This is a genomic window from Bacillus sp. 179-C3.3 HS, from assembly GCF_047229225.1.
Classification (GTDB): domain Bacteria; phylum Bacillota; class Bacilli; order Bacillales; family Bacillaceae; genus Bacillus.
Genome location: NZ_JBFEFT010000002.1, coordinates 1 through 115,343, shown reverse-complemented (window position 1 = coordinate 115,343; position 115,343 = coordinate 1). Strand labels below are relative to the sequence as shown.

The 115,343-nt window shown below is 40.6% G+C and carries 118 protein-coding genes and 1 other annotated feature (1 of these 119 running past the window's edge); of the genes, 97 read left to right on the top strand and 21 right to left on the bottom strand.

Annotation, left to right across the window (positions count from 1 at the left end):
* The 3 genes from pfkB to lepB form a co-directional block, all read left to right on the top strand.
* Positions 1-822, top strand: the 3' portion of a protein-coding gene (pfkB, locus tag AB1K80_RS02260; RefSeq protein WP_412854993.1) for a 1-phosphofructokinase. Its footprint begins 90 nt before the window's first position; the window shows 822 of its 912 coding nt (coding positions 91-912); the start codon falls outside the window, past its left edge; it ends in the stop codon at positions 820-822.
* Positions 823-835: 13 nt separating this feature from the next.
* Positions 836-2,728: a fructose-specific PTS transporter subunit EIIC gene (locus AB1K80_RS02255; RefSeq protein ID WP_412854992.1), complete on the top strand. Its 1,893-nt coding sequence runs from the start codon at positions 836-838 to the stop codon at positions 2,726-2,728.
* Positions 2,729-2,939: 211 nt separating this feature from the next.
* Positions 2,940-3,512, top strand: coding sequence for a signal peptidase I (gene lepB / locus AB1K80_RS02250; protein ID WP_412855150.1), 573 nt, complete (start codon positions 2,940-2,942; stop codon positions 3,510-3,512).
* Positions 3,513-3,570: 58 nt separating this feature from the next.
* On the opposite strand, the gene AB1K80_RS02245 is transcribed toward lepB, so the two are convergent.
* Positions 3,571-3,846 carry a hypothetical protein gene (locus AB1K80_RS02245; RefSeq protein WP_412854991.1) on the bottom strand — a complete coding sequence of 92 codons (276 nt, stop codon included), beginning with the start codon at positions 3,844-3,846 and terminating at the stop codon, positions 3,571-3,573.
* 142 nt (positions 3,847-3,988) lie between these two features.
* Here AB1K80_RS02245 and AB1K80_RS02240 point away from each other — a divergent pair, with 142 nt between their 5' ends.
* The gene (locus AB1K80_RS02240) at positions 3,989-5,608 is read left to right on the top strand and encodes an ABC-F family ATP-binding cassette domain-containing protein (protein WP_412854990.1); all 1,620 of its coding nucleotides are present in this window, start codon (positions 3,989-3,991) and stop codon (positions 5,606-5,608) included.
* Positions 5,609-5,729: 121 nt separating this feature from the next.
* Here AB1K80_RS02240 and AB1K80_RS02235 read toward each other — a convergent pair whose 3' ends face one another.
* From AB1K80_RS02235 to mreBH, 3 genes are all read right to left on the bottom strand, one after another.
* On the bottom strand, positions 5,730-6,962 hold the full coding sequence (locus tag AB1K80_RS02235; RefSeq protein WP_412854989.1) for an aminopeptidase: 1,233 nt from the start codon (positions 6,960-6,962) through the stop codon (positions 5,730-5,732).
* Positions 6,963-7,066: 104 nt separating this feature from the next.
* Entirely contained in the window at positions 7,067-7,198 is a 132-nt protein-coding gene (locus AB1K80_RS02230) for a protein YkpC (RefSeq protein WP_412854988.1), read from the bottom strand.
* 74 nt (positions 7,199-7,272) lie between these two features.
* A complete protein-coding gene (gene mreBH, locus AB1K80_RS02225) occupies positions 7,273-8,280 on the bottom strand; it encodes a rod-share determining protein MreBH (RefSeq protein ID WP_412854987.1) in 1,008 nt (335 codons plus the stop codon).
* Positions 8,281-8,542: 262 nt separating this feature from the next.
* On the opposite strand from mreBH, the gene AB1K80_RS02220 reads away from it, so the two are divergent.
* The 5 genes from AB1K80_RS02220 to ade all read left to right on the top strand — a co-directional run bounded on the left by AB1K80_RS02220 (position 8,543) and on the right by ade (position 13,859).
* Positions 8,543-8,818 carry an AbrB/MazE/SpoVT family DNA-binding domain-containing protein gene (locus AB1K80_RS02220; RefSeq protein ID WP_412854986.1) on the top strand — a complete coding sequence of 92 codons (276 nt, stop codon included), beginning with the start codon at positions 8,543-8,545 and terminating at the stop codon, positions 8,816-8,818.
* A gap of 181 nt (positions 8,819-8,999) precedes the next feature.
* The gene (locus tag AB1K80_RS02215) at positions 9,000-10,292 is read left to right on the top strand and encodes an ATP-binding protein (protein ID WP_412854985.1); all 1,293 of its coding nucleotides are present in this window, start codon (positions 9,000-9,002) and stop codon (positions 10,290-10,292) included.
* 21 nt (positions 10,293-10,313) lie between these two features.
* The gene (locus AB1K80_RS02210) at positions 10,314-11,144 is read left to right on the top strand and encodes a gamma-glutamylcyclotransferase (protein WP_412854984.1); all 831 of its coding nucleotides are present in this window, start codon (positions 10,314-10,316) and stop codon (positions 11,142-11,144) included.
* 37 nt (positions 11,145-11,181) lie between these two features.
* Positions 11,182-11,850, top strand: coding sequence for a potassium channel family protein (locus AB1K80_RS02205; RefSeq protein WP_412854983.1), 669 nt, complete (start codon positions 11,182-11,184; stop codon positions 11,848-11,850).
* Between the two features lie 272 nt (positions 11,851-12,122).
* A complete protein-coding gene (gene ade, locus AB1K80_RS02200; RefSeq protein WP_412854982.1) occupies positions 12,123-13,859 on the top strand; it encodes an adenine deaminase in 1,737 nt (578 codons plus the stop codon).
* A 79-nt stretch (positions 13,860-13,938) separates the two neighbouring features.
* Here the strand turns inward: ade and rnjA are convergent, their stop codons facing one another.
* On the bottom strand, positions 13,939-15,606 hold the full coding sequence (gene rnjA / locus AB1K80_RS02195; RefSeq protein WP_008345116.1) for a ribonuclease J1: 1,668 nt from the start codon (positions 15,604-15,606) through the stop codon (positions 13,939-13,941).
* A gap of 5 nt (positions 15,607-15,611) precedes the next feature.
* A complete protein-coding gene (locus AB1K80_RS02190) occupies positions 15,612-15,821 on the bottom strand; it encodes a DNA-dependent RNA polymerase subunit epsilon (RefSeq protein ID WP_412854981.1) in 210 nt (69 codons plus the stop codon).
* A 393-nt stretch (positions 15,822-16,214) separates the two neighbouring features.
* Between AB1K80_RS02190 and AB1K80_RS02185 the strand changes: the two genes are divergently transcribed.
* Positions 16,215-17,015, top strand: a complete 801-nt coding sequence (locus tag AB1K80_RS02185; protein ID WP_412854980.1) for a Cof-type HAD-IIB family hydrolase — start codon at positions 16,215-16,217, stop codon at positions 17,013-17,015.
* An 18-nt stretch (positions 17,016-17,033) separates the two neighbouring features.
* Here AB1K80_RS02185 and def read toward each other — a convergent pair whose 3' ends face one another.
* Both def and AB1K80_RS02175 read right to left on the bottom strand, forming a co-directional pair.
* On the bottom strand, positions 17,034-17,591 hold the full coding sequence (def, locus tag AB1K80_RS02180; protein WP_412854979.1) for a peptide deformylase: 558 nt from the start codon (positions 17,589-17,591) through the stop codon (positions 17,034-17,036).
* Between the two features lie 113 nt (positions 17,592-17,704).
* Positions 17,705-17,875 carry a YjcZ family sporulation protein gene (locus tag AB1K80_RS02175; RefSeq protein ID WP_412855149.1) on the bottom strand — a complete coding sequence of 57 codons (171 nt, stop codon included), beginning with the start codon at positions 17,873-17,875 and terminating at the stop codon, positions 17,705-17,707.
* Positions 17,876-18,111: 236 nt separating this feature from the next.
* On the opposite strand from AB1K80_RS02175, the gene AB1K80_RS02170 reads away from it, so the two are divergent.
* From AB1K80_RS02170 to lpdA, 5 genes are all read left to right on the top strand, one after another.
* Positions 18,112-18,780, top strand: coding sequence for a YkyA family protein (locus AB1K80_RS02170; RefSeq protein WP_412854978.1), 669 nt, complete (start codon positions 18,112-18,114; stop codon positions 18,778-18,780).
* Between the two features lie 409 nt (positions 18,781-19,189).
* Positions 19,190-20,305: a pyruvate dehydrogenase (acetyl-transferring) E1 component subunit alpha gene (gene pdhA / locus AB1K80_RS02165; RefSeq protein ID WP_412854977.1), complete on the top strand. Its 1,116-nt coding sequence runs from the start codon at positions 19,190-19,192 to the stop codon at positions 20,303-20,305.
* A 3-nt stretch (positions 20,306-20,308) separates the two neighbouring features.
* The gene (pdhB, locus tag AB1K80_RS02160) at positions 20,309-21,286 is read left to right on the top strand and encodes a pyruvate dehydrogenase complex E1 component subunit beta (protein WP_412854976.1); all 978 of its coding nucleotides are present in this window, start codon (positions 20,309-20,311) and stop codon (positions 21,284-21,286) included.
* A gap of 98 nt (positions 21,287-21,384) precedes the next feature.
* Positions 21,385-22,722, top strand: a complete 1,338-nt coding sequence (locus AB1K80_RS02155; RefSeq protein WP_412854975.1) for a dihydrolipoamide acetyltransferase family protein — start codon at positions 21,385-21,387, stop codon at positions 22,720-22,722.
* Positions 22,723-22,726: 4 nt separating this feature from the next.
* Positions 22,727-24,139 (top strand): dihydrolipoyl dehydrogenase, encoded by a 1,413-nt coding sequence (lpdA, locus tag AB1K80_RS02150; RefSeq protein ID WP_412854974.1) that lies wholly within the window; start codon positions 22,727-22,729, stop codon positions 24,137-24,139.
* 67 nt (positions 24,140-24,206) lie between these two features.
* On the opposite strand, the gene AB1K80_RS02145 is transcribed toward lpdA, so the two are convergent.
* The gene (locus AB1K80_RS02145; RefSeq protein WP_412854973.1) at positions 24,207-24,377 is read right to left on the bottom strand and encodes a hypothetical protein; all 171 of its coding nucleotides are present in this window, start codon (positions 24,375-24,377) and stop codon (positions 24,207-24,209) included.
* 522 nt (positions 24,378-24,899) lie between these two features.
* Between AB1K80_RS02145 and AB1K80_RS02140 the strand changes: the two genes are divergently transcribed.
* Positions 24,900-25,019 carry a GapA-binding peptide SR1P gene (locus AB1K80_RS02140; RefSeq protein WP_412854972.1) on the top strand — a complete coding sequence of 40 codons (120 nt, stop codon included), beginning with the start codon at positions 24,900-24,902 and terminating at the stop codon, positions 25,017-25,019.
* Positions 25,020-25,066: 47 nt separating this feature from the next.
* On the opposite strand, the gene AB1K80_RS02135 is transcribed toward AB1K80_RS02140, so the two are convergent.
* Positions 25,067-26,539, bottom strand: a complete 1,473-nt coding sequence (locus tag AB1K80_RS02135; protein WP_412854971.1) for an aminotransferase class I/II-fold pyridoxal phosphate-dependent enzyme — start codon at positions 26,537-26,539, stop codon at positions 25,067-25,069.
* Between the two features lie 189 nt (positions 26,540-26,728).
* Between AB1K80_RS02135 and AB1K80_RS02130 the strand changes: the two genes are divergently transcribed.
* Positions 26,729-26,998: a UPF0223 family protein gene (locus AB1K80_RS02130; RefSeq protein WP_412854970.1), complete on the top strand. Its 270-nt coding sequence runs from the start codon at positions 26,729-26,731 to the stop codon at positions 26,996-26,998.
* A gap of 26 nt (positions 26,999-27,024) precedes the next feature.
* Here AB1K80_RS02130 and AB1K80_RS02125 read toward each other — a convergent pair whose 3' ends face one another.
* Entirely contained in the window at positions 27,025-27,660 is a 636-nt protein-coding gene (locus AB1K80_RS02125) for a DUF1054 domain-containing protein (RefSeq protein WP_412854969.1), read from the bottom strand.
* A 286-nt stretch (positions 27,661-27,946) separates the two neighbouring features.
* Here AB1K80_RS02125 and AB1K80_RS02120 point away from each other — a divergent pair, with 286 nt between their 5' ends.
* The 6 genes from AB1K80_RS02120 (at position 27,947) to AB1K80_RS02095 (ending at position 32,179) form a co-directional block, all read left to right on the top strand.
* Positions 27,947-28,135 carry a hypothetical protein gene (locus tag AB1K80_RS02120; protein WP_412854968.1) on the top strand — a complete coding sequence of 63 codons (189 nt, stop codon included), beginning with the start codon at positions 27,947-27,949 and terminating at the stop codon, positions 28,133-28,135.
* Positions 28,136-28,268: 133 nt separating this feature from the next.
* Complete coding sequence (locus AB1K80_RS02115; RefSeq protein WP_412854967.1) at positions 28,269-29,078, top strand: inositol monophosphatase family protein; 810 nt, start codon at positions 28,269-28,271, stop codon at positions 29,076-29,078.
* A gap of 111 nt (positions 29,079-29,189) precedes the next feature.
* A complete protein-coding gene (locus AB1K80_RS02110; RefSeq protein ID WP_412854966.1) occupies positions 29,190-31,109 on the top strand; it encodes a hypothetical protein in 1,920 nt (639 codons plus the stop codon).
* Positions 31,099-31,362, top strand: coding sequence for a hypothetical protein (locus AB1K80_RS02105; protein ID WP_412854965.1), 264 nt, complete (start codon positions 31,099-31,101; stop codon positions 31,360-31,362). The genes AB1K80_RS02110 and AB1K80_RS02105 overlap by 11 nt, the downstream gene beginning before the upstream one ends.
* A complete protein-coding gene (locus tag AB1K80_RS02100) occupies positions 31,362-31,880 on the top strand; it encodes an RNA polymerase sigma factor (RefSeq protein WP_412854964.1) in 519 nt (172 codons plus the stop codon). The genes AB1K80_RS02105 and AB1K80_RS02100 overlap by 1 nt, the downstream gene beginning before the upstream one ends.
* Positions 31,877-32,179 carry an anti-sigma factor family protein gene (locus AB1K80_RS02095; RefSeq protein WP_412854963.1) on the top strand — a complete coding sequence of 101 codons (303 nt, stop codon included), beginning with the start codon at positions 31,877-31,879 and terminating at the stop codon, positions 32,177-32,179. Before AB1K80_RS02100 ends, AB1K80_RS02095 begins: the two co-directional genes overlap by 4 nt.
* Positions 32,180-32,217: 38 nt before the next feature.
* On the opposite strand, the gene AB1K80_RS02090 is transcribed toward AB1K80_RS02095, so the two are convergent.
* Together AB1K80_RS02090 and AB1K80_RS02085 are read right to left on the bottom strand one after the other, a co-directional pair.
* Entirely contained in the window at positions 32,218-32,853 is a 636-nt protein-coding gene (locus AB1K80_RS02090; protein WP_412854962.1) for a hypothetical protein, read from the bottom strand.
* Between the two features lie 275 nt (positions 32,854-33,128).
* A complete protein-coding gene (locus tag AB1K80_RS02085) occupies positions 33,129-33,308 on the bottom strand; it encodes a DUF5325 family protein (RefSeq protein ID WP_412854961.1) in 180 nt (59 codons plus the stop codon).
* 111 nt (positions 33,309-33,419) lie between these two features.
* On the opposite strand from AB1K80_RS02085, the gene typA reads away from it, so the two are divergent.
* Positions 33,420-35,258, top strand: coding sequence for a translational GTPase TypA (gene typA / locus AB1K80_RS02080; protein ID WP_412854960.1), 1,839 nt, complete (start codon positions 33,420-33,422; stop codon positions 35,256-35,258).
* 97 nt (positions 35,259-35,355) lie between these two features.
* Positions 35,356-35,637: a YlaH-like family protein gene (locus AB1K80_RS02075; RefSeq protein WP_412855148.1), complete on the top strand. Its 282-nt coding sequence runs from the start codon at positions 35,356-35,358 to the stop codon at positions 35,635-35,637.
* Positions 35,638-35,666: 29 nt separating this feature from the next.
* On the opposite strand, the gene AB1K80_RS02070 is transcribed toward AB1K80_RS02075, so the two are convergent.
* Together AB1K80_RS02070 and AB1K80_RS02065 are read right to left on the bottom strand one after the other, a co-directional pair.
* Positions 35,667-35,897 (bottom strand): YlaI family protein, encoded by a 231-nt coding sequence (locus AB1K80_RS02070; RefSeq protein WP_412854959.1) that lies wholly within the window; start codon positions 35,895-35,897, stop codon positions 35,667-35,669.
* Between the two features lie 105 nt (positions 35,898-36,002).
* On the bottom strand, positions 36,003-36,614 hold the full coding sequence (locus tag AB1K80_RS02065; protein ID WP_412854958.1) for a YhcN/YlaJ family sporulation lipoprotein: 612 nt from the start codon (positions 36,612-36,614) through the stop codon (positions 36,003-36,005).
* A 140-nt stretch (positions 36,615-36,754) separates the two neighbouring features.
* Between AB1K80_RS02065 and AB1K80_RS02060 the strand changes: the two genes are divergently transcribed.
* Positions 36,755-38,077, top strand: a complete 1,323-nt coding sequence (locus AB1K80_RS02060; protein ID WP_412855147.1) for a PhoH family protein — start codon at positions 36,755-36,757, stop codon at positions 38,075-38,077.
* A 14-nt stretch (positions 38,078-38,091) separates the two neighbouring features.
* On the opposite strand, the gene AB1K80_RS02055 is transcribed toward AB1K80_RS02060, so the two are convergent.
* A complete protein-coding gene (locus tag AB1K80_RS02055; protein ID WP_412854957.1) occupies positions 38,092-38,574 on the bottom strand; it encodes a peptidyl-prolyl cis-trans isomerase in 483 nt (160 codons plus the stop codon).
* Between the two features lie 120 nt (positions 38,575-38,694).
* Between AB1K80_RS02055 and glsA the strand changes: the two genes are divergently transcribed.
* From glsA to AB1K80_RS02030, 5 genes are all read left to right on the top strand, one after another.
* On the top strand, positions 38,695-39,624 hold the full coding sequence (glsA, locus tag AB1K80_RS02050) for a glutaminase A (protein WP_412854956.1): 930 nt from the start codon (positions 38,695-38,697) through the stop codon (positions 39,622-39,624).
* 122 nt (positions 39,625-39,746) lie between these two features.
* On the top strand, positions 39,747-40,028 hold the full coding sequence (locus AB1K80_RS02045) for a YlaN family protein (protein WP_003212509.1): 282 nt from the start codon (positions 39,747-39,749) through the stop codon (positions 40,026-40,028).
* A 210-nt stretch (positions 40,029-40,238) separates the two neighbouring features.
* Positions 40,239-41,450 carry a putative lipid II flippase FtsW gene (gene ftsW / locus AB1K80_RS02040; protein WP_412854955.1) on the top strand — a complete coding sequence of 404 codons (1,212 nt, stop codon included), beginning with the start codon at positions 40,239-40,241 and terminating at the stop codon, positions 41,448-41,450.
* 77 nt (positions 41,451-41,527) lie between these two features.
* A complete protein-coding gene (gene pyc / locus AB1K80_RS02035) occupies positions 41,528-44,974 on the top strand; it encodes a pyruvate carboxylase (protein ID WP_412854954.1) in 3,447 nt (1,148 codons plus the stop codon).
* A gap of 100 nt (positions 44,975-45,074) precedes the next feature.
* A complete protein-coding gene (locus tag AB1K80_RS02030) occupies positions 45,075-46,508 on the top strand; it encodes a cryptochrome/photolyase family protein (protein ID WP_412854953.1) in 1,434 nt (477 codons plus the stop codon).
* A gap of 40 nt (positions 46,509-46,548) precedes the next feature.
* Here the strand turns inward: AB1K80_RS02030 and AB1K80_RS02025 are convergent, their stop codons facing one another.
* Entirely contained in the window at positions 46,549-47,472 is a 924-nt protein-coding gene (locus AB1K80_RS02025) for a COX15/CtaA family protein (RefSeq protein WP_412854952.1), read from the bottom strand.
* Positions 47,473-47,860: 388 nt separating this feature from the next.
* Between AB1K80_RS02025 and cyoE the strand changes: the two genes are divergently transcribed.
* From cyoE to ctaG, 6 genes are all read left to right on the top strand, one after another.
* The gene (gene cyoE, locus AB1K80_RS02020) at positions 47,861-48,778 is read left to right on the top strand and encodes a heme o synthase (protein WP_412854951.1); all 918 of its coding nucleotides are present in this window, start codon (positions 47,861-47,863) and stop codon (positions 48,776-48,778) included.
* 277 nt (positions 48,779-49,055) lie between these two features.
* Positions 49,056-50,123 carry a cytochrome c oxidase subunit II gene (gene coxB / locus AB1K80_RS02015; RefSeq protein ID WP_412854950.1) on the top strand — a complete coding sequence of 356 codons (1,068 nt, stop codon included), beginning with the start codon at positions 49,056-49,058 and terminating at the stop codon, positions 50,121-50,123.
* A 173-nt stretch (positions 50,124-50,296) separates the two neighbouring features.
* Positions 50,297-52,168 (top strand): cytochrome c oxidase subunit I, encoded by a 1,872-nt coding sequence (gene ctaD / locus AB1K80_RS02010; protein ID WP_412854949.1) that lies wholly within the window; start codon positions 50,297-50,299, stop codon positions 52,166-52,168.
* Complete coding sequence (gene ctaE, locus AB1K80_RS02005; protein WP_412854948.1) at positions 52,168-52,788, top strand: cytochrome c oxidase subunit III; 621 nt, start codon at positions 52,168-52,170, stop codon at positions 52,786-52,788. The genes ctaD and ctaE overlap by 1 nt, the downstream gene beginning before the upstream one ends.
* Positions 52,789-52,790: 2 nt before the next feature.
* Positions 52,791-53,120 (top strand): cytochrome c oxidase subunit IVB, encoded by a 330-nt coding sequence (ctaF, locus tag AB1K80_RS02000; RefSeq protein ID WP_412854947.1) that lies wholly within the window; start codon positions 52,791-52,793, stop codon positions 53,118-53,120.
* Between the two features lie 30 nt (positions 53,121-53,150).
* Positions 53,151-54,029: a cytochrome c oxidase assembly factor CtaG gene (gene ctaG, locus AB1K80_RS01995; RefSeq protein ID WP_412854946.1), complete on the top strand. Its 879-nt coding sequence runs from the start codon at positions 53,151-53,153 to the stop codon at positions 54,027-54,029.
* 34 nt (positions 54,030-54,063) lie between these two features.
* Here the strand turns inward: ctaG and AB1K80_RS01990 are convergent, their stop codons facing one another.
* Positions 54,064-54,429, bottom strand: coding sequence for a YugN family protein (locus AB1K80_RS01990; RefSeq protein ID WP_412854945.1), 366 nt, complete (start codon positions 54,427-54,429; stop codon positions 54,064-54,066).
* 133 nt (positions 54,430-54,562) lie between these two features.
* On the opposite strand from AB1K80_RS01990, the gene AB1K80_RS01985 reads away from it, so the two are divergent.
* The 8 genes from AB1K80_RS01985 (at position 54,563) to coaD (ending at position 59,360) form a co-directional block, all read left to right on the top strand.
* Positions 54,563-55,012 carry a CBS domain-containing protein gene (locus AB1K80_RS01985; RefSeq protein WP_412854944.1) on the top strand — a complete coding sequence of 150 codons (450 nt, stop codon included), beginning with the start codon at positions 54,563-54,565 and terminating at the stop codon, positions 55,010-55,012.
* Positions 55,013-55,133: 121 nt separating this feature from the next.
* Positions 55,134-56,177, top strand: a complete 1,044-nt coding sequence (locus tag AB1K80_RS01980; protein WP_412854943.1) for a CAP domain-containing protein — start codon at positions 55,134-55,136, stop codon at positions 56,175-56,177.
* Between the two features lie 100 nt (positions 56,178-56,277).
* The gene (locus AB1K80_RS01975) at positions 56,278-56,688 is read left to right on the top strand and encodes a YlbD family protein (RefSeq protein WP_412854942.1); all 411 of its coding nucleotides are present in this window, start codon (positions 56,278-56,280) and stop codon (positions 56,686-56,688) included.
* A gap of 20 nt (positions 56,689-56,708) precedes the next feature.
* Positions 56,709-56,957: a YlbE-like family protein gene (locus tag AB1K80_RS01970; protein WP_412854941.1), complete on the top strand. Its 249-nt coding sequence runs from the start codon at positions 56,709-56,711 to the stop codon at positions 56,955-56,957.
* A 260-nt stretch (positions 56,958-57,217) separates the two neighbouring features.
* A complete protein-coding gene (locus tag AB1K80_RS01965; RefSeq protein WP_412854940.1) occupies positions 57,218-57,667 on the top strand; it encodes a YlbF family regulator in 450 nt (149 codons plus the stop codon).
* Positions 57,668-57,732: 65 nt separating this feature from the next.
* Complete coding sequence (locus tag AB1K80_RS01960; RefSeq protein ID WP_003212137.1) at positions 57,733-58,005, top strand: YlbG family protein; 273 nt, start codon at positions 57,733-57,735, stop codon at positions 58,003-58,005.
* 311 nt (positions 58,006-58,316) lie between these two features.
* A complete protein-coding gene (gene rsmD, locus AB1K80_RS01955) occupies positions 58,317-58,874 on the top strand; it encodes a 16S rRNA (guanine(966)-N(2))-methyltransferase RsmD (RefSeq protein ID WP_412854939.1) in 558 nt (185 codons plus the stop codon).
* 3 nt (positions 58,875-58,877) lie between these two features.
* Positions 58,878-59,360: a pantetheine-phosphate adenylyltransferase gene (coaD, locus tag AB1K80_RS01950; protein ID WP_412854938.1), complete on the top strand. Its 483-nt coding sequence runs from the start codon at positions 58,878-58,880 to the stop codon at positions 59,358-59,360.
* A 14-nt stretch (positions 59,361-59,374) separates the two neighbouring features.
* On the opposite strand, the gene ylbJ is transcribed toward coaD, so the two are convergent.
* Positions 59,375-60,583, bottom strand: a complete 1,209-nt coding sequence (ylbJ, locus tag AB1K80_RS01945) for a sporulation integral membrane protein YlbJ (protein WP_412854937.1) — start codon at positions 60,581-60,583, stop codon at positions 59,375-59,377.
* Between the two features lie 152 nt (positions 60,584-60,735).
* Between ylbJ and AB1K80_RS01940 the strand changes: the two genes are divergently transcribed.
* Positions 60,736-61,518, top strand: coding sequence for a patatin-like phospholipase family protein (locus AB1K80_RS01940; RefSeq protein WP_412854936.1), 783 nt, complete (start codon positions 60,736-60,738; stop codon positions 61,516-61,518).
* On the top strand, positions 61,519-62,547 hold the full coding sequence (locus AB1K80_RS01935) for a SepM family pheromone-processing serine protease (RefSeq protein ID WP_412854935.1): 1,029 nt from the start codon (positions 61,519-61,521) through the stop codon (positions 62,545-62,547).
* A 34-nt stretch (positions 62,548-62,581) separates the two neighbouring features.
* Here the strand turns inward: AB1K80_RS01935 and AB1K80_RS01930 are convergent, their stop codons facing one another.
* Positions 62,582-63,829 carry a nucleotidyltransferase gene (locus tag AB1K80_RS01930; RefSeq protein WP_412854934.1) on the bottom strand — a complete coding sequence of 416 codons (1,248 nt, stop codon included), beginning with the start codon at positions 63,827-63,829 and terminating at the stop codon, positions 62,582-62,584.
* A 192-nt stretch (positions 63,830-64,021) separates the two neighbouring features.
* On the opposite strand from AB1K80_RS01930, the gene AB1K80_RS01925 reads away from it, so the two are divergent.
* The 3 genes from AB1K80_RS01925 (at position 64,022) to gerR (ending at position 65,410) form a co-directional block, all read left to right on the top strand.
* The gene (locus tag AB1K80_RS01925; protein ID WP_412854933.1) at positions 64,022-64,540 is read left to right on the top strand and encodes a YceD family protein; all 519 of its coding nucleotides are present in this window, start codon (positions 64,022-64,024) and stop codon (positions 64,538-64,540) included.
* Positions 64,541-64,561: 21 nt separating this feature from the next.
* Positions 64,562-64,735, top strand: coding sequence for a 50S ribosomal protein L32 (gene rpmF / locus AB1K80_RS01920; RefSeq protein WP_008354700.1), 174 nt, complete (start codon positions 64,562-64,564; stop codon positions 64,733-64,735).
* A 135-nt stretch (positions 64,736-64,870) separates the two neighbouring features.
* On the top strand, positions 64,871-65,410 hold the full coding sequence (gene gerR / locus AB1K80_RS01915; protein ID WP_412854932.1) for a sporulation-specific transcriptional regulator GerR: 540 nt from the start codon (positions 64,871-64,873) through the stop codon (positions 65,408-65,410).
* A 45-nt stretch (positions 65,411-65,455) separates the two neighbouring features.
* On the opposite strand, the gene AB1K80_RS01910 is transcribed toward gerR, so the two are convergent.
* Positions 65,456-65,935 carry an N-acetyltransferase gene (locus tag AB1K80_RS01910; RefSeq protein ID WP_412854931.1) on the bottom strand — a complete coding sequence of 160 codons (480 nt, stop codon included), beginning with the start codon at positions 65,933-65,935 and terminating at the stop codon, positions 65,456-65,458.
* Between the two features lie 198 nt (positions 65,936-66,133).
* Here AB1K80_RS01910 and AB1K80_RS01905 point away from each other — a divergent pair, with 198 nt between their 5' ends.
* The 47 genes from AB1K80_RS01905 to AB1K80_RS01675 form a co-directional block, all read left to right on the top strand.
* Positions 66,134-67,033, top strand: a complete 900-nt coding sequence (locus AB1K80_RS01905) for a 2-dehydropantoate 2-reductase (RefSeq protein ID WP_412854930.1) — start codon at positions 66,134-66,136, stop codon at positions 67,031-67,033.
* Between the two features lie 65 nt (positions 67,034-67,098).
* Positions 67,099-68,718 carry a bacillithiol biosynthesis cysteine-adding enzyme BshC gene (gene bshC, locus AB1K80_RS01900; protein ID WP_412854929.1) on the top strand — a complete coding sequence of 540 codons (1,620 nt, stop codon included), beginning with the start codon at positions 67,099-67,101 and terminating at the stop codon, positions 68,716-68,718.
* Between the two features lie 129 nt (positions 68,719-68,847).
* Complete coding sequence (gene mraZ, locus AB1K80_RS01895; protein WP_003211163.1) at positions 68,848-69,279, top strand: division/cell wall cluster transcriptional repressor MraZ; 432 nt, start codon at positions 68,848-68,850, stop codon at positions 69,277-69,279.
* A 66-nt stretch (positions 69,280-69,345) separates the two neighbouring features.
* On the top strand, positions 69,346-70,278 hold the full coding sequence (gene rsmH / locus AB1K80_RS01890) for a 16S rRNA (cytosine(1402)-N(4))-methyltransferase RsmH (RefSeq protein ID WP_412854928.1): 933 nt from the start codon (positions 69,346-69,348) through the stop codon (positions 70,276-70,278).
* Positions 70,279-70,314: 36 nt separating this feature from the next.
* The gene (gene ftsL, locus AB1K80_RS01885) at positions 70,315-70,662 is read left to right on the top strand and encodes a cell division protein FtsL (protein ID WP_412854927.1); all 348 of its coding nucleotides are present in this window, start codon (positions 70,315-70,317) and stop codon (positions 70,660-70,662) included.
* A gap of 7 nt (positions 70,663-70,669) precedes the next feature.
* Positions 70,670-72,823: a penicillin-binding protein gene (locus tag AB1K80_RS01880; RefSeq protein WP_412855146.1), complete on the top strand. Its 2,154-nt coding sequence runs from the start codon at positions 70,670-70,672 to the stop codon at positions 72,821-72,823.
* Between the two features lie 122 nt (positions 72,824-72,945).
* Positions 72,946-74,865 (top strand): stage V sporulation protein D, encoded by a 1,920-nt coding sequence (locus AB1K80_RS01875; RefSeq protein WP_412854926.1) that lies wholly within the window; start codon positions 72,946-72,948, stop codon positions 74,863-74,865.
* Between the two features lie 211 nt (positions 74,866-75,076).
* A complete protein-coding gene (locus tag AB1K80_RS01870) occupies positions 75,077-76,552 on the top strand; it encodes a UDP-N-acetylmuramoyl-L-alanyl-D-glutamate--2,6-diaminopimelate ligase (protein ID WP_412854925.1) in 1,476 nt (491 codons plus the stop codon).
* Positions 76,553-76,687: 135 nt separating this feature from the next.
* Positions 76,688-77,662 (top strand): phospho-N-acetylmuramoyl-pentapeptide-transferase, encoded by a 975-nt coding sequence (gene mraY, locus AB1K80_RS01865; protein ID WP_412854924.1) that lies wholly within the window; start codon positions 76,688-76,690, stop codon positions 77,660-77,662.
* Positions 77,663-77,677: 15 nt separating this feature from the next.
* On the top strand, positions 77,678-79,018 hold the full coding sequence (murD, locus tag AB1K80_RS01860) for a UDP-N-acetylmuramoyl-L-alanine--D-glutamate ligase (RefSeq protein ID WP_412855145.1): 1,341 nt from the start codon (positions 77,678-77,680) through the stop codon (positions 79,016-79,018).
* 59 nt (positions 79,019-79,077) lie between these two features.
* Positions 79,078-80,178: a stage V sporulation protein E gene (gene spoVE / locus AB1K80_RS01855; RefSeq protein WP_412854923.1), complete on the top strand. Its 1,101-nt coding sequence runs from the start codon at positions 79,078-79,080 to the stop codon at positions 80,176-80,178.
* 198 nt (positions 80,179-80,376) lie between these two features.
* Positions 80,377-81,471, top strand: coding sequence for an undecaprenyldiphospho-muramoylpentapeptide beta-N-acetylglucosaminyltransferase (gene murG / locus AB1K80_RS01850; protein WP_412854922.1), 1,095 nt, complete (start codon positions 80,377-80,379; stop codon positions 81,469-81,471).
* Between the two features lie 31 nt (positions 81,472-81,502).
* A complete protein-coding gene (gene murB, locus AB1K80_RS01845; protein ID WP_412854921.1) occupies positions 81,503-82,423 on the top strand; it encodes a UDP-N-acetylmuramate dehydrogenase in 921 nt (306 codons plus the stop codon).
* A 128-nt stretch (positions 82,424-82,551) separates the two neighbouring features.
* Complete coding sequence (locus tag AB1K80_RS01840) at positions 82,552-83,331, top strand: cell division protein FtsQ/DivIB (RefSeq protein ID WP_412854920.1); 780 nt, start codon at positions 82,552-82,554, stop codon at positions 83,329-83,331.
* Positions 83,328-84,017, top strand: a complete 690-nt coding sequence (locus tag AB1K80_RS01835) for a DUF881 domain-containing protein (RefSeq protein WP_412854919.1) — start codon at positions 83,328-83,330, stop codon at positions 84,015-84,017. The genes AB1K80_RS01840 and AB1K80_RS01835 overlap by 4 nt, the downstream gene beginning before the upstream one ends.
* Before the next feature lie 20 nt (positions 84,018-84,037).
* Complete coding sequence (locus tag AB1K80_RS01830) at positions 84,038-84,763, top strand: DUF881 domain-containing protein (RefSeq protein WP_412854918.1); 726 nt, start codon at positions 84,038-84,040, stop codon at positions 84,761-84,763.
* Positions 84,763-85,131: a small basic family protein gene (locus tag AB1K80_RS01825; RefSeq protein ID WP_410684656.1), complete on the top strand. Its 369-nt coding sequence runs from the start codon at positions 84,763-84,765 to the stop codon at positions 85,129-85,131. The genes AB1K80_RS01830 and AB1K80_RS01825 overlap by 1 nt, the downstream gene beginning before the upstream one ends.
* A gap of 159 nt (positions 85,132-85,290) precedes the next feature.
* Positions 85,291-86,613, top strand: coding sequence for a cell division protein FtsA (gene ftsA, locus AB1K80_RS01820; RefSeq protein WP_412854917.1), 1,323 nt, complete (start codon positions 85,291-85,293; stop codon positions 86,611-86,613).
* 33 nt (positions 86,614-86,646) lie between these two features.
* Entirely contained in the window at positions 86,647-87,789 is a 1,143-nt protein-coding gene (gene ftsZ / locus AB1K80_RS01815; RefSeq protein WP_412854916.1) for a cell division protein FtsZ, read from the top strand.
* Between the two features lie 281 nt (positions 87,790-88,070).
* On the top strand, positions 88,071-91,529 hold the full coding sequence (locus AB1K80_RS01810) for a S8 family serine peptidase (RefSeq protein ID WP_412854915.1): 3,459 nt from the start codon (positions 88,071-88,073) through the stop codon (positions 91,527-91,529).
* A gap of 231 nt (positions 91,530-91,760) precedes the next feature.
* A complete protein-coding gene (spoIIGA, locus tag AB1K80_RS01805; protein ID WP_412854914.1) occupies positions 91,761-92,690 on the top strand; it encodes a sigma-E processing peptidase SpoIIGA in 930 nt (309 codons plus the stop codon).
* A 60-nt stretch (positions 92,691-92,750) separates the two neighbouring features.
* The gene (sigE, locus tag AB1K80_RS01800; protein ID WP_007499746.1) at positions 92,751-93,470 is read left to right on the top strand and encodes an RNA polymerase sporulation sigma factor SigE; all 720 of its coding nucleotides are present in this window, start codon (positions 92,751-92,753) and stop codon (positions 93,468-93,470) included.
* A 142-nt stretch (positions 93,471-93,612) separates the two neighbouring features.
* Positions 93,613-94,392, top strand: a complete 780-nt coding sequence (gene sigG, locus AB1K80_RS01795) for an RNA polymerase sporulation sigma factor SigG (RefSeq protein ID WP_412854913.1) — start codon at positions 93,613-93,615, stop codon at positions 94,390-94,392.
* A 152-nt stretch (positions 94,393-94,544) separates the two neighbouring features.
* Complete coding sequence (locus tag AB1K80_RS01790; RefSeq protein ID WP_412854912.1) at positions 94,545-95,483, top strand: sugar-binding transcriptional regulator; 939 nt, start codon at positions 94,545-94,547, stop codon at positions 95,481-95,483.
* Positions 95,484-95,719: 236 nt separating this feature from the next.
* On the top strand, positions 95,720-96,964 hold the full coding sequence (locus AB1K80_RS01785) for an NAD(P)H-dependent oxidoreductase (protein ID WP_412854911.1): 1,245 nt from the start codon (positions 95,720-95,722) through the stop codon (positions 96,962-96,964).
* Positions 96,965-96,976: 12 nt separating this feature from the next.
* The gene (locus AB1K80_RS01780; protein ID WP_412854910.1) at positions 96,977-97,408 is read left to right on the top strand and encodes a transcriptional regulator GutM; all 432 of its coding nucleotides are present in this window, start codon (positions 96,977-96,979) and stop codon (positions 97,406-97,408) included.
* An 18-nt stretch (positions 97,409-97,426) separates the two neighbouring features.
* A complete protein-coding gene (locus AB1K80_RS01775) occupies positions 97,427-97,954 on the top strand; it encodes a PTS glucitol/sorbitol transporter subunit IIC (protein WP_412854909.1) in 528 nt (175 codons plus the stop codon).
* Between the two features lie 16 nt (positions 97,955-97,970).
* Positions 97,971-98,981, top strand: a complete 1,011-nt coding sequence (locus tag AB1K80_RS01770) for a PTS glucitol/sorbitol transporter subunit IIB (RefSeq protein ID WP_412854908.1) — start codon at positions 97,971-97,973, stop codon at positions 98,979-98,981.
* Between the two features lie 22 nt (positions 98,982-99,003).
* Positions 99,004-99,360, top strand: coding sequence for a PTS glucitol/sorbitol transporter subunit IIA (locus AB1K80_RS01765; protein WP_412854907.1), 357 nt, complete (start codon positions 99,004-99,006; stop codon positions 99,358-99,360).
* A 126-nt stretch (positions 99,361-99,486) separates the two neighbouring features.
* Positions 99,487-100,263 (top strand): ABC transporter ATP-binding protein, encoded by a 777-nt coding sequence (locus AB1K80_RS01760; protein ID WP_412854906.1) that lies wholly within the window; start codon positions 99,487-99,489, stop codon positions 100,261-100,263.
* A gap of 79 nt (positions 100,264-100,342) precedes the next feature.
* Positions 100,343-100,579 (top strand): YlmC/YmxH family sporulation protein, encoded by a 237-nt coding sequence (locus AB1K80_RS01755; protein ID WP_412854905.1) that lies wholly within the window; start codon positions 100,343-100,345, stop codon positions 100,577-100,579.
* Between the two features lie 185 nt (positions 100,580-100,764).
* Positions 100,765-101,631, top strand: coding sequence for a peptidoglycan editing factor PgeF (pgeF, locus tag AB1K80_RS01750; protein WP_412854904.1), 867 nt, complete (start codon positions 100,765-100,767; stop codon positions 101,629-101,631).
* A 6-nt stretch (positions 101,632-101,637) separates the two neighbouring features.
* Positions 101,638-102,327 (top strand): YggS family pyridoxal phosphate-dependent enzyme, encoded by a 690-nt coding sequence (locus AB1K80_RS01745; RefSeq protein WP_412854903.1) that lies wholly within the window; start codon positions 101,638-101,640, stop codon positions 102,325-102,327.
* Between the two features lies 1 nt (position 102,328).
* Positions 102,329-102,787 carry a cell division protein SepF gene (sepF, locus tag AB1K80_RS01740; protein ID WP_412854902.1) on the top strand — a complete coding sequence of 153 codons (459 nt, stop codon included), beginning with the start codon at positions 102,329-102,331 and terminating at the stop codon, positions 102,785-102,787.
* A gap of 6 nt (positions 102,788-102,793) precedes the next feature.
* The gene (locus AB1K80_RS01735; protein ID WP_412854901.1) at positions 102,794-103,075 is read left to right on the top strand and encodes a YggT family protein; all 282 of its coding nucleotides are present in this window, start codon (positions 102,794-102,796) and stop codon (positions 103,073-103,075) included.
* 54 nt (positions 103,076-103,129) lie between these two features.
* Positions 103,130-103,906 carry an RNA-binding protein gene (locus tag AB1K80_RS01730; protein ID WP_412854900.1) on the top strand — a complete coding sequence of 259 codons (777 nt, stop codon included), beginning with the start codon at positions 103,130-103,132 and terminating at the stop codon, positions 103,904-103,906.
* Between the two features lie 26 nt (positions 103,907-103,932).
* Positions 103,933-104,427, top strand: a complete 495-nt coding sequence (locus tag AB1K80_RS01725) for a DivIVA domain-containing protein (RefSeq protein ID WP_003211323.1) — start codon at positions 103,933-103,935, stop codon at positions 104,425-104,427.
* 59 nt (positions 104,428-104,486) lie between these two features.
* Positions 104,487-104,724: a binding site (T-box leader), on the top strand.
* Positions 104,725-104,782: 58 nt separating this feature from the next.
* A complete protein-coding gene (ileS, locus tag AB1K80_RS01720) occupies positions 104,783-107,548 on the top strand; it encodes an isoleucine--tRNA ligase (protein WP_412854899.1) in 2,766 nt (921 codons plus the stop codon).
* 159 nt (positions 107,549-107,707) lie between these two features.
* Positions 107,708-108,082 (top strand): TraR/DksA family transcriptional regulator, encoded by a 375-nt coding sequence (locus tag AB1K80_RS01715; protein WP_412854898.1) that lies wholly within the window; start codon positions 107,708-107,710, stop codon positions 108,080-108,082.
* A 94-nt stretch (positions 108,083-108,176) separates the two neighbouring features.
* A complete protein-coding gene (gene lspA, locus AB1K80_RS01710) occupies positions 108,177-108,644 on the top strand; it encodes a signal peptidase II (RefSeq protein ID WP_412854897.1) in 468 nt (155 codons plus the stop codon).
* Entirely contained in the window at positions 108,641-109,555 is a 915-nt protein-coding gene (locus AB1K80_RS01705; RefSeq protein WP_412854896.1) for an RluA family pseudouridine synthase, read from the top strand. Before lspA ends, AB1K80_RS01705 begins: the two co-directional genes overlap by 4 nt.
* 169 nt (positions 109,556-109,724) lie before the next feature.
* The gene (pyrR, locus tag AB1K80_RS01700) at positions 109,725-110,267 is read left to right on the top strand and encodes a bifunctional pyr operon transcriptional regulator/uracil phosphoribosyltransferase PyrR (RefSeq protein WP_412854895.1); all 543 of its coding nucleotides are present in this window, start codon (positions 109,725-109,727) and stop codon (positions 110,265-110,267) included.
* 151 nt (positions 110,268-110,418) lie between these two features.
* Positions 110,419-111,747, top strand: coding sequence for a solute carrier family 23 protein (locus AB1K80_RS01695; protein WP_412854894.1), 1,329 nt, complete (start codon positions 110,419-110,421; stop codon positions 111,745-111,747).
* 131 nt (positions 111,748-111,878) lie between these two features.
* Positions 111,879-112,802: an aspartate carbamoyltransferase catalytic subunit gene (locus AB1K80_RS01690; protein WP_412854893.1), complete on the top strand. Its 924-nt coding sequence runs from the start codon at positions 111,879-111,881 to the stop codon at positions 112,800-112,802.
* Positions 112,786-114,072 (top strand): dihydroorotase, encoded by a 1,287-nt coding sequence (locus AB1K80_RS01685; protein ID WP_412854892.1) that lies wholly within the window; start codon positions 112,786-112,788, stop codon positions 114,070-114,072. Before AB1K80_RS01690 ends, AB1K80_RS01685 begins: the two co-directional genes overlap by 17 nt.
* A complete protein-coding gene (locus AB1K80_RS01680; RefSeq protein ID WP_412854891.1) occupies positions 114,069-115,163 on the top strand; it encodes a carbamoyl phosphate synthase small subunit in 1,095 nt (364 codons plus the stop codon). The genes AB1K80_RS01685 and AB1K80_RS01680 overlap by 4 nt, the downstream gene beginning before the upstream one ends.
* The coding region (locus AB1K80_RS01675; RefSeq protein WP_412854890.1) for a hypothetical protein at positions 115,148-115,343 on the top strand (196 nt) is incomplete at its 3' end. The genes AB1K80_RS01680 and AB1K80_RS01675, both read left to right, overlap by 16 nt.

Here is a 115,343-nt window from a genome sequence, read left to right as displayed (position 1 = left end):
GACAAAAAATATCCAGGTGGTAAAGGGATCAACGTTTCAAGACTTCTAAAACGTCACGGAATTGAATCAAAAGCACTTGGATTTATTGGCGGATTTACTGGTAAATATATTCAAGACTTTTTACAAAACGAGCAACTACAAACATCTTTTCATGAGGTGTCAGAAGATACACGCATTAATGTGAAATTAAAAACAGGAGAAGAAACAGAAATTAATGGGCTTGGTCCAAGTATTACTGAAGCTCAATTTGAATCGTTTCTATCCCAATTTCATTCATTGAATGAAGGAGATGTTGTTGTATTAGCAGGCAGTATCCCTTCATCATTGCCTCATAACACATATGAGCGGATTGCGGAGGTTTGTCAGCAAAAAGGTGTCGGAGTAGTGCTTGATATTTCAGGTGAAGCCTTAAAAAAAGCAGCTGAGATGAAACCGTTCTTGATGAAACCAAACCATCACGAGTTAGGTGACATGTTTGGGACAAGTATTTCATCAGCAGAAGAAGCGATCCCTTATGGGAAGAAATTGTTAGAACAAGGTGCTGTGCATGTCATTGTGTCCATGGCGGGAGACGGAGCCCTTTTATTTAGTAAAGAGGGTATTTTTCAGTCAAATGTGCCAAAGGGAACGCTCGTCAATTCGGTAGGTGCAGGAGATTCAGTCGTTGCAGGATTTCTAGCAGGTGTAACCAAAGGCCTTTCCATTGAAGAATCATTTAAGCTTGGCGTGACGTCAGGAAGCGCTACCGCATTCTCGGAGGAGCTTGGAACAAAAGAGCTTGTCGACACACTATTGCCACAAGTGAAAGTCACACGCATTTAAAGGAGGAGTCATCATGAAAATCACAGAACTACTAACGAAGCATACAATTAAGCTTCAATTAGAAAGTCAGCAAAAAGAAGCAGTTATTGAAGAGCTAGTAACTGTCTTAGACCATGCTGGCAAGTTAAATGATAAAGAAGGATATAAAGAGGCTGTTATCAATCGTGAAAAACAGAGCTCTACTGGTATTGGTGAAGGAATCGCCATCCCTCATGCCAAAACAACGAGTGTAAAGGATCCTGCCATTGCATTCGGTCGTTCAACTGCTGGCGTAGATTATAAATCACTTGATGGACAGCCAAGTCATCTCGTCTTTATGATTGCAGCAACTGAAGGCGCGAACAATACGCATTTAGAAGCTCTTTCTCGTCTTTCAACACTTCTCATGCGTGAAGAAATTAGAAAACAGCTACTTGAAGCGGCAACAGAAGATGAAATCATCGACATCATTAACACACATGATAAAGACGACGATGAAGAAGAGGAAGCGAAAGAAGATTCAGTGGAAGAAGGAAAGCCTGCTAAAATATTAGCAGTCACTGCTTGTCCAACAGGAATTGCCCATACATTTATGGCAGCAGACGCGCTGAAAGAAAAAGCAAAAGAAATGGGCGTAGACATCAAAGTTGAGACAAACGGCTCTAGCGGAATTAAGCATGCCTTGACAGCGAAAGAAATCGAAGAAGCACCAGCCATCATTGTTGCTGCTGACAAGCAAGTAGAAATGGAACGTTTTAAAGGCAAACACGTCATTGAAGTTCCTGTTACAGCTGGAATTCGTCGCCCACAAGAGTTAATCGAAAAAGCGATGAATCAAGACGCACCGATTTATAAAGGATCTGGTGGTAGTGCTTCGAAAAACCAAGAGGAATCATCAAGTAATGGCTTAGGCGGATTCTATAAACACTTAATGAGCGGTGTAAGCAACATGCTTCCGTTTGTTGTCGGGGGCGGTATCCTCGTTGCGATTTCGTTCTTCTGGGGCATTAACTCAGCTGATCCTAAGGATCCTTCATTCAATGAATTTGCAGCTGTATTAAAAGGAATAGGTGGAGATAATGCACTTGCCTTAATCGTTGCTGTATTAGCTGGATTTATCGCGATGAGTATTGCAGATCGTCCAGGTTTTGCTCCAGGGATGGTCGGTGGATTTATGGCCACATCTGCTGGTGCAGGATTCTTAGGCGGACTGATTGCTGGTTTCCTTGCTGGTTACATCGTCGTGCTATTGAAAAGAGTATTTACATTTATCCCGCAGTCACTTGATGGACTTAAACCGGTTCTATTGTATCCATTGTTTGGTATCTTCTTTACAGGGATTATCATGCATTATGTTGTCAATACGCCAGTCAAAATGGCGATGGACGGATTAACACACTGGCTTGAATCACTTGGTACTGGTAACCTTGTGTTAATGGGCATTATTTTAGCTGGAATGATGGCAATTGATATGGGTGGACCAATTAACAAAGCCGCTTACACATTTGGTATTGCAATGATTGCTGCTGGCAACTTTGCACCGCATGCTGCTATTATGGCAGGTGGAATGGTCCCACCACTTGGTATTGCGCTTGCTACAACGATTTTCAGAAATAAGTTTTCTAAACGTGACCGTGAAGCAGGTGTTACATGTTACTTCATGGGAGCTGCCTTTATTACGGAAGGGGCGATCCCGTTTGCAGCGGCAGATCCACTACGCGTGATCCCTTCAGCTGTTATTGGAGCGGCAGTTGCCGGTGGATTAACAGAATTCTTTAGAGTGACACTTCCTGCACCACATGGTGGATTATTCGTGTTCTGGGTAACAAATCATCCAATGATGTATATCCTCAGCATCTTAATTGGTGCTCTTGTGACAGCGATCTTACTCGGTATTCTGAAAAAACCAGTCAAACAAGACGCATAATATAAATTAGAAGCATCGTGAAAAACGGTGCTTCTTTTTGTTTCAATAGGTGTGAATTAGGAAAAAATAGCTAAATAGGTTGTTGTTTTATGAATTTTTCATTGACATATGATAAAGTAAAGTTATTCAATTCACGAAACAAGTCTTTTAGCAGAAAGTCTTAGGAGGAAGCCGTATTTTGAACGAGGATAACAAACCAAACGAAAATGACATTCAATCTGATACGAAGCAAGCCAATCAAAAGAAGAAGAGCTCACTGTTTGAATGGGTGAAAGCCATTTTAATTGCGCTTGCGCTTGTTTGGCTCATCCGTACGTTTATTTTTGAGCCATACGTAGTAGAGGGAGAGTCGATGGAGCCAACGCTTCATGATGGAGAAAAGCTGTTTGTAAACAAAACCATTAACTATCTCGGTGGTGTCAAACGTGGTGACATTGTGATTATCAATGGCAAAGATGGTGAAAAAATTCATTACGTCAAACGATTGATCGGCCTTCCAGGAGACACGATTGAAATGAAAGATGACACGCTATACATTAATGGTAAAAAAGTAGATGAGCCTTACTTAAAAGAAAACAAGGTGCATGCCAAAGAGTATGAGGTGCATTTAACGGGAGATTTCGGTCCAGTCAACATTCCAGACAACAGTTACTTTGTCATGGGCGATAACAGGCTCAATTCTATGGATAGCCGTAATGGGTTAGGTCTCATCGAAAAAGACCGTATCGTTGGAACATCAGAATTTGTTTTCTTCCCATTTGGCGACATTCGGCAAACACAATAAATTCACCCTCTCCATTGAAAGGGTGCTTAAACGAACGACCCTTTTAGAAGGGTCGTTTTTAATTTTGTGAGAGCATTGTAACAATGAGTACAATGGCTAGGACAGAGGCAAACACAGATCCGGTAATCGCTAATACAGAACGAAACAAACCGACCTTCAGATGCTCTAACCCGCGCTTTTGTACAAAACGTTTAGAATAGATGTGGACCATTGTATAGATGAATACTAGTCCAATGTAAAGACCGAAGTCTTTCGCTGTAAAGCCTGTGGAAGATAAAAAAATCCCCATAAAGAAAATCAATAAACAGTATTCCATCAGTGTCAGCAATCTCAAAATATACGAACTCCTTCACCATAACATTCTTTATATTATATCATATTCAACAAAAAGCCTTTGTTCTAGGAGAGAGACGTTTCTATCGATCGATATTCATGATATACTTCATAATGATGAATGAGTGATGGAGGATTAATAAATGATTGCAGTAAATAATGTTAGTTTGCGTTTTGCCGATCGTAAACTATTTGAAGAAGTAAATATTAAGTTCACACCTGGCAACTGTTACGGATTGATTGGTGCCAATGGAGCTGGTAAATCAACGTTTTTAAAGATTCTTTCTGGAGAAATTGAGGCTCAAACTGGTGATGTTCATATGAGTCCAGGAGAGCGATTAGCAATTTTAAAACAGAACCACTTTGAATACGAAGAATTTGAAGTGTTAAAGGTTGTCATCATGGGGCACAAACGTCTATATGATGTGATGCAAGAAAAAGACGCGATCTATATGAAGCCTGATTTCTCCGATGAGGACGGGATCCGTGCCGCAGAGCTTGAAGGTGAATTTGCTGAGTTAAACGGATGGGAAGCTGAAAGTGAAGCGGCCATTCTCTTGAAAGGTCTTGGCATCCCAGAGAGCCTTCAAACGAAGAAAATGTCTGAGCTTGGCGGTTCTGAAAAGGTAAAAGTCCTATTAGCCCAAGCTTTATTCGGTAAACCTGATGTCCTTCTTCTAGATGAGCCAACAAACCACTTGGACTTACAAGCGATTCAGTGGCTGGAAGAATTCTTAATTAACTTTGAGAATACAGTGATCGTCGTTTCGCATGATCGTCACTTCTTAAATAAAGTATGTACACATATCGCAGACCTTGATTTCGGAAAAATTCAAGTGTATGTTGGTAACTACGATTTCTGGTATGAGTCCAGCCAGTTAGCGTTGAAACTAAGCCAAGATGCGAATAAGAAAAAAGAAGAACAAATTAAGCAATTACAAGAATTCGTTGCTAGATTTAGTGCGAATGCTTCTAAATCGAAGCAAGCGACTTCTAGAAAGAAATTACTTGATAAAATTTCATTAGATGACATTAAACCATCTTCTCGTAAATACCCTTATGTTCATTTTTCACCAGAGCGTGAAATCGGGAATGATGTGTTGCAAGTAGAAGGTTTATCAAAAACAATTGACGGGGTTAAGGTACTTGATAACGTCAGCTTTATGATGAACCGTGAAGACAAAATTGCACTTCTGAGCCGTAATGAGCTTGCTGTTTCTACTTTGTTTAAAATTCTTGCTGGTGAAATGGAGCCAGATAGCGGGACGTTCAAATGGGGCGTGACGACGTCACAAGCCTTCTTCCCGAAAGACAATAGTGAATATTTTGAAGGTGTCGATCTCGATCTTGTCGATTGGTTACGTCAATATTCACCGAATGATCAAAGTGAAAGCTTCTTGCGTGGCTTCTTAGGGCGCATGCTTTTCTCTGGGGAAGAAGTAAAGAAAAAAGCAAGCGTCTTATCAGGTGGAGAAAAGGTTCGTTGTATGCTATCGAAAATGATGCTGTCTGGATCGAATGTATTGCTGTTAGATGAGCCAACGAACCACTTAGACCTTGAATCCATTACAGCTTTGAATAATGGTATGATGAGTTTTAAAGGAGCGATGCTCTTCTCATCTCATGACCATCAGTTTGTTGAAACTGTAGCGAATCGCATCATTGAAGTTACGCCAAATGGCATCGTGGATAAACAAACGACGTATGATGCGTTCTTAGCTGATCAAGAGATTCAAAAGAGACTCAATGAGCTATACGCTTAAATCAGGAACAACCGACTTCCATTTGTAGATGGATGTCCGATAACGCACGAAGATGACAAAGGACGCTTTGATCATCAAAAGAAAAGCATCCATATAAAGATGGATGCTTTTTTATGTTCATTTAGAAAGCCCAGTTTCCTTGACGGAAGATTGGTTCCTGCTTACCGTCCTTTGTAATGCCGTCGATATTCATTTCCTTTGAACCAATCATGAAATCAACATGCGTAATACTATTGTTTACTCCAGCTGCGTCTAACTCTTCTCGATTCATTTCTTTTCCGCCTTCGATATTAAACGCATAACCGCTGCCGATCGCAAGGTGGTTTGATGCATTCTCATCATAAAGCGTATTGTAATAGAGAATGTTCGAATTTGAGATTGGCGAATCATCAGGCACGAGGGCAACCTCACCTAAATAATGAGACCCTTCATCTGTTTCAACAAGTGCTTTTAAAATGTCTTCGCCTTCTTTCGCTTTGACATCCACAATACGCCCGTTTTCAAATGTTAATGTAAAACCGTCAATGATATTACCACCATAGCTAAGCGGCTTTGTGCTAGAAACAGTTCCGTTTACACCGTCTTTTTTAGGCACTGTAAAGACTTCTTCTGTCGGCATATTTGCCATGAAAGTCACGCCTCTTTCGCTTACACTGCCAGCACCTACCCAAATATGCTGTTCTGGTAGCTCAATCGTTAAGTCAGTGCCTGGTGCTTGATAATGAAGCTTAAGGTAGTGACGCTTATTAAGCACATTTACTTTTTCATTGAGTGTTTCTTCATGCTGATCCCACGCGTCAACAGGGTTTTCAAGATCTGCGCGTGTGACTTTGAAAATTTGGTCCCATAGTAAAGTGACAGCTTCTTCGTCTGTATGGTCAGGGAAGATCTTTTTCGCCCAATCTTTTGACGCTGCGCCTACAACAGTCCAAGCGACTTTATCAGATTGAACGTATTGGCGATATGTTTGAAGGGCAGAACCCGCGGCTTTTTGCTGTAAGGCGATTTTCTTTGAATCGATTCCACTCAGGAGATCCGGGCTTTCTGACAAGATGGTAATAAAAGCGCCACCACGTTTTGCGATGGTCTCCATCATTTGTGCTTCCCACTCCGGGAATTGCTCGAACACCTCGTCAGGCGCATGCTCATATTTTAAACGAGTCACGATCCCATCATTCCAGCGAATATGTACATGTTTTGCTCCGCGTTCGTACGCGTGTTTTGTGACAAGTCGAACAAGCTCTACAGACTCAGTAGAAGCAGATACGACCACTTCTTGTCCTTTTTGAATATTGACACCGACCTCAACAATCAGCTTTGCATATTGGTCTAATTGTTTATTAAATGAACTCATCAAACCCCTCCTTTAGTCATGTTCATCATATCAGATTTGAATCAGAAAAGAAAAAGAGGAGCCGTGTTTCGGCAAAATAAAAAAGCCGCATTCACGCGACTTTTTTAACGATTCAATTGTTTTGCAGGCTGTGCGTTAGATGGGGGCATATGTGAAAAAGACAGGCTCATACCTCCTAAGATAATACCAGTCAAAATCACAGTCACAACGACCCGTTTTCCTAAATCAAGCAGCATGTTCTTCCTCCTTCTCGTTTATCCATTTCTCACAATATGATCGACATGATAAAAAAAGAAGTGGAATAGGAAGTTTATTTGATTGTTTTTTGTAATTTATCAATGACTTCTAATGAACGACCTGTTCCAATCGCAACCGATTCCAGTGGATTTGCTGCAATATGAACAGGGACGACAATCTCTTGAGAGAGCCATTCTTGAATCCCATTTAATAAAGCTCCGCCGCCAGTTAATATCACCCCGCGGTCTACAATATCACCACTAAGTTCTGGTGGGCTGTCTTCTAAAGTGGCACGTATCGCCTCTAAAATGTGAAGGAGAGATTCACGCATCGCGCCTTGAATTTCATTTGATTCAAGCATGATGGTTTTTGGAAGGCCTGTTACGAGATCACGTCCACGCACTTCTAATGACTGAGGTTCATGATCGATTAAGGCATAGCCAATCTCCATTTTCACTTGCTCAGCTGTGCGCTCTCCAATGAGCAGGTTGTACTTCTTTCTCACAAATGTAATGATATCGTCATCCAGTTGATCTCCGCCGATTCGAATGGAATGGCAAGAGACTACACCGCCAAACGAAATGATCGCTACTTCTGTTGTTCCTCCGCCGATATCAACGACGACATTGGCGACAGGCTCGTCTACCGGTAGATCTGCTCCAATTGCAGCGGCTACAGGTTCTTCAATTAAATGCACTTGTTTTGCTCCACAGTTCTTCACAGCATCGCTAATCGCACGCCGTTCCACAGCTGTTGAACCAGAAGGTGCACATACGACGACGGTCGGCTTTCTAAACGTGAATCCGATATTTTTCCCAGCCTTTTTCATTACTTTTTTAAGTAAATCAGTTGTCATATCATAATCAGCAATGACACCATCTTTCATCGGGCGTATTGCGACAATTTTCCCAGGGGTTTTACCGATCATATCTTTCGCTTCTGATCCGACTGCAAGAACAGTCTTTGTTTCTGTATCTACTGCCACAACGGACGGTTCATTTAGTATGATGCCTTTATTTTTACTATACACCAAGATGTTAGCTGTTCCTAAGTCAATTCCAATTTCAGTATGTTGAAACATGTTTTCACCCAATCTCTATTTTTGCTCTGATAAACATTTTTACATTTAAAAGTTCAGAGGAATGTTGGCATTTGTGGGGGTGTGTGACGACCTTGAAATGAATCTGTAAAATTCAAGTCTCATTTTGACAATCACAATAAAATTTTCTCAAGTATGAAACAATTTTATGCGGCAGAAACCTTATGAGAATCTCTTACGTCTACGCTATATCAATTAGTGAAAACAAATTGATCTTGAGCTCAAGAAAGGAAGAGGGAACAAAATGAAATCTATTGGAGTCGTAAGAAAAGTGGATGAGTTAGGTCGAGTTGTCTTACCCATCGAATTGAGAAAAGCGCTTGATATTCCAATAAAAGAAAGTATGGAATTTTTTATAGATGGAGATCAACTCGTTTTGAAAAAATATCAGCCTCAAGGTGCTTGTCTCATGACGGGTGAAATATCTTCTGAGAATCAAGTGTATGGTAACGGTCAAATCACGTTAAGTACGGAAGGGGCAGTCCTTTTGCTCAAAGAGCTGCAAAAAGCGCTTGTTTAACAGTAAAAGAATATCGCCTGTTCTCTTATTTTGTGCCGAGAACAAGCTTTATTTCGATCATTTTGACCTTTTTATGTGGAAATGGAAGAAAAAAATTCCTTAAAAATGCCGGAACGCCCTCAAAAAATAAGTTTAAAATGGTACAATTGACAAAGAATCTCAGGGCGGCAGGTGGAATCATTTGAACAAAACATATCAAGTACGGATTTTATTATCTGTGCTTGCCTTTATATTAATTGTGAGCTGGGATTTCTTTTATTATCTAGGCGGCTATCAAATTAACTGGCCGCTCGATCTAGCCTTTATCGTCGTTGTATTAGCAGGGATTTGGTACACCTCAGGGTATATCGACCGCTTAAATCTACTTGTATCAGATTTGAATCAAAGCGAAAAAGAAGCACATGAACTGACAGAGCGGCTGAATCGAATTACAGATAACTTGCAAGAAATCGTCTTCGAAACAAACGAGAAAGGTGAAATCATCTTTTTAAATCAAGCTTGGAAACAAATAACGGGTTATGACATAGATGAATGTCTTGGAACAATGTATAACGAATACTTTGATCGAGAAGAGCGTGTCATCCAACATTTGTTGTCTGTCTTAAAGGAGCATAAAGACGAAGGACGAGTCGAGGTCCAGCTTCTTCATAAAGAGGGGAAGAAGGTGTGGGGCGACGTACATTATAAGCTCTATTTTAATGAGCAGCACCAATTTACTGGTGGTATTGGAACAATTGCTGATATTACGGAACAAAAACAGGCGAAATTAGAGCTTGAGAGATCCAATCAGCAGTTACAAATGCAATCACAAAAGCTAGCACTAGCAGGGCAAATTGCTGCGGGAATTGCACATGAAGTCAGAAATCCACTGACTTCGGTGAATGGTTTTTTACAGTTGATGAAAACACAATATCCTGAAAGAACCGATTACTTTGACATCATTTTTTCCGAAATTAAACGGATTGATTTTGTTTTAAGTGAACTGCTTGTATTAGCAAAGCCTCAATCAGTGAATTTTGAAGAGGTCCAGCTACATGAATTGTTAGAACAGGTCATCACTTTATTAAATACGAATGCAGTGCTTGCTAATATTCACATCAAGCAACCATTTAAAAAGCAAGATGTTGGCGTCATTTTAGCAGATGCGAACCAGATGAAACAGCTATTCATTAATTTGATTAAAAATGCCATTGAAGCGATGCCAGAAGGTGGCAACATATACATATCGACTGAGAAAATGTTAAATGAATGGAAAATCACCATTCAAGATGAAGGAAAAGGAATGTCTGCTCAGGACATTCAAAAAATGTATGACCCATTCTTCTCTACTAAAAAGGACGGGACAGGGCTTGGCTTAACCATATGTGCCACGATATTAAAAGATCATCATGGAAGAATGGATGTATCGAGTGAGCTAGGAAAGGGAACGGTTTTCCGTATTTATTTACCTGTATACCAAACAAGTAGAGCATAAAATGAAAGGCCGTGATTCGATATGGCAACCATTTTTGTCTATGGAACACTTCTAAGGCATGAAGTGCACCATAAGGAATATATGAACGAGGGAACGTTATTAGCCAAATCAGCCTCGATAAAAGGGAAGTTATACGTGACAAGTGATGGAACTCCTGCCTGTGTGGTAGAGGAGGATGGGATGGTATATGGTGAATTGTACGAGGTGTCGTCTGATACGCTGCATAGGATTTCTCTCGTCGAGGAAGGGTATGACAAGCAGGCACTTGATGTGATGACAGATCAGGGGCAAAAGAAAGCACTCGTTTTCACATTGCCTAAGCCAAAGATAGAGGGGATGCAACAGATTGAAAGTGGCAGCTGGAAAGAATATAAGCTGTGGCAAAGTAAATCGTCAACCTTCTATTATTTTGCATATGGTTCTTGCATGGATGATGCTAGGTTTAAATTGGCGAACGTTGACCATTACTTCAAGAGAATCATCGGTGGTGGCACATTAAAGCAGTTTACTACGAGATTTACATTATTACGCCATGATGGATCAAGAGCCGACATGGTCGAAGATGGTGGGGAAACAGAAGGGGTTTTATATGAAGTGCCGTTTGATGCCATCCGTTATTTATATAAACGAGAAGGTGTAAACGAACGCACATACAGACCTGCTTTTGTCGATGTGAAAATAGGAGATCGCACGTATGAGGACTGTGTGACATTTCTAGTCCAGCAAAAAAGTAAAGAAGTTGCGCCGCCAGATCATTATCGCCATGAAATAGAGAAGGGGGCAGATCGCTATTTAAGCGAAGCGTTTTGTAAAAAAATTCGCTCCCATATGGATTCATTGGTCAAACCGTAGTACAATGCTGGGTAAGTGAGATAAAAGGAGTCTTAACATGAAAAAGGAATATGCAGTCATTGGTCTCGGTCGCTTTGGCGGAAGTATTTGCAAGGCGCTGAGCGAAGAAGGACTTGAAGTAATGGCAATGGATATGAATGAAGACCGAGTGAATGAATATGCAAAAATTGCATCGCATGCTGTGATCGGTGATTCGACAGATGAATCTGTGTTGAAAAACCTTGGTATTCGTAATTTTGACCATGTCATCGTCGCGATTGGAGAGAATATACAAGCTAGTATTTTGACAACCATTATGCTGAAAGAACTTGGCGTTAAAATGGTGACAGTGAAAGCCAATAATGACTACCATGAGAAGGTTTTAAACAAAATTGGAGCAGATCGTATTGTTCATCCAGAAAGAGATATGGGCAGACGAATTGCACATAAGATCATTTCGAATAATGTGTTAGATTATTTAGAGCTGTCAGATGAGTACAGTCTGATTGAAATCGTCGCAAATAGTAGACTTGCTGGTAACACCCTTCTCGATCTAGATATTAGGGCGAAATACGGCATTAATATTGTAGCGATTAAGCGCGGGAAGGAAATTATTGTATCTCCGTTAGCTGATGAAATGATTCAAAAAGAAGACGTACTGATCGTCATCGGCGCAGTCGCCGATATTGGGCGTTTTGAAAAACGAGAAATGCAGAACGAATACTAAACACTCCGTTGTGGGGTGTTTTTTTAAATGAACATGTCCTCATCGGGTGGACAACGAGTGAGAAAGGCACATACAAAATGAGGTGGAATACGGCTAAAAAAAGAAAGAAAACACCTTCACGCATAAGAGTGTTTTTTCTCTCAATTTCCACTATTCAGAAATAAAAGACAGTCTTTTGATAGAGGCATTTTTCTCCTAATTTTATTGACTGAGCTAACAGATTCGTTTACGATAAGAAACATTATATTGTTTACTAGGAGGAGGCAGAGTCTTTGGATAAAGAGCTTTTCAGACATCAAATTGAGGTAGCTGCAAGAAGGAAAAAGGCAGCCTTAGTAATCAAACATGCGAAGGTGATGGATGTGTTTAACCAGGAATGGTTACACGCTGATGTCGCGATTGAAAATGGAAAAATTGTAGGGATTGGTGAGTACGACGGAGATAGTGAAATCGATGCTGCTGGTCAAATGCTCGTACCTGGCTTTATTGATGGTCACGTTCATATTGAGTCATCTATGGTGACCCCTGCTGAATTTTCCAAGGCTGTCGTTCCTCACGGTGTGACAAGTGTCGTCACCGATCCACATGAAATTGCCAATGTTTCAGGTGTTACTGGCATTCGTTTTATGTTGGAAGAAGCGAGAAAAGCTGCTTTAAATATATACTTCATGCTGCCATCTTGTGTACCGGCAGTCAGTTTTGAACGATCAGGTGCAACACTCAAAGCCAAAGATTTGAAACCACTCTATCAAGAGGAAGAAGTGCTCGGTCTAGCTGAAGTGATGGACTATGTTGCGGTTGAACACGCAGAAGAAGATATGGTTCAGAAACTACTTGATGCACAAAACGAGAACAAATTGATTGATGGGCATCTAGCAGGCTTAACAGACCGATTAATAAACGTTTACAGGACGGCGAATATTCAAACAGATCATGAGGTAACAACGGCTCAAGAAGCCCTTGAACGTGTAAAACGAGGCATGTACGTCATGCTAAGAGAAGGCTCTGTGGCCAAAAACGTCAAAAATGTGTTACCAGCTGTAAATGAGAAAAATGCAAGACGATTTTTCTTTTGTACTGATGATAAACATTTAGATGATCTAATGGCACAAGGAAGTATTGACGAACAAGTGCGGATGTCGATTAAAGAAGGATTAGATCCATTTTTAGCGTATCAAATGGGCAGCTTAAATGCTGCGGAGTGCTTTGGCCTCAAAACAAAAGGAGCGATTGCACCAGGATTTGACGCTGACTTCATGTTGATTTCTGACCTGGATCAAGTGAAGATCACAAGTGTATTTATTGCAGGAGAGCTAGTCGCGCAAAATGGAGACTATCTACCAGTTGTAGAAAAGGTGACACCTAGCTCTACATTATTACAATCTGTACATGTCGTGGATATACAGAAGCAAGATCTAGCGCTAACTTTATCGGACCATCAGCCGATGAATGTCATTCGTATTATCCCGAATCAGCTCGAAACAAAGTTAGAACAAGTGTCTCCTTCAAGTATGGAGGGACAATTCACGAGTGATACAGACCGAGATGTATTAAAAATTGTACTTGTCGAACGTCATCAACGTTTATCTGAAATTGGGATAGGGGTTGTCAGTGGCTTCGGTTTGAAAAAGGGTGCCATTGCCACAACGGTTGCACATGATTCACATAACTTAATTGCAGTCGGTACAAATGACGAGGACATCATTAAAGCAATCGAGACATTAAAAGAGGCAGGTGGCGGTTTAACCGTTGTGAATGAAGGACAGGCTCTTCATACACTCCCATTGCCGATCTCTGGGTTATTGTCTGACCAATCGGCACATGCGGTTAATGAGAGTCTCCATGTTCTTCATGACGCATTAAAAGAGACAGGCTTTGCCCTAGACTTCAATCCATTCCTCACGCTATCATTTTTGGCGCTTCCAGTCATACCTGACGTGAAAATGACCACAAAGGGATTGTTTGATGTCAAGAACTTTCAGCATCTCCCAATTCAATCAGAAAAATAGAATCAATCCGAATCCTCATCTCCAGATAAAAGGATTCAAAAAAAAGACATCGCCTATTGGCATGTCTCTTTTTGCTGATTTATACTTCCATAATGATCGGTAAGATCATAGGACGACGTCTTGTTTTTTCATAAAGGAATGGTGCAAGTGTATCAGTAATTTCGTTCTTAATTTCTGACCATTGAGTCGTCTTGCGCTCCATTACTTTTTCAAGATGTTTTGAAATTAAATCTTGTGCATCGTTAATGAGGTCCCCAGATTCTCTCATGTAGACAAAACCTCTTGAGATCAAATCAGGTCCAGCAGAAATTTTGAATTCTTTCATATCCATGCTGACCACAACAATAACAAGACCTTCTTCTGATAGAATACGGCGGTCTCTTAACACGATGTTGCCGATATCGCCAATACCGCTACCGTCGATATATACGTTACCTGATGGAATTTTGCCAGCGACACTTGCTTCGTCACCTTTTAGTGCAAGAACTTCACCGTTATCCATGATGAAGCAGTTTTCCTCAGGAATTCCGCAATCATTCGCCAATTTAATATGCGTTTTTTGCATACGGTACTCACCGTGAATTGGCATAAAGAACTTTGGTTTGATTAAACGGAGCATGAGCTTTTGTTCTTCTTGTCCACCGTGACCAGATGTATGAATGTTATTCAGTGAACCATGAATGACTTCAGCACCAGCACGGTATAGCTGGTTAATGGTACGACTGACGCTAATATTGTTACCTGGGATCGGTGAAGATGAGAACACAACTGTGTCTCCAGGATTAATTGAAATCTGGCGGTGTGTACCGTTCGCAATACGAGAAAGAGCTGCCATCGGTTCACCCTGACTACCAGTACAAAGGATGGTCACTTTGTTGGCTGGAAGGCGGTTGATCTCATTGTGTTCAATGAACGTATTTTTTGGACATTTGATATACCCGAGTTCTTGTCCAATATCAATCGCAGACTCCATGCTACGCCCAAATACAGCGACCTTTCGGCCATTGGCGACAGCAGACTCAATGACTTGCTGAAGTCTGTGAATGTTTGAAGCAAATGTCGCAAAGATAATTCGTCCATCTACTTTTCTAAAAATATCATCAATGCTTTCACCTACGCGTCTTTCAGACATCGTAAACTCTGGGATCTCACTGTTTGTACTATCAGAAAGAAGACAAAGGACACCTTCCTTACCGATTTCCGCCATTTTTGTTAAATTGGCAGGTTCGCCAACTGGCGTAAAGTCGAACTTGAAATCACCAGTATGTACGATGTTACCAGGTGGAGTCTTGACGACAATTCCATAGGAATCTGGGATACTGTGTGTTGTTCTAAAGAAAGAAACAGCCGTTTTTCTGAATTTAATGGTGTCTTCTTCTTCAAAAATGTGTAGCTTTGTTTGTCTAAGCAGTCCATGCTCTTCCAGTTTGTTACGAAGTAGGCCGATTGCGAGTTTGCCTCCGTATACTGGGATATTCACTTGCTTTAGAAGATAAGGGATTCCACCAATATGGTCTTCATGTCCGTGAGTAATGAAAAGACCTTTAATTTTATCTTCGTTTTTCACTAAATACGTATAGTCAGGGATGACGTAATCAATGCCAAGAAGCTCATCTTCTGGGAACTTAATTCCCGCATCAATTAAAATGATTTCATCTTGAAATTGAACGCCATACGTGTTTTTACCGATCTCGCCTAAACCGCCGAGCGCAAAAACTGCCGCCTGATCGTTTTTTACAAATTTCATTCCTCTCATAGCTCCAATACTTTAAAATTTTCACTTTCTCGTTCATAGTCTAAAAAAGCACCGTCTACAGGCTGAATGAATTCAATATTGTAGTCATGTTTTTTTAACTTATCGCGTACGTCTCTTTCAGAAACAGCTTCGACGTATAGTGAATTTGTGTGCTCTCTTACAGGTACCTCAGTCGTACTTGCCTGAAAATATACCTTATATATCATCCAAATCTCTCCTTAAATACCGTATGTTACACTCGCTAATTCTATTATATTAAAAAAACACGCATAAGAAAAGACTCTGAGGAAAAAGGACCTTCGGCAATGTGCGGAAGATCCTTTTAAGCAATGGATTTTTTACGAAGCATGTCCTTCCATTGTCTTCGAATTTTGTTGCGTAGACGACGAAGCATCGCGGATCACATCCTTTCGCTATAGGTTATGTTAGATAGTATGTTCCGTTCTCTATTTCTATTTGTATTATATGTTGTTTCGATTGAATGTTACATGGTGATATGTGGGAAATGGGCGTTTTTTAGAGAAGGAGTTTCGCAAGAGGACATCTTTCGGTATGATGAAGGGGAGAGGGTACATATAACAAGAGACAGGAGACATGATATGAATAAAAAAGTCATCTTCTTTGATATCGACGGTACTTTATATGATCATGATAAGAACATACCTGAATCAACGAAGCAAGCTGTTCAATTACTAAAAGAAAAAGGACACCATCTCTTCATAGCATCTGGTCGTTCCCCATTTCTCATTCAACCCGTTTTAGAAGAATTAGCACTGGATTCATATATAGCGTACAACGGTCAATATGTTGTGTATGAAGGAAAAGTGATTTATCAGAATCCTCTTAAATTGGAGCTGATGGAGCAAATATACGAGATGGCACATTCTCATGATCACCCACTTGTATTTTTGGGGGAAGAGGAGATGAAGGCTTCTGTACCTGATCATCCATTCGTACATGAAGGAATCGGCACGTTAAAAACAGCCCATCCTGAGCATGATTTGTCTTTCTTTAAGGAACACGACATTTATCAGATGCTCTTATTCTGTAAGGCGGAAGAGGAAATGACTTATCAGGCATTCCGCGAAGACATTGATCTTGTGAGATGGCACGAGCTGTCAACAGATGTCTTGCCAAAAGGCGGTTCAAAAGCCGAAGGCATTAAAAGAGTCATTGAGAGACTCCCGTATGACATAAAAGATACAGTGGCATTTGGAGATGGATTAAACGATAGAGAAATGATTTCGTTTGTTGGAACGGGTGTTGTCATGGGGAATGCAGTCAGTGAACTGAAAACACTAGCTGATTTTGTGACAAAGCCAGTTGATGAGGACGGCATCCTACATGCAGTAAACGAATTAGGATTCATTGAAAATGAAAAAAGAAGGCCCGTGCGATGAGCAGGGTCTTCTTTTCGTTTAATTTCTCCCAATTGCGACCGCATTTTCTGGCTCCGCAAAAGGCTGATCTTTTTGAATATGATCATAAAACATGATGCCGTTCAAATGGTCAATTTCATGCTGGAAGACGATAGCAGGAAATCCTTTTAAGCGGATATCGATGTCTTCGCCATCGAGCGTTGTGGCTTTCACTCTAATTTTTTCATAACGAGGAACAAATCCGGGGATGGCTTCATCAACAGATAAGCATCCTTCTCCAGCTGCCAAATAGGTTCGTTTGACTGAATGGCTCACAATACGAGGGTTAAATAAAGCATAACTATATTCTTGACCGTCTTCATCCTCACAGTGAACGGCAATCATACGCTTCGGAATATTGATTTGAGGGGCAGCCAAGCCAACTCCGGGTCTTAGTCCATATTTTTTGGCCAACTCTTCATCTTGGCTGTTTTTGACGAATTCAATCATTTCAGTTAACTGCTGTTTTTCTTCTTCTGTCGGCGGAAGCTCTACTGCTTCAGCGGTTTGTCTTAAGACGGGATGCCCGTCTCGTACGATATCATCCATGGTAATCACAAAACTTCACTCCTAAATTCCTTTGTATGTAAAGTATATAAAATGATACACAACATATGCAATCAAATAAAGAAGACCGGTCGTATGAGACCGGTCAGAGGCTTTGAAAGCCATTAGCAGCCGCAGCCGCCACCTAAGAATGCTGCACCTACAATGATCAAAAGGATAAATAGGACGACGATTAAAGCGAATGTACGTCCGCCGCCGTATCCATAACCGTAACTTGGATAGCAGCAGCCACCACCACCGTATCCATAACCGTAACCGCCATATCCACCATACATACTTCCATGACTATAATTAGACATATTTTTGACCTCCTTTGGAAATACACTTGGCCTCAAAGAAGTGAAGGCGAAGCGTGTAATATAAACTATGTATGAATGCACTATTTGTATAGTCAGGAGCCTATTGCATGAAAAAATATTCAACTCTTAGAGGGGAACTACTTTTCTTGTCACAAAACAAGATAAAAATTATAGTGGTATGTGGAGATCGCGATCGAGAGGGGGACATTGTCATGAGACATGTAAAAAGACGCATCAAGACGGGTGCTATTTCATTAGGGGTATGCACTCTTTTGTTGACTGGCTGCGGAGGACAAAGTCCATTTGACGATATGCAAGATGCCCTAATGAAAATGAGTGGAAAAGAGGCATCGTTTGAGAAAGAACAAGACAAACTGCAAGACTACGAAAAAAATGAGCAACAGTTATATACAAAAATGATTCAATCCACAAAAGACCAGACAAAAACGATTGGCAGTCTATCTGATCAGGCACTTGCCTCGGCCAAAAAGCGTGAAGAGCATTTAAAAACAGAAAAAGCCAGCATGGACCAATCGAAAAAAGAACTTCAAACGGTGAAGAATGCTGCAGAACGGGTGAAAGACCAGAAACTAAAAGAGAAAGCAGACAAAACCGTCGCCTCAATTGAAAAGAGATATGCCTCTTATGACCAGCTATACCTTGAGTATCAAAAGGCATTAAAACAAGATCAACAATTGTACAAAACCTTTAAGAAGAAAAACTTAGGGTATCAGGAGTTAAAATCGAAGCTGGCATCAGTGAATCGATCCTATCGTAACGTGAGAAAAGAAAGCAGGAAATTCAACAAATATACACAACAATTGAACGAGAATAAACAAGCTTTATACAAATCGGCAGATAAAAATATGAAAAAGAGCTGAAAAACAGCTCTTTTTTTATTTTTCGACAAAAACAAACAAATGCTATTCTAGTACAGTGACACAACCTATACTAGTACAGTTTGTGCTGTTTGTTAAACAGATTGATACAGCCCTGATAAAAAAGTAAAGCGAATTCATTTATTTAAATAAAGCCGTTAAATCAATTGACGGACTATTTTTCTTGTTGTAAACTAATCCTTGTTAACAGAAGTTGTATTAGTTTTTTGTGAACTATCGTTAATACAGTTAGAAGGGCTCAAAAAATAGCGGACATCAAATGTTTCGACAACGATGATTGTGGCTATTATATACAGGAGTCACATGAGTACTTTGGGTTATCCTATATCTGTATGTATAAATGAATTCACGACAAATTGACTGTTAAAAGAAAGGAAGAGGTGACTTTAGAATGGCTGCAAAAACAAAAAAAGCAATTGTTGATAGCAAAAAGCAATTTGATGCCATCAAAAAGCAGTTTGAAACGTTTCAAATTTTAAACGAAAAAGGCGAAGTCGTAAACGAAGCGGCAATGCCAGATCTTTCAGATGACCAATTAAAAGAATTAATGCGCCGTATGGTGTTTACACGTGTATTAGATCAACGTTCAATTTCATTGAACCGTCAAGGACGTCTAGGCTTCTACGCACCAACAGCTGGACAAGAAGCTTCTCAGCTTGCAACTCACTTTGCACTTGAGAAAGAAGATTTCATTCTTCCAGGATATCGTGATGTACCACAATTAATCTGGCACGGACTTCCATTAACAAAAGCGTTCTTGTTCTCTCGTGGACACTTTGTTGGAAACCAAATGCCTGAAGATGTCAATGCACTTTCTCCGCAAATCATTATCGGTGCACAAATCATCCAAGCTGCTGGTGTAGCTCTTGGTATGAAAAAGCGCGGTAAAAATGCTGTTGCGATTACGTACACTGGTGATGGTGGAGCTTCACAAGGTGATTTCTATGAAGGAATTAACTTTGCAGGAGCTTACAAAGCGCCAGCAATCTTTGTTGTGCAAAACAACAGATATGCGATCTCAACTCCTGTTGAAAAGCAATCTGCTGCACAAACAATTGCACAAAAAGCAGCTGCAGCTGGAATCGTCGGCGTACAAGTAGACGGTATGGATGCATTAGCTGTTTATGCAGCAACTGCTGAAGCTCGTGAGCGTGCTGTAAATGGTGAAGGTCCAACATTGATCGAAACTCTTACATTCCGTTACGGCCCACATACAATGGCTGGTGACGATCCAACAAGATATCGTACAAAAGAAGATGAAAACGAGTGGGAGCAAAAAGATCCATTAGTACGCTACCGCAAATTCTTGGAAAACAAAGGCCTATGGTCTGAAGAAGAAGAGAATAAAGTCATCGAAGATGCAAAAGAACAAATCAAACAAGCAATCAAAGAAGCTGACGAACAGCCTAAGCAAAAAGTCACTGACTTGATTGAAAATATGTACGAAGTTCAACCATATAACCTAGTTGAACAGCTTGAAATTTACAAACAGAAGGAGTCGAAGTAAGCCATGGCGCAAATGACAATGATTCAAGCGATCACTGATGCGTTACGCACAGAACTGAAAAATGACGAAAACGTTCTTGTTTTCGGAGAAGACGTTGGTTTAAACGGCGGCGTATTCCGTGCGACTGAAGGATTGCAAAAAGAGTTTGGTGAGGATCGTGTATTCGATACTCCACTTGCTGAATCTGGTATTGGCGGTCTTGCAATTGGCCTTGGACTACAAGAATTCCGCCCAGTAATGGAAATCCAATTCTTCGGATTCGTTTACGAAGTATTAGATTCTGTATCTGGACAAATGGCTCGTATGCGCTACCGTTCTGGTGGACGTTGGCACTCTCCAGTGACAATCCGTTCTCCATTTGGTGGAGGGGTTCATACACCTGAGCTTCACGCTGATAGCTTAGAAGGTCTTGTAGCACAGCAACCAGGTATCAAGGTTGTTATTCCTTCAACACCTTACGATGCAAAAGGATTACTGATCTCTGCTATTCGCGACAACGATCCAGTTGTATTCCTTGAGCACATGAAACTTTATCGCTCTTTCCGTCAGGAAGTTCCTGAAGAAGAGTACACAATTGAAATCGGTAAAGCTGACGTGAAACGTGAAGGAACAGATCTTTCAATCATCACTTACGGTGCAATGGTTCACGAATCACTTAAAGCTGCTGAAGAGCTTGAAAAAGAAGGCGTATCTGCAGAAGTCATTGACCTTCGTACAGTGAGCCCACTTGATATTGAAACAATCATTGCTTCTGTTGAAAAAACAGGTCGTGCGATTGTGGTTCAAGAAGCACAAAAACAAGCAGGTATTGCTGCAAACGTAGTAGCTGAAATCAACGATAGAGCAATCCTTAGCCTAGAAGCACCAGTACTTCGTGTAGCTGCACCTGATACTGTATTTGCTTTCTCTCAAGCTGAAACTGTATGGCTTCCAAACCATAAAGACGTGCTTGAAACAGCTAAGAAAGTTCTTGAATTTTAATTAAATGACAGTGGGGGAAAAGAATTTATTTCTCTTCCCCTTTATCAATTACATCTTAATCGTGTATTTATACACAACAAATCTAGGAGGCGAAAACAGTGGCATTTGAATTTAAACTTCCGGACATCGGAGAAGGTATCCACGAAGGTGAGATCGTTAAGTGGTTTGTAAAACCAAACGATGAAATAAATGAAGATGATGTTTTAGCAGAGGTACAAAATGATAAAGCAGTTGTAGAAATTCCTTCACCTGTAAAAGGAAAAGTATTAGAATTAAAAGTTGAAGAGGGAACAGTTGCAACTGTAGGACAAACAATTATTACGTTTGACGCACCTGGTTATGAAAATCTTCAATTTAAAGGCAGCGAAGATGAAGGCGAAGCAAAAACTGAAGCGCAAGTTCAAGCTACTGCTGAATCTGGTAATGAGCCAGAGAAGAAAGAAGTGGCACAAGATGCTCCAGCAGCAACTGGCGCAGGCGCTCAAGAGCAAGTGGATGCTGATCCAAACAAACGCGTCATCGCGATGCCATCTGTACGTAAATATGCACGTGAAAAAGGCGTTGGAATTTACAAAGTTGCAGGTACTGGTAAAAATGGCCGTGTCTTAAAAGAAGATATCGACAGCTTCATCAATGGTGGTTCTGTAGCTCAAGAAGCAGCACCTCAAGCAGCTGAAAGTGCACAAGAAGCAGCAGCTCCAAAAGCGGCAGCAGCTCCAGTTCTAGAAGGAGAATTCCCAGAAACTCGCGAGAAAATGAGCGGAATCCGCAAAGCAATCGCGAAAGCAATGGTGAACTCTAAGCATACAGCTCCTCACGTTACATTAATGGATGAAGTAGATGTCACAAACCTTGTTGCACATCGTAAACAATTCAAACAAGTTGCAGCTGATCAAGGAATCAAGTTAACTTACTTGCCGTACGTTGTTAAAGCTCTAACTTCTGCTTTGAAAAAGTACCCAGTACTGAACACGTCTATTGATGATAAAACAGACGAAGTTGTTCAAAAGCATTACTACAACATCGGAATTGCAGCTGACACTGAAAAAGGCTTGCTTGTTCCTGTTGTGAAAAATGCAGATCGCAAAGCAATTTTCGAAGTATCTAGCGAAATCAATGAGCTTGCAACTAAAGCACGTGATGGTAAATTGGCTCCAGCTGAAATGAAAGGTGCATCTTGCACAATCACTAACATCGGTTCTGCTGGTGGACAATGGTTTACACCTGTTATTAACCACCCAGAAGTAGCGATCCTTGGTATTGGCCGAATCGCTGAAAAAGCAGTTGTACGTGATGGTGAAATCGTTGCAGCGCCAGTCTTAGCTCTTTCCCTAAGCTTTGACCACCGTATGATTGATGGTGCTACAGCGCAAAATGCTCTTAACCACATCAAGCGTTTACTGAATGATCCACAATTAATTTTAATGGAGGCGTAATGTCATGGTAGTAGGAGATTTCCCAATCGAAACAGATACTCTTGTCATCGGTGCAGGTCCTGGTGGTTATGTAGCTGCGATTCGTGCTGCACAACTTGGACAAAAAGTAACAATCGTTGAAAAAGGAACGCTTGGCGGTGTATGTCTAAATGTGGGCTGTATCCCTTCAAAAGCGTTAATCAATGCTGGCCATCGTTTTGAAAATGCGAAGCATTCTGAAGACATGGGAATCAAAGCTGAAAACGTAACAGTTGACTTTACAAAAGTTCAAGAGTGGAAAGCTTCTGTTGTGAACAAATTAACAGGTGGAGTTCAAGGTCTTCTAAAAGGAAATAAAGTAGACATCGTAAAAGGTGAAGCTTATTTCGTAGACAGCAACTCTGTACGTGTAATGGATGAAAATTCAGCACAAACGTATACATTCAAAAATGCAATCATTGCAACTGGATCACGTCCAATTGAATTGCCTACATTCAAATACACTGATCGTGTGATCAACTCGACTGGTGCTTTAGCTCTTAAAGAAGTACCTAAAAAGTTAGTTGTGATCGGTGGCGGATACATCGGTACTGAGCTTGGAACGGCTTATGCAAACTTTGGAACAGAAGTTGTCATCCTTGAAGGTGGAGACGAAATCCTTCCAGGTTTTGAAAAGCAAATGAGTTCTTTGGTAAAACGTAACCTAAAGAAAAAAGGAAACGTTGAAATCCATACAAAAGCTCTTGCAAAAGGCGTTAATGAAACGTCTGATGGTGTCACAGTTACATTTGAAGTAAAAGGTGAAGAAAAAACAGTTGATGCTGACTACGTACTTGTGACAGTTGGTCGTCGTCCAAACACTGATGAGCTTGGTCTTGAGCAAGTAGGTGTTGAATTGACAGACCGTGGCGTGATCAAAACTGATAAACAGTGCCGTACAAGTGTATCTAATATCTTTGCCATTGGTGATATCGTTGAAGGTCCACCACTTGCACACAAAGCTTCTTACGAAGGTAAAATTGCGGCTGAAGCAATCGCTGGAGAGCCAGCTGAAATTGATTACCTTGGTATTCCTGCTGTTGTATTCTCTGAGCCAGAACTTGCAACAGTTGGTTATACAGAAGCAGAAGCAAAAGAAGAAGGAATCGAGATCGTTGCAGCGAAATTCCCATTCGCAGCTAACGGACGTGCACTTTCTCTTGATGCAACAGATGGCTTCATGAAAATGATCACTCGCAAAGAAGATGGTCTAGTCATCGGTGCACAAATTGCAGGTGTTGGCGCTTCTGACATGATTTCAGAGCTTAGCCTTGCAATTGAAGCTGGTGTGACAGCTGAAGACATCGCAATGACAATTCATGCACACCCAACTTTAGGTGAAATCACAATGGAAACGGCTGAAGTTGCAATCGGAAGCCCAATCCATATCGTAAAATAATGAACAAGTAACCCCCTCATAATATGAGGGGGTTTTTCATAGAGATGATATAAGTGCAGTAAACTCTTTAATTCGTATTCACACGATCTAATGCATGACCTAAGGGAGATACGATATCCTCTTTACTGCGGACATCCCCTTCAACCTTTACAATGACCTTTTCTTGATTGATGAGCAAAATAGCCGGCAGCTCATCCACTTCATCTTTCCAGCCTTTCCGATCCTCTTTTACAATCATCTTTGACATTTCCTTAGGATACTCATTTTTTAAATCCAATACCGCATCATAATAGGGACTTTCTTTATCAAGATTTTCTGCATCTGTAAAAAAGAGAATCCTTGGCTTTTGAATATGACTGACTGGGTTTGTCTCATTCGGTAAGATATACGAAAATGTGCATGAACTAAGTACAAAGAGCATGGGGAAAATAAGAAGAGTCCTCCAAAAAAACAAACTATTCACCTCAAAATCATTTGGGGTTGTACCAACTATTTAGGAGTGAATTCCCTGTTAGTGACTCTAGTGTAACATGTCTTTTTTGACAATTTTCGTTTGTTACTCAATTGTTACAGAATTGATATGAAGAAAAATACAATTGAAACGTTCTCTCAATCTGTTCATAAAAAAGCACATTTCACGAAAAATGATTCATTGTGTCATACAATTAACCGTTGACAACTCAATTATGACATCATATTATAGAATTAAGAAATGGATGAAACGCTTTCAAATTTTGAGTATAGAAAAGGGGAATGTCACGTGGGTACAATTATTTGTCAGAATTGCAATGAAACCATTGATCAATTTGAGAATGAAAAAGTGACGACACTTTACGGAACATGTGGTCACTGTCATTGCTGTGATGAAGCCTCTGAATAAATAAAAAAGCATGCAGCTCCGAATCATTTGGGGCTGCATGTTTCTTTTTATAAGATCGGTTTTTGTTCTTTAATGACTCGGATCATTTTTAAGGTTGAATCCTCTGGGCCTTGGACTGGAAGACCAATTTCTATATTTTTGAATATATACGAAATGTTTTCTTCTGTAATAATTTCACCTGGAATGAAGATCGGAATTCCTGGTGGATACACCATCACAAACTCTGCAATGATGCGTCCGGCGGCTTCTTGAAATGGAATGACCTCAGTGGTGGCATAAAAAGCATCACGTGGCGTCATCGCAAGGGACGGGATCTCAGGAAGTAACACTTCTGTGACCGCCTGTTTTTCTCCATCTCGTGTAGATGCGGCTGCAATCTCTTGCATCGCACATACAAGCGTATCAATCGTCTCGTCGGAATCACCAGGTGTCACGATACATAAAATGTTGTAAAGGTCAGAGAGTTCTACTTCAATTCGGTAACTTTCTCTCAGCCATTTCTCTACATCATGACCATTCAGCCCGAGGTCTTTAATGGAAATAATTAATTTTGTCGGATCATAATCGTAAGTGGATGCTGAGCCCAATATTTCCTTACCGATACATGTAATGCCGTCAATTTCATTCAATCGTTTTCTCGCGGCTTCAGCTAAACGAATGGCTTCATCTGCCAATGCTTTGCCTTCGGTTGCCAATCGTTTTCTCGCAACGTCAAGTGATGCTAAGAGCAAATAAGAAGTCGATGTTGTCGTCAGCATGCTCAAAATGGACTGAACGCGATCCTTTGAAACAAGCCCTTCCTTCATATTTAAAATAGAGCTTTGTGTCAGAGAACCCCCAAGCTTGTGGACACTTGTTGCGGCCATGTCGGCACCTGCCTGCATAGCAGAGAGGGGTAGCTCATCATGGAAATGAATATGCACGCCATGTGCTTCATCTACAAGAACAGGCACATCGAATGAATGGGCAATATCCACGATCGTTTTTAAGTCAGCTGAAATGCCAAAGTACGTCGGGTTAATCACTAGGAGTCCTTTTGCATCAGGATGTTTCATGAGTGCTTTCTTTGCTGATTCTGGTGTAATCCCATGTGAAATGCCTAAGTCTTTGTCGATTTCAGGATGTATAAAAACAGGAACTGCTCCAGAAAATACAATGGCAGACATAATGGATTTATGAACATTACGCGGGACAATGATTTTATCTCCAGGTCCACAAACCGTCATGACCATTGTCATAATGGCGCCGCTAGTTCCTTGAATGGAGAAAAAAGTATGGTCTGCACCGAATGCTTCGGCTGCTAACTCTTGTGCTTCTTTAATCATCCCTCGTGGTGAGTGTAAATCATCGAGAGGCTCTATATTAATCAGGTCAATGCTTAATGCATTGTCTCCAATAAATGCTCTAAATTCTGGATCCATTCCAGCGCCTTTTTTATGACCTGGAATATGAAATTGGACCGGATTGGTAGCTGCGTGTTTTTTTAATCCAGTGTATAAGGGTGTATCATGTTGTGACAATTGCTTTCCCACCTTTATCGGAATACCTGCTCTTATTGTGCCGAAAACAGCAGATTTCATTGCATAAAACAAAAGAATTATATTATGAACTGATCGGAATGTAAAGCATAAAATCAATCGGTTTTGAATAGAGAAAATGCTATAATAGAAGTTCAAATTGAAAGAGCTATGTAAAGTGAGGGACAAGTAATGGAATATCAGTATCCAATGGATGTCGACTGGACAACAGAGGAAAAGATTGCTGTGATTACGTTTTTTCAAGCCGTTGAAAAGGCTTATGAAACTGGAATACCAAAAAAAGAATTAGTAGATGCTTATAAACGCTTTAAAGAGGTTGTACCGTCTAAAGCAGAGGAAAAAACGCATTGTGCGGCTTTTGAGAAAGGGAGCGGGTATTCTCCTTATCGGACAGTGAAAAGCGCAAAAGAGGCAGAGGAAACAGCCATTATACGCATGTGAAAAACGAGCCATTAAGGCTCGTTTTTTTAAATAGATTCTTTTTGAGTGAAGCGGTATAAGAACGCTAACGTTTGAAAGGCCTCTTCAATTTTTGATAAAAAGTCTTCATTATTCATTTGAACGACTTCTTCTCTAGGGAGCTGAATCCCACAAAGAAGTTCAGCTTTCTTCACTGTTTGAACCCGTTCAAATAATGTTTTTAGCTGTTCATCGTCAAGGTCGCTATGGCGCAGAACATCCGGCTTCATATGATCTTTAGACCAAACAAAATGCTGGGGTATTTTTTGTCGAATGGTGTCTAGCTCTTTCTCGAATAATTGGCCATACTCACCTTTTACTGGAGACTCATAAATGAGCGCAAACCAAACAAATACATGGGTTTTCCAAAGCCCAATTTGAAAATGGGGCAGCTTTTTATAGCCGCGCTTGCTGTTGGCGAAAGCGACCCAGGTGTCATTTGGTGGGTTAACTGATCTTCGCGCATGCTTTGCGACATGAACAAACATCTCATCCCCTGTGATCGAAGAAAGCGTTGGAGCGAAATGTTCCCCTAGCGCCTCAAGCTTTGGACGAACTCTTTCCTTTAGTACAGTCATTCTTTCATCTAAACCATCCACTGTGAATGTCTCAAAATCTTCATCTCTAAAACGAATCTCACTCATCTTATGCCTCCTGTATCCTCTTGCTGATCATATTTTATCATAGCTTTCGACAACCTCAAAAAAAGATGCACCATCATTAGACAGAATGAGTGGGGCGCGATCTTACGTTTAAAAACATCTATATTGAGGTACATAATAAATAGGTAAAAACACAATTTTCAGAATGTCGTTGCGGTTATGCGATCGATTCATACGATATAAGCAAGAACCACTTTTCTTATATTTGAATCTTTCATCAATGGAAACTGTCAAGGAATGAATCATTCTCTGGAGGGGGCATTGACCAATGAAGCAAATCGTGAAGCATGGGTATAGACTAGAGAAGAAGAATCGCATGGCTGTATGGAGATTAGAAGTGGATTATGAGCTTTCTACGCTTCATGAAGCCATCGAGAAAAAAGATGATATGCAAATCGAGCGAAGCAAACGCAAACTGGAGCGTCTGAGAAAAGAATGGGAGCAGCTACAAGGGTAAAACAAGGTGGGGGAAAAACGAACCAATTCATCGGTTCGTTTTTGTATGAAGCTGCTTTTTTCTTGCTTTTACGTACATAATATCAGTATGCTAATATAAATAGGTGATACATAGAAATGAGGTTTACAATCTGATGACAAACTGGGTGGAAATAGACCGTCTTGCAAAACAATGGGTAAAAGAAGCGGGAAGCCGCATAAAAGCATCCATGCAGGAAGGTCTATCAATTGAAACAAAATCAAATCCAAATGACCTTGTGACAAACATTGATAAAGAAACAGAACGTTTTTTCATTGAAAAAATTCAGTCGACCTTTTCAGATCATCGCATTTTAGGGGAAGAAGGCCAAGGGGAAGAAGAAGTGACAACGCTTGAAGGCATTGTCTGGATCATAGACCCGATTGACGGCACGATGAACTTTGTCCATCAAAAGCGCAACTTTGCCATTTCAATTGGGATATTTGAAGATGGCATTGGAAAAATTGGCTTGATCTACGACGTGATTCATGACGAACTGTACCACGCAGTGAAAGGAAAAGGGGCGTACATGAATGATCTCTCGCTACCCCCTCTTAAAGAAGTCACAATTGAAAAAGCGATTGTCGGTATTAACCCGACATGGGCCATTGAAAGCCCTCATTTCGATGCCAGACCATTCGCGCGTCTCGTGCGCGATGTAAGGGGGACACGAACCATCGGATCAGCTGCACTTGAGCTCGCCTACATTGCAAGCGGTAGAAGTGATGCTTATGTCACTTTAAGGCTTGCACCATGGGATTACGCAGCCGGATGCGTATTGCTTGAGGAAGTAGGAGCAGTGTACTCCAATATTCACGGAGAACCACTTAGCTTTCTTGATAAAAACAGCTTAATGGCAGGCAATCCATCTATTTGCAAGAAAATATTGCACGATTACATAAAAGGCAGTGAAAATAGATCGTAAGAACAATCACTTCATGAAAATGAAGTGATTTTTTGGTTTTTATGAAACTTTTTGGTCATGCAAATGTCTATACGAACGAGGCCTTAATTTGATGTAAAGGATTGTGTATAGATGTTAGATTTATTTAGTGATTTATCACTCCATTTTGAAAGATTTTTTATTTTAAGTGAGTACAGCATGAAGATCATTCAATGGTGTGTTCTTGCTCTTTTTATTGTCTTCATCACACTCCCATTGTGGAAAAGAGAGAAAAGTCGTTATTTATTTTATGCAGGGGTTGTATTAAGAGTTATATTATTAGCTGGAATCACGCTAGAAATGACTCACCAAGTCATGGCCAAACAGTATGCCATCGAAACGTTTGAAGTCCTAACGGATTTTATGCAATTTCTCATTTATGGATATGTGTTGCTTGCATCACTATATTATGTGATTGCTCTTCCGTATTTAAAAAATAAGGGTGTATTCTTCACATTTGACTTATCTGTTTTACTTCTGCCTTTGTGTCAATCTGTGTTTATGATCTTAGCTGAAACGAAACTGTTCTATTCTAGCGGTGATATTGGAATCGTTTGGAGCGGCCTTATCTGGATTTCTCTCACGTGTGGATTTTCCGCATTCCTTCTGTATCTGTTTTTCCGCTTGTTTTGGCATCGAAAGTGGAAGGACTTGGTTTTGTTCTATGGATTGATTTCAGCTGTATTGCTTTATATTTTTTATCCTACTACTGGACAGAATCAACTTCAATCTTCGCTGAAATCGATTGTAATTATTGTGACAGCTGCAGGAAGCTTTATGACGATTGATTTGTTATGTGCTTTATTGAAGGACAAACTGAGATGGAGACAGTGGGGAACAGGATGTATCGTCGTCTTTTTTCTCCTGTTACTGAATCCAATCATGAATGCTCCACATCTGTTTTTCCAATTCACCAAATCTGAAATAGCAGATCATTTCTTGGATGAACAGCCACCTCTATCAGCAAAGAGCGCGAAAGAGATAGCGGCTAAATTTGTTCCCGCCGATCAGAATTTATATTTGTTGGCAGATAAAGAGTCAATTGCTTATACACATGAGTTCGCGAATGATGAGTATGAAGTAAGTATATCTGCATTTACAGGTGAATTAAATTATTATACATATCGGGGAGATGTAAACGGAAAGGAACTCACCGATAAAGAATATAAGAAAAAAACCATTGAATTTTTCGAGAAGAGCGGACGATCCGTTAATCTAGATCGCTTTGATATAGTGATTGAAAAAGAAGGTGGGAAGACGAGCGTCGTCATTTTGTCGAAAATGTCTCATGATGATCAATTTGGGTTTGCTACTTGGAAAAAGGGGACGCTTCTAGAAGCGGATTATAAGAACGCCCTTTTCCAATTGAAGGATTTCAACCGAATGAACTTAACAGAAAAAGACATAGCAAACACGATAAAGAGAGCTTATAAAGTACTCGATCTTCAACCGGCTGCCCATCAGATCACTAGTATCTATGATATTTTTCTTGATTGGAATCATGAAGTACGTGTGACAACTGCAGACCAATCTGTCTTTTATTTTAATGGATCAACAAAAGAACTGCTGAATGTACAGCTTTCGAACTCTGTCATACAACAGAAAAAAGAGAAAATCAGTGACCGTATGTTGATGAAGATGATGGGTGGTAAACCAGAAGAAGTAGTGAAGAAATCAGGTTCAGACAACGATAAGCAGTACACATTTGACCGAACTTCCCATGTATTGAATATATCAAGAGATATAGATGGAATCTATTTGCACTGGCGCTCAGATGCCACTATTCCGTACACGGTCGCAAATCGAGATCGTGATTTGATTTACCAGCAGGTACTGAATAAGTATCAACCATATACGATCTACAAAAAACAAATAAAACCAGTGATCATGACCAATAAAGAAGGAGAACGGAGAGTTTCATGGTTTGTGATCATTCAAACATTCGGATCCAACGAGCGTGAAATCTATGAAGTAAATGGACAAACAAAAGAGGTGCACCGTTTTGACAGATAAAGAAAAACAAGCCATCTTTCAAGACTTATATGAGTTATATCAAGAAGGGGAATTAGGTGACGAGGCAAGCAGTTGGATGCAAAAGCATGAGGAGCAATGGGGGTATTCTTTCGTGAGAAAAGAATGCTCCTTAGAGCGATCGGAAGATCAACATGATTACAAACAAATGAAACGCATGAAAGGATTCATTTTTACGTTGTATGTCTCTTTTATCTTATTATCCATTTGGATGACTGTGTGGTTTTATTTTTAATGTCTAGACCAAATGATCAAATTGAAAAAATATATGAAGAGCATTATCAAGAAATCACAAAGTTTTTATATCGCCGGACAGGGAATTTGGAAACGGCCAAGGACCTGTCACAGGATGTATTTATGAAAGCTTTGCATGGGCTATCTTCTTTTAAAGGGCATTCTAGTATTAAAACATGGCTTTATACCATTGCATATCACACGTTTGTCAATGATTATCGACGAAAAGTGAAACGGTCTTTTACTGAGATAGAAGATTTTGATCTGATGGAGCAACAGGTCTTTATCACACCAGAAGATCACATTGAAAAGCAAGCGGACATTCAAAGGTTGTGGAACAATATCAATCAACTGAAAGAATCCTACAGAGATGTGCTCATTTTAAGAGACATTCAGGAATTGTCATATGAAGAAGTAGCCGAAATTTTAAATTGGACATTATCTAAAGTGAAAACAACCCTTCATCGAGCCAGGTTAGAGCTGAAACGAAAGTTACATTGTGAGGAGTTCAATAAATGAGCTGTTATTTAGTGAAAGAACTGTTACCACTTTATATAGAAGGGGACTGTAGTGCAGATACAAATCAATTCATGACAAAGCACCTGCATTCCTGTGAAGAGTGTCATCAACTTTATCATGAAATGAAAGAGCCAATCCCTTTCATTAAGACTACAGATGATATGATGATCCTGTCCATGGATGAAGATGAAGAAAAGCGGAAATTTGAAAAACGTTATTACGGAAAACTGTTAGTGAGAGCATGTTTTGTGTTTGGGATTGTGTATGTATTGATGATCATTCTCTATTGGTTCAAATAAAAAAACCCCATCTGGTTTAACCAGATGGGGTTTAGCACTTAGTTTAACTTTTCTTTTGCAAGTTGAACTGCATCGTAGAAAGTTTTAAGTTGCTCTTGTGGAATTTTCTTAAGCATTTGGTTGATCACAAGTAATTCAGTTGTGCTGAAACCAAGGCTTCTAGCAATTTTTGAATCAATTACAACGTTACCTTTTTTGTCTAGAACAAGTGCGTCGCCAGCAAGATCAACAATTCTGATCACTGAATTGAAAAGTTTTTCAAATTTCGTAGCTTCTTCTTGTGTAAGACCAAGCTCAACAGCTTTCTTTGCATCAAAAACTAGTTTACCTTTTTCGTTTTTAGAGATGCTTTCACTGAAAACGATTGTTAGAACAGCAGCACGATCTAAGAACTTCTCAGCAGCAGCAGCTTCTTCTTCAGTAAGACCAAGCTCAACAGCTTTCTTAGTATCGAATGTGTAGTTGTTGTCTTCCTCAACAAATGAATTGATGAGAATGCTGATCACACGCTCGTTTTTCTCCAATAATTCTTTAATGATTTGTTGCTGTTCAAAAGGAATCCCTTTGAACGTTGCAGCATTTGCTTGCCCAGGAGCTACTGTTGTGAAAGTAAGAATGATTGCTAAAGCGAAAAATACAACAGAGCTAAGCGACTTGCTCAAAAACTTCTTCATGCTTCTTTTCTCTCCCTTTTCTGTTAAATTTTGTTGCAAGATCAGCATACCACGTTGAATATGATGGAAGAATAGGCAAAATGTACCTTTGTGTTTGGTTTTGGAGAACTATAAAAGATCTTGTCGAAAAATGTAGAGGTTCGTATGACTTATGTTTGATAATGATCATTTTCATATTTAATGTTAAATACGACCATTTATAGGTTGTTGGTCTTTATTTAGATAAAACAAAAAAGCCTTTTACATGTAGAATGTAAAAGGCTTTGGTAAAAAAATTATAATGACACGTTTAATTTTCTTTTTAATGTAAATCCTGTAGCCATGAAAATCATGGCGAGTACAATGCTAATGCATGTCCCAGGTACACTTTTTTCGGCGACAAATACGCCAATAAACGCAATGCTGGCGACTGCAAGTAATGCACATAATAATAGAAGCCATTTGATTTGTTTCATTATCTTCATCCCCTTTTTAAAGATAATATAAGTTTACAGAAAAACGATCGGCATTTAAAGGGGATTGTGATATAATGTGTAAGTTATCTAATTATTTTAGGAGATGAAAATGTGAAACTTCGAAAAGACCTTCGCAACATTGCAATTATTGCACACGTTGACCATGGTAAAACGACACTTGTAGACCAATTGCTCCATCAAGCTGGTACGTTCCGTTCGAATGAAAATATCGCTGAGAGAGCTATGGATTCTAATGACATAGAACGTGAACGCGGTATTACGATTTTAGCTAAAAATACTGCGATTAATTATAAAGATACGCGCATCAATATTTTAGATACCCCTGGACACGCCGACTTCGGTGGTGAGGTAGAGCGTATCATGAAAATGGTAGATGGTGTCCTTCTTGTAGTAGATGCTTATGAAGGCTGTATGCCACAAACGCGTTTTGTATTAAAAAAGGCGCTTGAGCAAAAGATTACACCAATTGTTGTCGTCAATAAAATTGACCGCGACTTTGCTCGTCCTGCTGAAGTGGTCGATGAAGTGATTGATTTGTTCATTGAATTGGATGCAACAGAAGAACAACTCGAATTCCCAGTTGTGTATGCATCAGGAATTAATGGTACAGCAAGTAATGATCCAAGTAAGCAAGATGAAAACATGGAAGCATTATATGAAGCGATTTTGAATCACATTCCAAGTCCAATCGACAATCAGGATGAACCGCTTCAATTCCAAGTTGCACTTCTTGATTACAATGATTATGTCGGAAGAATTGGGATCGGCCGTGTATTTAGAGGGACGATGCAAGTAGGACAGCATGTAGCCTTAATGAAAATTGATGGTTCGGTCAAACAATTCCGCGTGACGAAGATCTTTGGGTTCCAAGGATTAAAACGAGTGGAAATCGACGAAGCGAAAGCTGGGGACCTTGTCGCCGTTTCTGGTATGGAAGACATCAACGTAGGTGAAACAGTTTGTCCAGTAGAACATCAAGAGGCACTGCCAATCCTTCGTATTGATGAACCGACTCTTCAAATGACGTTTGTTGTTAATAATAGTCCGTTTGCTGGTCGCGAAGGGAAATATGTGACATCACGTAAAATTGAAGAACGTCTTGAACAACAACTACAAACAGATGTAAGTCTTCGCGTAGATCCAACAGCTTCACCTGACGCATGGGTCGTATCTGGTCGCGGAGAGCTTCATTTATCGATTCTCATTGAGAATATGAGACGTGAAGGTTTTGAATTACAAGTATCGAAGCCAGAAGTTATTGTAAAAGAAGTGGATGGTGTTCGTTGCGAACCTGTAGAGCGTGTACAAATTGATGTTCCAGAAGAGCATACTGGTTCTGTTATGGAATCAATGGGAGAAAGAAAAGGTGAAATGATTGACATGATCAACAACGGGAATGGTCAAGTTCGCCTGACCTTTACTGTTCCTTCACGTGGGTTAATCGGATATACAACTGAATTTCTTTCATTAACTCGTGGTTTTGGTATTTTGAACCATACATTTGACAGTTATCAGCCGATGCAGTCTGGTCAAGTTGGTGGACGCCGTCAAGGAGTACTTGTTTCAATGGAAACAGGGAAAGCAACTGCGTACGGAATCCAAGGTGTAGAAGAGCGTGGTGTGATCTTCGTTGAGCCAGGTACGGAAGTATATCAAGGGATGATTGTTGGTGAGCATAACCGTGAGAACGATCTTGTGGTGAACGTGAGCCGTATGAAGCAACAAACAAACGTACGTTCAGCTACAAAAGATCAAACTGTGAGTATGAAAAAGCCACGTATCATGTCACTTGAGGAATCTCTTGAGTATCTAAATGAAGACGAATACTGTGAGGTTACACCAGAGTCCATTCGTCTAAGAAAGAAAATTTTAGATAAAAATGAACGTGAGAAAGCTGCTAAAAAGAAAAAGTTAGCAGGATTATCTTAATTCCGTGAAGAATTAAAAAGATAGAACCCTTAAAGACATGGGGGAGGGAATCTTTTTGAATGATCAGGAAGTAAGTGAAAATCTATCTTTTTTCGCGATGCTGTTTCGCGTGGATGTGCAGCCGCAAACGGGGATGTGGCTCCTTTATGGCACCATCCTTGTTTTAGCGATTATTGTTTTTAAGCTCGGGTTTGCTAGACGATTACCGATTTTAAAGGCACTCATTATTTATTTGTTTTTGATTTTTGGTTGCACGTTTCTTACATTTTTAGGCATCTTCTTGCCAGTCGCAGAAGGTCTTGTTGTGGCCGCGGCCATTTTGATTATTTATAAAATTCGGTTGCATCGTGCAAAAAAAGAAGGAACAGTCAATACGTAAAAAAGACCTGACACATGATCAGGTCTTTTTTATGTTTTTAATTCATTTTTTCCTTTTTTCTTCTTTTTCTCTTTCATATTAGGATCTTGATAAAGAGAAAATCTGCCAGTTTTTATGCGTGCTTCTGTTTTTTCTTTAATTCTTTCTTGGCAATCATCGCACATATATGTATGAATCGGTCGATTTCTTAACCGTTTAGCAACTAGAGTATCATCATCAATTGTTTCAAGCTTCTCACATAACGAGCACTTTACTCTCACTATTTTCACCTCACTTTATGGATTGATTATAGCATGTTTTCAATGCCTTTTAAAAATGCTCTAGATGAAAAAGGCTTATATCAAAGGAGATATAAGCCGTTCTCATTATTTCTTCTGATTCATATGATGGTTTGATTGATCGTTTTGTTGTTTTTCTAACTGTTTTTGGTCATGTTGTTGGAGTTGATCATCTGGTGTGTTTGTCGGGTCTTGTTCATGATTGATTTCATTATGAGGCATCTCTGGCATCACGCGTCCGACTATGGCAGCAAGTTCGTCCATTATTCCACTGATAGGGCGGCCTGCTTGAATTTCTTTCCCCATTTGTTTTAAGCGACTCACTGTATCTGGGTCAGCGACTACAACCGCATTTGCACCTTGGGGGTCATTTTTCAGTGCTTTTGCGACCGAATATTTAATGGTTTCCACTTTGCTTCTATCTAAATCGTCTTTCACATCAATCCCAACGACAGCATATGGGCCAATGACAATGGCTGTTGCATCGTTGACATCGGCTACATGTTCTGTGACGTTCACGAGGTGCTGCGCGACATCTGCTGATGGGCGTGTTTGGTTGGTGTTCTTCTTCGTTGAGTCTGATACTCGGACGATGTGCTTTTGTCCATCCTGTTTGTCGATCGCTTCAGGTTTTTCCTGTTGCTGACAAGCGCCTAACAAAATCGTTTGAATCATGAGTAAAGTAAATATAAGACGCATTTGTATTCCCTCCTTCTCAAGCTACTTGATTTATTTTATTGTTGAATTAACCTTCTAACTTTATTCATGAAAACATATATTTTAACAATCGTTTTGGAAAGACAAGGATGGAATGAAACCCCAATCAGGAGGCGAAGGACCTGAGTAAAATTTATGTATTAGATACAAATGTATTATTACAGGATCCGAATTCAATCTTTTCATTTGAAGACAACGAGGTCGTGATACCGGCCGTTGTGTTAGAAGAAGTAGACTCGAAAAAAAGATATATGGACGAGGTGGGGCAAAACGCACGGCGCGTCTCACGGTTCATCGACGGCTTGCGTGCGAAAGGCAAACTCCATGAGAAGATCACGCTAGAGTCGAAGGGCACGCTGCGAATCGAGCTGAATCATCGTTCTTTCCATGAACTACAAGAAATCTTTATCGAAAAAACCAATGATAATCGTATTTTAGCTGTAGCAAAAAATTTAAGCTTAGAGGAAGACACGAAGCCATATGGTAGACCGGTCATCTTGGTCAGTAAGGATGTCTTGGTACGGGTAAAGGCTGATGCCATTGGGCTACAGGCGGAGGATTATTTAAGTGATCGGGTGCTGCAAAGTGATGATATAGATAATGGCTTTCACGAACTGTATATTCCGACAGAGCAATTAAATACGTTTTATAAACAAAATCAATTGCAAGTAAAAGACGTTTTGAATACACCGCTACATCCTAATCAGTTCCTCATTATGAAGGGAAATGAAGGTGGTTCTGCATTAGGAATGCTTGATCAAAAAGCAGAACAAATCAAACGGCTCATTTATGATCAAGAACATATTTGGGGAATTCGTCCAAAGAATGTTCAGCAGACCATGGCGTTAGAACTGCTTTTGCGTCGAGATATTCCGCTTGTGACACTCATTGGCAAAGCGGGAACAGGCAAAACCTTGCTTGCACTTGCCGCAGGACTGATGCAAACAGAGGATCTCGGCATGTATAAAAAACTCATCGTCGCCCGTTCCATCGTTCCAGTTGGGAAGGATTTAGGCTACTTACCTGGAGAAAAAGAAGAGAAGCTAAGACCGTGGATGCAGCCGATTTTTGACAATCTTGAATTTTTATTTAATACAAAAAAACCAGGTGAACTCGATGCGATACTGGCTGGGATTGGGTCGATTCAAGTGGAAGCCTTAACGTATATTCGCGGAAGAAGTATACCAGATCAATTTATTATCATAGATGAGGCACAAAACTTAACTAAACACGAAGTGAAAACATTGTTAACACGAGTTGGAGAGGGTAGTAAAATTGTGCTGATGGGAGATCCAGAGCAAATTGATCATCCTTATTTAGATAGCTTAAATAATGGGTTAACTTATGTCATTGAGCGCTTTAAAGGGCAGCAAATATCTGGACATGTCAAGCTTGTCAAAGGAGAAAGGTCTGGACTTGCACAGCTTGCAGCTGACTTATTGTAGTCCAGACCCTCCACTTATGTAATGATGATTTCTTTCACACCTTTTATTGGGTGAGTCAAATTGGACCGATCCTCAAAATAGACATGGATGGGTCCTTCCTCTGTGATAGGCTTCCCATTTTGACTGAAATGGGCGATGCTTTCCATCGCTGTTGCGAGTGGAACGGCAAACGTTTCAGTTTCTGTGACAAATTCACAAGTGTTCGCATCTTCTAGTGGTTCGGCATTGTTCAGCATGTCTGAAAGTTTCATACCAAAGCTTCCTGTTACGAGTCTTTCTTTTTCATACTTTTTTTCTGTCTTTAACGTAGGTGGAAGTGTTTGACCTTCTCTAATGACACGCTCTTGGTCAAGCTCATGATCGACCTTCTCTGTGTCATGTAAGTCTTTCTCTTCAAAAAATGAATCCATTAAAAACTTGCGGTCATCGAAAATCCACACGCTAGGATCAATGGTGATGTTGTAACGTACGTTCCCCTTAATTTGAATAATACTCATTTGTCGGACAACCCCTTTCCCAAATAAATTATAGAAGTTTTTCACCGCTTTGTCACTTTCATAAACATGCTTGTCCTTGTACACACTAAACTTACATGAAATGTAGGGAGGATAATTGGTATGGCATGTCGTGACAATGAAGAGCTTCAGCGTTTTGTAGAAGAGGCAAGGAAAGTGGCGAAAGATGGGAAGGTTTCATCCTATATTCCAGCACTCGGTAAAGCAGTTGAAACGGATTTGTCCGTTGCTGTTTATCATGTGAGTAATACGTGTCAATCGGCAGGGGATGTGGATAAGCGTTTTACCTTGCAAAGCATTTCAAAAGTGCTATCGCTGGCACTTGTCTTATCAGAGGAAGGACCGAAAAAGGTGTTTCAATATGTTGGACAAGAACCAACTGGAGATCCCTTTAATTCGATGATTAAGCTTGAAACAGCTAGTCCGAATAAACCGCTTAATCCAATGATTAATGCAGGAGCACTGGCTGTAACGAGTTTAATCAGGGGAGCAACACCGCAAGATCGGCTCAATCGTCTGTTAACATTTATTCGAGAACTGGCGAATGATCAATCGATTACATATAGTCAGGAAACGGCATCATCAGAATTTGAAACATCCATGATTAACCGTGCAATGTGCTATTATATGAAACAATATCATATCATTGAAGGACAAGTGGAAGAGGTGATGGATTTATACACAAAGCAATGTGCGGTAATGATGAATAGCTTAGATCTCGCAAAAATCGCTTGTGTGTTTTCATTGGATGGAAGGCATCCTGAAACAGGGAAACAGGTTCTCTCTAAAGATGTCGCTAGAATTTGTAAAACCTTTATGGTGACGTGTGGTATGTACAATGCGAGCGGGGAATTTGCCATTAATATTGGAATACCTGCGAAAAGCGGCGTATCCGGGGGCATTATGGGAGTGGCCCCATATGATTTCGGGATCGGGATCTTTGGTCCTTCGTTGGATGAAAAAGGGAATAGCATCGCAGGGATTAAGTTACTTGAACTCATGAGTGAAAAATATGAGATGAGCATCTTCTAACATATGAACGTTTCAATTCATTTTTACAAGGAGAACTGCACAAATCTGCTTGCAATTTTGGGCGTTTCACTATATGATAAATAGAAGAATTAGGTACTCGCCTGGGGAACGGAGGGATACTTTTGGCGTCAGAAATTCTAGTCGATCATCGGCAAAAAGCACTTGCTTTATTAAAATTGGATGCAGATAAAATTTTAAAATTAATCCAAGTGCAAATGGACAACTTAACGATGCCGCAATGTCCTCTTTATGAAGAGGTTTTAGATACTCAAATGTTCGGATTATCAAGAGAAATTGATTTTGCTGTCCGACTTGGATTGGTTGATCAACATGAAGGCAAGAAACTACTCGATAAACTAGAGAGAGAGCTCTCCGCACTTCATGATGCGTTCACAAAAAAATAATGATTGAAAACTCAAACTTCCACAATCAAAGTTTGGGTTTTTTTGTCTCATTTTTATTTTGAACAATTGGAACCTGAACGGACTTGATCATTTCATGAATGACGAACAATATAAAAGAGGTAAAACGAGATCAAACGGAGAAAATGTAGTAAAATAAAAGCAGCTGAGAGGATACACAACAGTAGAAACAGACGTTAGGAAGAGGATTATATGTTAAAGAGAATGCTAAAATCGTATGACTACTCATTATTGTTCGCTATTTTATTACTAAGCGCATTCGGTTTAGTGATGGTATATAGCTCAAGTATGATTACATCTGTCATTAGATTCGAGGCTGCACCAGATAATTTTTTTAAGAAACAGCTTTTATTTATGATCATTGGGGCAGTACTCTTAGTCTTTACAGCACTTATCCCGTACCAGTTGCTTTCTGGTAAAAGGTTTCAAATTGTGATGCTGATCTTGACTGTTTTTTCACTCATTTATGTGTACTTTGGTGGTCACATCGCGGGAAATGCAAGAAGTTGGATCAAAATCGGCCCTTTTGGCATTCAGCCAGCAGAGTTTGTCAAGATTGTCGTCATCATTTATCTAGCTGCTGTTTATGCCAAAAAGCAGCATTATATCGATCATATTTTAAGAGGGGTAACACCTCCAATTGTCATTGTCTCCATTTTATGTGGATTCATCATTTTGCAGCCTGACTATGGGACGGCCTTTATCATTGGCATGATTGCGCTTGCGATGATTTTATGCTCAGGTTTTAGCGGCAAAACACTCGCAAAGCTGTTAGGGCTATTTAGCGCGGTGATGGTCATTGTGACGCCGTTTATTATTCTGTTTTGGGATAAAATTTTCACGCAAAATCGACTTGGACGTTTTGAAAGTTTTCAAGATCCTTTTAAAGATGCAGCTGCGACAGGACATCAATTGATCAATTCGTATTATGCCATTGGATCAGGTGGTTTTTTTGGGCTTGGTCTTGGTGAAAGTGTGCAAAAGTATGGATATCTCCCAGAATCGCACACAGACTTTATCATGGCGATTATTTCAGAGGAACTTGGCTTTTTCGGTGTGTTTTTTGTACTGGCTTTACTAGGCTTCATTGTGATAAAAGGATTTTACATTGCAAGAAAATGTGGTGATCCATTTGGAAGTTTACTTGCGATCGGCATATCTTCGATGATTGCGATCCAAACTTGTATTAATTTAGGCGGGGTTTCAGGTCTCATTCCAATCACAGGGGTGACGCTTCCATTTATCAGCTACGGGGGATCATCGATCATTTTACTTAGCTTAAGTATGGGGATATTGCTAAATATTAGCATGATGACTGAATATAAAGAACGGTTTAAAAAGAAAAAAACAATCAGTCAACCAGCGATTCAAAAAAATGGATTACAGAAAACATTGAATCTTTAGAAAACAAAAGTGTACAGTTTTCATTTCTTCCTTTATGATAGAGGAATATAAATTTTTAGGGATATGGAGGAGTGGGAATGTCACAGAGAACCATTCAGAAAGTTCTAGTTGCAAACAGAGGGGAAATAGCTATCAGAGTCTTCAGAGCGTGTACGGAGTTAAATCTACGTACAGTGGCCATTTACTCCAAAGAAGACTCAGGCTCTTACCATCGCTATAAAGCGGATGAAGCATATTTAGTTGGAGAAGGGAAAAAACCAATTGATGCCTACCTCGATATCGAGGGGATTATTGAAATTGCAAAACGACATGACGTGGATGCCATTCATCCAGGATACGGATTTTTATCCGAAAACATTCATTTTGCAAGACGATGTGAAGAGGAAGGCATTCAATTTATCGGTCCGACATCTCAACACTTAGATATGTTTGGGGATAAAGTAAAGGCGAGAGATGAAGCAAAGAAGGCTGGGATTCCTGTCATACCTGGAAGTGATGGGCCAGTTGATTCCGTTGAAGAAGTCGAAAAATTCGGTGAAGCATACGGTTATCCGTTTATTATTAAAGCGTCACTTGGCGGCGGCGGACGAGGCATGCGGATTGTCAGAACGAAAGAAGAGCTTCACGAAGCGTATGATCGTGCAAAATCAGAGGCAAAAGCTGCTTTTGGAAATGACGAGGTATATGTCGAAAAGCTAATCGAAAATCCGAAGCATATTGAAGTGCAGGTGATTGGTGACAATCATGGGAATATCGTCCATTTATATGAACGAGATTGCTCAGTACAAAGACGTCACCAAAAGGTCATCGAAGTTGCACCAAGTGTCTCGCTACCAGAACAATTACGTGAAGACATATGTGAAGCAGCTGTCAAGCTAGCTCGAAATGTGTCCTATATCAATGCTGGGACTGTCGAGTTCTTAGTTGCGAATAATGAATTTTACTTTATTGAAGTAAACCCTAGAGTTCAGGTAGAACATACTATTACAGAAATGATTACAGGTGTAGATATTGTTCAAACGCAAATTCTAGTGGCTAAAGGGTACGACCTTCATGGCAAGGAAGTGGGGATACCGAAGCAAGAGGATATCTTCACACATGGCTATGCCATTCAATCGAGGGTGACAACGGAAGATCCTTTAAATGACTTCATGCCAGATACTGGGAAAATAATGGCGTATCGTTCAGGTGGAGGATTTGGTGTTCGTCTTGATACAGGAAATAGCTTTCAAGGAGCGGTGATTACACCTTATTACGATTCATTGTTGGTCAAGCTGTCCACGTGGGCACTCACTTTTGATCAAGCTGCAGCTAAAATGGTTCGTAATTTACAGGAGTTTAGGATTCGCGGTATTAAAACGAACATTCCATTCCTAGAAAACGTTGCAAAGCATGAGAAATTCCTCAAAGGCGAATATGATACATCGTTTATTGATTCCACACCAGAACTATTTAATTTCCCGAAGCAAAAAGACCGTGGAACAAAAATGTTGACTTATATTGGTAACGTTACCGTAAACGGATTTCCTGGGATTGCGGAGAAAAATAAACCTCTTTTTGACACACCGAATGTACCAAAGCTACCTGTTCATGAACAAATGGCAACGGGAACAAAACAGCTATTAGATACACATGGGCCTGAAGGGCTCGCTCAATGGGTGAAAGATCAAAAGCAGGTTTTATTAACAGATACAACCTTTAGAGATGCACATCAATCTCTTCTTGCGACTCGATTCAGAACGCATGATTTAAAGAAAATTGCACAACCAACTGCAGGATTATGGCCAGAGCTATTCAGTATGGAGATGTGGGGCGGGGCTACATTCGATGTGGCGTATCGTTTCTTAAAGGAAGATCCGTGGGAAAGGTTGAAGGAGCTTCGACAAGAAGTGCCAAACACTTTGTTCCAAATGCTTTTAAGATCATCGAATGCTGTAGGATACACCAACTATGCAGATAATGTGATTAAAGCATTTGTAAAGGAATCGGCAGAAGCGGGCATTGATGTATTCCGTATCTTCGATAGCTTGAACTGGGTGAAAGGAATGACACTTGCGATTGATTCTGTTCGTGAATCAGGGAAAGTAGCAGAGGCAGCAATCTGTTATACAGGAGACATTCTAGATCCATCTCGTTCTAAATATAGCCTTGATTATTATGTGTCTCTTGCGAAAGAGCTTGAAAGTGCAGGCGCCCATATATTAGGGATTAAAGATATGGCGGGCTTACTCAAGCCGCAGGCAGCGTATGAGCTCGTATCAGCATTAAAAGATCAACTCAACATTCCAATCCACCTTCATACGCATGATACAAGTGGAAATGGACTATTTACGTATGCAAGAGCGATTGATGCCGGTGTTGATATTGTCGATGTTGCCGTCAGTTCTATGGCGGGCCTTACGTCTCAGCCAAGTGCAAGCTCATTATTTTATGCATTAGATGGGCATGAAAGAAAGCCGGACATGAACGTACAAGCTGTGGAAAGCTTATCTCAATACTGGGATTCAGTCAGAAAGTATTATCATGAATTCGAAAGTGGGATGAACTCACCACATACAGAAATTTATGTGCATGAAATGCCAGGCGGTCAGTATAGTAACTTGCAACAGCAGGCCAAAGGGGTAGGTCTTGGTGAGCGCTGGAACGAAGTGAAGGAAATGTATAGACGTGTGAATGATATGTTTGGTGATATTGTCAAAGTCACACCATCTTCTAAAGTAGTTGGAGATATGGCACTTTATATGGTGCAAAATGATTTAACGGAAGAGGATGTTTATGAAAAAGGCGCATCCCTAGATTTCCCTGATTCTGTTGTTGAACTATTTAAAGGTTACTTAGGTCAGCCACATGGCGGATTCCCAGAAAAACTGCAAAAGTTGATTTTAAAAGGGGAAGAGCCAATCACAGTGAGACCTGGTGAGAAGCTTGAACCTGTAGACTTCAACGAAATTAAGCAACAGTTTAAAGAATCACATGATCTCACATTGTCAGAAAAAGATGCCATTGCATATGCATTATATCCAAAAGTCTTTTCTGAATTTGTACAAACAGCAGAAAGTTATGGGGACATTTCAGTTCTCGACACACCTACATTCTTTTATGGAATGAGACTGGGCGAAGAGATTGAAGTGGAAATTGAAAAAGGGAAAACCCTCATTGTGAAACTTGTGTCAATTGGAGAGCCGAATCCTAATGCGACAAGAGTCCTTTACTTTGAGTTAAATGGACAACCACGCGAAGTTGTGATTAAGGATGAAAGCATCAAATCCTCCGTACAAGAAAAAATGAAGGCAGACCGAACCAATCCTCAACATATTGCTGCATCGATGCCAGGCACAGTGATCAAACTGCTCGTTGAAAAGGGGCAGAAAGTATCGCAAGGTGAGCAGCTCATGATTAATGAAGCAATGAAAATGGAAACAACCGTTCAAGCACCATACTCTGCGGTTGTCGATGAAATTCATGTAAACAACGGGGAAGCCATTCAAACTGGTGACTTGCTGATCGTTTTAAAGCCTGAATAATGATCGAGACACATCCTTTGGGATGTGTCTTTTTTATGAGCGCATTAAAATGTGCAAGCCATCGTGAGAGTGATTACACTATAACATGAGGTGAAGAACGTTGGACATTGTCGTGATTTGGTTTCGTCGCGATATGAGATTGAATGATCATATCGCACTGTCAAAGGCGATGACATATGCTAAAAAACATCATTACAAATTATTTGCTTTTTATCATTTGGACCCTTATTTTACAGAAATGGAGCTTGATTTAAACCATGAACATTTCTTTCAAAATTTGGCCCACTTTGTGAAAGAGGCGAGAAACGCGCATTTATATGTTCATCTTTTCCATGATGATGTCATTTCTGCCTTCGGACAAGTGATGAGTCACTACGATATCAAAGCTGTCTTTTTCAATGAAGATCAAGTAGGAATAGGAAAAAAACGAGATGATCAAGTGACCGATTTCTTAGAAAAGAAGGGCATTCATGTGTCTAAGTGGCAAGATACACAATTGCATGGGGCGAAAGAAGTCATGAAGGCAGATGGTACCCATTATCAAGTGTTCACACCATATTATCACTCATGGAGGAAACAAGAGAAACAGCCTGTGATCAAAGTTGATCCACCCTTTTTCAATGGTGAACACATCGTTTGTGATGAGGCACTTTCACAAAAGGGAGATACTAAACTGAGGGAGATCATCAAGCGCTGTTCAAGGAGATTTGATCAAATTGGTGAAGAAAAAGCGGCAAAAACCCTTCGCGCCTTTATTCAAAAGAGGATGGAAAGGTATCATGTGCAACGTGATGTTCCATCGTTGTTTGGCACAAGTAAGCTGTCGAGATTCTTAAAAACAGGGACGATCTCTATTCGAACGATCTTCCATGCCATCATGCAGGAGGAACTTTTTGACGATGAAGGTAGGGAAACATTTATGAAAGAGCTCGCATGGCGGGACTTCTATCATATGATATTTGCCCATTATCCGGATATGAAAGAGAAGGAAATCAATGCTGCATTCCAAGGGATAGAGTGGAACGAAGATGAGTCGCTTTTTGAAGCGTGGTGCCAAGGGAAAACAGGATTTCCGCTCGTTGATGCGGGGATGAGACAGTTAAATGAAGAAGGCTGGATGCACAATCGTTTGCGAATGGTCACAGCTTCTTTTTTAACGAAGGATTACTTCATTGATTGGAGAAAAGGCGAAGCGTATTTCGCTAAAAAACTAGTGGATTATGATGAGGCTTCAAATATTGGAGGGTTTCAGTGGGCGGCATCAGTTGGGACAGATGCAGTCCCGTATTTCCGCATTTTTAATCCAATGACTCAATCAAAACGATTTGATCCACAAGGAGAATTCATTCGAAGGTATGTACCAGAACTGAAGCATGTTAGCGAGAAATGGATACACGAACCGAGTAAAATGCCACTTGATGAACAGACAAAGACGGGCTGCCTACTTGGCGATACTTATCCTCTACCGACAGTGGATCATCAAATGCGACGTAAAGAAGCGATCGCATTATTTGAAAAAGCCAAACAACAATAAAAGAATCCCCCTTTTCACATGAAAGGGGGATTGGGTTGGTTTATCTAAATGGTTCCTTGCTTTCATACTTAAAACGTGCAATGAGTAGACAGAAGTAGCAAAGGATCCCAAACAAGCAAGCAATAAAGAACGAATGTGCAAGCGCATAGCCAAGTGCAAGTTGAGAATATACAGACATCACACCTGAAACGGCTTGAAGGGTGATGAGAATGGCGGAAATGATCCATCCATAATATAGTTGCTTTTGATCTTTATAATGCTTCATGGCATGGAACAGGGCAATAAATATCCAGATGAATAATAGGATCGCCACTGCTCTGTGAGACATTTGCACCCATTGGGTAAAATGAGTCGGGAGTGCGCCGTCTTTTGAACAAAGCGGGAATACAGAACAAGCTAAGCTTGATTTTGTATGTCTAACATACGCACCCGTATACACCACGATATACGTATACGTAATTAATCCATAAATGTGAAACTGCATTGTTTTGCCGATATGGAGCGGCTTCATCAGCTTCGTTTCAGATTTGGTCGCCTCAAAAACTAAAAGGGCAAGCAATAGGATGGAAGCAAAGGAAATAAGAGAAATACCGAAATGCAATGCCATCACAAGTGCGTTAGAACCAAATACAACTGCTAATGCACCTAACAGTGCTTGAAGCAGTAAAAAGATAATGGACATGATCACCAAAAATTTGGTTTCACGAAAAACTGGACTAATTTTCTTCCAGCATAAGATGGCAAGTGCGAGAACAAGAATGGTTGAAACACCTGTCGACATCCGATGACTCCATTCAATGATGGAAGCAGGGTTCATTTCAGGTAAGAAACGGCCGTGACAAAGAGGCCATTCTCTTCCGCAACCAAGACCGGAACCAGTTTTAGTGACAAGCGCACCGCCAATCAAAACGATCAGCATCACAAATGTTGTGACAACGCTCAATAGTCTTAAAATAAATTTCATCAAATGATTTTCACCTTCTCTAAAAAACTATGATGCAAAAGAAACCTCTCATGTTCTCAAGTGTAAGCCAAATGCTTGTTCTGTGGCAATTCATAATGGCCAATGTTCACAAAAAAATGATAAGTTAGTTCACAAAGTTTACAGAATTAGAGTGCTTGATCTTTCTTTGACAGTCTGATAGAAATAGAGGAGAGAATATTTCATTTTGCGCCGCCTTCTCAAACGAAGATATCCTATAAATTCACGAAAAGTTCACAAATAACTTCGAGATTGTCGTTTATTATTTAATAGGATGTTTTTTTACAGCCTTTTATCTTGTATGATAGAGTTATAGTGTTTTTTGTTTCACCTGTAAGTTTGAAGGCCTGGGCAAGGGAGGTTATACACATTGGCAAATTCCAAAACAGCCGCGGAAGCAGCTCTTCATGGACAAATAGAAGAAACAACAGCTTGGGAAGATTTTCTTGCACTCATTAAAATGGGCATCGTCAATTCCAATTTTATTACAACATTTACGGGAATGTGGCTTGCTTTTTACTTTACAGATATGAGCTTCCTCGGGAATCTCGATATTGTTTTGTTAACGATGATCGGTTCTTCACTTGTCATTGCTGGTTCATGCGCCATTAATAATGCGTTTGACCGTGATATTGATATCGTTATGGAAAGAACAAAGAACAGACCGACGGTTACTGGTAAAATTACGCCTGGGCAAGCGTATGTATTTGGCATAATGCTTGTTGTACTTGGACTCATTATGCTTCTCATGACAACCGTCATCGCAGCAGTGATTGGGTTTATTGGTGTATTTACGTATGCTGTTCTCTACACTATGTGGTCTAAACGTCACTATACGATTAATACAGTCATTGGAAGTGTTTCTGGTGCCGTTCCGCCATTAATCGGTTGGACAGCAGTCACTGGCACAATTGATACAACAGCTTGGGTGCTGTTTATGATCATGTTCATCTGGCAAATCCCGCATTTCCTCTCACTGGCAATTAAGAAAACGGAAGATTACCGCAAAGCAGGCATTCCGATGCTTCCAGTGGTTTATGGGTTTGAAGTAACAAAACGTCAAATCATCATATGGACAGCATGTCTTCTACCGCTTCCATTTTTCTTAGGTGATTTAGGATGGCCGATTGTTGCGCTTGGCACACTGCTAAACATAGGGTGGTTAGTCATTGCCCTCATAGGTTTTAAAATGAAAGATATCATGAAGTGGGCAACACTCATGTTCGTCTATTCATTAAACTATTTAACCATCTTTTTCGTTGCAATGATTATTATCACACTATTCTAGATTGAAATACACTTTGATCACATCACAACTAAGGCTATAACTTATAACACAACATTTCTAACAACTATGAAAGCCGCCTGATATCCAGTTCTATTTAGGCGGCTTTCTGTTTATACATAGATGGTATTTTGAGTAAAAAAATCATTTTTTTATGAAAAGAGGAAATGTAAGTGCTTTAATTAGGGGCGGGGGTTGTCGATGAGTAAAAAGTGATTTTATAAATTAGAAGTAAAAGCGAAAGGCAAAGGAGATCAAGCAAAAGGGGTTGGGACAAATTATGATAAGAAAATGGCGTGTGTATTCACTGTTTCTCATACTGTCGCTCGTTTTGGCGGGCTGCGGTGAACCATACTTATCTACACTCAAGCCAGTTGGGGAAGTAGCTGATAAACAATTTTTCCTAACGGTATTGAGTACACTCATTATGGTTCTTGTTGTCATTGTTGTATCGATCATTTTCTTTTACGTCATCATTAAATTCAAACGTTCTAAAGTGGGAGAAAAGACCATACCAAAACAGGTGGAAGGAAACCGGAATCTAGAAATTACATGGACAGCGATACCGATCCTTCTTCTCATCATTCTCGTGGTACCTGTTGTCACATACACGCTTGAATTAGGGGATACAAGCGCGATGGAAAAGAAAAAGCGGGATCCAGAGAAAACACTTGTTGTAAATGTAAGAGCTAGCTTATATTGGTGGGAATTTGAATACCCTGATTACGGGATTGTCACGAGTCAGGAATTGATTGTACCGACAGATCAAAAAGTATATTTTAAGCTAAAAGCATCAGATGTGAAACACTCGTTCTGGATTCCATCTGCTGGTGGTAAAATCGATACAAATACAGACAATGAAAATAAATTCTATTTAACATTTGATTCGAAACGCACAAAAAATGCAGGTGAATATTTCTATGGGAAATGTGCAGAGCTGTGCGGTCCATCACATGCTTTAATGGACTTTAAAGTTAAAACGCTTTCTCAAGATGAGTTTTTAGGATGGACGAAAAAAATGGCAGATTATCAAAAGCCAACATCTACTATAGACTTAGCTTTAGAGGGTGAACAACTATTTAAAGAGAAAAACTGCTTAAGCTGTCACGCAGTGGAACCTGGAGACGAACGGCCAGAAGCAGCAAGGACGGCACCAAACCTTGCAACCTTTGGAGAACGAACGAAAGTAGCTGGGATCAAAGACATGAACAAAGAAAATGTGAAAACATGGCTAAAAGATCCAGAAAGCTTTAAACCGGGTAATAAGATGACGGGGACGTACCCTAAATTGGATGACTCAGAGGCTGAAGCCCTCTATGAGTATTTAAAAGGTCTTAAAATAGAGTAATTTAGATGTCCAACATGACATCAATTGGGTATGAAGTGTTTGAAGAGCTCCCGAAAAAGCCTCTACAACCGAGAAGAAGTCAACGGTAGGTCACAGATTCAATAAAGTCGTGCGATATTTGAAGATAGGCAACAAATTGAAAAGGGGTAAATGGGAGATAAGAGGGGGATTTCATGGTGAGTACAATAGCTAAAAAGCGGGGATTTGGCGCTGTCTTATGGGATTACTTGACGACGGTCGATCACAAAAAAATCGCCATATTATATTTAGTGGCAGGGGGATTTTTCTTTTTGGTTGGCGGCCTAGAAGCGATGTTTATCCGTATACAGCTAGCCATCCCGGAAAATAATTTTCTTGATGCAGGATTTTATAATGAAATGATGACCATGCATGGGACGACAATGATTTTCCTTGCAGCCATGCCGCTTTTATTTGCATTAATGAATGCGGTTGTGCCAATTCAAATTGGAGCGCGTGATGTCGCGTTTCCGTTTCTGAATTCACTAGGGTTTTGGTTGTTCTTCTTTGGAGGGATTTTCTTAAATCTTGGTTGGTTTTTAGGCGGATCTCCTGATGCAGGATGGACTGCGTATGCGTCGCTTACACTGGACTCAGCAGGACATGGCATGGATTTTTATATTTTGGGATTGCAGATAGCTGGTATCGGTACGTTGATTGCTGGGATTAACTTTCTTGTGACGATTATTAATATGAGAACACCTGGCATGACGTATATGAGAATGCCGCTATTTACTTGGACGACATTCGTCGCATCTGCTCTTATTTTGTTCGCTTTTCCTCCTTTAACGGCAGGGCTGGCGATGCTGATGCTTGATAGAATGTTTGACACAAGCTTTTTCAATCCAGCGCTTGGTGGAAATACAATCATCTGGGAGCATCTATTCTGGATTTTCGGACACCCAGAAGTTTATATTTTAATCCTTCCAGCATTCGGGATTTTCTCTGAGATTATTCCTGTGTTTGCGAGAAAAAGATTGTTTGGCTATTCATCGATGGTTTTCGCTACTGTCTTGATTGGCTTCCTCGGTTTCATGGTGTGGGCGCATCATATGTTCACAACGGGACTTGGACCAATTGCGAATGCGATTTTCGCTGTAGCGACGATGGCAATTGCAGTACCTACTGGAATTAAAGTATTCAACTGGCTCCTCACCATCTGGGGTGGGAATGTCAAATTTACGACGCCAATGCTGTATTCTGTCGCGTTTATTCCGTCCTTCTTACTAGGCGGAGTAACAGGGGTCATGCTCGCAGCAGCGGCAGCAGATTATCAGTTCCATGATACGTACTTCGTTGTCGCGCATTTCCACTATGTCATTATTGGTGGAGTCGTGTTCGGGATTTTAGCAGGTGTGCATTATTGGTGGCCGAAAATGTTTGGAAAAATACTCAATGAAAAGCTTGGTAAGATTGGTTTTGTGCTCTTTTTTATCGGCTTCCATTTGACATTTTTTATTCAACATTTCTTAGGTCTATGGGGGATGCCGCGTCGCGTCTTTACGTTCTTGCCGGGTCAGGGTCTAGAGCTTGGAAACCTGATTAGTACCATTGGGGCGCTGTTTATGTTTGTAGCTGTTGTGATTATGTTAATTAACGTTATCTGGACAACAGCAAAAGGCGAGCGTGTATCGAGTGATCCATGGGAAGATGGAAGAACACTTGAGTGGACTGTCTCTTCACCACCGCCTGAATATAATTTCAAACAGTTGCCACTTGTGAGAGGACTTGATCCGTTGTGGATTGAGAAAATGGACGGCAAGAAACGAATGACAGCATCAGAACCACTCGGTGATATTCACATGCCGAATAATTCCATTTTGCCAGTGATTATCTCATTCGGTCTATTTGTGTCAGCATTTGGTTTCATGTATCGTCAAGAACATAGCTGGGGTCTTCCGGTGATCCTCATTGGACTTGGCATTACATTTGCGACGATGCTCGCTCGATCTCTTAAAGACGATCATGGGTATCATATACACAAAGAAGATTTGACCGATGACGATGATAAAGGGGTGAAAGCATAATGGAACCACAAAAAATGACAGCGGAGACCTTTCCAGCTTCACCAGAGAAAGCCACGTTAGAAGGGAAAAATAAATTTATCGGGTTCTGGTTGTTTCTTGGGGGAGAAACCGTTCTGTTTGCATCTTTGTTTGCGACTTACTTAGCATTGAAAAATTCAAATGCAGGTGGCGCAAAAACAACAGAAATTTTTGATATTACACTCGTTTTTATTGCCACAATGCTTCTTTTAACAAGCAGTTTAACGAGTGTGTATGCCATGTATCATATGAAAAACTTTGCCTTTAAAAAAATGCAGCTGTGGCTAGGTATTACTGTCCTGTTAGGCGCTTCATTTTTAGCGCTTGAAATTTATGAGTTTTACCATTATGTGCATGAATATGAATTTACAATTACCAGCTCTGCTCTTGGCTCAGCCTTCTACACACTCGTTGGAACGCACGGAGCGCACGTTGCCTTTGGACTTTGCTGGATCACGGCTCTGATCATTCGCAATAGTAGACGAGGGCTAGATTTATACAATGCGCCTAAATATTATGTTGCCAGTCTTTATTGGCATTTCATCGATGTTGTGTGGGTCTTCATCTTTACCGTTGTATATTTAATGGGAATGGTGGGATAAGAATGGGAAATAAAAACACAAATCTTTCAAAGGTAGATCTTGTCTATCGTAAGAAAAAAAATGCCGAAGAAATGAAGCATCAACTCATTTCTTTCGGCTTGATGATTGGATTAACATTTGTTGCCTTTTTAACCATTGCCTCTGATGAGATTGGGAATTGGTTTGCGGTCCCTTTTATTTTACTGCTAGCAGGGATTCAGGTGGCCTTTCAGCTTTACTATTTTATGCACATGAATCAAAAAGGGCATGAAACACCCGCATTGTTTCTTTACTCAGGTGTGTTTGTTGCGTTTATTACCGTTCTGGCCTTTTTGACCATTATTTGGTGGTAAGCCGGCTTTGCCCTTGAAGGAGGCGCAACAATGGAGAATTTAGAAATATTCGGTTTCAGGGCGTTATGGAGCCCATACTATTTGATTTGTATCGTATTCGCTGCGGCTTGCTATCTCCTTCTTGTGACGAAGGGGAAGCACCGCGCAACGATGAAGGAAAAAGCTCTGTTTCTGTCTGGCCTTGTGCTGTTATATGTCGTGAAAGGCAGCCCAATTGACTTGATGGGGCATATCATGTTCAGTGCCCATATGGCGCAGATGGCCATACTGTACTTAGTCGTTCCGCCTCTATTGATCACGGGATTACCTGTCGCGATTTGGGAGCGGATCATTCAAGTACGAGGAATTCAGGTCATCTTCCGTCTGTTATCCAAGCCTCTGATTGCTTTGATTGGCTTTAATGGACTGTTTTCCATTTATCACATTCCGCTCGTGTTTGATTTTGTGAAAACTGATCCGTTTTACCATGCACTGATGACTGTTGTGATTTTTATCGCTGCCTTTTTCATGTGGTGGCCACTTGTCCATAAGGTCCAAAGTCAGCCGCAAATCACTGGCATTTTAAAGCTAGGCTATATTATGGCAGATGGGATACTGATGACGCCTGCCTGTGCATTAATCATGTTTAGTAATACACCGATCTATGCGACCTATTCGGACGCAGGCGCATGGATTCAAGCTCTGCATTTATGTGTCCCAGGTGATATGCTTGCAGGTCTCTCACTTACAGGACCAGATATGTTTCACACGTTGCCATTGCTGGAGGATCAACAGCTAGGGGCGATTTTGATGAAAATCATTCAAGAAATTGTTTACGGGTCTATTCTGGCCGTTGTCTTTTTCGACTGGGCGAGAAAAGAAAGAGCGAAAGATGCCGTGCCGGACGCGCTCATTCCGAAATATGAATAAACAAAAGCACAGCCACATGGGCTGTGCTTTATTTTTATGCTTCAGCAGTCATTGATTCTAGCTTTTCCTTCAGTCTACCGAGCGTTTTTTTGCTTGATTGGATCAGAGATGAAGGGAAATCTTCACCTTCTCCATATTCTACACCATGCGGGTAATAGTGTTTCCCCAGTAACGGTGTGAGCAGTTGGATATGTGCTTTTTTTGAACCGACATCCCCTTCAGTGGCATAGCCGGAGATTCGTAAATAGAATGTTCCTTCTACCATGCTATACTTTCGGTCATACGTGACACGCTCATAATCCCATTGATCGGCTCTTACAAACCCTTCACTTTCCATGATGAAATCAAGTTTATTTAAGTCAGCTGATATTTTTTCAATCCCCGTACCTTCAAATTTCACCCAAAACCCCTCCTTATAAAATTTCCCTTTACTGACAATCATAGTATGAAAGCGTTAAACTTTCAACTGTGAAAGGTATGTTCTCATAGGAGCTGGTTACAGTAATGAAGGAAAAAACGATGGAGGGATCATTGTGAAAACGAAAAAAATCAAAGATATTATGACCAAAAAAGTGATTACTTGTCAAAAAGATGACAATGTATATGAGGCCGCTGTGAAAATGAAAACAGCTGACATAGGTGCCATTCCTATAGTTGAAGGTGACCAACTCGTGGGTATTGTGACGGACCGTGACCTTGTGCTTAGAGGGATTGCAGAGAAAAAGCCGAACTCACAAGCGGTTAGTAACGTGATGACGAAGGAAGTACTGACTGCAGAGGAAGATGCAACACTTGAAGAAATTGTCCGTTTAATGTCAGAGTATCAGCTCCGCCGTATCCCAGTAGTCAAAGGCGGTACGTTGACAGGGATCGTAGCTCTTGGCGACTTATCGGTCGAGGATTTGGCGAACGATCGTGCAGGGGATGCGTTGACAGAAATTTCACAACAAGACCGAGATCATGGTCAAGGATTTCTCCATTAAAAAAGGCATATTTTAAATTCGTGTTAAATAGGCTGTATTGTCGTTGATAAATGGAGAAAGTTTTGTTTAAATGACAGTAGCGGGTATTTTTGTACCTGGCCAATTGAACGGAGGTGTTTATTTGAAAACTGTGCTGAAAACACTCTTCATCCTCCTGATCATTTCTGGAACGTATGTTCTGTTTATTCAATATGGATCTTCACCAGAAAAAGAGAATAGCAATCAACCGAAGGTGTCTAATGAAGAAGCTTCTAGTGATAAGCCGATGAATATCCCGAAAAAAGGTCTCATGTCTTTTATGGGGAAATCGTCAAATGAAGTACTGAAACAGCTTGGAGAGCCAGATCGCATTGATCCTTCCGCATATGATTATGACTGGTGGGTATACAATCAATCGAAAAAGCATTATATACAGGTAGGGGTTAAGGATAGTAAAGTTGTGACTTTGTTTGCAACAGGTGACGGGCTGAATGTGGAACCGTTTAAAATCGGTCAAGCCACAAGTGAGATTTTTAAGAAAACACAAATTGCGCCTTATGTTCATGTAGAAGACGGTCAAAACTCATATCGTTTTGAATTCTCAGAAGATGATATGAATACAAGACCAACGGTAAAGGTGGAAGATGATATCTATGTCCAACTTTACATGGATAAGTTTGAAAGTACACTTTCAAGCATTCGAGCTTTTAACGCCGATACCTTTGTGAAGCAAAAGCCATATGAGGTGGTCTATCGGGGTCAACTGATTGAACCAGAAGCGATTTCAGGTGACAAATGGAAAGAAATCGAAGCTTCCAGCCAAAAACAAATTTTTGATATGACGAACATTATCCGACATAAATACAAGCTGCCAACACTTCAGTGGGATGATGACACCTCTGAAGTGGCATTTATGCACAGTGTGGATATGAGAGAGAATCGTTATTTTTCTCACGAGTCTAAAAAGTACGGTACACTCAAAGATCGATTAGAAAGAGGCGAGGTCACATTCCAGCTCGCAGGTGAGAACATTGCGTATAACTATGTAGATGGACCAGCAGCTGTAGAAGGCTGGCTCAATAGCGAAGGTCACCGAAAGGCGTTATTGCATAAGGATTACACGCATCTTGGTGTTGGCGTCAAAGAAAAATATTATACGCAAAATTTTATAAAGAAAGCTTCTTAGCAGCTGCACATGTGCGGCTGTTTTTTTATTGGAAAAATGGTGCACCAAATCGAATGAAGCTGTATATAGTATAGTAGGCATTTGTATAGGGGGTGAGGATATGACAAACAAGCAAAAGCAAACATCCATTGATGAATTTAAACAATTCGTCAGACGCCATCCAAAGTTAATACAGGAAGTGCATGCCCAACAAAAAAGCTGGCAGCATCTTTACGAGAATTGGGTCATGTTTGGTGAGGAAGATGACATGTGGTCATCTTACCGACAAACACAACCTGAAAAAGAAAAAGTAGTAGAAACGAAGCAACGTGAGGCAGGTAAGGCTGACTTTATGTCTAAAATGGTCTCTGCTGTGAAAAAAATGGATGCTGAACAAATGAATGAACAAATGAACAAAATGAGCCAGTCTATTTCCTCTTTACAAAGCTTACTTGGTCAATTTTCATCAAATGGCTCAAAAAAAGGTTCATCTGGAGGTAGTCAGCACCCATTCTCCTTCAGGAAAGATTAATTGAGAGGAGAGTGCGTTTGGTGCGTAGAGAAGTGCGGGAGTTTGTCATGGCTGAGGAGGACCGGATCAGATTCATCAGACAGCGTCCTATTTGGTACAGACAACTCACTCGACATCCTGAAAATCTATCTTCCTTTGAGTTAGATAAAATGAACTTTTACGAAAAAACCATACCTCATCGTGTGAGTCAATTAAGTAATAGTGTACAAATGGCTGAAATGATGATTCAAATGTTTCAAGCAATGCGCCAACAAAATGGAGTTGAATAAGGCTTTTTTAGCTGATTAAGCGATCGATTTTATGTGTATCCTATTAGAGTCAAATGAGAGAATGAAAAGAATGCCTGTCAACTCTCGTCTGCGTTTGTTGTGAAGCATCTCTTCAAAGGAAAGCACAGATCTACCGCTTTGCCACCATCTCGTCAACCGTCCTTTTTAGGGAAAAGAGAACAAGGGATGTATTTGTCACGTAAAAGCATTTTCTGATCCATAGGTTTCGTGGTAAACTATGTATTGGAGGTGCAATATTTATGTATGCGACAATCGAATCTGTGGAGCTCCAAGAGGAAGCAAATCATTTGGCGGCCATGATTCTTCAGTCGGAGGAGGCTGAACATTACCGCAATTGCTTTAAGCGTCTCCAGCAAGACGAAGAAGCCCAGCAAATGATTGCGGATTTTACAAAAGTCAAAGAGCAATATGAGGATGTGCAGCGATTCGGCAAGTATCATCCAGACTATAGAACGATCTCAAAAGAAGTACGTGAGGTCAAAAGAAAGCTAGATCTTCACGATACAGTGGTTGCTTTCAAAAAAGCAGAAACAGCGATTCAATCCATTTTAGATGAGATTAGTATTGAAATCGGTCAAGCTGTATCAGCATATATTAAGGTTCCAACAGGGAATCCATATTTTGACGGTTTATCATCATGCGGTGGTGGCTGTGGTTCAGGAGGCAGCTGTGGCTGTAAAGTGTCTTGACGAGACTGACATGTCTCGTCTTTTACATAATAGATGGGAAGAATTGAAAAGCGGCAGGTGAAAAGATGGAAACCAAACGTCAAGGGATGGTCGTTTGGCTGCATTCATTAAAGCAGTCAAAGGCGCTAAGGAAATTTGGGAATGTTCACTACATTTCAAGAAAAATGAAATATGCAGTGATCTATTGTGATATGAATGATCTAGAGCGCCATATGGCAAAACTTAGTTCGTTGCCATTTGTGAAGCGTGTTGAGCCTTCATATAAACCGTTTATTAAATTAGAGTATGAATCCAAATTGGACAAAGCAAAAGAGTATGATTATAAGGTGGGCTTCTAAAGACACAAAAAAATCCCCGCGGCATCACCCGCGGGGTCCTTCTATTCTTAATGATCCATTAAGGAGAAGGCAAAGGGAGAGGAGAAACCGGAGGAAGAACTTATGGGGAAACGTAAGTCTTCTCCGCGGTTGGCAACAGCACCACATCAGATGCTGTTACATCTAGTATGACCCCTCATCTCGACATATATACATCAAAAATGAATGAAAATCCGCGCATTGTACCAAATGAAGTGATTGTGATAAGATAATGTTGCATTTTTTGTCAATGTACAATGAAAATAGAACCAAGCAGAAAAAGTGGTGGGAAAATGAGAGTCATCTCTGGAACGAGAAAAGGCCGCTCACTTAAAGCGGTACCCGGTCAATCAACAAGACCGACAACAGATAAAGTAAAAGAGTCTATTTTTAATATGATTGGTCCTTATTTTGAAGGCGGAAGGGCCCTTGATTTATTTGCGGGAAGCGGTGGTCTAGGAATTGAAGCGCTTTCGAGGGGGTTCGATCATTGCATTTTTGTAGATCGAGATATGAAAGCGATACAGACGATTAAGGGCAACCTTTCGCAATTGGCGTTAACCGATCAAAGTGAAGTGTTTCGAAATGATGCCAAGCGTGCACTTGCAGCAGTTGTTAAACGAGAGGAGTCCTTTCAAGCCATCTTTCTTGATCCGCCTTATAAAGATCAGAAGTTAAAAGACCTTCTAGACACAATTGATGAACACGCTCTCTTAACAGATGACGGTGTGATTGTTTGTGAACATGATAAAGGCGTTGACCTTCCTCATGAAGCGGGGCTTCTAGAAATAGCAAGACAGGAACTGTACGGAATGACTGGCGTTACGATTTATAGAAAGCGGGGAAGGTAAAGTATGGGGAACATAGCCGTTTGTCCAGGTAGTTTCGATCCAGTCACATTGGGCCATTTGGATATTATTAAAAGAGGAGCAACAATTTTTGATGAAGTGTATGTTTGTGTATTACATAACTCATCAAAACAGCCGTTATTTACAGTTGAAGAACGGTGTGAGCTCATTCGACAAGCCACAAAAGATCTACCAAACATAAAAGTGGAATCCTTCCATGGTCTATTGGTGGACTATGCGAAACAAAAAAATGCCAAAGTGATTTTACGTGGTTTAAGAGCCGTGACAGACTTTGAATATGAAATGCAAGGGACATCGATGAACAAAGTGTTAAATGATGAAATTGAAACGTTCTTCATGATGACCAACAACCAGTATTCCTTCTTAAGCTCAAGCATTGTCAAAGAAGTAGCGAAGTATCAAGGTTCTGTCAAAGAGCTTGTTCCACAAGTCGTAGAAGCCGCTTTAAAAGAGAAATTTAATGGATGAGTGCACCGATGCGCTCATCCATTTTTTTGTTTGCGATAGTATAAAACGATATACAAAATGAGGCTGAATAAGGTGATCAAAGGTCCAATGCTCACAAGCTGATTCCATAGTATGCTGCTGAACATCACGACTTGCTGGCTTGCCTCAAATGTTCCTGCCGGAAGAACCATGTCTGGACGAGAGACGTAAAGCGGTTTAAACAATAAGAAGGCAAAGAATGCCGCATAAATCCCATGAAGGATACGGGCGATAAAAAACGGTTTGAAGCGAATATCTGTTGCTGCCAATATACCGGCAACCTGTGCTTGAACAGAAAAACCACTAAACCCCAATATAAAGCTGACAACAATCGTTTTGGCAAGTAACGTGACGTCTTGTGAACCAGTTAGTTGACTGCCTAACGTGATTTCAAATAAACCTGCAATCAAGGCTGTATCTAATTCCGAGGGAAGGTTCATGGTGTGTAGCATCAAGCCAATGCCGATGGAGAGAAGCTCTGTCACATGGACGATCGCTAGCATTTTACTAAACACAGAGAATAAGATGATAAAGCCGCCAATCATAAAGAGTGTTTGAATAGAAGATATTACAGCATCACTTAATATTTGCCCGAGCGGCCTTTTCTCTGCAAGTCTAGCAATATGGAGGGCGCTAAATGCATCCTTAAATGGAGGAAATAAAAAGCCTTTCTTTCTTCTAAGGTGTGCATCATGCCGCGCTTTATATCCGCGCATCGTCACCCCGACAGCAAGATTCCCTAAGTAATGTGCACAGGCTAACACAATTCCTAAAGCCGCATGATGGAAAAAGCCAACAGCGACTGCTCCGAAAATAAACAATGGATTAGATGAATTTGTAAACGAAACGAGACGCTCTGCCTCAATTCTCGTCAATTGTCCTTCCTGACGAAGCCTAGTCGTTAGTTTTGCGCCAGATGGAAAGCCTGACGCCATCCCCATAGCCCATACGAAACCGCCCACACCAGGTACGCGAAAGATGGGGCGCATAAATGGTTCTAATAAAACCCCTACAAATCTGACAATGCCGAAGCTAATTAACAGTTCGGACAAAATAAAAAAAGGCAGCAACGATGGAAAAACAACTTCCCACCACATTGCAAGTCCATTTTTTGACGCTTGCAAAGAGGCTTGTGGATGTGTAATCACAGTAGCTGTTAAAAAAATAAAGAAAGCAGCGATGAACAGTGTGTTCCATTTTTTCATGAAGATTTCGCCCCTTGCCGGTATGATTAGAATTGGTGAGCTCGTAAATCAAGCAAATGGCCGAGCCTGACTTCTATTACTATACGAGCATGAGGGGCATGTTTAGACCTATAGATTCGTATATATGCAAGGAAAGAGGAGGGTGGATTTTTATGAGAAGACCGATCATCGGACTTGCGCTAGGCTCTGGAGGTGCAAGAGGAATGGCGCATATTGGCGTTTTATCTAGTCTCAAGAAACAAGGGATTCAAATAGATATGATTGCAGGAAGCAGTATTGGTGCGTTAGTTGGTAGCTTTTATGCGGCAGGACAAGACGTAGAAAAAATGAAAAAACTTGCACTTGTCTTCAGAAAAAAGTATTATGCTGACTATACACTGCCAAAAATCGGTCTTTTAAAAGGACATCGCATTTTGCAACTGATTCATACATTTACATATGGGAAAACATTTGAGGAACTGCACATACCTCTTGCGGTTGTCGCTTGTGACTTGCAAACAGGAGAGAAAGTTGTGTTCAAAGATGGACCAGTCTCACAAGCGGTCAGAGCAAGCATTAGCATTCCAGGGGTGTTTGTTCCGCATGAGATCGGCGGTAGACAATTCGTAGATGGAGCGGTTGTCGATCGAATCCCTGTCTCTGTTTTAAAAGAGATGGGGGCGGATCTCATTATTGCCTCTGACGTCTCTAGGGTAAAAAAGACAGAAAAGGCAACGAAATTATCTGATGTGATCATGCAAAGTTTGGACATCCTTCAAAATGAATTAGTTCGTCATCAAACCATTCATGCAGATATCATGATTCGGCCAAAACTTGACACATTTAGCTCCAGTGCGTTTTCACATGTTCAACAAATGATGGATGCAGGCGAACAAGCCACAGACCAACTAAAAGGGAAACTGAAAGATGTCATAGTGAAATGGGAGTGTGAATGAATGAAAAAATTAAATATTCGCTGGCTTAGCTTTTTGGTGGTTGCCCTTGTCTTATTTGGCTTAACCTTTGTGAAACTACCTTATTATGTGACAAAGCCAGGTGAAGCGACAGAGATTGCACCACATATTCAAGTAGATGGAGGGTATGGCGAGAAGGGCAGTTTCTCGCTTATGACCATTAAAGTAGGACCAGCAAACCCGTATACGTATGTACTTGCAAAAATGAATGAATATCATGAAATTGTTCCTGAAGAAAACTTTAAAGCAGCCGGAGAATCGGATGAAGATTATATGAAAAGACAGCTCCAGCTCATGAAAAGTTCTCAAGAAAATGCCATGATTGCCGCCTACACAAAAGCAGGGAAGCAAGTCGACTATACGTTTAATGGCGTATATGCGAGCTACGTGATGAAAGGAATGCCTGCTTATGGAAAAATAGAGGTTGGGGATCGCATCAAAAGTGTCGATGGCAAAACCTACGATTCTGCTGATAAAATGGTTTCATACATCAGTAGTCAAAAAGCAGGAACCTCGGTCAAATTTGTGCTTGAACGTAATGGGAAAGAGCTGACAGAACAAGTCGAGTTGAAACCATTTAAAGAGGAACCGAATCGAGTAGGAATTGGCGTGTCATTGTTTACAGACCGTCAAGTAAACGTATCACCTGCGATTAAAGTTGATATTGAAAATATTGGCGGACCATCAGCTGGCTTGATGATGTCGCTTGAAATTTATAATCAACTGACAAAAGAAGACGAAACACATGGCTATGAGATTGCTGGGACAGGAACCATTGACGCAGATGGAACGGTTGGCCCAATTGGTGGAGTAGATCAAAAGGTCGTGGCAGCAGATAAAGCTGGGAAGGACATCTTCTTTGCACCAAACGATAAAGGCGATCCGAACTCAGACTATAATCTCGCCGTCAAAACAGTGAAAAATATTAACAGTGACATGAAAGTGATTCCTGTTGATACGTTGCAAGATGCGCTAAATTATTTAAACAAACTAGAAAATAAAGCATCATAAAAGAAGAGCAGCCTTCATGTGGCTACTCTTCTTTTTATTGAGATTGAAAGAGCTGACGTTCTTCATCATAGCGAATGGGTGATGTTTTAAATTCCGCTTCTGTTAGGCTTGTTTGCATTGGCTCCTCAATTGGAAGGCTGAAAACACGAGAAGCGCGTATATCAAGGTCAAGAGCGGGATGTGAAAAGGAAGATAGCTTACTGACGAGTGGTACGTCCAATTCTTTTTTCACAAGCGACAAGTACTGCTGCCCTTTCTTTGACATCCCAAGTAAACGGATGTAGGGCGCCTTTTTTTCGCTCAATAGCTGATGCATGGCTTGTTTCTTCACTCTCATTAATAGATGTGTATTCATTCGCTGTAGTCTTGTCCATGTATACCTTTTCGTTTTCAAAAGAGAGAGATAATCTTCATAAGACACAGCATGTTTCACGGCTTTTTGCATCCGGTATTCAATACCTTCTTCGATTTCATATATCTCTTTTAATTCTTCCAGGTCCATTGTGTGAAACGCGTGTTTCAAGAAGCGGAAATAGGCTTCTTGTGTATGTAAAAGACCGTAAGAAGATTGATAGGAACGTAATTGCGCTAGCGTCGTGCTCGGGAGATAGGGTTCGACCGGTTCAAATGAGCGCTGCTCTTTCAATGCTTTGCGGATACTTGTTGCGCTTGCAATTTTTTGATCTGCGGGAAGCTCTATATCATGATAGCCAGACGCAATTCTTTTAGAGGTAAAGGGCTGAAGGTGGGGCGCTCTTTCTAAAATGGCTTTGACATAATGGAAACCTAAGATGTTATTCGGTTGAGACAAATCCAACAACCTTTCAGGATAAACTGCTTCTTGAAACGCTGAAGATGCTGCAGCCGGATAACTAAGACCCTCTTTGACCTTCTCTTTTGTCAAAGAGTCAATTTCTGCTTGTTTTTGATGCCAAGCGTGTGCTGTACGCTGAAATGCCGAAATATCACCATCCTCACTTCCGAAAAAAAGCGAGTCACATTGTAATGCATCTAGGATGGACACAGCACCATTTGCAAACGTTTCTGCCTTTTGTACTGCGTATATATATGGGAGTTCACATACAAGATCTACCCCGCTTTGGAGTGCCATTTTCGTACGTGCCCACTTAGAGACGATCGCAGGCTCTCCTCTCTGGAGAAACGAACCGCTCATGACCGCAATGACGACATCTGCAGAGGTTTCTTGTTTTGCTTGTCGCACATGATAGGCGTGCCCGTAATGAAATGGGTTATATTCGACCACGACTCCTACTGCTTTCAATAGATGTTCCCCCTTTCTTGCTATCGTTAAATGGTCTGTGCTAAAGTAGCATAAGAGAAAAAAAGCCCATTTTTTTCAGTGTAGGCATTAGAAGAACTGATGTCAAACGACCATGATACTGTAAAGAAAAAATATTGACAAATAGCATGATGAAAGCTATAATCATGTTTGTTGCTCTTAGAGGTGATACAATTGAAATGGACAATTTATCAGTTACATCAAAAAGCTAAAAACAGCTTCGATTTTCATGAGACGGTTGATTTAAATGAACTTACTAGCCTTCATTCAGATATACGTCACATTTCACCAGTAGAGGTGAAAGGGACTGGAGTGATCGAATCAAAGCAAGTCGCATTTGATTTAACCATTACAGGTGAAATGACATTGCCTTGTTCAAGAACGCTTGTTGATGTAAAGTATCCATTTGCGATTTCAACAAAAGAATTATTTGTACTTCATAAGACAGACGAGATAGAAGATGAAGATGTCTTCGTTGTCGAAGACGATATGATCGACTTAACCCCGATTGTCAAAGAAGAAATTCTGCTTGAAGTGCCAATGCAAATTTTTTGCGATCAAACAGACGTGAAAGATGCTGCACCACAGGAAGGGAATGACTGGTCGGTCATTTCTGAAGATGCACATCAAAACCGAATTGATCCGCGTCTCGAAGGCTTGAAGAAGCTCTTAGAAGAAAATAATGAATCTTAACTCTTTAAGGAGGTGGGAATAATGGCTGTACCTTTTAGAAGAACTTCTAAAATGAAAAAAAGATTGCGTCGTACGCATTTCAAACTACAAGTACCTGGTATGGTAGCTTGCCCAGAATGCGGTGAAATGAAAATTTCTCATCGTGTCTGCAAATCTTGTGGAACATACAAAGGCAAAGACGTAAAAAGCAACTAATGCATAAAAAAACGTAAGGGAATCTCCCTTACGTTTTTTTATTTGTCTATTTTTTATGTTTCTCATCTGCAAAATAGTCTATCTTCTCTAGTAAGCGCATATGATGTGGTATTCAGATTCAGGGGGGATGATCAATTGACGATTACAAGACAGGATGCTTGGACACAAGATGAGGATTTACTTTTAGCAGAAGTCGTTTTAAGGCATATTCGAGATGGTGGGACCCAGCTTTCTGCTTTTGAGGAGGTTGGAAAGGCACTGTCAAGAACAGCTGCTGCCTGTGGATTTAGATGGAATTCATTTGTAAGAAAACAATATCAAGCCGGGATCGAATTAGCGAAAAAGCAGCGAAAAGAATTGCGAAAAAAAATCGGTATTCATTCATCGGGTTTACCGCATCAAGCACTAACTGTTGAAGCGAAAACATCGACAGCACAAACAGAATTAACGCTGCGAGAAGTGATCCAATTTTTAGAGAAACTTGAGAAAGAACCTTCTGGTCCAAGTTATTTACGTGAGGAGCTAAAGGATACACACCATCAATTAAAAGCACTCACAAAAGAGAATGAACACTTGAAGCGTCAATTGAAAATGACAGAAGAAGATTATCAAGCCTTAATTGGTATTGTTGAAAGAGTGAAACATAATATCAGCTTAAAAGACTATGCAAAATAAGAAAACGCCCCTCGTACATGAAAGGAGGGGCGTTTTGTGATCCATTTAAGCTGATTCACCGGTATTCTTTTGAATATGTGCAGGCTCCCAAATGAAAGGATTTTCACCCTTGTCGCGCTCCATATCATATTTTACCGCTTCAAAGCCCATTTTATCCCAAAAATCAGCAGACTTGACGCGTGGATTTGTACGAATTGGAAGACCGAAAGATTTCGCAAAATCCACAAGAGCCTCGCCGTAACCTTTTCGCTGATAGCCAGGAAGTACTTCTAGCTTCCACAGTTCTAAATAATTATGATTATGGTCAAAATAAGTCGTAGTTGAGCCGTCAACTTGATATAGGCTCATACGGGCCACAAGCTTATCGCCAAAGTAAATCCCGTAGAATGGAGAATTGCTATCGTTTTCAATCATATTACTTTCAAGATCTTCAAGCATAGAAAGCTCTTGAATCCCGTACTCCTTGAATTGTTTAAATTCTTCTAACGTTTTGTAGTTAATCAGAAGACGTTTTACTTTCGTCATGTGAAATTCCCCCTTACACACATCATGATTGAAGGCGCTTTCATCCCATCCGCCTAAAAAAGTTTTTACACTTATTATTATAGTTTTTAAATTAAAAAAATTCAAATCATTGAGGAAAGGCTGTTTTTTGCCTCATGATATGAAACTGATAAAATAGCTGATATGATGAAGTAAACAGAATGAAAGGAAGTACGTGATGTGAGAATTGGAATCATTGGGGGCGGTGCCATTGGGCTGCTTTGCGCGAGTTATTTATCAACGCACCATGATGTCACCGTTTTGACAAGAAGAAAGGAACAGGCAGAAGAAATACGAGCGGCAGGGATTGAACGAACCATGAACGGGGAGACATTCCGGTCAGTGGTCGATGCACAAACAGGGCTGAAAGGAACGTTTGATCTTCTCATTGTGACGGTTAAATATCATCAATTGAACGATGTGCTCCATGAATTGTCGACATGTCCTCGTCAGCGAATTCTATTTTTACAAAATGGGATGGCGCATCTTTTAGATTTAAAGAATTGGGTATCACCGCATGAGTTATTTATTGGTGTGGTGGAGCATGGCGCGATGAAGGTATCAGATCATGCAGTTGTGCATACAGGGATTGGCTTAATTAAGTGGGGGGCATTTCATCATGAAGGAAAATCAGATCTCATGGATGAATTGACGGATGGACCTGACCATTTTGAGATGGTCTATACGACTGAATGGGAAAAGGTGCTCGAGGAAAAGCTGCTTGTCAATGTTTGTATTAATCCGCTAACGGCTTTATTACATGTGGAAAATGGGCAGCTCCTCTCGAACGCATCTTATCAACATATGATGACATGCGTTTTTGAAGAAGCGGTAACGATTCTAGGGCTGACAGATAAAGAGCGTCTTTGGGCGCATGTTGTTTCCATCTGTCATCAAACGGCGGCTAACCAATCGTCCATGCTTCAAGATATCGTAAAAGGGCGGAAGACGGAAAGAAATGCCATCACCGGCTATCTTTTAAAAAAAGCTCAGATGCAAGGGATTCATGCGCCATATCTGACTTTCTTCGATAGAAGCTTGGAAGTATTGGAAAAAAGGCAAACAAAATCTTTTGAGTGAGCTGATTTACATGCTATACTTTTTTCGGGAAACTAACTATTTATTGAAGAAAGGAAGTTCTAAACATGCAATTGACTGAACTTTCCATCCGAAGTCAGAATTTATTCATACGTGATTATATAGAAGAAAAAAAAGAGATGGCTGCTTTTTTTGAATATGACATACATTCTGAACATATATGGAAAAAGAGATACGACGATCTCATGGAAATGAGCTTCCCTCGTGAGGCTTTGGCGGATTATATGAGCGCTTATCACGCAAAGTTTGAATCGGCAGCGATGCGGGAGAATATTGAGAAAATCAGGGGCAAACGGAGTGTCATGGTGGTCGGAGGACAGCAAGCAGGTCTATTGACAGGTCCACTTTATACGATACATAAAATCATCTCCATCTTACAATTTGCGAAAGAAAAGGAAGCAGCGCTAGGCGTTCCGGTGATTCCTGTCTTTTGGGTAGCGGGAGAGGATCATGACGTAGATGAAATCAATTTTGTATACACATCTGGTGAAAAAGGTCCTGTCAAACAAAAGCTTCCTATACATAATGTGAAAAAAGCGGCTGCAAAAAGAATCCCTCTCCACCAAGAAAAGACAGAGAAATGGCTACGTGATGTGTTTTCAACCTACGAAGAAACATCGTATACAAACGACTTACTAGATCAGCTGATCCGATGTTTGCGTAAATCGCATACGTATACTGATTTTTTCGAATGGATTGTGTGTGATCTTTTTGGAGAAGATGGGCTACTTTTATTTAATTCAGGAGACTTAGGCGTCAAATCACTTGAACGACAAGTGTTCAAACAAATTGTAGAAGCAAATGATACGATTACGCAATGTTTGAGTGAGACGCAGGCTGCGATGAAACGATCCGGCTATCAGCCGCTCATTGAAGCAGGTGAACATCAGGCGAACCTGTTTTACGAATATGATGAGGAGCGTTTCCTCATTGAAAAAGATCAACAACACTTTGCTGTATCAGAAGTTGGGCTCACATGGACAAAAGAAGAGCTTCTTGATGAAATTGAAGAGCACCCAGAGCGCTTTAGCAATAATGTTGTCACCCGCCCTGTGATGCAGGAAACACTCTTGCCAACGCTTGCTTTTATGGCAGGGCATGGTGAGGTCAATTATTGGGGGGAACTGAAAGGGATTTTTGGGCATTTACAATTAAAGATGGCACCAGTTCTTCCGAGGCTACATGTGACCATTCTCGAACGTCATATAGACAAAAAGCTACCAGTGCGAGAGGTATCGATAGAAGAAGTGTTAACGAAAGGCGTAAATGAAAAGAAGGAAGCCCATTTTCAGCAAAGCCTTCCTGATAGCTTTGTGGAATCCATCGACACAGCGAAACGTGAACTTGCAAGTGTTCATGAGATGGTGCGGAAAGAAGCACTACAGATTGAACCAAATTTTGAGCAGATGCTAGATAAAAATGCAAAATTTATTGAAGAGCAACTTCATTTTGTCTATCAAAAGGTTGCGAAGCGAGTGGAAGAAAAAGAAGGATATATTCTGCGTGACTATGAACGGATCGAAAATAGTTTAAAACCACTTGAAGCACCACAAGAGAGAATTTGGAATATCATGTATTATTTAAACAAATATGGTCCAGAATTCTTCAAAACGTTCAAAAATCTGCCATTTTCATTTCAGAACAAGCAACAAATTGTCAAACTTTGAAATAAAGTTTTAATGAACCCTGACTAGTTCAGGGTTTTTTTTTATGCAGAAACAGTGTAGAATAAGTTTTGTGGAGAGAAGTGGTGGATAGTGGGGAGTTAAGGAAAGAAAGTGGGGCTCTGATATATCATGTTCATGGGTGAATACCAACATACGATTGATACAAAAGGGCGCATGATCATCCCTGCTAAATTTAGAGACGGTCTCGGAGAACAGTTTGTACTGACGAGAGGGCTTGATCAATGTTTATTTGGCTACCCTATGAGTGAGTGGAAACTAATCGAAGAGAAACTAAAAGCACTTCCACTAACCAAAAAAGATGCACGTGCGTTTACCCGGTTTTTCTTTTCTGGCGCAGTTGAATGTGATCTGGACAAGCAGGGGCGCATTAATATTGCATCAAACCTACTCCAATACGCAAAACTCGAAAAAGAATGTGTCGTCATCGGCGTTTCAAATCGAATTGAGTTGTGGAGTAAGTCGATCTGGGAACAATATACAGAAGAGCAAGAAGATTCTTTTGCTGAGATTGCTGAAAACATGATCGGATTTGATATATAATAATCCCTTGTGCAGCAAACTTTCTACACATTCATTTCAATTTGAAAAAGGTGGGACCATAACATCATGTTTCAACATGAGACAGTATTATTAAAAGAAACAGTTGACGGTTTAAACGTCAAAAAAGACGGTACATATGTAGACTGCACCCTAGGTGGAGCGGGTCATAGCTCATATTTACTATCACAATTATCAGAAAATGGTACATTGATTGGTTTTGACCAAGACGATGCTGCACTCAATCATGCTCGAGAGAAGCTCGCTGATTCAAAGGCGAACATTCTTTTCATAAAAAGCAACTTCCGATATTTAAAAGAACGTCTGAATGAACAAGGAATTACAAGCGTAGACGGTGTCATCTTTGATCTTGGGGTTTCATCTCCTCAGCTTGATACACCTGAGAGAGGATTTAGTTATCATCATGATGCACCTCTTGATATGCGAATGGATCAATCAGCCGCATTGTCGGCGAAACAAGTGGTGAACGAATGGCCATTTGAAGATCTAGTTCGGATTTTCTACAAATATGGGGAAGAGAAATTCAGCAAGCAAATCGCGCGTAAAATTGAAGAAGCTAGAAAAAAGGCACCAATTGAAACAACGGGTCAACTTGTAGATATCATAAAAGAAGGAATTCCAGCACCCGCTAGACGAACTGGAGGACATCCAGCCAAAAGAGTGTTTCAAGCGATCCGAATTGCCGTAAATGACGAATTGAAAGTATTTGAAGAAGCATTAGAACAAGCAATTGAGTTACTCAAGCCAAATGGAAGAATCTCTGTGATTACTTTTCATTCGCTCGAAGATCGAATTTGTAAAAGTACGTTTAAAGAGATGTCTTCTCTTCCAGAACTTCCGCACGGGCTACCAGTGATTCCAGAAGGTCTTGAACCGAAACTGAAGCTCATTACGAGAAAGCCGATCGTAGCATCAGAACAAGAGCTTGAACACAACAACCGTGCACGTTCGGCGAAGCTCCGAATTGCAGAGAAAAAGTAAACGACACCATAGACGATGATAAAAAGGAGGTTTCTTATGAGTAATTTGGCTTACCAAAGAGAAGTAAAGCAATATCAAACAGCGCAACAAGGTCAATCTGTTGTGATTATAAGAAGAGGTTCAATTACACTAGGTGAGAAAATCTTACTTGTCATGTTTGTCATGGCTCTTATGTGCAGCTCAATTCTCATCATTTCTAAAGCCTTTGCTGTTTATCATGCCAATATTGAAGTGCAGAAATTAGAACAGCAAGTTTCTTTAGAATCGAAAAAGATCACAGAATTACAAAAGGAAAAAGATTTACTGAGTGAACCTGAAAGAATAATTAACACTGCGAAAAAAGCAGGCCTAAACATATCGAAAGATGTTAAGAAGGTCGATTAGTATGATGATGCCTAAAAAGAATAAAATGATGAACAGAGGCGCGGCAATAGCGAGTATTTGCTTCGCCCTGTTTTTCTTTATCATCCTTGTGCGTTTTATGTACATCCAGATTACGGGAACGGTTGATGGACAAGTTCTAGCAGTCAAAGCGAATGAACAATATCAATCAAAGAAGAATCTTGAAGCAAAAAGAGGGTCCATTTTAGACCGAAATGGCAATGTCATTGCAGAGGATACATCTGTTTATAAGCTCATTGCTATCATGAGTGACAAAATGACAGTCGATCCAAAAAAGCCGATGCATGTAGTGGATAAAGAGAAGACAGCAAAAGAGTTGTCAAAAGTAATTGATATGAGCGAAAGTGAAATTTTAAGGCGGCTCAATACAAAGGATGCCTTTCAGGTCGAATTCGGCAAGGCTGGAAAAGACATTAGCTATTCAACAAAAGAAAAAATTGAGAAGCTAGAGCTTCCAGGCATCGCCTTTGAAAAAGACACGAAACGATACTACCCAAACGGCATGTTTGCGTCAAACCTCATTGGTTATGCGAGGCTAGATGAAGCCACGAAAGATATGACAGGTGCAATGGGTCTTGAAAAAACACTCAATAAATATTTAAAAGAAAAAGACGGTTATGTGACGTTTAATAGTGACAAGAGCGGATGGGCTTTGCCAAACAGTAAAGAAGACATCGTTGCACCGAAGAATGGAAACAATGTCACCCTCACAATCGATCAAAAAATTCAGGCCTTTCTTGAAGAAAGCATGACACAGGTTGCGAATAAATATAAACCGAAGAAAATCATTGCGACAGTTGTTGACCCAAAAACGGGAAAAGTTCTTGCGATGGGACAACGTCCAAGCTTTAACTTAAATGAACTTGACATTACGAACTATAACAATGATGTCATATCGTATGCGTTTGAACCGGGTTCCACAATGAAAATCTTTACGCTCGCTGCTGCCATTGAAGAAGGAGTGTACCAAGGGAAGAGTGAAAAATTCCAGTCTGGTACGTATAAAGTTGGCGGGGGTCTAGTGAGAGACCATAATGGCGGAAATGGTTGGGGTAAAATAGATTATCATGAAGGCGTTCTCCGTTCTTCTAACGTCGTCTTTGCAAAGCTAGCAAAGGAAAAACTAGGTTTTAACCGATATGAACAATACTTGAAAAAGTTCAATTTTTACGATAAGACAGGGATTGATTTGCCGAACGAAGCGTCCAGCAAAATCAATTACAGGTATGAGTATGACAAGGCTTCAACTGCTTATGGTCAAGCATCTGCGGTTACACCAATTCAGCAAATCCAAGCGGCCACAGCGATAGCAAATGGTGGCTCAATGATGAAGCCATATGTCATTGATCGTATTACGGATCCAAGTACAAACAAAACAATCCTCCAGCACGAACCAACAGTGGCTGGAAAACCGATCTCAGCAGATACAGCAAAAGAAGTGCGCGATATTTTAGGTGAGGTCGTTTCTTCGAAAATTGGAACAGGTCAGCCGTACCAAATCAAAGGCTTTGACGTTGCTGGAAAAACAGGAACAGGACAAATTGGTGGTGCCGGCGGTTATCTTCAAGGAAGAAACAACTACGTCTTTTCATTTATGGGCATGGCGCCAAAAGATGATCCGAAGCTGCTTGTATATGTTGCTGTCCAGCAGCCCCAGTTGTCTGAAACAGAAACAGGTTCTGCACCAGTTTCACAAATTTTTAATCCAGTCATGAAAAACAGTTTGTTATATTTAAATATTGCACCAACCAAAACAGATGATAAAAAATCAGATAAACAAAAGGTGAAGCAAGAAGCAATGCCCTCACTCCTCGATTTAGAAGTGAAACAGGCAGAAGCTGAAGCAAGAAACAAAAAGCTGAACCCTATCGTCATTGGCGACGGGCTTTCCGTTAAACGTCAGTGGCCAAATGCGGGATCTGATTTCTCTGAAAACCAGAAAGTGTTTCTGAAAACAGCAGGAAAAACGATCAAAATGCCTGATATGAAAGGCTGGTCTAGAAGAGAAGTCTTGCAATTCGCATCGATATCTGGTGCGCGTATTGAAACAAAAGGACAAGGCTATGCTGTGAAACAAAGTGTCAAAAGCGGGGCGAAGATTTCCGATAAAGTCATCACGGTGACGTTCAAAAGCCCAAGTTAACGTTGAACCTAGCAAATCATTTGCTAGGTTTTTTGTTTGATGGAATGTCGCATTCCGCTCGTTCTACAAAAGTTCGGGTCTGCATATGATGAGAACAAGCCATATGTAAGGAGTGAACGGGCGTGCGAGTGTCAAGTGTAACAGTGAGAAAACGATTGCTTTTCGTTCTATTGGTTGGGGTGATCATTTTTTTCATCATAGATACGAGATTAGGATATGTGCAGTTTATTATGGGTGACAAGTTGACAAGCCTAGCGAAAGATTCATGGAGTCGAAACCTCCCATTTGAACCGGAACGAGGAGATATATTAGACCGGAATGGGGTGGAGCTTGCAACGAATAAAAGTGCTCCGTCTATCTTGGTCGTACCACGGCAAATTAAAGATCCGGCAGAGACAAGCAAGAAACTGGCGGCGGTCTTGAATATGTCTGAAGAAAAAGCGTACAAGCATATCACAAAGAAAACATCGATTGAGCGGATTTCTCCAGAAGGGAGAAAAATATCGCATGAAAAAGCAAAAGAAGTAAGAGAGCTTGATTTAGAAGGGGTTTATGTGGCAGAAGACAGCATTAGGCATTATCCATTTGGAAGCTATTTGTCCCATGTGTTAGGCTTTGCGGGGATTGATAATCAAGGTTTACTTGGATTAGAAGCCTATTATGATGATGATTTAAAAGGCGAGAAAGGATCTGTCAAATTCTACTCCGATGCAAAAGGACAAAAAATGCCGGATGAAGCAGACGACTATACTCCACCTAAAGATGGACTTGATATGAAATTAACAGTTGATGCAAAAGTACAAACCATCATTGAAAGAGAACTAGACAATGCACAGGCGAAATATAATCCGGACGGTATGATTGCCATTGCCATGAACCCGAAAAATGGCGAAGTGCTTGGCATGTCGAGTCGCCCAGATTTTGATCCTGCTGACTATCAATCGGTTGATCCGAAAGTATTTAATCGAAATTTACCGGTCTGGAGTACGTATGAGCCAGGGTCTACGTTTAAAATCATTACACTGGCAGCGGCGTTAGAAGAAAATAAAGTAAATTTACAACGAGACAAATTCTTTGACAGCGGATCTGTGACGGTAGATGGCGCAAGATTAAGGTGCTGGAAAAAAGGAGGGCATGGCTCTCAGTCGTTTTTAGAAGTCGTTCAAAACTCGTGTAACCCAGGCTTCGTAGAATTAGGGGACCGGCTTGGAAAAGAGAAGCTCTTTTCTTACATCAAACAATTCGGGTTTGGGCAAAAAACAGGCATCGACCTTCAAGGAGAAGGAAGAGGTATTCTGTTCCCACTTGATCGTGTAGGACCAGTAGAGCAAGCCACAACCGCCTTCGGTCAAGGTGTATCGGTGACACCAATTCAACAAGTATCAGCGGTGGCTGCTGCAGTAAACGGAGGAACGCTTTATACGCCTTATATCGCAAAAGAATGGATAGACCCCATCACAAAAGAGGTCGTAAAAAAACAATCCCCCATTGCCAAGAAAAAAGTGATTTCAGCTGAAACGTCAAAACAAATCAGATATGCACTGGAGAGTGTCGTCGCTCAAGGAACAGGGAGAAATGCATTTGTTGAAGGATATCGGGTAGGCGGCAAAACAGGAACAGCACAAAAGGTGAAGGACGGAAAGTATATGGAAAATAACCACATTGTGTCGTTTATCGGCTTTGCGCCTGCGGATGATCCAAGCATTGTGGTATATGTGGCCGTTGATAACCCAAAAGGCACCATTCAATTCGGGGGAACCGTAGCAGCACCTATTGTCGGCCACATCATGAGAGATAGTCTCCCAGAGATGGGCGTGAAAAAAAGAAAAGGCCAAATCGAAAAGAAATACCAATGGCTGGACACAAAAACCATTGAGGTGCCGAACCTTGTAGGGGGATCTGTTTCAGACTTAGAATCACTGCTCATTAATCTGAAGATTGACGCCTCTGGAAAAGGCAGTAAAGTTGTCAAACAATCACCTGCTGCTGGAACGAAAGTGAAAGAAGGCTCAACCATCAGATTATACTTAAATGATGAATAATAAAGAATGGACAGAGGGTAGCCAGACTCATTCGGCTGCCTCTTTTTATTGAAAAACAGGACCTGTTTAAAAAAAAGAGCTTAAAGTGTGTTTTTTCCAAGAGAAACTTAATGAATACGCTGGATGTATCCTTTTTTTTACGATAAAATATAGACTGTGTGTTTTTTTCACAAGGCACGCACGTGAACGAATTTGAGAGGTTTGATAAGAAATGAAACTACAAGAACTCCTTACATACTTTAAAAGTGAAAACAAACAATTGATAAACGAAAATCCCGAGATCACTTCTATTGAAATGGATTCAAGAGAGGTGAAAAAAGGGAGTCTTTTTGTCTGCATAAAAGGGTATACGGTAGACGGACATGATTATGCGATGAAAGCTGTGGATAGCGGAGCTGCTGCCATTGTCGCAGAACACCCTCTTGATATAACAGAAGTGCCTGTCATTATTGTAAAACACTCTCAAAGAGCACTTGCAAGAATGGCTGATGCATTTTACGGACAGCCGACTCATCAGCTTAACCTAATAGGAATCACTGGAACAAACGGTAAAACCTCGACAACTCACATGATTGAGCAAATGATGAGAAAAGCAGATAAGAAAACAGGTTTAATCGGCACCATGTATATGAAGGTGAATGATGAAATTCTCGAAGTGAAAAACACAACGCCTGAAAGTATCACGCTGCAAAAAACATTTAGACAAATGCTTGATGAAGATGTGGATACAGCCATCATGGAAGTATCATCACATGCACTGCATATTGGCCGGGTTCATGGGTGTGATTATGATGTCGCGGTATTTACAAATCTGACGCAAGATCATCTCGACTATCACAACACAATGGAAGAATACAAACACGCAAAAAGTTTGCTATTCTCCCAACTTGGAAGTGCTTTTCATCACGATAAACCGAAGCATGCCATTTTAAATGCAGATGATGAAGCATCTAGTTATTTTGAAAAAGTGACAGCTGCTGAAACGATGACCTATGGACTGGAGCAGGAAGCTGATGTCATGGCAAAGAATATTCAGATCAAACCGAAAGGCACACAATTTGATTTGATTACACCTATTGGTACCAAAAAAGTGATAGTTTCTTTTATTGGGAAATTCAATGTGTACAACATTTTGGCTGCTGTATCCGTAGGGATTGTCTCCGGTTTAACGTTCGATACAATCGTCAGTGCGATTGAAGAGTTGGAGGGTGTAAAAGGGAGATTTGAACTTGTGAACTGCGATCAAGAATTCCCAGTCATCATTGATTATGCACATACACCTGATAGCTTAGAAAATGTACTCACAACGTGTAGAGAATTAACAGAAGGAAAAATTTTCTGTGTGATCGGCTGCGGTGGAGATCGTGATAAAACAAAGCGTCCACAAATGGCCCAAATCGCTGTGAAATATGCAGATGAGCCTGTATTTACATCAGATAACCCAAGAAGTGAAGATCCAAGCTCTATTTTGAAAGACATGGAAAATGGAGTGCCAGAAGCATATTATCATAGCTTTGTAAATCGCAAACAAGCCATCTTTTTTGCGATTGCCAATGCGAAAAAAGGCGACACAGTATTAATTGCAGGAAAAGGTCATGAGACGTACCAAATCATTGGTGATCAAGTGTATGACTTTGACGATGCAAAAGTTGCAGTGGACGCGATTTTAAATCAAAACAAATCTTAAAATGATGAAAAGAGTGTAATGAAATGAAGCTTTTTATGCAAAAACAACATATGAAAGACATGAATGAATATGATAACAATGAATGCTATTTTCTGATGGAAAACGGCTGTGGAAATTCGGAAGGAGTAAAGAACGATGCTTGAACAGGTGATATTGTTTACAATCATAATGGGATTTTTAATCAGTGTTCTTTTATCCCCGATTTTTATACCGTTTTTAAGAAGACTTAAATTTGGTCAAAGTATTAGAGCAGAAGGTCCACAATCACACCAAAAGAAATCAGGCACCCCGACAATGGGTGGGATTATGATTATCTTTTCAATTACGATTACAACGATTGTGATGATCAACAAATTCTCTGAAATTAGTCCAGAGATGTTTTTACTTTTATTTGTCACACTGGGCTATGGCTTATTAGGATTTTTAGATGATTATATAAAAGTAGCGATGAAACGAAATCTTGGATTAACATCAAAACAAAAATTGATCGGTCAAATTGTAATAGCTGTGATTTTTTATGCAGTCTTCCACTATTATCAGTTTGCTACGACCATTCGTATTCCAGGAACGGACATAAGTTTTGATTTAGGATGGGCTTACTTTATCCTAGTCGTCTTCATGCTAGTCGGTGGCTCAAACGCAGTGAACTTAACAGATGGACTAGATGGTCTTCTGTCTGGAACAGCTGCCATCGCATTTGGTGCATTTGCTATTCTAGCTTGGAACCAATCTCAATACGATGTGGCGATCTTCTCAGTCGCGGTCGCTGGAGCTGTCCTTGGCTTCCTAGTCTTTAATGCACATCCTGCAAAAGTATTTATGGGAGATACAGGGTCACTTGCTCTAGGTGGCGCTATTGTCGCAATTGCCATTTTAACAAAGCTTGAAATATTGCTAGTTATCATTGGAGGAGTATTCGTTGTTGAAACGTTGTCTGTGATCTTACAAGTCATCTCCTTCAAAACAACTGGCAAGCGAATCTTTAAAATGAGTCCGCTTCACCATCACTATGAGTTAGTTGGATGGTCTGAGTGGAGAGTTGTTGTCACCTTCTGGACAGCTGGTTTATTACTTGCTGTTTTAGGAATTTACATTGAGGTGTGGTTATAATTGAATAAGATCCAAATGCTAAGAAACGAACATATACTTGTACTAGGCCTTGCAAAAAGTGGATATGCGGCAGCCTCAATTCTTCATGAACATGGAGTGAACGTGACGGTCAATGACCAAAAACCGTTTGAAGAAAATGAACCTGCACAGCTACTATCTGAAAAGGGGATTGATGTCATTTGTGGCAGTCATCCTCTTCCTATTTTTGATGAGAAGAACATTACGATATTGATTAAAAACCCTGGAATCCCATATGAGAATGTGATGGTTCAAGAGGCGTTGCGCCGACAAATTCCAGTATGGACTGAAATCGAATTAGCCTATCATTTAACTTCATCTCCTTTTATCGGAATTACTGGATCAAATGGAAAAACAACAACGACTACTTTGATTTATGAAATGCTGAAGAAAGACAATCAAAAAACGTTGGTTGCAGGTAATATTGGAACGGTTGCCAGCGAAGTTGCTGCAAAGTCTGCGGGCGATGAATGGATTGTGACAGAACTATCTTCATTTCAGCTAATGGGGACAGTGCAATTTAGACCTAAAATCAGTTTGATATTAAATATTTTTGACGCACATTTAGACTATCATCATACTCGCGAAGAATATGAAAAAGCTAAACAAAAAGTTTTTGCACATCAACACGAGGATGACATAGCGATTATTAACTTAGATGATCCATCTGTTGTAAGGCTAGCGGAAGGAATAAAAGCAAACAAGGTGTTTTTCTCTGTTGAAAAACCTGTAGAACATGGTGCTTTTATAAAAGATGCCACTATTTACTACGGTGATGAATCTATCATTGACTTAAAGGATGTTGTTCTCCCTGGTGTGCATAACTTGGAAAATATTTTGGCAGCCATTTGTGTGGTGAAAAATGCAGGCTGTTCAAACGAAGCAATCAAACATGTGCTTACAACATTTGGTGGTGTGAAACATCGTTTGCAATTTGTAGATACGATCAAAAATAGAAAATTCTATAACGATAGTAAAGCAACGAATATACTCGCAACAAGTAAAGCATTGTCAGCATTCAACCAACCAACCATATTACTAGCGGGTGGACTAGATCGAGGCAATGAATTTGATGAACTTCAACCCTATATGAACAATGTGAAAGGGATTATCACATTTGGTGAAACTGCACCTAAGTTTGTCAAGCTTGGGGAAGAGCTGGGAATACATCACGTCAAACATGTCGATAATGTTGAACAAGCAGTACCAGCGGCGTTTCGCATATCGGAAGAAGAAGACGTGATTTTATTGTCTCCAGCTTGTGCAAGTTGGGATCAACATAAAACATTTGAAGAACGTGGAGACATGTTTGTAAACGCCGTGCATATGCTTAAGTAAGGGCTTGTCTCTCATATGACTGACAGCCCAAATGAAATTATGCTTGGGGTGTCGGTCTCTTGACGAATAAGAAAACTTCTCCGGATTTTTTGCTTGTTGTCATTACATTAGTGTTATTGACGATTGGGTTAATTATGGTGTACAGCGCAAGTGCTGTGTGGGCATCGTATAAATTTGATGATTCGTTTTATTTTGCGAAAAGACAACTTTTATTTGCCGGCGTCGGCGTGATCGCAATGTTTTTCATCATGCGAGTCGATTACTGGACGTGGCGGACGTGGTCAAAAATATTGATTGCTATTTGTTTTCTTCTGCTTCTGCTCGTGCTAATACCAGGGATCGGTATGGAGAGAAATGGATCGAGAAGCTGGATTGGTGTTGGAGCGTTTAGTATCCAGCCCTCTGAATTTATGAAGCTTGCGATGATTGCGTTTCTTGCAAAATTCTTATCTGAAAAACAAAAAAATATTACCTCTTTCCGTAAAGGTTTTGCTCCCGCTTTAGGCATCGTGTTTTCTGCATTTGCAATCATTATGCTCCAGCCGGACTTAGGAACAGGAACAGTCATGGTTGGAACGTGTATTATCATGATATTTGTTTCAGGTGCGAGAATTGCCCATTTTATATTTCTTGGCCTTTTAGGGCTTAGTGGGTTTGCTGCACTAGTCTTATCAGCACCCTATAGAATAAAACGGATTACTTCTTATTTAAATCCTTGGGAAGATCCGCTTGGTAGTGGATTTCAAATTATCCAATCTTTATACGCTGTTGGCCCTGGTGGTCTGTTCGGAATGGGGTTAGGCCAAAGTAGACAAAAATTCTTCTATTTGCCTGAGCCCCAAACGGATTTCATTTTTGCCATATTGTCGGAGGAACTTGGTTTTATAGGTGGAACCCTCATCTTGTTACTCTTCAGTATTTTGTTATGGAGGGGTATACGGATTGCGCTTGGTGCACCTGATTTATATGGCAGCTTTTTAGCAGTTGGTATCATTTCAATGGTTGCCATTCAAGTGATGATTAATATCGCAGTTGTCACTGGTCTTATCCCTGTAACAGGTATCACGCTCCCATTATTAAGTTATGGAGGGTCATCTCTGACATTAATGCTGATGGCCATCGGTGTGCTCCTAAATGTTAGCAGGTATGCTAGATATTGATGACTTGGTAGTCAATGAAACCATGCCGACTGTTATTTTGCAAAAGCATAAAAAAGTGAAATGAAGAGTGAAAATGACTGTTTCTGTTTCGGAATGCTAAATTTTGACTCTTCTTTACAGGTTTTAACGGAGCCCTGTTGTGTAAAACAGGGTTTATACTTTGTTGAAAGCAGAAAAAAATTGAGGGGAAATGGTATAATGCGTATAGTAATTAGTGGAGGCGGAACAGGCGGACATATCTATCCAGCGCTTGCTTTTATAAAAGAAGTCAAAAAACTGCATCCAGATGTAGAATTTTTATATATTGGTACTGAAAATGGACTTGAAAAGAAAATAGTAGAAAGAGAAAATATCCCTTTCAAGTCGATAGAAATTACAGGGTTTAAGAGAAAGCTGTCGTTTGAGAACGTGAAAACGATTATGAGATTTCTAAAGGGTGTACAAAAAAGTAAATCTTACTTAAAAGAATTTAAGCCGGACGCTGTGATTGGCACGGGTGGCTATGTATGTGGTCCTGTTGTATATGCGGCATCTAAGCTGAATATCCCGACAATTGTTCATGAACAAAATAGTCTGCCAGGCATAACAAATAAATTTTTAGCACGATATGTAAATAAAGTGGCGATTTGTTTTGAAGAAGCAAAGGCACATTTTCCTGAGAAAAAAGTTGTTTTTACGGGAAACCCAAGGGCCTCTGAAGTCGTCTCTATTCAAGAGGGCAAATCTCTCAAAGAATTTGGACTTGATGAAACGAAGAAAACGGTTCTTATTTTTGGTGGGAGCAGAGGTGCTGCTCCAATTAATAGAGCGGTCATTGATATGCAAGATGAATTAAAGACAAAGGACTATCAACTTTTATATATTACAGGTGAGGTTCATTATGAGAAAGTAATGGCCGAGTTAAATGAAAAAGGTTGCGCTCCGAATATGATCACAAAACCTTTCTTGCATCAAATGCCAGAATACCTTAAATCCATTGATGTGATTGTTGCAAGAGCAGGAGCGACAACAATCGCTGAAGTCACAGCACTGGGTATTCCTACGATATTTATTCCAAGTCCTTATGTAACGGCAAATCACCAAGAGGTGAATGCAAGATCACTTGAGAAGCATGAGGCTGCAATTGTTTTAAGAGAATCAGAGCTTTCTGGAGAGCGATTATTACATGCGATTGATGAAGTGGCTGGTAACGAAGTGAAACTAAATGAAATGAGCCGATTAACGAAAGAACTTGGTGTGCCAGATGCGGCGAATCGTTTATATAATGTATTAAAAGAAATCACAACAACATGATTGAATGATATTAGGTAAGGCGGAGGGTAATATGGAGAATTTGAAGAACGAATTATTAGAAGCGCAGGTTGGTAAAGTACTTGAAAACGAACCACTCGCAAATCATACAACAATGAAGATCGGCGGACCGGCGGATTTGTTGATCATTCCAAAAGATGTTGATGCAGTAAAACAGATTATGGATAAGGTGAAAAAGTATCAAGTCAACTGGACAGTAATTGGGCGAGGGTCTAATTTACTTGTGCTTGATAAAGGAATTCGTGGTGTAGTGCTGAAGTTAGGTGCTGGGCTTGATCACTTAGAGATAAATGATGAGGAAATTACAGTTGGTGGCGGATATTCTGTCGTACGACTTGCAACGTCACTCAGTAAGCAAGGTCTTTCAGGGTTAGAATTCGCGGCTGGTATTCCAGGGTCTATCGGTGGTGCAGTTTATATGAATGCAGGAGCACACGGATCTGATATTAGTCAAATTCTTATAAAAGCTCGAATCTTATTTGAAGACGGAAGCATTGAGTGGTTAACAAATGAACAAATGAAATTTAGCTACCGAACGTCAGTACTTCAAAAGGAACGTCCGGGTGTGGTCCTTGAAGCAGTTTTTCAACTAAAGCAGGATGACCGTGAGAAAATCACACAAAAAATGCAACAAAATAAAGATTATCGCAAGGACACACAACCATATAACCGACCTTGTGCCGGCAGTATTTTTAGAAATCCACTGCCTGAATATGCAGGACAGCTTGTAGAAAAAGCGAATTTAAAAGGATATCAGATTGGTGGCGCAAGAATTTCTGATATGCATGGAAACTTTATTGTCAATGCTGGTGGGGCAAAGGCACAAGATGTGCTGGACTTAATTCAGTACATCCAAAAGAAAATTAAAGAAGACTATCATGTCGATATGCATACAGAAGTTGAGATTATCGGCGAACCAAACGAACCACAATAAATTTGTGAATGATGGCATCGCGGGAGGACAAACGGCATTGTTTCATGCCGTTTGTTTTCTACTCAACATGAGATCAGTAATGACCCAAAGGTGTGGACAAGCAGCTTTGAATGAGGTGAAGAGAACAAATGCGACCTGATCATGAAAATGAAAAGATCGTCAATATAGAAGAGCGAATTCCTAAAATTAAAGAACAACGGAAGCAAAAAGCCAATCGAAGACTAATCTCTTTTATTTTGCTGTTTTTTATCATGGTGTTAATCATCATTTATTTGCAAACACCCCTTAGTAAAATCTCTTCTTTAACCATTACAGGTAACGAGCATGTATCAACAAAGCAGCTTGTTCAGCTCTCCCAAATTAAAGAAGGCGAAACTGAGTTTTGGAATTTAAATAAAGACGTAACAGCAAACTACTTGAAACAAAATAAATTGATTAAAGATGTGACGATCAAAAAACAATTACCAAATAAGGTTCATATTGATGTGAAGGAATATGCAAATATCGCGTATCTTCAAAAGGGAAGTTTTTACTATGAGCTTCTTGAGAATGGTACCGTTTTACCTGATGAAGTAACGCCAAGTCATACAGGGCCTATTTTTGTTGATTGGGACAACAAAGAGAAATTAAAGCAAGCCGTCAAGTCTCTTCATCAGCTGCCAGCTTCCATTCAGGAGCTCATTTCTGAAGTCTATTATGCGCCAACAAGCTCAAATCAGTGGCTCGTTAAATTTTACATGAATGATGGGAACACGGTGATTGCATCTATCAAAACGTTCGCAGATAAAATGAAAACCTATCCAGCCATTGTAAAAGAACTTTCCCCTTCTGAAAAAGGGATGATTCACATGGAAGTAGCCACGTATTTTGAGGCTTTCAAATCTAAAAAAAAGGAAGATGAACGTTGAGAGGCAAAACAGTTATTTTCTCAATTGTGATGCTTGTTCTTGGGTTTCTGATTTCTTTTTCATATCAATATACAAAGCAGCATCAGGCGGATGTCAATCGAACAGAACAATGGAAAAAAGAATACTCATTGAAAAGTCAGTTGACACAGCAAGAAAAGGAGAATCAGAAACTCGAAAAAGAACTATATAGCCTTCAATCAAAAGTCCAAGCGACAGAGCTCAATTTAAAAAATGAAAAAGAGCAGTATTTCAATGTTTTGGAAGATGTTGAGAAATACCGAATGTTTACAGGAGAAATTGGGGTAAAGGGAAAAGGAGTTAAAGTATCTCTTGAAGATGCATCTTATATCCCGAGTGGACAAAATGTCAATAATTACATTGTTCATGAGAGTCATATTTTTCATGTGATAAACGAACTATTTATATCAGGTGCATCTGCAATATCAATTAATGGACAAAGGATTACACATCAATCTTACATTCATTGTAATGGCCCAGTTGTTACAGTTGATGGTGTTCAACATCCCGCGCCGTTTGTCATTTCGGCTATCGGTGATCCTGATGTGTTAATGCCTGCGTTAAATATTGCAGGTGGAGTAGTTGATCAATTGACGAGTGACCACATTTCAATCAATATCGAAAAAAAGGATATACAAATGAATCCTCTTTTAAGAAACAAAGATTAAAAGTGAAAAGGTGAGTGGTGTTGAGGAAAAAGAAACCTTTACTTAGTTTGACAGGGTTAATGCTCATTTTTGGCGTGATGGTCTCGATTCAATTTAACTCATTACAGCAGCCTGAAATCCGTGATACACGGGATGTTTGGGAATTAAGAGAGGATTTATCTGCATCTAAAAGTAAAGAACTAGATTTACTGAGAGAAATTGAGAAATACGATGAGATGCTAAAAAAGTACGGTGATCAGGAAGACAATTCCAAAGAAGCGCAATTAACGAAGACGTTAAAGGATTTAAAAGAGAAAGCTGGTTTTACAGAGGTGACAGGGGAAGGAATTGAAGTAAAGATCACCCAGCTTTTTTCACAAGATTTGACGGGAGAAGAAGTGAAAAATATTCCGCCTGACCTTTTAAAAAAGCTGATAAATGAAGCCAATATGTATGGGGCGAAACATATTTCTATTAATGATCAGCGTGTGATTAATACAAGTGTGATAAGAGATATTAACGGGACAACAAGAATGGATGGCTACAGCTTAGATGGTGAGACAGTGAATATTAAGATGATTGGCCAGCAACCAGAGAAATTATACAGCCGACTAACTGCTTCAGATATTAGTGATTTGTTTGCGCTGGAAAATTTCAAGTTAGATATTAGCCAACCTAAGGAAAAAATTCATTTAAAAGCACATGATGGCACGATTCAATTAAACGAAATGAAGCCTCTTGACGATGTAAAGGAGGGAAAATCTTAATGTGGCTTCCTGTCCTTGGTTTAATTATAGGAGTTGCAATCGGTTTTTTAACTAATTTTACGATACCGAATGAGTATTCTAATTATCTTTCCCTAGCTGTCCTTGCTGCACTTGATACACTGATTGGTGGAATAAGAGCACATCTACAAGGGGCATACGATGAACTAGTGTTTGTGTCAGGCTTTTTCTTTAATATTATACTCGCTATAAGTTTAGCTTTTCTAGGTGTCCATCTTGGTGTAGACTTGTATTTAGTCGGAATGTTTGCATTCGGAGTTAGACTATTTCAAAACATCGCAGTGATTCGAAGAATTTTACTAACAAAATGGACAATTTCTAGAGAAAAAAAGAAAAAAAGTGTGTCATAAAAAAGGATATACATATGATGTAACGAATATTTTCAATAATCCTAATAAAAAACGTTGATATGTTAAGTTTTGTTACACACTTGTAAAAACACATTCATTGTATTGTTGTTCAGCAAATAATAGAATAGAAAGTATTGATATGTGAGGAGGTGCCATAGAATGAACAACAATGAAATTTACGTCAGCCTTGACATCGGTACATCCAATATAAAAGTCATCGTCGGAGAAATGGCGGATGATTCGCTTAACATTATAGGTGTTGGAAATGTCCCTTCAGAAGGGTTAAAAAAAGGATCGATTGTTGATATAGATGAGACGGTTCATTCTATTAGACAAGCATTTGAACAGGCTGAGAGAATGGTAGGTTTCCCTTTACGAAAAGCCATTGTCGGAATTAACGGAAACCACATTCATATTCAGAATACGAGCGGCGTGGTCGCAGTGTCTAGTGAAAATAAAGAAATACATGCTGAAGATGTGAGGCGCGTTTTAGATGCTGCACAGGTAGTATCTATCCCTCAAGAACATCTCGTAGTAGACGTGATTCCAAGACAATTTATTGTCGACGGGAGAGATGAGATCACAGATCCGAAAAAAATGCTAGGTGTTCGGTTAGAGGTGGATGGATCTTTAATTACAGGTTCTAAAACAATTCTACATAATTGGCTTAGATGTGTAGAGCGAGCTGGGATTGAAATCATGGATATATGCTTGCAACCACTCGCATCTGGCTCGGCAGCGTTATCAAAAGATGAAAAAAATCTAGGCGTAGCTCTTGTCGATATTGGCGGGGGATCTACAACTATTTCCGTATTTGAAAACGGGCATCTCTATTCTACTCACAGTATCCCTTTGGGCGGAGAGAACATCACAAAAGATTTGTCTATAGGATTGAGAACTTCCACAGAAGAAGCTGAACGAATCAAAAAGCAGTTTGGTCATGCGTTTTATGATGAGGCGTCTCCTGAAGAAACGTTTGAAGTGTCTGTCATCGGGACTGATCAGAAACAGACGTATACTCAACTTGAAGCTGCAAATATTATCGAGGCGCGCTTGGAAGAAATTCTGTTGTTTGTTGCAGAAGAATTAAGAAACATGGGGGTCCATGATGTACCTGGGGGATTTGTTTTAACTGGTGGACAAGCTGCCATACCAGGTATTCTTTCACTTGCACAAACAGTCCTACAAAACAATGTAAGGATGGCAAGTCCTAATTATATCGGGGTAAGAGAGCCTCAATATATGACGGGAGTCGGTCTGATCCATTTTGCTTATCGTAATGCAAAGATTCAGGGCAGACAGGTAGGATTCCAAATGCCGGATGAGGCTTTTCATGAAATAGGCGCGTCCATGGAGCCGGTTCCTTCTACACCACAAGTGAAGGAAGCACAGCCAAGGCCAAAAGTGAAACAAAAAGCACAACAAGAGACAAATAAGAAGCCTGGCAAAATGAAAAAACTATTTAATATGTTCTGGGAATAGAATTAGATTTTCGACGGATTAGGAGGATTCAGCATGTTGGAGTTTGAAACAAATATAGACGGCCTAGCATCAATTAAAGTAATCGGAGTAGGTGGAGGCGGAAATAACGCTGTCAACCGAATGATCGAAAATGATGTACAGGGTGTTGACTTTATTGCAGTAAATACAGATGCCCAAGCATTAAATCTATCAAAAGCAGAAACAAAAATGCAAATTGGTGCAAAGCTCACAAGAGGACTTGGAGCAGGAGCAAATCCAGAGGTCGGTAAAAAAGCAGCTGAAGAAAGTAAGGAACAAATCGAAGAAGTGATTAAAGGCGCTGACATGGTCTTTGTTACGGCTGGTATGGGCGGCGGAACTGGAACTGGAGCGGCACCTGTTATTGCAAAGATCGCAAAAGATTCTGGAGCACTGACAGTAGGTGTTGTGACTCGTCCTTTTACTTTTGAAGGAAGAAAACGTCAAGTTCAAGCGGTTGAAGGGATTGCTTCTATGAAAGAAGCAGTCGATACACTGATTGTGATTCCAAACGATCGATTACTTGAAATTGTTGACAAAAACACACCAATGCTTGAAGCATTCCGCGCGGCGGATAATGTGTTAAGACAAGGTGTGCAAGGAATTTCTGATTTAATTGCTACACCAGGTTTGATTAACCTTGACTTTGCTGATGTGAAAACGATCATGTCAAATAAAGGTTCAGCCTTGATGGGTATTGGTGTTGCAACAGGTGAAAACCGTGCGGCTGAAGCGGCGAAAAAAGCGATTTCTTCACCACTTCTTGAAACAGCAATCGACGGCGCACAAGGTGTCATCATGAACATTACAGGCGGTACGAACCTCAGTCTATATGAAGTGCAAGAAGCGGCTGATATTGTTGCCTCTGCATCTGATGAAGAAGTGAACATGATTTTCGGATCTGTTATTAACGATAACCTGAAGGATGAAATTTTGGTAACAGTCATTGCAACTGGATTTATTGAGCAAGAGCCAGAAGTGACAAAACCACAAAGAAATCCATTAGGACAAGGTTTAAAACAGAACCAATCTGTTCCTCATAAGCGTGAAGTGAAACGCGAAGAACAGCCACAATCTTCTCAACCAAGACAAACAACACAATCGAGCGAGGATATGTTGGACATCCCGACATTTTTACGAAATCGCAATAAACGATAAGTGAACATGAGAAATCCCCTTTCATTGAAAGGGGATTTTTTCACGTTCACTATCTAATATGAAAGTCTTAAACTATAGACGTTTACCTCATCTACCTAAGTATATTTACTTGTGTAGATTGAGTCATAATGCTCATTTTTGACCCCCTTTACAAAAAACGACAAAATGATAAATGTTATTTTACTACATTAAATAGAACATCATGAATCTTGTCATGTGCACAAATGGAATAGGAGGGATGGGTTTTTTATTTGTTTGACGATGAAGGGGGAGGGATTTTATTGAAATTGAAGTTTCGTAAAACCGCTGCTTATCGTTTTATGAGCGTTCTGGTGATGGGTACATTGACGTTGACAAGCTTTGACACAGTTCAAGCAACATCAACACCGACTTCTACTTCTTATCATGAAGAGGTCATGACCTCGAACAAAACGAAAGAAAAGGTATCAGCAAAGGTCAGGACACAATTTAAAGAAGATGACAAGGTTACTTTTCTAGTGAAAATGAAAGAGCAGATTAACACTCAAAAAGTAGCGAAAGAGGCTGTGTCAAAAGCAAAAAAGATGAAACTATCAGCGGCTAAGATGCAGTACACAAAGAGATCTGCTATTGTCTCTGAGCTAAGAGCAACGTCGGAAGAAACGCAACAAGCCCTGTTGACGTATTTACAAAAACAAAAAGAGACAAAACAAGTGGATGATATTCATTCATATTATATTGTAAACGCTTTAGCAGTGACTGCGACGAAAGACGTCATGGAGAAAGTGGCTTCTTTTTCAGAAGTAGCACAAGTTCTCCCAAATGAAACACGTCACATCCACCGTCCTGTTAATGTAAAGCAGTCGGAACAGAAAAAACAAATCAAAGCAGTAGATGGCATTGAGTGGAATCTTTCGCAAATTCATGCTCCAGAAGCGTGGGCACTAGGCTATGACGGAACAGGTACTGTCGTAGCGAGTATTGATACGGGTGTGGAATGGGATCATCCAGCTTTAAAAGAAAAATACCGTGGTTATGATCCGAGCCGTCCCAATGACCCTACTCATGAATTTAATTGGTATGATGCAACGACAGGGTCTACGTCACCATATGATGATTTAGAGCATGGAACGCATGTCACAGGTACGATGGTTGGTTCAGATCCTGATGGCAAGAATCAAATTGGGGTGGCACCAGGAGCGAAATGGATTGCAGTGAAAGCTTTCTCTGAAGATGGTGCATCAGATGCAGACCTGTTAGATGCAGGTGAATGGATTTTAGCGCCAAAGGATAAGGAAGGGAATCCGCATCCAGAAAAGGCACCAGACGTCGTAAATAATTCTTGGGGTGGTGGGCCTGGTCTTGATGATTGGTATAAAGATGTTGTGAATGCATGGAGAGCGGCGGATATTTTCCCAGAGTTTTCAGCAGGTAATACCGATATATTTAATCCAGGAGGAGAAGGCTCAATTGCGAATCCAGCAAATTATCAAGAAGCCTTTGCGACTGGTGCAACAGATCAGGACAACAAATTAGGTTCATTCTCTCTACAAGGACCGTCTCCATATGGAGTGATGAAACCGGATATTGCAGCACCAGGTGTTCAAATTCGTTCTTCTATTCCAGGGAAAAAATATGAAGGTGGGTGGAATGGGACATCAATGGCAGGGCCACATGTGTCAGCCGTTGCAGCTCTTCTTCGCCAAGTACAATCAGATATTTCAGTAGATCAAATCGAACGAATTTTAGTTGAGACAGCGAAGCCCCTGACAGATCAGCAATTCCCTGAATCGCCTAATAACGGATACGGTGCAGGACTCGTGGATGCAAAGGAAGCGATCACGGCATTGATGGACGGAACGGGAATCATTGAAGGACAGGTGACGCAAGAAGGAAAGGACGCAGAGCCATCAGGCGGTTCGGTACGTGCCAATCCAACTAAAATGGTGCATTTAAAATCTAAGGTTCAATCACTGCCCATGAAGGCACAAATTAGTGTGGTTGAAACGGGTAAATCGGTGTATGCCGATGAAACGACGGGAAGGTACAGTCTTGCCCATGGTGCAGGGAAATTTACAGTAAAAGCAGAAGCATATGGTTTTGAATCGCGCACCCAAACAGTCAATATTTCATCAAATGAAAAAACAGAAGCGAATTTCTCGCTTAAGCCACTGGAGAAACGAACGATATCGGGTGTTGTGGTGAATGAAGCAACAGGTAAAAAGGTGAAGAATGCGACGGTATATCTTGTAGAAGATGCCAACATTGAGCTAGTGAAAACGAATGATTCGGGTGAATTCTCCCTCACCGCACCTAGTGGAGTCTATACAGTCAAAGTATTTGCAAAAGGGTTTAAAGGTTTTTCGTTTACGGCAGATATCACAGCAAAACCATTTGAACAAACGGTGAAGCTCGATCCTTTTGTTGGGTTTGCTGGGGAAATTGGCTATGATGACGGGACAGCTGAAAATGCGCGTGTTTTCTATGATCCAGGGAATGGATGGGCAGTGAAATTCTCATTAGAAAAAGGTCAAAAACAAGCGCAAGTCACTGGGGGCCTTTTCCGCTTTTGGACATCTGAATGGCCGGCACCTGGCGGTAATGAATTTGCGGTTGAGGTGTATGATGCGTCTGGAAAAGACGGAGCCCCGGGCAAGAAAATCGCTGGACCTAATAAGGCACATGCACTGCGTGATGGGGAATGGACGAAGGTTGATTTAGAAGATCAAGCGATTACTGTGGATGGCGATTTCTATCTTGTGTACATTCAAACGAAGAAGAATACAGCATCTCCAGGGCTTGCAACAGATGAGGATGGCCCAAATGCATCAAGAAGCTGGCAACTCACGAGCGGTGGTTTTTCTCCTTCTCCAAAAGAAGAGGGAAATTATATGATTCGTGCTGTTGTTCAATATGAAGCAGATGTGCCAAAGATCACTTCTCCGCATCCAGACATGGTGACAAATCGAGGAGAAGTAGAAATTGAAGGGACGGCTTCACCTCATCTTGATGTAGCCATCTTTCAAAACGATCAAGAAGTGGCTAGGGTGAAAGCAGATCAGTCCGGTCTATTCAAAGAAAGCATAAAGGTGTCAAGTGGAGAACATGTTTTCACCGCAGCGACAGTGACTGATAAAGGTTCAACGAAGCGATCAAACGCTGTTAAAGTGATCGTGGATCAAACGGCACCGACCTTAACCATTGATACACCGAAAAAAGGAGAGAAGCTTAACAGAGAATCGATCACTGTGGAAGGTAAAGTAAATGATGATCATCTAGATAAAGTCACAGTGAATGGAAAGAAAGCAACAGTGAAAGATGGCATGTACGCTGCAAGAATCTTACTCGATCATGGTCAGAATACGGTACATGTCATAGCAAAAGATGAGGCAGGAAACAAAACAGCAAAAAAAGTCGTCATTGACGTTCAATATGATGCACCTATCATTTCTGACTTAACGCCTACAACGGATGTTCATCTATCATCAGGCGAATCTGTCAAAATATCATTTAAGAGTAGTGAAAAACTAGATGCAACCTTTGTGATTCATATGCCCCTCACAAATGCGAGAGCCATGCTTCAAAACACAACAGAGTTGCCACTTCGTGAAGTAAGCAAGGGAGTATATGAAGGCTACTGGACTGCTACATCCACCGCAAAGGCAAGGGGAGCAGTCATTGAAGTCATTGCAAGAGATGAATACGGAAATATCACTCGACAAAAGGCAGCAGGAACATTGTCTATCAATGAGAAAAAATAACAGCAAAAAAGACACGACTCCAATTGAAGGAGCGTGTCTTTTTTTGAATTGAAACACTCATTTTAAACATCAGGTGTTTCATTCCTCGACAAAAACAATAACAATCCTCCAAAAGTTCTCTATCATTGCTAACAAGAATTGACAGACTTTCTTCTGATGACTGTTTTATACTGGTACAAACAAGTGCAAGTACTGCTTTTGATTCTCTGTTTCAGATGAAAGGAGCAGAAGGTGGTCATATATTTAGACGTGATCTGGCTGTTAAACTTTTGTTTTGATCTATTGCTACTCTTACTCACTGCATTTATTCTCAAACGACAAGTGAAAAAAAGGCGATATATATTAGGAGCTCTGATTGGATCGAGCATTGTGCTTTTGCTTTTCACGCCATTTGCCCTGTTTGTGTCGCACCCTTTAGGAAAACTCCTGTTTTCTGTCTTTATTGTGCTTGCGACATTCGGTTTTCAACGATTTCGTACCTTTTTCCAACATCTATTCACTTTTTATTTTGTGACATTTTTGATGGGGGGAGGCATGATGGGTGTACATTCATTTTTGCAAACCAATACTGTCATCCAAGATGGACTATTCCTTTCACAAAATGATGGGTTCGGTGATCCCATTAGCTGGCTTTTCGTCTTAACTGGTTTTCCGGCCATTTGGCTATTTTCAAAGAAAAGATTAGGAGAGGTGGGCATCAAGAAGAGGCAGTTTGATGAACAAGTGATGGTTGACATACACATCAATGGAGAGACCATCCGATTAAAGGGGCTTGTTGATTCAGGCAATCAGCTATATGATCCGATCACAAAAACGCCTGTCATGATCGTGCAGCTTGAGCAGTTATCATCTGTATGTGGAGAACCCTTTTTAGCATTAATGAAACAGTGTCATCCTGTTGAAGTGTTACAGAAGCTTGATGAACAATTTCCACTTCTTGATCGTTTAAGACTTGTTCCATATCGAGCTGTCGGGCATGATCACGGCTTTCTTCTATGCTTAAAGCCAGATGCGGTCGTGATTTATTCAAAAAAACAGATGATCCAGCCATCGAAATGTTTTGTTGGCATGAGCCTAAGTGGATTATCAGCAGATCAAGAGTTTCAATCAATTATTCATCCAGACATGTTGGATGGGAAGATCATACAAGACGTGTCCTAGTGTTTTTTGTGTTGTCTCTTATCTTACGAGCTTAACTTGATATTTAGAAGGGAGAAGAAGATGAAAAAATTAAAATTTAAACTGACTTACTACTGGTATAAACTTCTCATGAAGCTAGGGCTGAAGAGTGATGAAATTTATTATATTGGTGGAAGTGAGGCACTACCGCCGCCATTATCGAAAGATGAAGAACAAGAATTGCTTGTCAAACTGCCGAAGGGTGATCAAACAGCAAGAGCCATTCTCATCGAAAGAAATTTACGTTTAGTCGTCTATATCGCTAGAAAATTTGAAAACACGGGCATTAACATTGAAGATTTAATTAGTATTGGCACCATTGGCTTGATCAAAGCAGTCAATACATTTAATCCAGAGAAAAAAATCAAACTGGCGACATATGCCTCTCGGTGTATCGAAAATGAGATTTTAATGTATTTACGCCGAAATAATAAAATTCGTTCAGAAGTATCATTTGATGAGCCGCTGAACATCGACTGGGATGGCAATGAGCTTTTATTATCAGATGTTCTCGGAACAGATGATGATATTATTACTCGGGATATCGAAGCAAATGTCGATAAGAAATTACTAAAAAAAGCACTTGAGCAATTAAATGACCGTGAGAAACAGATTATGGAACTTAGGTTTGGTTTAGTCGGTGGAGAAGAAAAAACCCAAAAGGATGTCGCTGATATGCTAGGCATTTCTCAGTCCTATATTTCACGCCTTGAAAAAAGAATTATTAAACGATTACAAAAAGAATTTAACAAAATGGTCTAAAAAATTTTTTAGAAAGCTCTGTCCCAATGCTGTCAAAGGGATCGGCCTTTTTTCGCCTGTTTCTCTATTTCACTCGTGCATATTTTTCCAACCCACGGAGATACTGAACTTTGTACAACAGCTCCTGTAGGGAGGGAAAAAAGTGTCCAGAAATAAAGTGGAAATCTGCGGAGTCGACACCTCCAAATTGCCTGTTCTGAAAAACGAAGAGATGAGAAAATTATTCAGACAGCTGCAAGACGAAGGTGACGATACAGCAAGAGAAAAGCTAGTCAATGGCAATTTACGGTTGGTGTTAAGTGTGATCCAACGTTTTAACAACAGAGGCGAGTATGTTGATGATCTTTTCCAAGTAGGCTGTATTGGATTAATGAAATCAATTGATAATTTTGATTTAAGCCATAATGTCAGATTTTCAACTTATGCGGTTCCTATGATTATAGGAGAGATCCGTCGATACTTGCGTGATAATAATCCCATTCGGGTGTCTCGCTCACTAAGAGATATTGCGTACAAAGCACTTCAAGTCCGTGAGAAGTTAATCAGTGAGACAAGCAAGGAGCCAACGGCTGAAGACATCGCCAAAGTGCTGGAAGTGCCTCATGAGGAAATTGTTTTTGCCCTTGATGCCATTCAAGATCCTGTTTCGCTATTTGAACCGATTTATAATGACGGAGGAGATCCGATTTATGTGATGGATCAAATTAGTGATGATCGGAACAAAGACACACAATGGGTAGAAGAATTGGCATTAAAAGAAGGGATGCGTCGATTGAATGATCGAGAAAAAATGATACTTCGCAAACGCTTTTTCCAAGGAAAAACACAAATGGAAGTCGCAGAAGAAATCGGCATTTCTCAAGCACAAGTATCAAGGCTCGAAAAGGCAGCCATCAAACAAATGAATAAAAACATTTTTTAAAGCCACCAGATGATGCTGGGGCTTTTTTAATTCATCGAAATCAAAGCACTCGTAGTGTTGACTCTGTTATTTTTTTCATATAATCTGTTTCTAACATATGTTATTCGATATATCATTTGTTAAGGGAGACATTAGCAGAAAGAAGGGTTAGTATGACATTCCATGATGAACGAAGACTGCTCATTAAAGTTGCACACATGTATTATGAAGAAGGCGCGACTCAATCTAAAATTGCAGAAGCGGTAGGCGTAAGCCGTTCATTGATATCGAAATATTTGGCAAAAGCACGTGAAGCAGGGATCGTGGAAATCATTATTCATGATGAAGTGAATCAACAATATGGGTCGTTAGAAAGAAAAATAGAGCGGAAATACGGATTGCGCGAAGTCGTATGCGTAGAATCTCTTAGCCGTGAAGCAACCAAAAGCCGAATTGGTGCTGCGGCAGCTGGCTTTTTATTAAAGGTCATAAAAGATGGTCAGGTGGTCGGGCTCTCATCTGGGACCACATTACATGAAATGGCAAAGGCGATTTCTTCCGTCCAGCCTTTTCCGTCTGTCACATTTGTTCCTCTAGTCGGCGGAGTCGGGAATGAAGATGTCGACATCCATGCCAATTATATTATCGCACGATGTACGGAAGCCCTTAAATCAAAATGTGAGTTTTTACATGTTCCTGTCATGCTAGATACGAAAGAAGCAAAGGAAGTCCTCATGAGGCAGCCGTCTATTCATAAAGTGATTGAACGTGGAGAAAGGTCGAATATTGCTGTTGTTGGCATTGGCGGTGTTCCGCAGCACTCGACCATGGTGAAATCCTATATGACAATGGATGAGGAGGACATTCTTCAAGCGGAAGATGTGGCTGGTGACATTTGCTATAATTTTATTAATCATAACGGAGAACCACATCCTCATCCTTGGAACGATCGTGTGATGGGCATCAGCCCGGAAAAGCTGAAAGAAATTCCGCTTGTCATTGGTGTTGCAGGAGGAGAAGAAAAAATTGAAGCCATCCGTGCCGTCTTAAAGGGTGGATTAATTCATGTTTTAATTACAGATGAACAAACTGGAGATGCCTTATTAAAGTAACTACCTCATCCGTTAGGTAGTTTTTTTTATTTCACTTAAATTTGCTGAAAATTTTATCGATTTTAGCTTGACACAAAGTTGACACATCATATAAACTAGGTCATAACAAATGATAAAACAAATAACAAATGTTACGAAATACAGATTTTTGTTAATTTTTATAACATTTGTTAATATTTTCAGATTTTTTTCTAGCAATCTAGTATGACAAAAGAAAAACGGAGAGGATGATTTCGATGTCAATTTATCAACAATTGTTAGTGCGAGAGCGGAGCGGGGAACCCATCAAGGTAGGAATAATTGGTGCAGGGCAAATGGGATTTGGACTCATTTCACAAATCTCTAATATTCCTGGCATGATTGTCGCTGGTGTTTGTGATATTCATCTTGATGCCGCTGAAAGAGCAGCGAACTTTTACAAACAACATACGAAGCCTCATCCAATGGTGGTTACAAATGATTATAGAGAAGTCATCCAATCAGATCACGTTGAAGTAGTGGTAGATGCAACTGGCGTACCAGAAGTTGGCGCAAACATTTCTTTGGAAGCGCTTAACTCAAAAAAACATCTCGTTCTTTTAAATGTAGAAGTCGATATTACCATCGGATTAGTGATGCACAAATTATTTACAAATGCAGGGCTCGTTTACTCTGGATCAGCCGGAGACGAACCAGCCGCAACACTCGAATTATATGAATTTGCCAAAACGATGGGACTTGAAGTGTTGGTAGCAGGGAAAGGGAAGAACAACCCATTTTTCCCAGAAGCAAATCCAGATACATGTAAAGCAGAAGCAGATCAAAAACAAATGAGTGCACATATGCTGGCGGCGTTTCAGGATGGCACAAAAACAATGGCTGAAATGAACTTATTAAGTAATGCGACAGGTCTTTTGCCGGATAAAGTTGGCATGCACGGTGTAGCCGCGAATTTAGATAATGTAGCTGATCTATTAAATCAAAAACAAAATGGTGGTGTGCTTGATCAATTCGGTGTGGTGGAATATGTCAATGGACTTGCCCCAGGTGTGTTCGTCATCGTCAAAAGTGACTTAATGCCAGTCGATGAAGAACTTCGGTATTTAAAAGTGGGAAAAGGTCCTCACTACACGCTTTACCGTCCATTCCACTTAGCAAGTCTTGAAACACCAGTAACCATTGCCAAAGCGGTCTTACAGCATGATTCATCCATTCACCCGATCGGTGTACCGGTTTCAGAAACAGTAGCTGTGGCGAAAAGAGACATCAAAGCAGGAGAGACCCTTGATGGCATTGGGGGATACTCTGTGAGAGGGGTCCTTGAAACACATCAAGACATGAAAACGAACGGTCACATTCCAATTGGTTTAATTAGCGGAAAAGTTGTAGCGAAAAAAGACATCACATTAGGACAATTCCTATCTCATGATGATGTGGAACTAGATTCAAACACAACGGTGTGGAAATTGCGCTCATTACAAGAGCATCTATTTCAATCATAAGGATGTGTGGGTATGGAGAAATTAGCAATTGTACTTTGTATCATTCTGATTGTGCAATACGGCTTATCCTTTATTCAAATCAAGTACTACCGTAAAAGCATGGATTCATTGATTGATGACTATAAAGGCAAGCAAGGCTATCATTTATTTTCAGGAATGGAGCGGCGCAAATTTGGACCAGGGGCCATTGCGCTCATCATTGTGGATGAATCGTATATTATTCAAAAATGTCATGTACTTGGCGGAATATCCATGTTGTCCAAATTCAAAGACCTATCTTCATATGAAGGCAAGCATGTAGGGACTGTACTCGATGAGCACCATTTGATGAAGCAAACATGGAAAAAGCGCAAAAAAGGTCCTGCTGTCTTGCGAGCGATTTCAATGGCAGCAGAGCAGGCGCTGGTCTCCATCTCGAAAAACAAAATAACAAATGTGAACTAAAGAAAGGGGAGATGAAACATGGAATGGATTCAATGGTTTGGAGAGCATTTTATCGGAATGTTTGAAGCCGGTGGGAAGCAGTTTATGGGTCTTATGACAGGTATCGTTCCAACTCTGATTGTGTTACTTACTTTCACCTATGCGGTCATGAAGTTTATTGGGGAAGAGCGCGTGAATCGAGCGATCCAATTTGCAGCAAAATATACCCTTTTACGCTATACGTTAATGCCAATCTTATCAATCTTGATTTTGACAAACCCAATGGCTTACACGTTTGGTCGCTTCTTACCTGAAAAGCAGAAACCAGCATTCTATGATTCAGCTGTTTCATTTGTTCATCCGGTCACATCATTGTTTCCATATGCGAATGCGGGCGAATTGTTTGTCTACATCGGCATCGCAAACGGGATTAAAGAAGCTGGCTATTCGATGTCAGAGCTAGCGGTTCGCTACTTTTTAGTCGGGATTGTGATTATATTGCTACGTGGGATCATCACAGAATGGATTACAAAGTACTTAGCTGCAAAAATGAAAGCGAATTCATAACGAGGGAGGGGTACACATGACAAACCACAAAGTATTTGTTGCTAAAGGTGCTGGCGGATGGGGAATAGGCTTGGAGATTGAACCAACTGGTAAAAAGCGTAAGGTCGTTTCCATCACTGGGGGAGGCATTCACCCAGTGGCTCGTAAAATTGCAGAAATGACAGGGACAGAAGCATGTGACGGTTTTAAGAATTCTATACCAGAAGATGAAATGATGTGTGTTGTCATTGACTGTGGAGGAACTGCACGAATTGGACTTTACCCGATGAAGCGTATTCCAACCGTAGATGTGTTGGCATCCTCTCCTTCTGGACCGCTTGCAAAACATATTACTGAAGATATCTTTGTTTCAGGTGTGACGGAAAAAGAGGTAACCTTCGCAAACGCAACGGATGATGAGGGGAACATAGGGGATCAAGACAGCAGTGAGTCGATCGACAAAGAGAATTTCAAAGAAACGTATTCAAAGCTCAAACAGGAAAATCTCGAGCGTCAGGAAAAAGGGAGTTTCTTGATGAGGTTCTCAAGAGGTATCGGAAAAGTAACCGGTACGTTCTATCAAGCGGGTCGTGATTCTGTTGAGATGCTTTTGAAAAACATCATTCCATTTATGGCATTTGTCAGTATGTTAATTGGCATTATCAATTATACAAAGATTGGCGATTTCATCGCCCAGTTCTTATCACCTCTAGCAGGATCTATTTGGGGGCTATTGCTACTCGTTGTGGTTTGTACATTACCGTTCTTATCACCTGTGTTAGGACCAGGAGCAGTCATTGCCCAAGTTATCGGTGTTCTCATTGGGAGTCAAATTGCACTCGGTCATATTCCACCACAATTTGCCCTACCTGCCTTATTTGCGATCAACGGTCAAGTCGGATGTGACTTTATTCCTGTTGGGCTATCACTAGGAGAAGCGAAACCGGAAACCGTACAATACGGGGTACCAGCTGTTTTGTATAGCCGTTTGATTACAGGGGTTCTTTCTGTAGTGATCGCGTACGTGGCAAGCTTCGGAATGTATTAATTCTAAGGAGGAATGAAGAAATATGGTGACACAAACGATTGTAAAAGAAATTGGGATATTAGTCCCGCAATTTAAAGAAGATCAGTTGATTGTTTTATTCGGACCAGCTGCACCGCAGGAATTAAGGGATATGTCTGTCATTCATGAGTTTGAACATGTAGAAGAAGAACCACTGAAACTGGGCGGAACGATTCGAGTGGGAGATCAAACGTACACCATTACAGCACTCGGCAATAAAGCAAACGACAACTTTAAAGAACTTGGTCACATTTCGATTTACTTCAGGGAACCGTTTGATGACGTATTACCAGGAGCTGTTTTTGCCTCTCCGCACACGTTTCCTGACATAGAAGAAGGCGTCCGTATTGAAATTTCATAATAATAGAAAAGCTGTTCCTAAAAAGGAGCAGTTTTTTTTCGTGGAGTTTACCGAAGGAAGTATGTGCGATATGCTGTAAACGTTATTATTTGTATATTCAAAATCTTTGATCAGGGGGAAAGCATTGTGTCACTTGACTTAAAGGATGTTTCATTAAAACGCAATGGGAATTGGTTACTTCGTCATATCAATTGGCAGGTGAATCAGCAGGAACACTGGGTACTGTATGGGTTAAATGGTGCTGGGAAAACCGCTTTATTAAATATGCTGTGCTCGTACTATTTTCCAACGTCGGGTGAGATGACCGTATTAGGACATGTTTTTGGCAAGGGCGTTCTTGGCGAAACGCTTAGGAAGAAAATTGGACTCATTTCAGCAGGCCTCGAAAAGAAACTGCACAGAGAAGATCATGCATTTGAAATTGTACTTAGCGGTGCGTTTGCTTCCATCGGACTTTATGAAACTCCGACAGATGATATGAGAGAAAAAGCAATTGACCTATTAAAAGCATTCGGGTTATTTCAATATGCGAACCGCACATATGATACCCTCTCACAAGGAGAGAAACAAAAAGTGCTGATCGCAAGGGCTTTAATGAATGAACCGGAGCTTTTGATCTTGGATGAACCTGTGACGGGCCTAGATTTTTTAGCGAGAGAACAGGTGCTAGAGACCATCTCGATGATTGCATCAAAGCCTGATACGCCAACTCTGCTTTATACGACGCACCATGCTGAAGAAATTCTGCCAATTTTTCAGCATACCTTATTATTAAAAGAAGGGGAGGTTTTCTTAAAAGGGAAAACAAAGCAGATGATGACAAGTAGCACGCTGTCTTCTTTCTTTGGTTGTTCGGTGGAAGTCATGTGGAGGAATGGACGTCCTCATTTAAGTAAATTATAGATAAGAGAAACTAATGGTATGTGTCCCTGCTTTTCCAACATACACATTATAGTAGAAAACGAAAGGCGGGGAAGGAAAGATGATGAGTATCTCTGAATTTCAAATCAAGGATGTTGTCGATGTATCCAGCGGTAAAAAACTAGGTACAATTGGAGACATTGATATTAATGTGACGAGTGGTAAAATTCAAGCCATTATTATTGGTGGTACAGGTAAAATGATGGGTTTTTTCGGTAAAGAGGAGGAAATGGTCGTCCCGTGGCGAAATATAGTCAAAATTGGCGAAGATGTGATTCTTGTCCGATTGTCTACATAACAACAATTCCTCTATCAAATTTCTCCAATCTTAGCAAACGATGTCTTTTTTGGTTAAAAAGATTACGTTTTCATATCAATTTTCAAAAAAACCTGTAGAAAGGGCACATTTGAGTGTATTATTTAATGAATCCCACTAACTGTCTATGTATGTCTTGTGGTAAAATAGGAGCGATATAAAGAGAGATGAGTGAAAGGTGGGAGGCAGCTTTGACACACATATATGACCCCTTTCAGCAGAAAGCGCCTTATGCAATGGCGATTCATGATTGGACGAACATGACATGTTCAGGTCGTCAAAAGGTTTTGGCCGGTTTCACGACAAAAAATGGCGGATGTAGCCTTGATTCATATCAATCACTGAATACTGGACTCCATGTAGGAGATGACGCTTCACATGTGAACAGGAATCGTCAAGTCATAGCAGAAGAATCTGCTGTACCACTCTCTGAATGGGTGTTTGCTGACCAAACACATGAGGATCACATCATAAAAGTGACCAAAGAGCACAAAGGAAAAGGGAGTCGTCATTATCATGATGCCTTACCTGGAACTGATGGTTTATATACGTCAGAGCCTAATATCATGCTCGCTCTTTGTTTCGCTGACTGCGTTCCGCTTTATTTCCTCGCGCCTCAAGCTGGACTAATTGGAACAGCTCATGCTGGCTGGAAAGGAACTGTCAAGCAAATTGGTGCAAAAATGGTGGACATTTGGCGTAGTGAAGAAGGTGTGGCAATCGATCAAATACAGGTCGTCATTGGACCGTCGATTGGCAGCTGTTGCTACGTAGTCGATGATGTTGTCGTGGATCAAGTGAAGAAGCTTCCTTGTCCAACAGAGGAAGTGTATTCCGAGATATCATCAGGACAATACAACATGGATTTAAACACATTAAACAAAAACATATTGCTTCACGCTGGGGTGAAAGAGGAAAACATACAAGTGAGTTCGCTGTGCACAAGCTGTCATGATGATCTTTTCTTCTCTCATCGGCGTGATCGTGGAAAAACAGGACGTATGATGTCTTTTGTCGGGTTTAAGGAGGCATAATGACAATTGAATGTTCGAGAGAATCTTAGACGAATAAATGAACAAATAAACGAAGCATGTAACAGAGCAGGAAGAAACCGTGAAGATGTATCAATCGTTGCGGTGACAAAATATGTCTCGATCGACCGTGCAATCGAAGCGAAAGAAGCAGGTATTACCCATTTTGGTGAAAATCGTGACAATGGGCTACTTGAAAAACAGGCTGTGATGACCGATGAAAACATTAGCTGGCACTTCATCGGTAGTTTACAGACGAGAAAAGTGAAGTCTGTCATCAAGTCAATTGATTTCTTACATTCACTTGATAGAATGTCTCTAGCGAAGGAAATTGAGAAACGAGCGGATCATACGGTTCGCTGTTTTGTTCAAGTGAACACATCGCTTGAGGAATCAAAACATGGTTTAAAGAGCGAAGAGGTCATACCATTTGTTCAACAGCTTGCCGATTTCACACACATCGAAATCGCTGGACTGATGACAATGGCCCCATATACAGATGATCAAACGGTGATTCGCCAATGCTTTAAAACATTAAAAAATCTTCAAGAAGAGATCAAACAACTTCACCAAGTAAATGCACCTTGTCAGCATTTATCGATGGGCATGTCAAACGATTTTGAAATTGCAATTGAAGAAGGCGCGACATTTGTTCGGATTGGCTCTTCACTTGTTGGAAATGAAACAGGAGGTGCGTGACATGAGCATTAAAAATAAGTTTAAAAGCTTTTTTACACTCGACGATGAAGAGTATGAATACGAATATATTGATGAAGAAAAAGAACCTGTCCAAGAAGAAAAGGCGACAAAAGAAAAAGCAGCATTTCAAGAGCGCCCACAAGCAGGAAAGCAAAACGTGGTCAGCTTGCAAAGCGTGCAGAAATCCTCTAAAGTGGTCTTAAGTGAGCCGCGTGTTTATGCAGAAGCACAGGAGATTGCAGACCATATTAAAAACAGACGTGCAGTTGTCGTTAATTTGCAGCGCATTCAACATGATCAAGCAAAACGAATTATCGATTTCTTAAGCGGGACTGTTTATGCAATCGGTGGAGATATTCAACGGATTGGCTCGAATATATTTCTTTGCACACCTGATAACGTCGATGTATCTGGCACCATATCAGAGCTGATGGCAGAGGAAGAACCTCAGAGGTGGTAAAGTAAAGTGATTCTATACTACATTTTAGATATATTAGAAACAGTTTTAACGATTTACTCATTCGCGCTCATTATTTACATTTTTATGTCTTGGGTACCATCAGCTAGAGAAACATCCATTGGCCGCTTTTTGACGTCGATATGTGAACCCTATTTAGAACCATTCCGTCGAATGATCCCGCCAATCGGCATGATTGACATTTCACCGATCGTGGCAATTCTCGTGCTGAATTTTGCTAAAAATTTCGGGATAACGGGGCTTTCTCAAATGCTTGCCCGTTTCATGTAGACAGAATCCCGGGCTTGGTCTCTGCCAAGCTCTTTTACATAAAAGGGGAACAAAATGAGCGATATTTATCAACATTTTAGAAAAGACGAACAACCATTTGTTGATCAAGTGTTAGGTTGGAAGAAAATCGCACTCGATCAATACCGGTTGAAATTAACAGACTTTCTAGATCCGCGTGAGCAGTTTATTACCCAATCTGTGATCCAACATTCAGATGAGCTTGGGATCATGTTTTTTGGTGGGTATGATGAGGCTGAGCGCAAAAGGGCTATGATCTATCCAGATTATTTGGCACCGTCCTTTGAGGATTTTGAGCTCACTTATTTTCAGGTTAACTATGCGAAAAAGTTTATTTCCATAGAACACCCGAAGCTTCTCGGATCACTCATCGGAACTGGATTGAAACGTCAAAAATTCGGGGATCTCATATTTTCTGAGGAATGTGTACAATTTATTTGTACAAGCGATGTTGCCGATTTTGTTCGAGCGCAGCTGACACATGTAGGCAGAGCGGCAGTCTCTTTGGAAGAAATCCGCCAGACGGATATCAAACCTGTCATCAGCGAGACGAGCATCAAGGAAGATACGATTTCCTCTTTGAGGCTAGACGCTGTTTGTGCTGCTGTTAGCCGGCAGTCGCGGCAAAAGGCGCAGCTTTTGGTCAAAAATGGTCTTGTGAAAGTCAACTGGAAAGTCACTGAAGATCCTTCCTTTACGATTGAAGAAGGTGATCAGCTCTCAGTTCGAGGTTTTGGTCGCTTTTGTTTAAAAACGATTGATGGGAAGACAAAGAAAGATAAATTTAAAGTAACATTTGAGCTTCTGACATAACGAACTTGAATCTGGAGGTGGCGAGGTTGCCATTAACACCTAATGATATTCATAATAAAACGTTCACAAAAAGTTTTCGTGGCTATGACGAAGACGAAGTAAACGAGTTTCTAAGCCAAGTACGTAAAGATTACGAAATTGTACTTCGCAAAAAGAATGAGCTTGAAGAGAAAGTAAACGAGCTAGATGAGCGACTTGGTCATTTTGCGACGATCGAAGAAACTTTGAACAAATCTATTCTTGTGGCGCAGGAAGCAGCTGAAGACGTGAAACGTCATTCAGATAAAGAAGCGAAATTAATTATTCGTGAAGCGGAGAAAAACGCAGACCGTATTATCAACGAAGCGCTATCAAAATCAAGAAAGATTGCGATGGAAATTGAAGAATTGAAGAAACAATCGAAAGTTTTCAGAACACGATTCCAAATGCTGATCGAAGCCCAGCTTGATCTTCTGAAAAATGATGACTGGGATCATTTACTAGAATATGAAGTTGACGCTGTCTTTGACGAAAAAGAATAAGCGCATCATCTTGACATGACATGCACAAGTTGCATATAATACCATCATAAATTAACAAGAGACAAACGTTCGAAAGGGACACTCGCAGTTGTATGATACGTAATCAAGCGAATCAGGGATGGTGGAAGCCTGACATTACGAAACACTGCAATGAGATCACCCCTTTAGTTCCTTTTCTGAAACCAATCAGTAAGAAAAGGCGTCTAATCACGTTACGATTTTAAGGTGGATAAGCGATTATTTTATATCGTTTGTCTAAAAGGGTGGTACCGCGAGATAAGCCTTCTCGTCCCTTATGGGATGAGAGGGCTTTTTTTATTGTTTTTTAAAAGAATTTGCATGTGGAGGAATGGGTATGAACTACAAAGACACCTTATTAATGCCGAAAACAGAATTTCCAATGAGAGGGAATTTACCAAACAAAGAGCCTGAAATTCAAGAGAATTGGGAAGAAAAAGACATCTATCAAATGGTGTTAGAGCGGACAAAAGGACGTCCGACCTTTATTTTGCATGATGGACCTCCATATGCGAATGGTGATATCCATATGGGACACGCACTCAATAAAATCTTAAAAGATTTTATCGTCCGTTTTAAGTCAATGAGTGGCTTCCATGCACCGTATGTACCGGGCTGGGATACACACGGCTTACCAATTGAAACAGCCCTTACGAAAAATAAAAAAGTCAAAAGAAAAGAAATGTCGACAGCTGAATTCCGTAAACTTTGCGAAGAGTATGCGTGGAAACAAATCGAAGGTCAGCGTAATCAGTTTAAACGACTAGGTGTAAGAGCAGACTGGGATAATCCATATGTGACATTAAAGCCTGAATACGAAGCACAGCAAATCCTTGTATTCGGTGAAATGGCGAAGAGAGGCTATATTTACAAAGGACTTAAGCCGGTTAACTGGTCGCCATCAAGTGAATCAGCTCTAGCTGAAGCGGAAATTGAGTATAAAGATAAGCGCTCACCATCTATTTATGTTGCTTTTAAAGTGAAAGATGGAAAAGGCGTACTTGAAAATGAAGAGCAATTCATCATCTGGACAACAACACCTTGGACGATTCCTGCAAACCTTGGCATTTGTGTTCATCCAAACCTTGAGTACTCTGTCCTGAAAGTTGGAGAAAATCGATATGTCGTCGCATCCGATCTTGTTGAACAAGTGGCGAAAACAGTAGGTTTCGAAGAGTATGAAGTCGTGAAGACGGTAAAAGGACAAGACTTAGAAAACATCGTAGCAGCGCATCCACTGTACGATCGAGATTCACTGATCATGCTTGGTGATCATGTGACAACAGATGCTGGTACAGGATGTGTACACACAGCGCCAGGTCACGGGGAAGATGACTTTATTGTCAGCATGAAATACGGGTTGGATGTCCTTTGTCCTGTAGATGAAAAAGGTGTGATGACAGAAGAAGCACCTGGATTTGAAGGACTATTCTATGATGATGCGAATAAAGCGATCACAGAACAGCTAGAAGCAAAAGGTGCACTGAAAAAGCTCGACTTTATTACACACTCGTATCCACATGATTGGAGAACGAAAAAGCCAACCATTTATCGTGCGACAGCTCAGTGGTTTGCCTCTATTAAAGACTTTAGAGAAGCATTATTAGATAATATTAAAGAAACAAAATGGGTTCCAGCATGGGGTGAAACACGCCTGTTTAACATGGTGCGTGACAGAGGTGACTGGTGTATTTCAAGACAGCGTGTGTGGGGTGTACCAATTCCGGTGTTCTATGCGGAAAATGGTGAGCCGATTATCACAGATGAAACCATTCAGCACGTCTCTCAATTGTTTAGAAAACACGGTTCGAATATTTGGTTCGAAAAAGAAGCAAAAGAATTATTGCCAGAAGGCTTTACGCATCCAGGAAGCCCAAATGGCGAATTTACAAAAGAGCAAGATATTATGGATGTTTGGTTTGATTCAGGTTCTTCCCACCAAGCCGTTTTAGAAGAAAGAGAAGACCTTGTCCGTCCAGCAGACCTTTATCTTGAAGGATCTGACCAATATCGTGGTTGGTTTAACTCTTCCTTATCAACAGCGGTTGCTGTTACTGGCAAAGCGCCATATAAAGGTGTGCTAAGTCACGGCTTTACGCTTGATAAAGAAGGCCGAAAAATGAGTAAGTCTTTAGGGAATACGATTGACCCAACGAAGGTAGCTAAACAATTAGGTGCTGAAATTCTCAGACTATGGGTTTCTTCAGTCAATTACCAAGCGGATCACCCAGTGTCTGATGATATTTTGAAACAAGTAGCAGAAGTATATCGAAAAATTCGTAACACATTCCGCTTCTTGCATGGTAACTTGTTTGATTTTGACCCAGCAGTAAATGCAGTGCCAGTTGAGGAGCTTCGTGAAGTTGATCAGTATATCTTAATTAAGCTGAACAAACTGATTGATAAAGTGAAAAAAGCTTATGACGAATATGAATTTGCTGTCGTTTACCATGCGATTCATAATTTCTGTACGATTGAACTCAGCTCATTCTATCTTGATTTTGCAAAAGATGTTGTATACATCGAGCATGCAGATCATCCAGATCGCCGTAGCATGCAGACGGTCTTCTACGAAACATTAATGGCGTTAGTAAAACTGACTGCCCCAATTCTTCCGCATACAGCAGATGAATTATGGAGCCACTTAACTTTTGTAGAAGAGCCAAGTGTTCAGTTAACAGATATGCCAGAAGGAGTTTCTGTTCCTCAAGCAGAAGCAACAGAGGCAAAATTTGACCGCTTCATGGAAGTGCGCGATGATGTTCTAAAAGCACTAGAAATTGCGCGTAATGAAAAAGTCATCGGGCGTTCGCTTGAAGCAGATGTCACCCTTTATGCGACAGATGAAGTGAAAGACCTTCTCTCATCCATTAAAGAAGATGTGAAGCAACTCTTTATCATCTCAGAATTCACTGTAGAAGATCAAAAGAATGCAGATGCATCTGCGCCTGAATACACTTCAGGACGTATTGTGGTTCAAAAAGCAGAAGGAGAACTGTGTGAACGTTCTCGCATTATTTCAAAAGACGTCGGTGCAAATCCGAAATACCCAACATTGTCGCTTAAAAATGCTGAAATCGTGGAGAAATATTACCAAAATTAACGCTGCGACATCACCAATAAGCGCCCTGCATATTGCGGGGCGCTTTTCTATGTTCGAAAATGACAGCGTTTAGAACGAAAGGAAAAATCTTATGGCTTTAAAGTCAACTGGAGAGGCAACAATATGATTATCACGACAGGGTAGGAGTTGAGAAGCGACATGAATGGCGATCTACAGACGATTTACATGGAACTCCTTCAAATGAAAGAAGAGCTGCAATCTAAACTGTTCGAATATGCATCATTTCGTTCACCCGCTGAACATGTCAACATGAATCCAACCAAAACGACCACACTCCTATATCATATAAAAGAAGAACTGCAAGATGTGTCCCTAGCCCTTGCCAAAATGGAGCAAGGAACGTATGGCATATGTGAGACAACAGGTCATCCAATCCCGCTCGCGCAAATGAGTATACTCCCTACAGCCCGCACGACAGACGACTTTATCTTCCATAAGCAGTACGAGAAAAAAACATTCACACCTTATCCGCATGAACCACATGACGCTCATTTTGAAACCTTCCACATGTAGGGAGGTTTTTATGTGTCAACTAAAGTTTCTTTACTCCTACCTGTTTTCTTGATAAAATGCTTAAAGACCAAAGTATGAAGATGGAGGAACATGTGTGTTCTATTACATAATCGCATTCGTTATGATTTGTTTAGATCAATTAACAAAATGGCTTATTGTCAAAAATATGATGCTCGGAGAATCCATCCCAGTCATTGACGGATTCTTTTATATTACGTCCCATCGAAATTCAGGAGCCGCATGGGGAATACTTCAAGGACAAATGTGGTTTTTCTATGTCGTCACACTGATCGTCATTGCGGGGATTATTTATTATTTGCAGAAACACGGAAAAAGCGACAAATTGCTTGGAGTGGCGCTAGCTTTAATGCTAGGTGGAGCGATTGGAAACTTTATCGACCGTATTTTCCGTCAAGAGGTCGTAGATTTTGCCCATTTCGTATTTGGGGATTATCACTATCCAATCTTTAACATTGCAGATTCCGCTCTATGTGTAGGGGTCATTCTGCTCTTCATTCAAATGCTGTTAGATGGAAAGAAAAATAAGGAGTCAACTACATGAATCAAATAAACATTGCCGTTTCAGAAGAACAAACGAGTGAACGGCTTGATAAATTTTTAAGCACAACCGAACCCGAATGGTCAAGAACCCAAGTCCAACAATGGGTAAAAGATGGACAGATCGAAGTGAACGGGAAACAAGTCAAAGCAAACTACAAAGTTCAAGCCGGAGATCAAATCAAAGTGGAGATTCCAGATCCAGAAGCATTGGATGTAGAAGCGGAAGCGATGGATTTGGATATTTATTATGAGGATGAAGATGTGCTTGTGGTGAATAAACCACGAGGAATGGTCGTTCATCCAGCCCCAGGTCATGTGTCTGGAACGCTTGTTAATGGTCTAATGGCACATTGTACGGACCTATCAGGCATTAATGGCGTCATGCGACCAGGAATTGTCCACCGCATTGATAAAGATACGTCAGGGCTGTTAATGGTTGCTAAAAATGATTTGGCGCATGAATCACTTGTGAATCAATTGGTGGCCAAGACGGTGACGAGAAAATATATCGCGGTTGTCCACGGCATCATTCAGCATGATACAGGAACGATTGATGCGCCGATTGGCCGTGACAAAAAAGACCGTCAAAGCATGACAGTCACAAAAGAAAATGCGAAGCAAGCGGTCACGCACTTTGACGTCATTGAGCGCTTTACAGATTTTAGCCTTGTAGAGTGCCGTCTAGAAACTGGACGAACGCATCAAATCCGTGTCCATATGAAATATATTGGCTTTCCACTTGCAGGAGATCCGAAATACGGTCCGAGAAAAACGGTTGATTTCAATGGCCAATTGCTGCATGCCGGCGTATTAGGATTTGATCATCCAAGAACAGGGGAATACATGGAATTCTCCGCGCCGATTCCAGACGATATGCAAGCTTTTATCGATTCATTAAGAAATAACGATTGACAGACAGTGCTTTTTTTGAAATAATGAACAAAGAAATTGAGATTCTTTAAAACAGTCCAGAGAGGCTGAGAAGGATGACGGATCAATTTGTGTATGTGTATGCACAAAGGAACGCCCCTCTCTGCCCTTTGCAGAAGGGGCTTTTTATTTGTCAAAAGAGGTGAATGAGATGGAACAAAAAGCAGTCATTCTTGACGAACAAGCGATTAGACGAGCGCTTACCCGTATCGCACATGAAATGATTGAGCGGAATAAGGGGATGAATGATGTCATCCTTGCTGGGATTAAGACAAGAGGCATTCATCTTGCCAAACGACTTGCAGAGCGCATTGAGCAAATTGAAGGGAACCCAGTCACAGTAGGGGAACTGGATATTACGCTATACCGAGATGACTTGACAAAGAAGACAGACAACCAAGACCCGCTTGTAAAGGGTGCAGACATTCCAGCTGATATCAATGACAAAACACTGATTGTCGTGGACGATGTCTTGTTTACAGGTAGAACAGTCAGAGCGGCCATGGACGCACTTGTCGATGTAGGAAGACCATCTTCCATTCAACTCGCGGTACTTGTCGATCGAGGACATAGAGAACTACCGATTCGAGCTGATTATATTGGCAAAAATATTCCGACATCAAAAGCAGAAAAAGTGATGGTTCAGGTGGTCGAAGTCGATCAAAAGGACTTAGTCGCTATATATGAAAAATAACCTTTTTAATGGCATTCCAGTGAGTTTGCAAAGAGGGCAATAACAGAGACACCGACTTACACCATTTGTGTACGGTTTTCTAGGCCTCTTTGCGTATACCCGCAAAGAGGCTTTTTTCATCAAAACATACATACATCTAGGAGGAAAAATCATGAGTCATCAAAAAGCCAATTTAGGCATTCGAGATATACCAAAACCGTTCACATGGCTTTCCCTTAGCCTTCAGCATTTGTTTGCCATGTTTGGCGCAACCATCCTTGTACCGAAAATCATTGATATGAGTCCAGCTGTTGCGCTCATCTCAAGTGGTGTAGGAACGATCGTTTATCTCATTATTACGAGAGGACAAATACCGGCGTATTTAGGGTCTTCCTTCGCTTTTATTGCGCCCATTCTGAATGTGAAAGCATCAGGCGGTCCAGGAGCCGCCATGGTAGGAGCTTTTATGGCAGGTGTCGCTTATGCACTCATCGCCTTGTTTATTAAATGGTTAGGCACAGGCTGGTTGATGAAACTTCTCCCGCCAGTTGTTGTAGGGCCAGTGATCATGGTCATTGGACTTGGGTTAGCCGGAACAGCCGTCAACATGGCGATGTACGTTGATCCAAATGCATCTGAACTGGTCTATAGCATCAAACACTTAAGTGTTGCTGGATTTACACTAGCTGTCACTATTATTAGCATGATTTTTCTAAGAGGATTCCTAAGTCTTATTCCAGTATTAATCGGCATTATAAGTGGGTATCTCTTTGCCTTAACACAAGGCATCGTTCAATTCCAACCAGTGATTGACGCAAAATGGTTTGCCGTACCAGACTTCGTCGTACCGTTTGTCGACTATACGCCTGCTGTGACATTAAGCATTCTCACTGTGATGGTACCGGTTGCCTTTGTCACCATGTCAGAGCATATTGGTCACCAAGTGGTGTTGAGTAAAGTAGTAGGTCAAGATTTTATCAAAAAACCAGGACTTCACCGCTCTATCTTAGGTGACAGTGCCGCCACCATCTTTGCTTCATTGATTGGCGGACCACCTACAACTACTTATGGTGAGAACATTGGTGTTCTTGCCATCACAAGAGTGTTTAGTATCTTTGTTATCGGTGGAGCCGCAGTGTTAGCAATCAGCTTCGGCTTTGTCGGGAAAATTTCAGCATTAATCAGTACAGTCCCTTCCGCAGTGATGGGAGGCGTTTCATTCCTCCTCTTTGGAATCATTGCCTCGAGTGGTCTGAGAATCCTGATTGATCATAAAGTCAACTTTGAGGAGAAACGTAACCTGATTATTGCTTCAGTCATCTTAGTCATCGGAATTGGTGGGGCATTCATTGAAGTGAAACAAATCAACCTCACTTTATCTGGAATGGCACTCGCTGCGATTACTGGTGTCTTGTTAAATCTCATCTTGCCACAATCGAAAGCAGAAGAAGACGAGCCAAATGAATTGAATAAAGAAAACCTTTTAAAAGAAGTCCAGTGAGGCTGACAAGGGTTCTAAATGAGCAGAATGTGCACAGGGGTGCCGCTGCTTCTTTTAGAGAACCCTAAGCTGCCAAGGCTTAGGGTTTTTTTGAACCTGAAAGTGATGAAAAACTAGAGGGGGAAGAACATATGAATCATCTATCGACAATGTTTAGTTTGTCTAAGGAAGATATTTTTCAGCTCATCGAGGAAGCGACCGCGTTAAAGCATGGCAAACAAGATCATGCCTTAACCGGAGAATTTGTGGCAAATCTCTTCTTCGAGCCAAGCACAAGAACACGCTTTAGCTTTGAGGTAGCCGAAAAAAAGCTTGGGATGAATGTGCTGAATTTAGACGCCGTCAGTACTTCTGTTCAAAAGGGAGAGACGCTCTGTGATACGGTCAAAACGCTTGAGTCCATTGGCGTCAAAGCATGTGTCATTCGGGATGGTACCGATGCATACTATGAGGATTTGATCGGTCAGGTCGGTATTCCAATTATTAATGCCGGAGATGGTTGCGGTCAGCACCCAACACAATCCTTGCTCGACTTAATGACCATATATGAAGAGTTTGGGGATTTTCAAGGCTTAACCGTGTCGATCCATGGTGATATCAAACATAGTAGAGTCGCAAGGTCGAATGCAGAAGTCCTCTCAAGGCTAGGAGCAACTGTACTTTTTTCTGGTCCAGCTGACTTCCAAGATGAACAAAACCCTCATGGGACATATGTCGAAGTAGATGAAGCCATCAAACGATCGGATGTGGTCATGCTGCTCCGAATACAGCATGAGAGACATACAGAAAAAGTAGCTAATCAAGATTATTTAGCGACCTATGGCTTAACTGTAGAACGAGCCAAAATGATGAAAGAGCGCGCGATTATTATGCATCCAGCACCAGTTAATCGAGGTGTTGAAATCGATGACTCTTTGGTGGAATCAAAGCAGTCTAGAATCTTTAAGCAAATGGAAAACGGTGTGTATATTCGAATGGCCGTCTTAAGAAGAGCTTTTCAAACAAGTAGACTACAACAAAAAGGGAGAGATTCTGTTTATGTCATATCTCATTAAAAACGGTTTTGTCTTAACTAGCACAGGCGAAAGAGTGCAGCAGGATATACGGGTAGAAGGAGAAATGATTCAAGCGATTGGTCACTTAGATAGAAAAGACGGTGAAAAGGTGATTGATGCTGCGGGGCTATTGGTCTCCCCAGGATTCATTGATTTGCACGTGCATTTAAGAGAGCCAGGCGGTGAGAAAAAAGAAACGATTGAAACAGGATCTAAAGCAGCGGCAAGAGGTGGATATACAACGATCGCAGCCATGCCAAATACACGACCAGTTCCGGATACAAAAGAGCAAATGGAATGGCTCATGAAGCGAATTGAAGAAACGTCAAGCATCAGAGTGTTGCCATATGCTGCGATTACAACAAGACAACTTGGTGAAGAGATGACAGACTTTGCAGCTTTAAAAGAAGCGGGAGCGTTCGCCTTTACGGATGATGGTGTTGGTGTGCAAACAGCTGGAATGATGTATGAAGCAATGAAAAAAGCAGCCAGTTTAAATCAAGCCATTGTGGCGCATTGTGAGGATAACTCCCTTATTTATCAAGGGTGTGTCCATGAAGGAGCGTTTTCTCAAGCAAATGGGTTAAACGGCATTCCATCAATTTGTGAATCGGTGCATATCGCACGAGATGTGCTATTAGCAGAAGCGGCAAACTGTCATTATCATGTCTGTCATATTAGTACAAAAGAATCTGTACGCGTCGTACGTGATGCCAAGAGGGCAGGGATTCGTGTCACAGCAGAAGTTTCGCCACATCACCTGCTTTTATGTGACACAGACATACCGGGTCTTGATACCAATTTCAAAATGAATCCTCCGCTAAGAGGCGCAGAAGATCGTGAGGCATTAATCGAAGGGCTGATTGATGGAACCATCGATTTCATCGCAACAGATCATGCCCCGCATACTGAAGAAGAGAAGCAAGAGACGATGCAGCGTGCACCTTTTGGAATTGTAGGACTAGAAACAGCCTTTCCGTTGCTCTACACACGCTTTGTTAAAACAGGGGAGTGGACATTAAAAGAACTCATTGATTTTATGACCATTAAACCAGCAGAAGCATTTTCTCTTCCATACGGAAAGCTAGAAACGGGTCAAGTAGCGGATATCACACTCATTGATTTAAATAAGGAAATGGCCATAGACAAAAAAACTTTCTTATCTAAAGGACAAAATACACCGTTTGACAAATTGACTGTATCAGGATGGCCGGTCATGACGCTTGCATCTGGAAACGTCGTTTATGAAGAGGGGAGACTAGTAAAATGAAGAGACGCTTAGTGCTAGAAAACGGAACAGTATTCGAAGGAACAGGTTTTGGAAGCTTGGAACCGTCAGTTGGAGAAGTTGTCTTTAATACAGGCATGACGGGCTATCAAGAAATCTTGTCTGATCCATCCTATTGCGGACAAATTGTCACACTTACATACCCGCTCATAGGCAACTATGGCATCAACCGTGATGATTTTGAATCGATCACACCGTTTGTCAAGGGGCTGATTGTGAAAGAGCTTTGTGACATGCCCTCAAACTGGCGCTCTTCCTACTCGCTCGACGAATATTTGAAAATGAAAAACATACCGGGGATTAGTGGAATTGATACACGTAAACTGACAAGAATGATTAGAAGTGCAGGAACGCTAAGAGGGGCCTTTGCGAGACCTGATGAACCAATAGACGACATTGTGAAACGCCTTCAAACACTAGACCTGCCGACGAATCAAGTGAGTCAAGTGTCTGTGAAAAATGCGTATCCAAGCCCAGGAAGAGGAAAAAGAATTGTGCTTGTGGACTTTGGCATGAAGCATGGCATTTTGCGCGAGCTTAATAAGCGTGACTGTGATGTCATCGTGGTGCCATACAACATCACAGCAGATGAAGTGCTTCAGCTAAAGCCAGACGGACTTATGCTTTCAAATGGCCCTGGAAATCCAGTTGATGTACCAGAAGCTGTTGACATGATTCAGCAATTGATTGGACAGGTACCACTCTTTGGCATCTGTCTTGGGCATCAGTTATTTGCTCTTGCGTGCGGCGCAAGCACAGAAAAAATGAAGTTTGGGCATAGAGGATCCAATCATCCAGTCAAAGAACTTGCCACAGGGAAAGTGACACTGACTTCACAAAACCATGGCTACACTGTCAGTTCCATCAACGAAGACTTACTTGAAGTGACGCATATCGCTTTAAACGACAAGACGATTGAAGGATTAAAACATAAAAAAGCACCAGCCTTCACAGTGCAGTATCACCCAGAAGCATCACCAGGTCCAGAAGATGCGAACTACTTATTTGACGAGTTCATGGAAATGATTCATACAACAGAGAAAGAAGGGGAAGAAGTATGCCAAAACGCGTAGACATCAAAAAGATTTTAGTCATCGGATCAGGTCCAATCATCATCGGTCAGGCAGCGGAGTTTGATTATGCTGGCACACAGGCTTGTTTAGCGTTAAAAGAAGAGGGCTATGAAGTGGTGCTTGTGAACTCAAACCCTGCGACGATCATGACGGATACAGAGATGGCGGACAAAGTATACA

Coding starts and splice junctions, on each gene's coding strand:
- pyrR (WP_412854895.1), top strand. CDS start 109,725: ATGGAACAAAAAGCAGTCATTCTTGACGAACAAGCGATTAGACGAGCG.
- AB1K80_RS01785 (WP_412854911.1), top strand. CDS start 95,720: ATGTCAATTTATCAACAATTGTTAGTGCGAGAGCGGAGCGGGGAACCC.
- ctaD (WP_412854949.1), top strand. CDS start 50,297: ATGGTGAGTACAATAGCTAAAAAGCGGGGATTTGGCGCTGTCTTATGG.
- ftsW (WP_412854955.1), top strand. CDS start 40,239: ATGTTAAAGAGAATGCTAAAATCGTATGACTACTCATTATTGTTCGCT.
- ctaF (WP_412854947.1), top strand. CDS start 52,791: ATGGGAAATAAAAACACAAATCTTTCAAAGGTAGATCTTGTCTATCGT.
- AB1K80_RS01975 (WP_412854942.1), top strand. CDS start 56,278: ATGACAAACAAGCAAAAGCAAACATCCATTGATGAATTTAAACAATTC.
- AB1K80_RS01695 (WP_412854894.1), top strand. CDS start 110,419: ATGAGTCATCAAAAAGCCAATTTAGGCATTCGAGATATACCAAAACCG.
- AB1K80_RS02025 (WP_412854952.1), bottom strand. CDS start 47,472: ATGAAATTTATTTTAAGACTATTGAGCGTTGTCACAACATTTGTGATG.
- AB1K80_RS01715 (WP_412854898.1), top strand. CDS start 107,708: ATGAATGGCGATCTACAGACGATTTACATGGAACTCCTTCAAATGAAA.
- mraY (WP_412854924.1), top strand. CDS start 76,688: ATGCTTGAACAGGTGATATTGTTTACAATCATAATGGGATTTTTAATC.
- AB1K80_RS01755 (WP_412854905.1), top strand. CDS start 100,343: ATGATGAGTATCTCTGAATTTCAAATCAAGGATGTTGTCGATGTATCC.
- ileS (WP_412854899.1), top strand. CDS start 104,783: ATGAACTACAAAGACACCTTATTAATGCCGAAAACAGAATTTCCAATG.
- AB1K80_RS01965 (WP_412854940.1), top strand. CDS start 57,218: ATGTATGCGACAATCGAATCTGTGGAGCTCCAAGAGGAAGCAAATCAT.
- AB1K80_RS01960 (WP_003212137.1), top strand. CDS start 57,733: ATGGAAACCAAACGTCAAGGGATGGTCGTTTGGCTGCATTCATTAAAG.
- AB1K80_RS02175 (WP_412855149.1), bottom strand. CDS start 17,875: ATGTATGGTGGATATGGCGGTTACGGTTATGGATACGGTGGTGGTGGC.
- AB1K80_RS02110 (WP_412854966.1), top strand. CDS start 29,190: ATGTTAGATTTATTTAGTGATTTATCACTCCATTTTGAAAGATTTTTT.
- mraZ (WP_003211163.1), top strand. CDS start 68,848: ATGTTCATGGGTGAATACCAACATACGATTGATACAAAAGGGCGCATG.
- AB1K80_RS02210 (WP_412854984.1), top strand. CDS start 10,314: ATGGCAACCATTTTTGTCTATGGAACACTTCTAAGGCATGAAGTGCAC.
- sepF (WP_412854902.1), top strand. CDS start 102,329: ATGAGCATTAAAAATAAGTTTAAAAGCTTTTTTACACTCGACGATGAA.
- ctaG (WP_412854946.1), top strand. CDS start 53,151: ATGGAGAATTTAGAAATATTCGGTTTCAGGGCGTTATGGAGCCCATAC.
- AB1K80_RS02240 (WP_412854990.1), top strand. CDS start 3,989: ATGATTGCAGTAAATAATGTTAGTTTGCGTTTTGCCGATCGTAAACTA.
- AB1K80_RS02090 (WP_412854962.1), bottom strand. CDS start 32,853: ATGAAGAAGTTTTTGAGCAAGTCGCTTAGCTCTGTTGTATTTTTCGCT.
- lpdA (WP_412854974.1), top strand. CDS start 22,727: ATGGTAGTAGGAGATTTCCCAATCGAAACAGATACTCTTGTCATCGGT.
- AB1K80_RS02230 (WP_412854988.1), bottom strand. CDS start 7,198: ATGCTGCTTGATTTAGGAAAACGGGTCGTTGTGACTGTGATTTTGACT.
- pdhB (WP_412854976.1), top strand. CDS start 20,309: ATGGCGCAAATGACAATGATTCAAGCGATCACTGATGCGTTACGCACA.
- sigE (WP_007499746.1), top strand. CDS start 92,751: ATGAAAAAATTAAAATTTAAACTGACTTACTACTGGTATAAACTTCTC.
- AB1K80_RS01685 (WP_412854892.1), top strand. CDS start 112,786: ATGTCATATCTCATTAAAAACGGTTTTGTCTTAACTAGCACAGGCGAA.
- rnjA (WP_008345116.1), bottom strand. CDS start 15,606: ATGAAATTTGTAAAAAACGATCAGGCGGCAGTTTTTGCGCTCGGCGGT.
- coaD (WP_412854938.1), top strand. CDS start 58,878: ATGGGGAACATAGCCGTTTGTCCAGGTAGTTTCGATCCAGTCACATTG.
- AB1K80_RS01730 (WP_412854900.1), top strand. CDS start 103,130: ATGAGCGATATTTATCAACATTTTAGAAAAGACGAACAACCATTTGTT.
- AB1K80_RS01940 (WP_412854936.1), top strand. CDS start 60,736: ATGAGAAGACCGATCATCGGACTTGCGCTAGGCTCTGGAGGTGCAAGA.
- AB1K80_RS02115 (WP_412854967.1), top strand. CDS start 28,269: ATGACAAACTGGGTGGAAATAGACCGTCTTGCAAAACAATGGGTAAAA.
- mreBH (WP_412854987.1), bottom strand. CDS start 8,280: ATGTTTCAACATACTGAAATTGGAATTGACTTAGGAACAGCTAACATC.
- AB1K80_RS01765 (WP_412854907.1), top strand. CDS start 99,004: ATGGTGACACAAACGATTGTAAAAGAAATTGGGATATTAGTCCCGCAA.
- murG (WP_412854922.1), top strand. CDS start 80,377: ATGCGTATAGTAATTAGTGGAGGCGGAACAGGCGGACATATCTATCCA.
- glsA (WP_412854956.1), top strand. CDS start 38,695: ATGGCATGTCGTGACAATGAAGAGCTTCAGCGTTTTGTAGAAGAGGCA.
- AB1K80_RS02085 (WP_412854961.1), bottom strand. CDS start 33,308: ATGAAACAAATCAAATGGCTTCTATTATTATGTGCATTACTTGCAGTC.
- AB1K80_RS02065 (WP_412854958.1), bottom strand. CDS start 36,614: ATGCGTCTTATATTTACTTTACTCATGATTCAAACGATTTTGTTAGGC.
- AB1K80_RS02095 (WP_412854963.1), top strand. CDS start 31,877: ATGAGCTGTTATTTAGTGAAAGAACTGTTACCACTTTATATAGAAGGG.
- AB1K80_RS02170 (WP_412854978.1), top strand. CDS start 18,112: ATGAGACATGTAAAAAGACGCATCAAGACGGGTGCTATTTCATTAGGG.
- AB1K80_RS01880 (WP_412855146.1), top strand. CDS start 70,670: ATGCCTAAAAAGAATAAAATGATGAACAGAGGCGCGGCAATAGCGAGT.
- AB1K80_RS02120 (WP_412854968.1), top strand. CDS start 27,947: ATGAAGCAAATCGTGAAGCATGGGTATAGACTAGAGAAGAAGAATCGC.
- AB1K80_RS01775 (WP_412854909.1), top strand. CDS start 97,427: ATGGAATGGATTCAATGGTTTGGAGAGCATTTTATCGGAATGTTTGAA.
- ylbJ (WP_412854937.1), bottom strand. CDS start 60,583: ATGAAAAAATGGAACACACTGTTCATCGCTGCTTTCTTTATTTTTTTA.
- rsmD (WP_412854939.1), top strand. CDS start 58,317: ATGAGAGTCATCTCTGGAACGAGAAAAGGCCGCTCACTTAAAGCGGTA.
- murD (WP_412855145.1), top strand. CDS start 77,678: ATGCTAAGAAACGAACATATACTTGTACTAGGCCTTGCAAAAAGTGGA.
- ftsA (WP_412854917.1), top strand. CDS start 85,291: ATGAACAACAATGAAATTTACGTCAGCCTTGACATCGGTACATCCAAT.
- AB1K80_RS01680 (WP_412854891.1), top strand. CDS start 114,069: ATGAAGAGACGCTTAGTGCTAGAAAACGGAACAGTATTCGAAGGAACA.
- AB1K80_RS01825 (WP_410684656.1), top strand. CDS start 84,763: ATGTGGCTTCCTGTCCTTGGTTTAATTATAGGAGTTGCAATCGGTTTT.
- AB1K80_RS02255 (WP_412854992.1), top strand. CDS start 836: ATGAAAATCACAGAACTACTAACGAAGCATACAATTAAGCTTCAATTA.
- murB (WP_412854921.1), top strand. CDS start 81,503: ATGGAGAATTTGAAGAACGAATTATTAGAAGCGCAGGTTGGTAAAGTA.
- AB1K80_RS01910 (WP_412854931.1), bottom strand. CDS start 65,935: ATGACGAAAGTAAAACGTCTTCTGATTAACTACAAAACGTTAGAAGAA.
- AB1K80_RS02130 (WP_412854970.1), top strand. CDS start 26,729: ATGGAATATCAGTATCCAATGGATGTCGACTGGACAACAGAGGAAAAG.
- ftsZ (WP_412854916.1), top strand. CDS start 86,647: ATGTTGGAGTTTGAAACAAATATAGACGGCCTAGCATCAATTAAAGTA.
- AB1K80_RS02145 (WP_412854973.1), bottom strand. CDS start 24,377: ATGATTGTAAAAGAGGATCGGAAAGGCTGGAAAGATGAAGTGGATGAG.
- coxB (WP_412854950.1), top strand. CDS start 49,056: ATGATAAGAAAATGGCGTGTGTATTCACTGTTTCTCATACTGTCGCTC.
- AB1K80_RS02185 (WP_412854980.1), top strand. CDS start 16,215: ATGAATAAAAAAGTCATCTTCTTTGATATCGACGGTACTTTATATGAT.
- bshC (WP_412854929.1), top strand. CDS start 67,099: ATGCAATTGACTGAACTTTCCATCCGAAGTCAGAATTTATTCATACGT.
- AB1K80_RS01770 (WP_412854908.1), top strand. CDS start 97,971: ATGACAAACCACAAAGTATTTGTTGCTAAAGGTGCTGGCGGATGGGGA.
- AB1K80_RS02055 (WP_412854957.1), bottom strand. CDS start 38,574: ATGAGTATTATTCAAATTAAGGGGAACGTACGTTACAACATCACCATT.
- AB1K80_RS01870 (WP_412854925.1), top strand. CDS start 75,077: ATGAAACTACAAGAACTCCTTACATACTTTAAAAGTGAAAACAAACAA.
- AB1K80_RS02125 (WP_412854969.1), bottom strand. CDS start 27,660: ATGAGTGAGATTCGTTTTAGAGATGAAGATTTTGAGACATTCACAGTG.
- AB1K80_RS02100 (WP_412854964.1), top strand. CDS start 31,362: ATGTCTAGACCAAATGATCAAATTGAAAAAATATATGAAGAGCATTAT.
- rsmH (WP_412854928.1), top strand. CDS start 69,346: ATGTTTCAACATGAGACAGTATTATTAAAAGAAACAGTTGACGGTTTA.
- rpmF (WP_008354700.1), top strand. CDS start 64,562: ATGGCTGTACCTTTTAGAAGAACTTCTAAAATGAAAAAAAGATTGCGT.
- AB1K80_RS02235 (WP_412854989.1), bottom strand. CDS start 6,962: ATGAGTTCATTTAATAAACAATTAGACCAATATGCAAAGCTGATTGTT.
- AB1K80_RS01780 (WP_412854910.1), top strand. CDS start 96,977: ATGGAGAAATTAGCAATTGTACTTTGTATCATTCTGATTGTGCAATAC.
- AB1K80_RS01690 (WP_412854893.1), top strand. CDS start 111,879: ATGAATCATCTATCGACAATGTTTAGTTTGTCTAAGGAAGATATTTTT.
- AB1K80_RS01705 (WP_412854896.1), top strand. CDS start 108,641: ATGAATCAAATAAACATTGCCGTTTCAGAAGAACAAACGAGTGAACGG.
- AB1K80_RS01840 (WP_412854920.1), top strand. CDS start 82,552: ATGCGACCTGATCATGAAAATGAAAAGATCGTCAATATAGAAGAGCGA.
- pdhA (WP_412854977.1), top strand. CDS start 19,190: ATGGCTGCAAAAACAAAAAAAGCAATTGTTGATAGCAAAAAGCAATTT.
- ftsL (WP_412854927.1), top strand. CDS start 70,315: ATGAGTAATTTGGCTTACCAAAGAGAAGTAAAGCAATATCAAACAGCG.
- AB1K80_RS02220 (WP_412854986.1), top strand. CDS start 8,543: ATGAAATCTATTGGAGTCGTAAGAAAAGTGGATGAGTTAGGTCGAGTT.
- AB1K80_RS02205 (WP_412854983.1), top strand. CDS start 11,182: ATGAAAAAGGAATATGCAGTCATTGGTCTCGGTCGCTTTGGCGGAAGT.
- ctaE (WP_412854948.1), top strand. CDS start 52,168: ATGGAACCACAAAAAATGACAGCGGAGACCTTTCCAGCTTCACCAGAG.
- AB1K80_RS01935 (WP_412854935.1), top strand. CDS start 61,519: ATGAAAAAATTAAATATTCGCTGGCTTAGCTTTTTGGTGGTTGCCCTT.
- AB1K80_RS02190 (WP_412854981.1), bottom strand. CDS start 15,821: ATGATATATAAGGTATATTTTCAGGCAAGTACGACTGAGGTACCTGTA.
- pyc (WP_412854954.1), top strand. CDS start 41,528: ATGTCACAGAGAACCATTCAGAAAGTTCTAGTTGCAAACAGAGGGGAA.
- AB1K80_RS02075 (WP_412855148.1), top strand. CDS start 35,356: ATGCTGTTTCGCGTGGATGTGCAGCCGCAAACGGGGATGTGGCTCCTT.
- pgeF (WP_412854904.1), top strand. CDS start 100,765: ATGAGTGAAAGGTGGGAGGCAGCTTTGACACACATATATGACCCCTTT.
- AB1K80_RS01790 (WP_412854912.1), top strand. CDS start 94,545: ATGACATTCCATGATGAACGAAGACTGCTCATTAAAGTTGCACACATG.